General features: G+C 72.3%; 98 protein-coding genes and 2 riboswitches (1 of these 100 only partly in view). Of the genes, 44 read left to right on the forward strand and 54 right to left on the reverse strand.

Going from position 1 to position 107,168, the window contains the following annotated elements; all coding sequences use genetic code 11:
- Positions 1–204: the beginning of an SAV_6107 family HEPN domain-containing protein gene (locus ACFYUS_RS20815; RefSeq protein ID WP_388853849.1), read on the reverse strand. 315 nt of this gene lie to the left of the window's left edge; the window shows 204 of its 519 coding nt (coding positions 1–204); it begins with the start codon at positions 202–204; its stop codon lies beyond the left edge, outside the window.
- Between the two features lie 161 nt (positions 205–365).
- Between ACFYUS_RS20815 and ACFYUS_RS20820 the strand changes: the two genes are divergently transcribed.
- The 5 genes from ACFYUS_RS20820 (at position 366) to ACFYUS_RS20840 (ending at position 6,324) form a co-directional block, all read left to right on the forward strand.
- Positions 366–1,244, forward strand: a complete 879-nt coding sequence (locus ACFYUS_RS20820; RefSeq protein WP_388853852.1) for an ATP-binding cassette domain-containing protein — start codon at positions 366–368, stop codon at positions 1,242–1,244.
- Entirely contained in the window at positions 1,216–3,315 is a 2,100-nt protein-coding gene (locus tag ACFYUS_RS20825; protein ID WP_388853855.1) for a YhgE/Pip family protein, read from the forward strand. Before ACFYUS_RS20820 ends, ACFYUS_RS20825 begins: the two co-directional genes overlap by 29 nt.
- 19 nt (positions 3,316–3,334) lie before the next feature.
- Positions 3,335–3,943 carry a TetR/AcrR family transcriptional regulator gene (locus ACFYUS_RS20830; RefSeq protein WP_388853858.1) on the forward strand — a complete coding sequence of 203 codons (609 nt, stop codon included), beginning with the start codon at positions 3,335–3,337 and terminating at the stop codon, positions 3,941–3,943.
- A gap of 245 nt (positions 3,944–4,188) precedes the next feature.
- Positions 4,189–4,836 (forward strand): DUF4126 domain-containing protein, encoded by a 648-nt coding sequence (locus ACFYUS_RS20835; protein ID WP_388853861.1) that lies wholly within the window; start codon positions 4,189–4,191, stop codon positions 4,834–4,836.
- Between the two features lie 54 nt (positions 4,837–4,890).
- Positions 4,891–6,324, forward strand: coding sequence for a phytoene desaturase family protein (locus ACFYUS_RS20840; RefSeq protein ID WP_388853864.1), 1,434 nt, complete (start codon positions 4,891–4,893; stop codon positions 6,322–6,324).
- 10 nt (positions 6,325–6,334) lie between these two features.
- On the opposite strand, the gene ACFYUS_RS20845 is transcribed toward ACFYUS_RS20840, so the two are convergent.
- From ACFYUS_RS20845 to ACFYUS_RS20865, 5 genes are all read right to left on the reverse strand, one after another.
- On the reverse strand, positions 6,335–7,180 hold the full coding sequence (locus tag ACFYUS_RS20845; RefSeq protein ID WP_388853867.1) for a hypothetical protein: 846 nt from the start codon (positions 7,178–7,180) through the stop codon (positions 6,335–6,337).
- 54 nt (positions 7,181–7,234) lie between these two features.
- A complete protein-coding gene (metF, locus tag ACFYUS_RS20850; RefSeq protein ID WP_388853870.1) occupies positions 7,235–8,152 on the reverse strand; it encodes a methylenetetrahydrofolate reductase [NAD(P)H] in 918 nt (305 codons plus the stop codon).
- A 127-nt stretch (positions 8,153–8,279) separates the two neighbouring features.
- A complete protein-coding gene (thiE, locus tag ACFYUS_RS20855; protein WP_388853872.1) occupies positions 8,280–8,933 on the reverse strand; it encodes a thiamine phosphate synthase in 654 nt (217 codons plus the stop codon).
- 192 nt (positions 8,934–9,125) lie between these two features.
- Entirely contained in the window at positions 9,126–9,491 is a 366-nt protein-coding gene (locus ACFYUS_RS20860) for an Rv2175c family DNA-binding protein (protein WP_376584676.1), read from the reverse strand.
- 43 nt (positions 9,492–9,534) lie between these two features.
- Entirely contained in the window at positions 9,535–10,707 is a 1,173-nt protein-coding gene (locus ACFYUS_RS20865; protein WP_388854151.1) for an NAD(P)/FAD-dependent oxidoreductase, read from the reverse strand.
- Between the two features lie 133 nt (positions 10,708–10,840).
- Positions 10,841–10,954, forward strand: a riboswitch (TPP riboswitch).
- Between ACFYUS_RS20865 and thiO the strand changes: the two genes are divergently transcribed.
- From thiO to ACFYUS_RS20895, 6 genes are all read left to right on the forward strand, one after another.
- Positions 10,952–12,121 carry a glycine oxidase ThiO gene (gene thiO, locus ACFYUS_RS20870; protein WP_388853875.1) on the forward strand — a complete coding sequence of 390 codons (1,170 nt, stop codon included), beginning with the start codon at positions 10,952–10,954 and terminating at the stop codon, positions 12,119–12,121. Its footprint overlaps the riboswitch before it by 3 nt.
- Positions 12,118–12,318: a sulfur carrier protein ThiS gene (thiS, locus tag ACFYUS_RS20875; RefSeq protein ID WP_388853878.1), complete on the forward strand. Its 201-nt coding sequence runs from the start codon at positions 12,118–12,120 to the stop codon at positions 12,316–12,318. Before thiO ends, thiS begins: the two co-directional genes overlap by 4 nt.
- A 5-nt stretch (positions 12,319–12,323) precedes the next feature.
- Positions 12,324–13,118 (forward strand): thiazole synthase, encoded by a 795-nt coding sequence (locus ACFYUS_RS20880; protein WP_388853881.1) that lies wholly within the window; start codon positions 12,324–12,326, stop codon positions 13,116–13,118.
- 104 nt (positions 13,119–13,222) lie between these two features.
- Entirely contained in the window at positions 13,223–15,109 is a 1,887-nt protein-coding gene (gene pknB, locus ACFYUS_RS20885; protein WP_388853884.1) for a Stk1 family PASTA domain-containing Ser/Thr kinase, read from the forward strand.
- Positions 15,110–15,115: 6 nt separating this feature from the next.
- Positions 15,116–15,976, forward strand: coding sequence for a deoxyribonuclease IV (locus ACFYUS_RS20890; protein ID WP_388853887.1), 861 nt, complete (start codon positions 15,116–15,118; stop codon positions 15,974–15,976).
- Between the two features lie 250 nt (positions 15,977–16,226).
- Positions 16,227–16,799, forward strand: coding sequence for a DUF4396 domain-containing protein (locus ACFYUS_RS20895; protein ID WP_388854154.1), 573 nt, complete (start codon positions 16,227–16,229; stop codon positions 16,797–16,799).
- Between the two features lie 31 nt (positions 16,800–16,830).
- On the opposite strand, the gene ACFYUS_RS20900 is transcribed toward ACFYUS_RS20895, so the two are convergent.
- Positions 16,831–17,499: a sulfite oxidase-like oxidoreductase gene (locus ACFYUS_RS20900; RefSeq protein WP_388853890.1), complete on the reverse strand. Its 669-nt coding sequence runs from the start codon at positions 17,497–17,499 to the stop codon at positions 16,831–16,833.
- A gap of 178 nt (positions 17,500–17,677) precedes the next feature.
- On the opposite strand from ACFYUS_RS20900, the gene bfr reads away from it, so the two are divergent.
- The gene (gene bfr, locus ACFYUS_RS20905) at positions 17,678–18,154 is read left to right on the forward strand and encodes a bacterioferritin (protein WP_360783200.1); all 477 of its coding nucleotides are present in this window, start codon (positions 17,678–17,680) and stop codon (positions 18,152–18,154) included.
- A 31-nt stretch (positions 18,155–18,185) separates the two neighbouring features.
- Here the strand turns inward: bfr and ACFYUS_RS20910 are convergent, their stop codons facing one another.
- Both ACFYUS_RS20910 and ACFYUS_RS20915 read right to left on the reverse strand, forming a co-directional pair.
- Positions 18,186–18,425 carry a bacterioferritin-associated ferredoxin gene (locus ACFYUS_RS20910; RefSeq protein WP_388853893.1) on the reverse strand — a complete coding sequence of 80 codons (240 nt, stop codon included), beginning with the start codon at positions 18,423–18,425 and terminating at the stop codon, positions 18,186–18,188.
- A 130-nt stretch (positions 18,426–18,555) separates the two neighbouring features.
- The gene (locus ACFYUS_RS20915) at positions 18,556–19,950 is read right to left on the reverse strand and encodes a class II 3-deoxy-7-phosphoheptulonate synthase (RefSeq protein WP_388853896.1); all 1,395 of its coding nucleotides are present in this window, start codon (positions 19,948–19,950) and stop codon (positions 18,556–18,558) included.
- Positions 19,951–20,076: 126 nt separating this feature from the next.
- On the opposite strand from ACFYUS_RS20915, the gene ACFYUS_RS20920 reads away from it, so the two are divergent.
- The 3 genes from ACFYUS_RS20920 to ACFYUS_RS20930 all read left to right on the forward strand — a co-directional run bounded on the left by ACFYUS_RS20920 (position 20,077) and on the right by ACFYUS_RS20930 (position 25,033).
- Positions 20,077–22,896: an N-acetylmuramoyl-L-alanine amidase gene (locus ACFYUS_RS20920; RefSeq protein WP_388853899.1), complete on the forward strand. Its 2,820-nt coding sequence runs from the start codon at positions 20,077–20,079 to the stop codon at positions 22,894–22,896.
- A gap of 89 nt (positions 22,897–22,985) precedes the next feature.
- Positions 22,986–23,042, forward strand: a complete 57-nt coding sequence (locus tag ACFYUS_RS20925) for a trp operon leader peptide (RefSeq protein ID WP_388854157.1) — start codon at positions 22,986–22,988, stop codon at positions 23,040–23,042.
- A gap of 107 nt (positions 23,043–23,149) precedes the next feature.
- Entirely contained in the window at positions 23,150–25,033 is a 1,884-nt protein-coding gene (locus ACFYUS_RS20930; RefSeq protein ID WP_388853902.1) for an anthranilate synthase family protein, read from the forward strand.
- Here ACFYUS_RS20930 and ACFYUS_RS20935 read toward each other — a convergent pair.
- The 4 genes from ACFYUS_RS20935 to ACFYUS_RS20950 all read right to left on the reverse strand — a co-directional run bounded on the left by ACFYUS_RS20935 (position 25,030) and on the right by ACFYUS_RS20950 (position 28,782).
- Positions 25,030–26,031 carry a 2-hydroxyacid dehydrogenase gene (locus tag ACFYUS_RS20935; protein ID WP_388853905.1) on the reverse strand — a complete coding sequence of 334 codons (1,002 nt, stop codon included), beginning with the start codon at positions 26,029–26,031 and terminating at the stop codon, positions 25,030–25,032. The two genes, ACFYUS_RS20930 and ACFYUS_RS20935, sit on opposite strands and share 4 nt — an antisense overlap.
- A 90-nt stretch (positions 26,032–26,121) precedes the next feature.
- On the reverse strand, positions 26,122–26,769 hold the full coding sequence (locus ACFYUS_RS20940) for a response regulator (RefSeq protein WP_388854160.1): 648 nt from the start codon (positions 26,767–26,769) through the stop codon (positions 26,122–26,124).
- 20 nt (positions 26,770–26,789) lie between these two features.
- A complete protein-coding gene (gene macS, locus ACFYUS_RS20945; RefSeq protein ID WP_388853908.1) occupies positions 26,790–28,001 on the reverse strand; it encodes a MacS family sensor histidine kinase in 1,212 nt (403 codons plus the stop codon).
- 34 nt (positions 28,002–28,035) lie between these two features.
- Complete coding sequence (locus ACFYUS_RS20950) at positions 28,036–28,782, reverse strand: lysophospholipid acyltransferase family protein (RefSeq protein WP_388853911.1); 747 nt, start codon at positions 28,780–28,782, stop codon at positions 28,036–28,038.
- Positions 28,783–28,956: 174 nt separating this feature from the next.
- Here ACFYUS_RS20950 and ACFYUS_RS20955 point away from each other — a divergent pair, with 174 nt between their 5' ends.
- Together ACFYUS_RS20955 and ACFYUS_RS20960 are read left to right on the forward strand one after the other, a co-directional pair.
- Entirely contained in the window at positions 28,957–29,739 is a 783-nt protein-coding gene (locus ACFYUS_RS20955; protein WP_388853914.1) for an alpha/beta hydrolase, read from the forward strand.
- A complete protein-coding gene (locus tag ACFYUS_RS20960) occupies positions 29,732–30,373 on the forward strand; it encodes a hypothetical protein (protein WP_388853917.1) in 642 nt (213 codons plus the stop codon). The genes ACFYUS_RS20955 and ACFYUS_RS20960 overlap by 8 nt, the downstream gene beginning before the upstream one ends.
- A gap of 37 nt (positions 30,374–30,410) precedes the next feature.
- Here ACFYUS_RS20960 and ACFYUS_RS20965 read toward each other — a convergent pair whose 3' ends face one another.
- From ACFYUS_RS20965 to ACFYUS_RS20990, 6 genes are all read right to left on the reverse strand, one after another.
- Complete coding sequence (locus tag ACFYUS_RS20965) at positions 30,411–31,157, reverse strand: endonuclease/exonuclease/phosphatase family protein (protein ID WP_388853920.1); 747 nt, start codon at positions 31,155–31,157, stop codon at positions 30,411–30,413.
- Positions 31,158–31,233: 76 nt separating this feature from the next.
- Positions 31,234–32,175, reverse strand: coding sequence for an ROK family glucokinase (locus tag ACFYUS_RS20970; RefSeq protein WP_388853923.1), 942 nt, complete (start codon positions 32,173–32,175; stop codon positions 31,234–31,236).
- A gap of 66 nt (positions 32,176–32,241) precedes the next feature.
- Positions 32,242–32,709 (reverse strand): DUF5304 domain-containing protein, encoded by a 468-nt coding sequence (locus tag ACFYUS_RS20975; RefSeq protein WP_388853926.1) that lies wholly within the window; start codon positions 32,707–32,709, stop codon positions 32,242–32,244.
- 44 nt (positions 32,710–32,753) lie between these two features.
- Positions 32,754–33,875: an ArsA-related P-loop ATPase gene (locus ACFYUS_RS20980; RefSeq protein ID WP_388853929.1), complete on the reverse strand. Its 1,122-nt coding sequence runs from the start codon at positions 33,873–33,875 to the stop codon at positions 32,754–32,756.
- Positions 33,876–33,948: 73 nt separating this feature from the next.
- Positions 33,949–34,389, reverse strand: coding sequence for an SRPBCC family protein (locus tag ACFYUS_RS20985; RefSeq protein WP_388853932.1), 441 nt, complete (start codon positions 34,387–34,389; stop codon positions 33,949–33,951).
- Between the two features lie 89 nt (positions 34,390–34,478).
- The gene (locus ACFYUS_RS20990; RefSeq protein ID WP_388853935.1) at positions 34,479–35,246 is read right to left on the reverse strand and encodes a metallophosphoesterase; all 768 of its coding nucleotides are present in this window, start codon (positions 35,244–35,246) and stop codon (positions 34,479–34,481) included.
- A 258-nt stretch (positions 35,247–35,504) separates the two neighbouring features.
- Between ACFYUS_RS20990 and ACFYUS_RS20995 the strand changes: the two genes are divergently transcribed.
- A complete protein-coding gene (locus tag ACFYUS_RS20995) occupies positions 35,505–37,301 on the forward strand; it encodes an AMP-dependent synthetase/ligase (RefSeq protein ID WP_388853938.1) in 1,797 nt (598 codons plus the stop codon).
- A gap of 65 nt (positions 37,302–37,366) precedes the next feature.
- Here ACFYUS_RS20995 and ACFYUS_RS21000 read toward each other — a convergent pair whose 3' ends face one another.
- The gene (locus ACFYUS_RS21000; protein ID WP_388853942.1) at positions 37,367–38,509 is read right to left on the reverse strand and encodes a glycosyltransferase family 4 protein; all 1,143 of its coding nucleotides are present in this window, start codon (positions 38,507–38,509) and stop codon (positions 37,367–37,369) included.
- A gap of 84 nt (positions 38,510–38,593) precedes the next feature.
- On the opposite strand from ACFYUS_RS21000, the gene ACFYUS_RS21005 reads away from it, so the two are divergent.
- Positions 38,594–39,871, forward strand: coding sequence for a glycosyltransferase 87 family protein (locus ACFYUS_RS21005; RefSeq protein WP_388853945.1), 1,278 nt, complete (start codon positions 38,594–38,596; stop codon positions 39,869–39,871).
- 17 nt (positions 39,872–39,888) lie between these two features.
- On the opposite strand, the gene ACFYUS_RS21010 is transcribed toward ACFYUS_RS21005, so the two are convergent.
- From ACFYUS_RS21010 to ACFYUS_RS21030, 5 genes are all read right to left on the reverse strand, one after another.
- The gene (locus ACFYUS_RS21010) at positions 39,889–41,106 is read right to left on the reverse strand and encodes a hypothetical protein (protein ID WP_388853948.1); all 1,218 of its coding nucleotides are present in this window, start codon (positions 41,104–41,106) and stop codon (positions 39,889–39,891) included.
- Between the two features lie 51 nt (positions 41,107–41,157).
- Positions 41,158–42,198, reverse strand: a complete 1,041-nt coding sequence (locus ACFYUS_RS21015; protein WP_388853951.1) for an NlpC/P60 family protein — start codon at positions 42,196–42,198, stop codon at positions 41,158–41,160.
- A gap of 196 nt (positions 42,199–42,394) precedes the next feature.
- Positions 42,395–43,447, reverse strand: coding sequence for an NlpC/P60 family protein (locus tag ACFYUS_RS21020; RefSeq protein WP_388853954.1), 1,053 nt, complete (start codon positions 43,445–43,447; stop codon positions 42,395–42,397).
- Between the two features lie 257 nt (positions 43,448–43,704).
- Positions 43,705–45,069: an NYN domain-containing protein gene (locus ACFYUS_RS21025; RefSeq protein ID WP_388853957.1), complete on the reverse strand. Its 1,365-nt coding sequence runs from the start codon at positions 45,067–45,069 to the stop codon at positions 43,705–43,707.
- Positions 45,070–45,102: 33 nt separating this feature from the next.
- A complete protein-coding gene (locus ACFYUS_RS21030; RefSeq protein WP_388853960.1) occupies positions 45,103–45,345 on the reverse strand; it encodes a hypothetical protein in 243 nt (80 codons plus the stop codon).
- 158 nt (positions 45,346–45,503) lie between these two features.
- Here ACFYUS_RS21030 and ACFYUS_RS21035 point away from each other — a divergent pair, with 158 nt between their 5' ends.
- The gene (locus ACFYUS_RS21035) at positions 45,504–46,238 is read left to right on the forward strand and encodes a rhomboid family intramembrane serine protease (RefSeq protein WP_388853963.1); all 735 of its coding nucleotides are present in this window, start codon (positions 45,504–45,506) and stop codon (positions 46,236–46,238) included.
- Complete coding sequence (locus tag ACFYUS_RS21040; protein ID WP_017238849.1) at positions 46,235–46,516, forward strand: Lrp/AsnC family transcriptional regulator; 282 nt, start codon at positions 46,235–46,237, stop codon at positions 46,514–46,516. Before ACFYUS_RS21035 ends, ACFYUS_RS21040 begins: the two co-directional genes overlap by 4 nt.
- 71 nt (positions 46,517–46,587) lie before the next feature.
- On the opposite strand, the gene ACFYUS_RS21045 is transcribed toward ACFYUS_RS21040, so the two are convergent.
- From ACFYUS_RS21045 to ACFYUS_RS21070, 6 genes are all read right to left on the reverse strand, one after another.
- On the reverse strand, positions 46,588–47,985 hold the full coding sequence (locus ACFYUS_RS21045) for an aminotransferase class V-fold PLP-dependent enzyme (RefSeq protein ID WP_388853966.1): 1,398 nt from the start codon (positions 47,983–47,985) through the stop codon (positions 46,588–46,590).
- A gap of 186 nt (positions 47,986–48,171) precedes the next feature.
- Positions 48,172–48,288: riboswitch (SAM riboswitch) on the reverse strand.
- Between the two features lie 87 nt (positions 48,289–48,375).
- Complete coding sequence (trpD, locus tag ACFYUS_RS21050) at positions 48,376–49,440, reverse strand: anthranilate phosphoribosyltransferase (RefSeq protein ID WP_388853969.1); 1,065 nt, start codon at positions 49,438–49,440, stop codon at positions 48,376–48,378.
- A 134-nt stretch (positions 49,441–49,574) separates the two neighbouring features.
- On the reverse strand, positions 49,575–51,200 hold the full coding sequence (locus ACFYUS_RS21055) for a cytochrome bc complex cytochrome b subunit (RefSeq protein WP_388853973.1): 1,626 nt from the start codon (positions 51,198–51,200) through the stop codon (positions 49,575–49,577).
- A complete protein-coding gene (locus ACFYUS_RS21060) occupies positions 51,197–52,249 on the reverse strand; it encodes a Rieske 2Fe-2S domain-containing protein (protein WP_388853976.1) in 1,053 nt (350 codons plus the stop codon). The genes ACFYUS_RS21055 and ACFYUS_RS21060 overlap by 4 nt, the downstream gene beginning before the upstream one ends.
- Positions 52,246–53,055 carry a c-type cytochrome gene (locus ACFYUS_RS21065; protein ID WP_388853979.1) on the reverse strand — a complete coding sequence of 270 codons (810 nt, stop codon included), beginning with the start codon at positions 53,053–53,055 and terminating at the stop codon, positions 52,246–52,248. The genes ACFYUS_RS21060 and ACFYUS_RS21065 overlap by 4 nt, the downstream gene beginning before the upstream one ends.
- Positions 53,056–53,129: 74 nt before the next feature.
- Positions 53,130–53,750 (reverse strand): heme-copper oxidase subunit III, encoded by a 621-nt coding sequence (locus ACFYUS_RS21070; RefSeq protein WP_041128837.1) that lies wholly within the window; start codon positions 53,748–53,750, stop codon positions 53,130–53,132.
- 202 nt (positions 53,751–53,952) lie between these two features.
- Between ACFYUS_RS21070 and ACFYUS_RS21075 the strand changes: the two genes are divergently transcribed.
- Positions 53,953–54,354 (forward strand): hypothetical protein, encoded by a 402-nt coding sequence (locus ACFYUS_RS21075; protein ID WP_388853982.1) that lies wholly within the window; start codon positions 53,953–53,955, stop codon positions 54,352–54,354.
- An 81-nt stretch (positions 54,355–54,435) separates the two neighbouring features.
- Here ACFYUS_RS21075 and ACFYUS_RS21080 read toward each other — a convergent pair whose 3' ends face one another.
- The 4 genes from ACFYUS_RS21080 to coxB form a co-directional block, all read right to left on the reverse strand.
- A complete protein-coding gene (locus ACFYUS_RS21080; RefSeq protein ID WP_388853985.1) occupies positions 54,436–55,689 on the reverse strand; it encodes an Ig-like domain-containing protein in 1,254 nt (417 codons plus the stop codon).
- A gap of 124 nt (positions 55,690–55,813) precedes the next feature.
- Entirely contained in the window at positions 55,814–56,212 is a 399-nt protein-coding gene (locus ACFYUS_RS21085) for a cytochrome c oxidase subunit 4 (protein WP_388853987.1), read from the reverse strand.
- Positions 56,209–57,945 carry a cytochrome c oxidase subunit I gene (ctaD, locus tag ACFYUS_RS21090; RefSeq protein WP_388853990.1) on the reverse strand — a complete coding sequence of 579 codons (1,737 nt, stop codon included), beginning with the start codon at positions 57,943–57,945 and terminating at the stop codon, positions 56,209–56,211. Before ctaD ends, ACFYUS_RS21085 begins: the two co-directional genes overlap by 4 nt.
- Positions 57,942–58,907, reverse strand: a complete 966-nt coding sequence (coxB, locus tag ACFYUS_RS21095) for a cytochrome c oxidase subunit II (RefSeq protein ID WP_388853993.1) — start codon at positions 58,905–58,907, stop codon at positions 57,942–57,944. The genes ctaD and coxB overlap by 4 nt, the downstream gene beginning before the upstream one ends.
- A gap of 844 nt (positions 58,908–59,751) precedes the next feature.
- On the opposite strand from coxB, the gene ACFYUS_RS21100 reads away from it, so the two are divergent.
- Positions 59,752–61,137, forward strand: a complete 1,386-nt coding sequence (locus ACFYUS_RS21100) for a cysteine desulfurase/sulfurtransferase TusA family protein (protein WP_388853996.1) — start codon at positions 59,752–59,754, stop codon at positions 61,135–61,137.
- A 40-nt stretch (positions 61,138–61,177) separates the two neighbouring features.
- On the opposite strand, the gene ACFYUS_RS21105 is transcribed toward ACFYUS_RS21100, so the two are convergent.
- Complete coding sequence (locus tag ACFYUS_RS21105; RefSeq protein ID WP_388853999.1) at positions 61,178–62,152, reverse strand: carbohydrate kinase family protein; 975 nt, start codon at positions 62,150–62,152, stop codon at positions 61,178–61,180.
- A 156-nt stretch (positions 62,153–62,308) separates the two neighbouring features.
- Between ACFYUS_RS21105 and ACFYUS_RS21110 the strand changes: the two genes are divergently transcribed.
- The gene (locus ACFYUS_RS21110; protein ID WP_388854002.1) at positions 62,309–62,515 is read left to right on the forward strand and encodes a hypothetical protein; all 207 of its coding nucleotides are present in this window, start codon (positions 62,309–62,311) and stop codon (positions 62,513–62,515) included.
- 67 nt (positions 62,516–62,582) lie between these two features.
- A complete protein-coding gene (locus ACFYUS_RS21115; protein WP_388854005.1) occupies positions 62,583–64,034 on the forward strand; it encodes a hypothetical protein in 1,452 nt (483 codons plus the stop codon).
- Between the two features lie 71 nt (positions 64,035–64,105).
- Here the strand turns inward: ACFYUS_RS21115 and ACFYUS_RS21120 are convergent, their stop codons facing one another.
- Positions 64,106–64,462, reverse strand: coding sequence for an iron-sulfur cluster assembly accessory protein (locus ACFYUS_RS21120; protein ID WP_015033024.1), 357 nt, complete (start codon positions 64,460–64,462; stop codon positions 64,106–64,108).
- 245 nt (positions 64,463–64,707) lie between these two features.
- Here ACFYUS_RS21120 and nadA point away from each other — a divergent pair, with 245 nt between their 5' ends.
- Entirely contained in the window at positions 64,708–65,886 is a 1,179-nt protein-coding gene (gene nadA, locus ACFYUS_RS21125; RefSeq protein WP_388854008.1) for a quinolinate synthase NadA, read from the forward strand.
- Positions 65,887–65,958: 72 nt separating this feature from the next.
- On the opposite strand, the gene ACFYUS_RS21130 is transcribed toward nadA, so the two are convergent.
- The 5 genes from ACFYUS_RS21130 to ACFYUS_RS21150 form a co-directional block, all read right to left on the reverse strand.
- On the reverse strand, positions 65,959–69,090 hold the full coding sequence (locus tag ACFYUS_RS21130; protein ID WP_388854011.1) for an efflux RND transporter permease subunit: 3,132 nt from the start codon (positions 69,088–69,090) through the stop codon (positions 65,959–65,961).
- A gap of 144 nt (positions 69,091–69,234) precedes the next feature.
- Complete coding sequence (locus tag ACFYUS_RS21135) at positions 69,235–69,924, reverse strand: response regulator (protein ID WP_388854013.1); 690 nt, start codon at positions 69,922–69,924, stop codon at positions 69,235–69,237.
- Positions 69,921–71,165 carry a sensor histidine kinase gene (locus tag ACFYUS_RS21140; RefSeq protein ID WP_388854016.1) on the reverse strand — a complete coding sequence of 415 codons (1,245 nt, stop codon included), beginning with the start codon at positions 71,163–71,165 and terminating at the stop codon, positions 69,921–69,923. Before ACFYUS_RS21140 ends, ACFYUS_RS21135 begins: the two co-directional genes overlap by 4 nt.
- 64 nt (positions 71,166–71,229) lie before the next feature.
- The gene (locus tag ACFYUS_RS21145; RefSeq protein WP_388854019.1) at positions 71,230–71,508 is read right to left on the reverse strand and encodes a hypothetical protein; all 279 of its coding nucleotides are present in this window, start codon (positions 71,506–71,508) and stop codon (positions 71,230–71,232) included.
- Positions 71,509–71,527: 19 nt separating this feature from the next.
- Positions 71,528–72,328 carry a PspA/IM30 family protein gene (locus ACFYUS_RS21150; protein ID WP_388854021.1) on the reverse strand — a complete coding sequence of 267 codons (801 nt, stop codon included), beginning with the start codon at positions 72,326–72,328 and terminating at the stop codon, positions 71,528–71,530.
- Between the two features lie 272 nt (positions 72,329–72,600).
- Here ACFYUS_RS21150 and ACFYUS_RS21155 point away from each other — a divergent pair, with 272 nt between their 5' ends.
- The 3 genes from ACFYUS_RS21155 to ACFYUS_RS21165 all read left to right on the forward strand — a co-directional run bounded on the left by ACFYUS_RS21155 (position 72,601) and on the right by ACFYUS_RS21165 (position 75,261).
- On the forward strand, positions 72,601–73,206 hold the full coding sequence (locus tag ACFYUS_RS21155) for a DUF3043 domain-containing protein (RefSeq protein ID WP_388854024.1): 606 nt from the start codon (positions 72,601–72,603) through the stop codon (positions 73,204–73,206).
- Positions 73,207–73,271: 65 nt separating this feature from the next.
- A complete protein-coding gene (locus tag ACFYUS_RS21160; protein WP_388854027.1) occupies positions 73,272–74,048 on the forward strand; it encodes a class I SAM-dependent methyltransferase in 777 nt (258 codons plus the stop codon).
- 118 nt (positions 74,049–74,166) lie between these two features.
- Positions 74,167–75,261 (forward strand): S1C family serine protease, encoded by a 1,095-nt coding sequence (locus ACFYUS_RS21165; protein WP_388854030.1) that lies wholly within the window; start codon positions 74,167–74,169, stop codon positions 75,259–75,261.
- A gap of 48 nt (positions 75,262–75,309) precedes the next feature.
- Here ACFYUS_RS21165 and ACFYUS_RS21170 read toward each other — a convergent pair whose 3' ends face one another.
- Positions 75,310–75,516 (reverse strand): hypothetical protein, encoded by a 207-nt coding sequence (locus ACFYUS_RS21170; protein ID WP_388854034.1) that lies wholly within the window; start codon positions 75,514–75,516, stop codon positions 75,310–75,312.
- A 91-nt stretch (positions 75,517–75,607) separates the two neighbouring features.
- On the opposite strand from ACFYUS_RS21170, the gene ACFYUS_RS21175 reads away from it, so the two are divergent.
- From ACFYUS_RS21175 to ACFYUS_RS21190, 4 genes are all read left to right on the forward strand, one after another.
- Positions 75,608–76,810 (forward strand): bifunctional adenosylcobinamide kinase/adenosylcobinamide-phosphate guanylyltransferase, encoded by a 1,203-nt coding sequence (locus tag ACFYUS_RS21175; RefSeq protein ID WP_388854037.1) that lies wholly within the window; start codon positions 75,608–75,610, stop codon positions 76,808–76,810.
- 49 nt (positions 76,811–76,859) lie between these two features.
- Entirely contained in the window at positions 76,860–77,936 is a 1,077-nt protein-coding gene (gene cobT / locus ACFYUS_RS21180) for a nicotinate-nucleotide--dimethylbenzimidazole phosphoribosyltransferase (RefSeq protein ID WP_388854040.1), read from the forward strand.
- 103 nt (positions 77,937–78,039) lie between these two features.
- On the forward strand, positions 78,040–79,818 hold the full coding sequence (locus ACFYUS_RS21185; RefSeq protein ID WP_388854043.1) for a phosphatidylglycerol lysyltransferase domain-containing protein: 1,779 nt from the start codon (positions 78,040–78,042) through the stop codon (positions 79,816–79,818).
- A complete protein-coding gene (locus ACFYUS_RS21190) occupies positions 79,815–80,528 on the forward strand; it encodes a hypothetical protein (protein ID WP_388854046.1) in 714 nt (237 codons plus the stop codon). Before ACFYUS_RS21185 ends, ACFYUS_RS21190 begins: the two co-directional genes overlap by 4 nt.
- Here ACFYUS_RS21190 and ACFYUS_RS21195 read toward each other — a convergent pair.
- Positions 80,465–81,232, reverse strand: coding sequence for a hypothetical protein (locus ACFYUS_RS21195; RefSeq protein WP_388854049.1), 768 nt, complete (start codon positions 81,230–81,232; stop codon positions 80,465–80,467). The genes ACFYUS_RS21190 and ACFYUS_RS21195 overlap by 64 nt on opposite strands.
- Positions 81,233–81,258: 26 nt before the next feature.
- On the opposite strand from ACFYUS_RS21195, the gene cobS reads away from it, so the two are divergent.
- Positions 81,259–82,065: an adenosylcobinamide-GDP ribazoletransferase gene (gene cobS / locus ACFYUS_RS21200; protein ID WP_388854051.1), complete on the forward strand. Its 807-nt coding sequence runs from the start codon at positions 81,259–81,261 to the stop codon at positions 82,063–82,065.
- On the opposite strand, the gene ACFYUS_RS21205 is transcribed toward cobS, so the two are convergent.
- Genes ACFYUS_RS21205 through ACFYUS_RS21225 form a run of 5 tightly spaced genes read right to left on the reverse strand, consistent with a single transcriptional unit; the run spans position 82,062 to position 88,948 of the window.
- Positions 82,062–82,856 carry an endo alpha-1,4 polygalactosaminidase gene (locus ACFYUS_RS21205; protein WP_388854054.1) on the reverse strand — a complete coding sequence of 265 codons (795 nt, stop codon included), beginning with the start codon at positions 82,854–82,856 and terminating at the stop codon, positions 82,062–82,064. The genes cobS and ACFYUS_RS21205 overlap by 4 nt on opposite strands.
- Positions 82,853–83,473 carry a spherulation-specific family 4 protein gene (locus tag ACFYUS_RS21210; RefSeq protein ID WP_388854056.1) on the reverse strand — a complete coding sequence of 207 codons (621 nt, stop codon included), beginning with the start codon at positions 83,471–83,473 and terminating at the stop codon, positions 82,853–82,855. Before ACFYUS_RS21210 ends, ACFYUS_RS21205 begins: the two co-directional genes overlap by 4 nt.
- Before the next feature lie 7 nt (positions 83,474–83,480).
- Positions 83,481–85,292, reverse strand: a complete 1,812-nt coding sequence (locus ACFYUS_RS21215) for a hypothetical protein (RefSeq protein WP_388854059.1) — start codon at positions 85,290–85,292, stop codon at positions 83,481–83,483.
- Positions 85,289–86,806: a GT4 family glycosyltransferase PelF gene (pelF, locus tag ACFYUS_RS21220; protein WP_388854062.1), complete on the reverse strand. Its 1,518-nt coding sequence runs from the start codon at positions 86,804–86,806 to the stop codon at positions 85,289–85,291. Before pelF ends, ACFYUS_RS21215 begins: the two co-directional genes overlap by 4 nt.
- A gap of 33 nt (positions 86,807–86,839) precedes the next feature.
- On the reverse strand, positions 86,840–88,948 hold the full coding sequence (locus tag ACFYUS_RS21225) for a hypothetical protein (protein ID WP_388854065.1): 2,109 nt from the start codon (positions 88,946–88,948) through the stop codon (positions 86,840–86,842).
- Between the two features lie 305 nt (positions 88,949–89,253).
- On the opposite strand from ACFYUS_RS21225, the gene ACFYUS_RS21230 reads away from it, so the two are divergent.
- The 5 genes from ACFYUS_RS21230 to aceE all read left to right on the forward strand — a co-directional run bounded on the left by ACFYUS_RS21230 (position 89,254) and on the right by aceE (position 98,045).
- Positions 89,254–90,777 carry a leucyl aminopeptidase gene (locus ACFYUS_RS21230; protein WP_388854068.1) on the forward strand — a complete coding sequence of 508 codons (1,524 nt, stop codon included), beginning with the start codon at positions 89,254–89,256 and terminating at the stop codon, positions 90,775–90,777.
- A gap of 285 nt (positions 90,778–91,062) precedes the next feature.
- Positions 91,063–92,451: a dihydrolipoyl dehydrogenase gene (lpdA, locus tag ACFYUS_RS21235; protein ID WP_388854072.1), complete on the forward strand. Its 1,389-nt coding sequence runs from the start codon at positions 91,063–91,065 to the stop codon at positions 92,449–92,451.
- Between the two features lie 62 nt (positions 92,452–92,513).
- Positions 92,514–94,292, forward strand: coding sequence for a 2-oxoglutarate dehydrogenase, E2 component, dihydrolipoamide succinyltransferase (sucB, locus tag ACFYUS_RS21240; protein ID WP_388854075.1), 1,779 nt, complete (start codon positions 92,514–92,516; stop codon positions 94,290–94,292).
- A gap of 120 nt (positions 94,293–94,412) precedes the next feature.
- Positions 94,413–95,036, forward strand: a complete 624-nt coding sequence (locus tag ACFYUS_RS21245; RefSeq protein WP_388854078.1) for a GntR family transcriptional regulator — start codon at positions 94,413–94,415, stop codon at positions 95,034–95,036.
- 303 nt (positions 95,037–95,339) lie between these two features.
- The gene (aceE, locus tag ACFYUS_RS21250; RefSeq protein WP_388854082.1) at positions 95,340–98,045 is read left to right on the forward strand and encodes a pyruvate dehydrogenase (acetyl-transferring), homodimeric type; all 2,706 of its coding nucleotides are present in this window, start codon (positions 95,340–95,342) and stop codon (positions 98,043–98,045) included.
- A gap of 69 nt (positions 98,046–98,114) precedes the next feature.
- Here aceE and ACFYUS_RS21255 read toward each other — a convergent pair whose 3' ends face one another.
- Positions 98,115–98,900 (reverse strand): hypothetical protein, encoded by a 786-nt coding sequence (locus tag ACFYUS_RS21255; protein WP_388854085.1) that lies wholly within the window; start codon positions 98,898–98,900, stop codon positions 98,115–98,117.
- A gap of 60 nt (positions 98,901–98,960) precedes the next feature.
- Here ACFYUS_RS21255 and ACFYUS_RS21260 point away from each other — a divergent pair, with 60 nt between their 5' ends.
- On the forward strand, positions 98,961–99,923 hold the full coding sequence (locus tag ACFYUS_RS21260; RefSeq protein ID WP_388854088.1) for a helix-turn-helix transcriptional regulator: 963 nt from the start codon (positions 98,961–98,963) through the stop codon (positions 99,921–99,923).
- Positions 99,924–99,927: 4 nt separating this feature from the next.
- On the opposite strand, the gene ACFYUS_RS21265 is transcribed toward ACFYUS_RS21260, so the two are convergent.
- On the reverse strand, positions 99,928–100,848 hold the full coding sequence (locus ACFYUS_RS21265; protein ID WP_388854091.1) for an SDR family oxidoreductase: 921 nt from the start codon (positions 100,846–100,848) through the stop codon (positions 99,928–99,930).
- Positions 100,849–100,947: 99 nt separating this feature from the next.
- On the opposite strand from ACFYUS_RS21265, the gene ACFYUS_RS21270 reads away from it, so the two are divergent.
- The gene (locus tag ACFYUS_RS21270; RefSeq protein WP_388854163.1) at positions 100,948–101,469 is read left to right on the forward strand and encodes a DUF4240 domain-containing protein; all 522 of its coding nucleotides are present in this window, start codon (positions 100,948–100,950) and stop codon (positions 101,467–101,469) included.
- Positions 101,470–101,518: 49 nt separating this feature from the next.
- Here ACFYUS_RS21270 and ACFYUS_RS21275 read toward each other — a convergent pair whose 3' ends face one another.
- Positions 101,519–102,364 (reverse strand): SDR family NAD(P)-dependent oxidoreductase, encoded by an 846-nt coding sequence (locus tag ACFYUS_RS21275; RefSeq protein WP_388854094.1) that lies wholly within the window; start codon positions 102,362–102,364, stop codon positions 101,519–101,521.
- Positions 102,364–103,158: an SDR family NAD(P)-dependent oxidoreductase gene (locus ACFYUS_RS21280; RefSeq protein ID WP_388854097.1), complete on the reverse strand. Its 795-nt coding sequence runs from the start codon at positions 103,156–103,158 to the stop codon at positions 102,364–102,366. The genes ACFYUS_RS21275 and ACFYUS_RS21280 overlap by 1 nt, the downstream gene beginning before the upstream one ends.
- Before the next feature lie 118 nt (positions 103,159–103,276).
- On the opposite strand from ACFYUS_RS21280, the gene ACFYUS_RS21285 reads away from it, so the two are divergent.
- Positions 103,277–103,948 carry a TetR/AcrR family transcriptional regulator gene (locus ACFYUS_RS21285; protein WP_388854100.1) on the forward strand — a complete coding sequence of 224 codons (672 nt, stop codon included), beginning with the start codon at positions 103,277–103,279 and terminating at the stop codon, positions 103,946–103,948.
- Here the strand turns inward: ACFYUS_RS21285 and ACFYUS_RS21290 are convergent.
- Positions 103,938–104,441 (reverse strand): GNAT family N-acetyltransferase, encoded by a 504-nt coding sequence (locus ACFYUS_RS21290; RefSeq protein ID WP_388854103.1) that lies wholly within the window; start codon positions 104,439–104,441, stop codon positions 103,938–103,940. The genes ACFYUS_RS21285 and ACFYUS_RS21290 overlap by 11 nt on opposite strands.
- Before the next feature lie 93 nt (positions 104,442–104,534).
- Between ACFYUS_RS21290 and ACFYUS_RS21295 the strand changes: the two genes are divergently transcribed.
- Both ACFYUS_RS21295 and ACFYUS_RS21300 read left to right on the forward strand, forming a co-directional pair.
- The gene (locus tag ACFYUS_RS21295; RefSeq protein ID WP_388854106.1) at positions 104,535–105,455 is read left to right on the forward strand and encodes a TIGR01777 family oxidoreductase; all 921 of its coding nucleotides are present in this window, start codon (positions 104,535–104,537) and stop codon (positions 105,453–105,455) included.
- 190 nt (positions 105,456–105,645) lie between these two features.
- Entirely contained in the window at positions 105,646–107,007 is a 1,362-nt protein-coding gene (locus ACFYUS_RS21300) for an NAD(P)/FAD-dependent oxidoreductase (protein WP_388854109.1), read from the forward strand.
- The last annotated feature ends 161 nt before the right edge of the window (positions 107,008–107,168 follow it).

Genomic DNA, 107,168 nt, shown 5'->3' on the forward strand with positions numbered 1-107,168 from the left:
GGCGAGGTGGGCGGTGGCGTACCGCTCGTGGGGGCGGTCGAGGAGGGCGGCCTCGGCGAGTCCGGCGTGGGACTTGGCGAGGAGGTCGAGGGCGGCGGGCGGGGCGGCGGAGCGGCGCCGGACGGGGTGGATGTCGGAGCCGGGTCCCGTCTCCCCGGGGGTGGGACGGCGGCGGGGCGTGGCTGCTGCGGAAGGGCTGGCCATGACGAGCCTCCTGTCGTCGCGTGACGGCGCTGTGGCCGTATGTGTTCATCGTGCAGTGCCCCACTGACAATCACGCCGACCTGGGGTTTTGCTTGATTCCCGACTCAGGGGTAACTTTTGAACTGACTGGTCAGTTCAAAAGGGGAGTGGGGGGTGAGTCCGTGGGCGCGGAAACCGAGGAGCAGCCGCACGGCGCCGCCGTCGTCGCGGACGGCTTCGGGCTGAAGGGGCCGCGCGGCTGGGCCTTCCGGAAGGTCTCCTTCCGGGCGGAGCCCGGGGCGCTGGTGGCGATCGAGGGTCCTTCGGGCTCGGGGCGCACCTGTCTGCTGCTCGCCCTCACGGGCCGGATGAAGGCCAAGGAGGGCCACGCCGAGGTCGGCGGCCTCGCCCTCCCCCGCAAGATGGCCGCCGTGCGCCGGATCACCGCGCTCGGCCAGGTCCCGGGCGTCAGCGAGCTCGACCCCGCCTTCACGGTCGCCGAGCACCTGCGCGAGCGGGCCCTGCTCCAGCGCCGCTTCGACGGTTCCGTACGGGCGCTCCTGCGGCGCCCCGCCGAGCGCGCGGCGACGGCCCGGGCCCGGATCGACGAGGCCGTGGCGGCCGCGGGCCTGGACCTCGACTCCCTGCCGAAGGGCGAGCGGACCTCCGTACGGGATCTGGAGCGCCTCGAAGCGCTGCGGCTCTCGATCGCCCTGGCCCTGATCAACCGCCCCCGGCTGCTCGCCGTGGACGACCTGGACCTGAAGCTCTCGGACGCCGACCGCGCCGAGGCCTGGGCGCTGCTGCGCTCCCTGGCCGCCTCCGGGACGACGGTCCTCGCCGTCTGCAGCGAGGCCCCCGAGGACGCCCTGCGCATCACGGCCCTCGCCGGCGAGGGCACCGCCGAGACCCCGGCCGCCACCGCCGAAGCCCCGGCCACCACCGACACCGGCACCACCGGTGACCCCACCGCCGTCGGGGAGACGGCCGCCGGCGTCACCACCGACACCACGACCGAGGAGGGGGCGGCCGATGCGCTCGCCGAAACTGGCCGCGCTTGAGCTGAAGCGCTTCGGCAGGGGAAAGCTGCCGCGCGCCGCGCTCGTCGCGATCCTGCTGCTGCCCCTGCTGTACGGCGCCCTGTACCTGTACTCGTTCTGGGACCCGTACAGCAGGCTCGACAAGATCCCCGTCGCCCTCGTCAACGAGGACCGGGGCGCCACCGCCGCCGGCAAGAAGATCAACGCCGGTGACGACATCACCGAGGGGCTCCTGGAGAGCAAGACCTTCGAGTGGCACGAGGTGAGCGACGCCGAGGCGCGCAAGGGCGTGGAGGACGGGACGTACTACCTGTCCCTGACCATGCCCGGCGACTTCAGCACCCGCATCGCCTCCAGCTCCGGCGACTCCCCCGAGACCGGCGCGCTCCAGGTGCGGACGAACGACGCGAACAACTACATCGTCGGCTCGATCTCCCGGACGGTCTTCGCCGAGGTGCGCAGCGCGGCCTCCACGAAGTCCTCGCGCAGCTTCCTCGACAAGATCTTCATCTCCTTCTCCGACATCCACGACGCCACGGCGAAGGCCGCCAAGGGCGCGGCCGACCTCAAGGAGGGCGTGGACCAGGCGAAGAAGGGCTCCAAGAGCCTGTCGGACGGGCTCACGGACGCCAAGACCGGCAGCGGTGACCTGGCCGCCGGCCTGAAGAAGCTCGACAAGGGCGCCAAGGACCTGGAGAGCGGCTCCCGCAAGGTCGCGAACGGCACGCAGGCCCTCGCCGACAAGGTGAACGGCACCGCCGACAAGGTCCGTCCGTACCTGGCGAACAACGGCAAGTCGATCCGCGACACCGCCCGCCTCGTCTCCGACTCCGCCACGGCCGCCCGCCACGACCTGGACGACCTGGTCAGGCGCGCGCCCCTGGTCCGCTCCGCCGCCCACAAGGCCGACGGCGATCTCGCACGGCTCGACCGCGAGCTGTGCGTCGACGCCGCCCCCACCGCTCCCCCGCTCGACCCCAAGGTCTGCGCGAAGCTCAAGGAGGCCTCCGTCACCGCCGGCGACGTGGCCACGATCGCCGACGACGTGCACGAGCTCACCAAGGACAACAGCACCGACCTGAAGACCCTGGACGCGCGCCTGGCCAAGCTCAAGAAGCAGGCCGACGAGCTGGCCGCCCGCGCCCCGCACCTCGACGAGGACGTCGAGGGCGCCATCCGGAAGATCAACCAGCTCAACACGGGCGCGCAGCAGGTCGCGGCGGGCGCGGACCGGCTGCACACCGGCATCACGCAGGCCAAGACCGGTTCGGTCAGCCTCGACAGCGGTGTCGGCAAGCTCAAGAAGGGCGCGGGCGCCCTGGACGGCGGCCTGTTCAAGCTGGCCGACGGCTCGGGCACCCTCGCCACCGGCCTGAAGGACGGGGTCGACCAGATCCCCGACTACGACCGGCAGGACCGCGACCGGCGCACGGAGGTCATGGCCGACCCGGTGAAGCTTGCCTCCCAGTCCCTGCACAAGGCGCCCAACTACGGCACCGGCTTCGCCCCGTACTTCATCCCGCTCTCCCTCTGGGTCGGCGCGATGGTCGCGTACATGATCATCCAGCCGCTCAACCGGCGCGCCCTCGCGGCGGGCGGTTCCGCCTGGCGGATCGCGCTGGCGGGCTGGCTGCCGGTGGCGGCGATCGGCATCCTCCAGGTCGCGGCCCTGATGTCGGTCCTGCACTGGGGCCTCGGCCTCCAGATGGCCCGGGCCGCCGGCACGATCGGCTTCCTCGCCCTGGTCACCTGCTGCTTCGCCGCGATCATCCAGTGGCTCAACGCCCGCTTCGGCGCGGCGGGCCGGATCCTGGTGCTCGCGTTCCTGATGCTCCAGCTGACCTCGGCGGGCGGCACGTACCCCGTCCAGACCAGCCCGGCCTTCTTCAACGCGGTGCACCCGTTCCTGCCGATGAGCCACGTGGTCGAGGCGCTGCGCCGCCTCATCACGGGCGGCGGGCTCGGACCGGTCTGGGAGGCCTGCGCGGTCCTGGCGGCCTTCACCGTCGGCGCCCTGGCCCTGACCGCCGTCTCGGCGCGCAAGAAGCAGGTGTGGACGCTGGACCGGCTTCACCCCGAACTGTCGCTCTGAACCTGTGAGAATCGACGCCATGGACAGCAGCAGCACCCGACGCCAGGCCACGCGCACGAAGCTCTACGAGGCGGCCGTCACCCTCATCGCGGAGCAGGGCTTCTCCGCGACGACGGTGGACGAGATCGCCGAGCGGGCCGGCGTGGCCAAGGGCACGGTCTACTACAACTTCAAGAGCAAGACCGAGCTCTTCGAGGAGCTGCTGCGCCACGGGGTGTCGCTGCTCGCCGCCTCCCTGCGCTCGGCGGCCGAGGAGACCGCCGAGCGCGGCGGGAGCCGGGTCGAGGCGCTGGACGCGATGATCCGGGCGGGTCTCGTCTTCATCGACCGCTACCCGGCCTTCACCCAGCTGTACGTGGCCGAGCTCTGGCGCACCGGACGCGCCTGGAACTCGACCCTCCTGGTGGTCCGTCAGGAGGCCGTCGCGGTGGTGGAGGGCGTGCTGCGCGAGGGGGTGGCGGCCGGTGAGCTGAGCGACGAGATCGACGTCCAGCTGACCGCCTCGGCGCTGGTCGGGATGGTGCTCGTGGCGGCGCTCGACTGGCAGGCCTTCCAGAGCGAGCGGTCCCTCGACGACGTGCACGCGGCGCTGTCCCGCCTGCTGCACGGCCGCGTCGGCGGCCGCTGACGACACACGCGCGAAGCCGGTGCGGCGAGGCTCGGTCCCCCCGAGCCCCGCCGCACCGGCTTCTTCGTTCACGCCCCCGTGCCGGCAGGTGCGCGGCCCCGTTCCGCAGCCCCGTGCCGGCGGTACCGGAGCCGCGCCCCTTCCGTGGGCTCCACTCTCCCCTCCCGCCGGTACCGGCCCCATCCGCGCCCCTACTCATCTCGCCCTCTAGGTACGGATACTCAGTCCTGGTTACGATCACGGGCGTGTCCGTACTCCCCCTGGTGTTCACCAGCGGCTGGGCGAGCGGGATCAACGCGTACGCGGTGGTCCTGCTGTTCGGCGTCCTCGGCGCGGCCGGGCTGACCGACGAGGTGCCCGCGTCCCTCCAGCGCACCGACGTCCTCGTCGTGGCGGGCGTGCTGTTCCTGTGCGAGGCGGTGGCGGACAAGATCCCGTACGTCGACTCGATATGGGACTCCGTCCACACGGTGATCCGGCCGGTCGCGGGGGCCGTGGTCGGCGCCCTGCTCGCCGGGCAGAACGGTTCGCTGCCGGAGCTGGCGGCGGGCGCGGTCGGCGGTTCGACGGCCCTGCTCAGCCACTTCGTCAAGGCGGGGACGAGGATGGCGGTCAACACCTCGCCGGAGCCGTTCTCGAACATCGCGCTGAGCCTGGCGGAGGACCTCGGGGTGGCGGCGATCGTCACCTTCGCCGTCTTCCATCCCGTGGCGGCGTCGGTCGTCGCGGCCGTCCTGCTCCTGGCGGGCCTGGCGGTACTGGTCTTCCTGGCCAAGCAGATCCGCCGCGGCTGGCGGCGCTGGTCCCGTCGGCGGGAGGAGAGACGGCTCGCGGCCCCGGGGGCGCGGCCACGGTCCCAGGCCCCGCCGGGCGACGGCTCGGAGCACTTCTGACCGTGACCGGCCTGCCCTCCGGTGGTGCCGGGGGCGCCGGATAGTCTCGTCCGCATGGCACGGATTGTGGTGATCGGCGCGGGACTCGGCGCCATGGCGGCGGCGGCCCGACTGGCGGTGGCCGGGCACACGGTGACGGTGTACGAGAAGACGTCGACGTACGGCGGCGCGGTCGGCCGCTTCGAGCGCGACGGCTTCGCCTTCGACACCGGTCCCGGGCTGCTGCACCTGCCGGCCGTCTACCGGGACCTGTTCGTGAAGACCGGGAAGAAGCCCCTGGAGGAGTGCGTCGCGCTGACGCAGGTCGATCCGGCGGCCCGTCACGTCTTCGCCGACGGAACCCGCGTCGACCTGCCGAACGCCTCCCGGGCCGGCACGGTCGACGCCCTGGACACGGCGCTCGGCGCGGGCGCGGGCGAGCGCTGGGGCGACTTCCTGACGCGGGCCCGCGAGGCCTGGGACCGGACCCGGCGCCCGCTCCTGGAGGAGCCGCAGCCGGCCGACCGCAAGGCGCTCGCCCAGGAGCCGTACCCGGCGCCGAAGGCGGGCTTCCTGCGCCGCCCGACGACGACGCTCGCCCAGGTGGGCGCGCGGGAGCTGCGCGACCCCCGGCTGATCGCGCTCCTCGACTCCTACGCGGAGGCGTACGGCATCCCGGCGTGGACCGCCCCGGCGTCCGCCGCCGTCCTGCCGTACATGGAGCAGACCTTCGGCAGCTGGTACGTGGCGGGAGGCATCCGGGCGCTCGCGGACGCGGTGTACGAGCGGTGCCGGGAGCGGCGCGTGGAGTTCGTCTTCGACGCGCCCGTGGACGAGGTGCTGACCGAGGCCGGCCGGGCCGTCGGGATCCGGCTCGCCTCCGGCGGGACGGTGGAGGCGGACCACGTGGTGGCGGGCGCGCCGGTGCCTTCCCTCTACCGCGAGCAGGTCCTGCCGTGGGAGCGCAGCGACGAGTGGCCGCCCTTCGCGCACGGGTCCACCGGCCGTCTGACGGTCCTGCTGGCCCTGCGCGGGGCCCGCGAGGAGGGGGCCGTGCACCGCACGGTCGTCCACGGGGACGGGGAGCGGCCCACGGTGACCGTGCTGCGGCCCGACGACCCGGAGCTGCGGCCCGACGCGGAGCACGAGTCGGTGACGGTCTCGGCGATGCTGGACCTCACGTCCGGGGAGGACCGGAGCGGTCTCGCCGACCGGATGGTCGAGGCCGCCGCCCGGGCGGTGCCGGGGCTCGCCGAGCGGCTGCTCTGGCGGGAGGTCCGCACCCCGGAGGACGTCCGGGCCGCCACCGGGGCCGCCGAGGTCCCGCCCCCCGCGCTCGCGGACGCCCGGGGGACGTACCTCCCGGCGGCGAACGCCTCCCCCGTCCCCGGGCTGTACTTCGCGGGCGGCTGGTCGCACCCGGGCGGCGGGCTCGCCCACGCGGGCATGTCGGGGGCGCTGGTGGCCGGACTGATCGTGGAGGGCGCGGACTTCCGCGGCTCCCGGTGACCGCGGGGGGTCAGTAGCGGTACTGCTGCTGGTCGTCCGGGTGCGGCTGCTCGTAGCCGTACGGGGCCTGCTGCGGGGCCTGGTCGGTGTCGCGCTGCTGCGGGACCCAGATGCCGCCGGGCGGGGTGTCGTAGGTGTACGAGGGGGCGTAGGGGTCGTTGTAGTACGAGCCGTACTGCTGGCCGTCGGTGCCGGGGCCGATGTACGGGTCGGAGTACGCGGCGTACTGCTGCTGTCCGGCGGCGGTCCCGTAGTCGTAGGCCGGCTGCTGCTCGTGGCCGGGCTGCCCGTAGGAGGGCTGCTCGTAGCCGGGCTGCTGGTACGCGGACGCGTAGGGGTCGTACTCCGTCCCGTATCCGGTGCCGGTGCCGGCGGCCTGGGCGGTGGTGTCGTAGACCCCGTACTGGCCGGTGTCCTCGGGCATCGGCTGGGGCTCGTAGACCGCGGTCGTCTCGGCGGCGGTCTCGGGGCGCGGGTCGTGGCCGGGCCCGTCCTCCGTGTCGTACGCGGAGTCCACGGTGTCGTACGAGAGCTCGGTGACCTCGAGGGTGGGTCCGCCCTCGGCCGGCGGGGCGGCCTTGCGGCGGCGGCTCGCGCCGGGGCTCCCGCCGATCGCCCAGCCGGTGGAGAAGCCGCGGCGGAAGGAGAGCGTCACATAGGTCTGGCCGACGGCGAAGGCGACGGCCCCGGCGACGATGACGAGGACCGAGGGCAGCAGGACGCCCACGACGACGCAGAGGAAGCCGCCGAAGGCGAGCAGGCGCCAGCGCAGCCGCGCCTTGTACTGGAGGAGCACCTCCCCCAGCAGCCACAGCGCGACCACGCCGAACGCGATGTAGAGGACCGTCCACCCCATGCCCCGCCGCCCCTCTCCACGGTCACCGCCGCGGGTCGGGGCGGGTACGACCGGTCACGACTGCTGGTGCAGTCCGAGATTCTCGTAGATCTCGAGCGTCGCGGTGGAGCTGTTGAGCGTGATGAAGTGCAGTCCGGGGACACCCTCGGAGAGCAGACGCGCGCAGAACTCCGTCGCGAACTCGATACCGATGGAGCGTACAGCGGCGGGATCGTCCTTGACGGCGAGGATGCGCTCTTTCACATCCGCCGGGAAGACGGCGTTGCTCAGCTGGGGCAGCCGGTCGAGGGTCTTCACGTTCACGACGGGCATGACCTCGGGGATGATCGGGGTCTCGCAGCCCGCCTTCTCGACGCTGTCGCGAAGCCGCAGGTAGTTCTCCGGGTCGAAGAACATCTGGGTGATCGCGTAGTCGGCGCCCGCGCGGCACTTGTCCACGAAGTGCCGGATGTCCGTGTCCCAGTCGGTGGACCGGGGGTGCATCTCCGGGAAGGCGGCGACGCCGACGCAGAAGTCTCCCGACTCCTTGATCAGCCGGACGAGGTCGGCGGCGTACTTCACGCCCTCCGGGTGCTCGACCCACTCGCCCAGCGGGTCGCCCGGCGGGTCGCCGCGGACGGCGAGCATGTTCCGGATGCCCACGTCGGCGTACTGGCCGAGGATGTTCCGCAGCTCGGCGACCGAGTGGTCGACGGCCGTGAGGTGGGCGACGGGGGTGAGCGTGGTGTCGGAGGCGATCTTCTGGGTGGCCTTGACGGTGCCGCCGCGGGTGGAGCCGCCGGCGCCGTAGGTCACGGAGACGAAGCTGGGGCCGACCGCCTCGACCCGGCGCATGGCGTTCCAGAGCACCTGCTCGCCCTTCTCGGTCCGGGGCGCGTAGAACTCGAAGGAGTACGACGTCTCTCCGGCGGCGAGGATCTCCCGGACCGTGCGCGCACGGTCCGAGCGGATGGATGCGGTACCAAGGGCCATACGGGCAGGTTAGACGTGGGGCGGGGGACCGCGTAGGCGGCGTCCGAGTAATGGACACCTTTTCGGACAACTTTCGGGGTACGCCGTGCGCCACACGACGCGGTCGGCGTGCCCCCCGGTTGCGGGCTCAGTCCTCGGCGCGCTCGCGGACGCGCTTGGCGAGGGCGGCCGTCGCGGCGGCCGGGTCGGCGGCCTCGGTGAGGGCGCGGACGACGACGATCCGGCGGGCGCCCGCGTCCAGGACCTCGTCGAGGTTGGTCTCGTCGATGCCGCCGATGGCGAACCAGGGCCGGTCCTGGGCCAGCTCCGCCGCGTACCGCACGAGGCCGAGGCCCGGCGCGTACCGTCCGGGCTTGGTGGGGGTGGGCCAGCAGGGTCCGGTGCAGAAGTAGTCCACGCCCGGCTCGGCGGCGGCCGCGGCGACCTCGGTCTCCGCGTGGCAGGAGCGGCCGATCAGCACCTCGTCGCCGAGGATCGCGCGGGCGGCGGGCACGGGCAGGTCGCCCTGGCCGAGGTGGAGGACGTCGGAGCCGATGGCGTGGGCGACGTCGGCCCGGTCGTTCACCGCGAGGAGCTTGCCGTGCCGGCGGGCGGCCTCGGCGAAGACGGCGAGGTGCTCCAGCTCCTCACCGGCCTCCATGCCCTTGTCGCGGAGCTGCACGATGTCCACGCCGGAGGAGAGCACGGCGTCGAGGAAGGCCGGCAGGTCGCCCTGGCGCTTCCGGGCGTCGGTGCACAGGTAGAGCCGGGCGTCGGCGAGCCGCTCACGAGGCGTGGACATGGGTGGGTTCCCCCCGTTCGTGCGCCGGCGCCGCGGGGGGGGGGGGCGCCGCGGGGGGGGGGGCCGCGCCCCCCCCCGGGGGGGGGGTTTTGGGGGGGGGGCCCCCGGGGGGGGCCGCGGGCGCGGGGGGGGCGGCCCGGGGGGGGGCCCGCCCCCCGCGACACCCGCTGGTGTCTTCGGTGCGTGCGCTCGTCAGATGGCGAGCGCCTGGGCGCGGCGCTTCACCTCCGTGCCGCGGTTCTCGTTGAGCGCCTGCGCGGGCGTGCCCGGCAGGCTCTCGTCCGGAGTGAAGAGCCACTCCAGCATCTCCTCGTTGGTGAAGCCGTCGTCCCGCAGCACGGTCAGGAGTCCGACGAGACCCTTGACGATCTTGTCGCCCTGGATGAAGGCGGCGGGGATCTGCAGGGCGTTGTTCTCGCCGCGGCGCACGGCGATGAGCTGACCTTCCTTGATCAGCTGCCGCACGCGCACCACGTCGATGTCGAGCATCTCCGCGATGTCGGGCACGTAGAGCCAGGCGGGGACGAGCGCATCGATCTTTACGTCAATCTCGGTCACGGGACAAGCCTGCCATCCCGGACCGGCAGCCGGTAGTCGGGCCCTACCGGACTGCCGCCTTCAGGGGGACGGACGGGTCGGCGGCGCGCTCCGGGTCGACGGGGACGGCGGCCTCGATGAGCTTGCGGCCCTGGGCCAGGTCGCGGGGGCGGCCGACCGCGAGGAGGGCCACCGGCACGCCGTCGCGCAGCCAGAGCACGGACCAGGCCTCGTCGGCCGGGTCGCCGCGCCACAGCAGCTCGTCCGCGCCCGCGTGGTGGCCGGCGTACTGCACGAAGCGGCCGAACTGCTCGGACCAGAAGTACGGCACGGGGTCGTACGGCGCGTCGGCGGCCCCGGTGATCGCGGCGGCGACCGCGCGGGGGCCCTGGAGGGCGTTGTCCCAGTGGTGGACGAGGAGGCGCTCGCCGTAACGGGCGGAGGGGAAGGAGGCGCAGTCGCCGACGGCGTACACATCGGGCAGGGAGGTGCGCAGCCGGTCGTCGGCGGTGACGGCGCCGCTCGGGTCGAGGGCGATGCCGGAGCCGGTGAGCCAGCCCGTGGCGGGGCGGGCGCCGATGCCGACGACGACGGCGTCGGCGGGCAGTTCGCGGCCGTCGTCGAGGACGACGCGGCCCGGTGCGCCGGGCTCGACGGTGCGCACGCGCGCGTGGGTGAGGAGTTCGGCGCCGTTCGCCCCGTACCACTCGGCCATGGGGGCGGTGACCTCGGCGGGCAGCGCCGCGGCGAGGGGGCGGTCGGCGGCCTCGACGACGGTGACGGCGCAGCCCGCCTCGCGCGCGGCGGTGGCGAACTCGGCGCCGATCCAGCCGGCGCCGACGACCACGACGGAGTGGCGGCGCTCCAGGACGGGCCCGAGGCGCACGGCGTCGTCGAGGGTCCGCAGCAGATGGACCCCGGGGACGCCCTCGGTGCCGGGCAGGGTGACGGGGTGGGCCCCGGTGGCGAGGACCAGGACGTCGTACGCGACGGGTCCGGCCTCGGTGTCGATCTCGTGGTCGGCGGCGCGCAGCCCGGTGACGTCCAGGCCGAGGCGGAGCTCGATGCCGAGGTCCTCGAAGTCGATCTCGAAGGCGGAGTCCTCGGCCTTGCCGAGGAGGATCGCCTTGGAGAGCGGCGGCCGGTCGTAGGGCTGGTGGGGCTCGGCCCCGATGAGGGTCACGGGGCCGGTGAAGCCCTGCTCGCGCAGGGCGACGGCGGTCTGGACGCCCGCCATTCCGGCACCGACGATCACGACGTGCTGCTGGGCCTGCTTCTGCTCGGTCACCCGACCACCTTACGCATCTGACGGACCGTCAGAAAAGGAGGGGTCTGTGACCCCCCGGAGACGCGGGCTAGTCTGGCGGGCGTAAAGCACTCGCGGGAGCCCGGACGCACCGGGCTGAGAGGGAGGCTGGGACGGCCTCCGACCGTACGAACCTGATCCGGGTCATGCCGGCGAAGGGAGGGGCTGGACGCCCATGCGTTCTTCCGATGTCCTGAGGTCCGACGTCCTCGTGGTCGGGGGCGGCATCATCGGCCTGGTCACGGCCTGGCGGGCCGCGCAGCGCGGACTGCGCACCGCCGTCGTCGACCCGGACCCGGGCGGCGGGGCCGCGCGGGTCGCGGCCGGCATGCTCGCCGCCGTCACCGAACTCCACTACGGCGAGGAGACCCTGCTCGGGCTCAACCTCGCCTCCGCGGCGCGCTATCCCGCGTTCGTCGCCGAACTGGAGGAAGCCTCCGGCCACGACGTCGGCTACCGCGCCTGCGGCACCCTCGCCGTCGCCCTCGACGCCGACGACCGGGCCCACCTGCGCGAACTGCACGCCCTGCAGACCCGCTGCGGGCTCGTCTCCGAGTGGCTCAGCGGCCGCGAGTGCCGCCGCCTCGAACCGATGCTGGCCCCGGGCGTGCGGGGCGGACTGCGGGTCGACGGGGACCACCAGGTCGACCCGCGCCGACTGGCCGCCGCGCTCGTGGTGGCCTGCGAGCGGGCCGGGGTGGTCTTCCACCGCACGCTCGCGGAGCGCCTGGCGGTCGTCCGCGACCGGGCCCGCGGGGTCCTCCTCGCCGGCGGCGAGGAGCTGACGGCGGACCAGGTCGTCCTCGCCGCGGGCAGCCTCAGCGGCCGCCTCGCGGGCGTCCCCGACGAGGTCCTTCCGCCGGTCCGCCCCGTGAAGGGCCAGGTCCTGCGCCTCCGCGTCCCCGCCCCGTACGCCCCCTTCCTCTCCCGCACCGTCCGGGCCGTCGTCCGCGGCAGCCACGTCTACCTGGTGCCCCGCGAGAACGGCGAGCTCGTCGTCGGCGCCACCAGCGAGGAACTGGGCTGGGACACCACGGTGACGGCGGGCGGGGTGTACGAACTCCTCCGCGACGCCCACGAGCTGGTCCCGGGCCTCACCGAGCTGCCGCTCACCGAGACGCGCGCCGGGCTGCGCCCCGGCTCCCCCGACAACGCCCCGCTGCTCGGCCCCACCTCCCTGCCCGGCCTCCACCTGGCCACCGGCCACTACCGCAACGGGGTGCTGCTCACCCCCGTCACCGGCGACGTCATGGCCGAGGCGCTCACCACGGGCACCCTCCCCGACGAGGCCCGCCCCTTCACCCCCCGCCGTTTCTCCCCTGTACGTCAGGAGCAGCCCGCATGAACGTGTCCGTCAACGGCGAGCCCCGGGTCCTGACGGGCCCCCTCTCCCTGGACGCCCTCGTGGCCACCCTCACCACGGCCCGCGCCGGGGTCGCCGCGGCGCTCAACGAGACGGTCGTCCCCCGCGGCGAGTGGGCCACGACGCTGCTCGGCGAGGGCGACCGGGTGGAAGTCCTCACGGCAGTGCAGGGAGGCTGAGCCAGATGTCCGACGACGTCTTCACCCTCGGCGGTACGGAGTTCTCCTCCCGCCTCATCATGGGCACCGGCGGCGCCCCCAGCCTCGACGTCCTGGAACGCTCCCTCGTCGCCAGCGGTACGGAGCTCACCACGGTCGCCATGCGGCGCCTGGACCCGACCGTCCAGGGCTCGGTCCTCTCCGTCCTGGAACGCCTCGGCATCCGGGTCCTGCCGAACACGGCGGGCTGCTACACGGCGGGCGAGGCCGTCCTCACGGCCCGGCTGGCGCGGGAGGCGCTGGGCACGGACTGGATCAAGCTGGAGGTCGTGGCGGACGAGCGGACCCTGCTGCCGGACGGGGAGGAGCTCCTCGCCGCGGCCGAGACCCTCGTCGACGACGGCTTCACCGTCCTCCCCTACACCAACGACGACCCCGTCCTCGCCCGGAAGCTGGAGGACGTCGGCTGCGCCGCGATCATGCCGCTCGGCTCCCCCATCGGCTCCGGCCTCGGCATCCGCAACCCGCACAACTTCCAGCTGATCACGGAGCGCGCCGGCGTCCCGGTGATCCTCGACGCCGGCGCCGGAACCGCCTCCGACGCGGCGCTCGCGATGGAGCTGGGGTGCGCGGCGGTCATGCTGGCGTCGGCGGTGACGCGGGCGCAGGAGCCGGTCCTCATGGCTTCGGCGATGCGGCACGCGGTGGAGGCGGGCCGCCTCGCCCACCGCGCCGGCCGCATCCCCCGCCGCCACTTCGCCGAGGCGTCCTCCCCCACGACGGGCCAGGCCCGCCTGGACCCGGAACGCCCCGCCTTCTGAGTCGTCGCGGGCCTCCGCCCGCACGGGGTGCGGCGCGTCACAGGTGCGCTGCAGTCCCGGGCGGCAGGCCGAGGCTTCCGCCCCGCCCTCGTAGACTCGTCGCCGTGGACACGACCCTTCAGGACCCCCTCGTCGGGCGGCTGCTCGACGGCCGCTACCGCGTCGACGCGCGCATCGCCGTCGGCGGGATGGCCACGGTCTACCGGGCCGTGGACACCCGCCTCGACCGCGTGCTCGCGCTCAAGGTGATGCACCCGGCCCTCGCGACCGACGCCGCCTTCGTGGAGCGGTTCATCCGGGAGGCGAAGTCCGTCGCCCGGCTCGCGCACCCGAACGTCGTCGGCGTCTTCGACCAGGGCGCCGAGGGCGCGTACGTGTATCTGGCGATGGAGTACGTCGCCGGCTGCACGCTCCGCGACGTCCTGCGCGAGCGCGGCGCCCTGTCGCCCCGGGCCGCGCTCGACATCCTGGAGCCGGTGCTCGCCGCGCTCGGCGCCGCGCACCGGGCCGGGTTCGTGCACCGGGACATGAAGCCGGAGAACGTCCTGATAGGGGACGACGGCCGGGTGAAGGTCGCGGACTTCGGTCTCGTACGGGCCGTGGGCACGGCGACGGCCACCACCGGCTCGGTCCTCGGCACGGTCTCGTACCTCGCGCCGGAGCAGATCGAGCACGGCACCGCCGACACCCGCGCCGACGTGTACGCCTGCGGTGTCGTCCTCTACGAGATGCTGACCGGCGGCAAGCCGCACTCCGGCGACACCCCCGCCCAGGTGCTCTACCAGCACCTGAACACCGACGTGCCCGCCCCGTCCGCCACCGCCCCGGGCATCGCCCCGGAGCTGGACGACCTGGTCGCGGCGGCCACGGCCCGCGACCCCGAGCTCCGCCCGTACGACGCCGTCGCCCTGCTCGCCCTGCTCCGGGAGGCCCGCGCCGGGCTCGGCGACGAACAGCTGGACGTGGTGCCCCCGCTGGCGCGGTCCGAGGTCCGCGACACGGCCGAGGACCGGACGAGCGTGATCGCCCGCCCCGTGCCGGTGGCGGCCGAGCACACCAGCCGGCTGCCCGCCCCGGAGGCTCCGCCCGCCGCCCGCCGGCGGCCCCCGCGCGGCCCGCTCCTCCTCGTCGCCGCCGTCCTCCTCGCCCTCGGTCTGGGCGCCGGCGTCTGGTACATCAATTCCGGCCAGTTCACCCGCGTCCCCGCCGTCCTCGGCCAGTCCGAGGCCGCCGCGACGAAACGAATCACCGACGCCGGGCTCGACGTCGGCGGCACGAAGCGCGCGTTCAGCGACGTGTACGAGCGCGGCACGGTCATGGCCGTCGACCCGGCCCCCGGCGAGCGCGTCCGGGGCAACGTCACGGTCACCCTCACGCTCTCCCGCGGCCCGCAGGTCGTGAAGGTCCCCCACCTCAAGAACAAGCCGCTCGCGGAGGCCAGGCGCGCCCTGAAGGAGGAGGGCCTGGCACCCGGGGTGCTCACCTACGCCTTCAGCGACTCCGTCCCGCAGGGCTCCGTGATCAGCACCGACCCCGAGCCCGGCACCGAGCGCAGCCCCGACTCGGCCGTCGCCCTGGTCGTCAGCAAGGGCTCTCCGATCGACGTGCCCGACGTCAGCGGCGAGACCGTCGCCGACGCCACGGCCGCCCTCCAGGAGGAGGGGCTCACCGTGAAGGTCGCCCCCGAGCGGATCAACTCCCCCGAGCCCGCCGGCTCCGTCGCGGCCCAGTCCCTCGCCGGGGGCAGCCGGGCCGCCGAGGGCGACGTCATCACCCTGACCGTCTCCAAGGGCCCGAAGCTCGTCAGGGTCCCCGACGTGACGGGCAGGTCGACCGAGGACGCCCGGGCGGCCCTGGAGGACGCGGGCTTCGAGGTCAGGGTCAAGAAGTCCTTCCCGTACCTCGGCGACACCGTCGCGAGCCAGTCCGTCGAGGGCGGCGGCACCGCGCCCGAGGGCTCCACCATCACCATCACGATCAAGGGACTCTAGAACCTCATGCGCAACCCCGTCGGCGGCCATGTCCCCGTGGCCGGCGGCCTCGCCACCGTCGGCCTCGGCTACGCCCGCGAACTCGGCGCCGAGACCGTGCAGGTCTTCGTCGCCAACCCGCGCGGCTGGGCGACCCCGGCCGGCAACCCCGCCCAGGACGAGCGCTTCCGGGCCGAGTGCGAGGCCGCGTCGATCTCGGCCTGGGTGCACGCCCCGTACCTGATCAACTTCGGGTCCCACACCGAGGCCACGGTGGAGAAGTCCGTGGAGTCGCTGCGGCACTCGCTGCGCCGGGGCCGGGAGATCGGCGCGAAGGGCGTCGTGGTCCACACCGGCTCGGCGACCGGCGGCCGCCCGCGCGAGGTGGCCCTCGCCCAGGTGCGCGAACGGATGCTGCCGCTCCTCGACGAGCTGACCCACGAGGACGATCCGGATCTGCTCCTGGAGTCGACGGCGGGCCAGGGCTTCTCGCTCTGCTCCCGGACCTGGGACTTCGGCCCGTACTTCGACGCCCTCGACCGCCACCCCAAGCTGGGCGTCTGCCTCGACACCTGCCACATCTTCGCGGCCGGGCACGACCTGGCGGGCCCGCACGGGGCGGCGCAGACCCTGGACCTGCTGGTGGAGACGGTCGGCGAGGGGCGGCTGAAACTGATCCACGCCAACGACTCGAAGGACGTGGTGGGCGCGCACAAGGACCGGCACGCGAACATCGGCTCCGGTCACATCGGCGAGGAGGCGTTCCGGAACCTCCTGCGCCACCCGGCCACCGAGAACGTACCGCTGGTCATCGAGACCCCCGGCGGCAAGGAGGGGCACGTGGCCGACGTCGAGCTCCTGAAGAAGCTCCGCGAGCGCCAAGGATGATCATTTCCCCTTGAGGAATACCCTAGGGGGGTATACGGTTCCCGTCGACGACAGAACCGCATACCGAGGCTGGGGGCACCTCATGCAGCACGAAGCGCACGCGCACCACGACCATTCCGGCCACGAGGGCCACGAGGGCCACGAGGGCCACGAGGGCCACGAGGGCCACGAGGGCCACGGCGAGCATGGTGGACATGGCGGGCATGAGGGTCACGGCGGCCACGCAGGGCACGAGGGTCACCACGACCACATCGGCCACCAGAGCCACCAGAGCCACCAGGACCACCAGGACCACGAAGGCCACCAGGGCCACCACGAGGACCACCAGCACCACACCGGCCACTCCGGCCACGACGCCCACTCCGGCCACCACACCCCCGGCGGCACCGTCTCCTGGTCCATGGCCGCCCAGGCCACGCTGCACTGCCTCACCGGCTGCGCCATCGGCGAGATCCTCGGCATGATCGTCGGCACCGCGTTCGGCTGGGGCAACATGCCGACGATGGTCCTCGCGATCGCCCTGGCGTTCTTCTTCGGCTACGCGCTCACCCTGCGCGGCATCCTGTCCGCCGGCGTCGACTTCAAGACGGCCTTCAAGGTCGCCCTCGCCGCCGACACCCTCTCCATCCTCGTCATGGAGATCATCGACAACGGCGTCATCGCCCTCTGGCCCGGCGCCATGGACGCGCACCTCGACGAGGTGCTCTTCTGGATCGCGCTCGCGGCCTCGCTCACCCTCGCCTTCGTGGTGACCACACCGGTGAACAAGTGGATGATCGGCCGCGGCAAGGGCCACGCGGTGGTGCACCGGTACCACCACTGAACGGACGGACCGGACGGGCGGCCCGGGGCCGCTACAGCTCCGGGCCGTCTCCCGGTTCCTCCTGGTACGAGTAGCGCTGCTCCGTCCACGGGTCACCGAGGTTGTGGTAGCCGCGCTCCTCCCAGAAGCCCCGGCGGTCGGCCGCCATGTACTCCACGCCCCGGACCCACTTGGGCCCCTTCCAGGCGTACAGGTGCGGGACGACGAGCCGCAGCGGGAAGCCGTGCTCGGCGGTGAGCAGCTCCCCGTCCTTGTGGGTGGCGAAGATCGTACGGTCCGCGGCGAAGTCGGCGAGGCGCATGTTGGCGCTGTAGCCGTACTCGGCCCAGACCATCACATGCGTGACGTGGGGCGCGGGCGGGGCGAGCTCCAGGATCGTACGGGCGGGGACACCGCCCCATTCGGCCCCGAGCATGCTGAATTTCGTGACGCAGTGAAGATCGGCCACGACCGTGGAGAACGGGAGGGCCGAGAACTCCTCGTGGTTCCAGCAGCGCTTGTCGCCGTCGGCCGTCGCCCCGAAGACGCGGAACTCCCAGCGGTCCGGCTTGAACTTGGGGACGGGCCCGTAATGGGTGACCGGCCAGCCGCGCTGGATCCGCTGCCCGGGCGGCAGTTCCGGCGACAGGTGCGACGAAAGGTCCGGCGAACGATCCGGCTGACCCGCTTCCCGGTGTGCTCCGCTCTCCGGCTGACCCATGTCATCCATGGTGACAGACGGCGAGGGGTGGTCATGACCAGGCGACCACCCGGGCGGCTCGATTCGGGCAACTCACACTAAGCCTGCACTTACTGGACGCCCCCCATTCGGGGTGCGAGGATGCGGCCATCCCGCCTAGTGACGGTGCGGACACATAGCGTGGAAGGATCCTGAAGCGATGCAGGGCGACCCCGAGGTCCTCGAGTTCCTCAACGAGCAGCTGACCGGCGAGCTGACGGCCATCAACCAGTACTGGCTGCACTACCGCATCCAGGACAACAAGGGGTGGACGAAGCTCGCCAAGTACACCCGTGAAGAGTCCATCGACGAGATGAAGCACGCGGACAAGCTGACCGAGCGCATCCTGATGCTCGACGGCCTGCCCAACTACCAGCGGCTCTTCCACGTGCGGGTCGGCCAGACGATCACCGAGATGTTCCAGGCGGACCGCCAGGTCGAGGTGGAGGCGATCGACCGCCTGAGGCGCGGGATCGAGGTCATGCGCGCCAAGGGGGACGTCACGTCCGCCAATCTCTTCGAGGAGATCCTCGCCGACGAGGAGCACCACATCGACTACCTGGACACGCAGCTGGAGCTGATCGAGTCCCTGGGCGAGGCGCTGTACATCTCGACGCTGATCGAGCAGCCCAGCTGAAGCCCCTAGGGCCCTGAGGGTTCCAGGGGGTCTAGGCCGCTTCCCCGAGCGCCACGACCGTCTCCGCCGTCAGGGCGGGCATGCCCTGGTCCACGAGCTCGCGTCGCGGGCAGTTGCCGCGCCCGAGAATGGCCTGAATGCGGCGGACGCAGGAGCCGCAGTCCGTGCCGGCCTTGCAGGCGGAGGCTATCTGGCGGGGCGTGCAGGCGCCCGCGTCCGCGTGCTCCTTGACCTGCTTCTCCGTGACACCGAAGCATGAGCAGACGTACACGCGGTCACCTCCCGCCGAGATCGTTAAGGCTAACCTAACCTTACCCGGCACCCCGGAGGCGCAAAAGCCCTCGATACGACGATGGGGCACGGATCACAACGATCCGTGCCCCATCCCCGTAGGAACCTACTTACTGATCGCGGTACATCTCCGCCACCAGGAAGGCCAGGTCGAGCGACTGGCTGCGGTTGAGCCGCGGGTCGCAGGCCGTCTCGTAGCGCTGGTGCAGGTCGTCGACGAAGATCTCGTCGCCGCCGCCCACGCACTCGGTGACGTCGTCACCGGTGAGCTCGACGTGGATGCCGCCCGGGTGGGTGCCGAGCTCCTTGTGGACCTCGAAGAAGCCCTTGACCTCGTCGAGCACGTCGTCGAAGCGGCGGGTCTTGTGGCCGGAGGCCGCCTCGAAGGTGTTGCCGTGCATCGGGTCGGTGACCCAGGCGACGACCGCGCCGGAGGCGGTGACCTTCTCGACCAGCTCGGGGAGCTTGTCGCGGACCTTGTCGGCGCCCATGCGGACGATGAAGGTCAGCCGGCCCGGCTCGCGGTCCGGGTCGAGACGGTCGATGTAGGTGAGCGCCTCGTCGACCGTGGTGGTCGGGCCGAGCTTGATGCCGATCGGGTTGGCGATCTGCGAGCAGAACTCGATGTGCGCGTGGTCGAGCTGACGGGTGCGCTCACCGATCCAGACCATGTGGCCGGAGGTGTCGTACAGCTTGCCGGTGCGCGAGTCCGTACGGGTCAGGGCGCCCTCGTAGTCGAGCAGCAGCGCCTCGTGGGAGGCGTAGAACTCGACGGCCTTGAACTCGGCCGGGTCGGTGCCGCAGGCCTTCATGAAGTTCAGGGCGTTGTCGATCTCGCGGGCGAGCGCCTCGTAGCGCTGGCCCGAGGGGGACGACTTCACGAAGTCCTGGTTCCAGGCGTGCACCTGGCGCAGGTCGGCGTAGCCACCGGTGGTGAAGGCGCGGACCAGGTTGAGCGTGGAGGCGGAGGCGTTGTACATCCGCTTCAGCCGCTCGGGGTCCGGGATGCGGGCCTTCTCGTTGAAGTCGAAGCCGTTGACCGAGTCGCCGCGGTAGGTCGGCAGGGTCACGCCGTCGCGGGTCTCGGTGCCCTTGGAGCGGGGCTTCGAGTACTGGCCGGCGATGCGGCCGACCTTCACCACGGGCACGGAGGCCGCGTAGGTGAGGACGGCGCTCATCTGGAGCAGCGTCTTGAGCTTGGCCCTGATGTGGTCGGCGGACACGGCGTCGAAGGCCTCGGCGCAGTCGCCGCCCTGGAGGAGGAACGCCTCGCCACGGGCGACGGCTCCCATCCGGGCGCGCAGCTGGTCGCACTCGCCGGCGAAGACGAGCGGAGGATACGACTCGAGGTCCGCGATCACATCGCGCAGAGCCTCGGCATCGGGGTACTCGGGCTGCTGCGCCGCGGGCAGGTCTCGCCAGGTCGCCTTGGCGACGGCGTGGGAATCAGCGTTCACGGTCACAAGCACCACAGTAAGGGGTTCTTCGTCCGGTCCTGTCCCCATGCCCATTGGCTGAGACGCGCGTCTCGAACACCCGTCCGAAATGTCCCTCGGGGATCTTCCCGCTACCGAGTGGTGTTACCCTGCGGCCCGTTTAACAAGAGCAAAGTCGAATTCACAGGGGTGGGCGTGACCCAGAGGCATCGCAGGGATCGCAAGAAGAAACGACTCTTGTACGGAGCGGCGGCTGCCGTCGTCGCCACCGCCACCATCGGCACCATCGCGGTCGCCTCTCCGAGCCTCCTCGGCGCGGCCGGTGACAGCACGTCCGGGGGTGATGCTTCCCTCCAGACGCAGTTCGCAAACGCGGCCCGCGAGTTCGGCGTGCCGCAGAGCGTGCTGATGGCGGTGTCGTACCGCGAGACCCGCTGGGAGTCGCACGGCGGCGTGCCCAGCACCACGGGTGCGTACAACGTCATGGGCCTGACGAAGGTCGACGCCGACGACATCGAGGAGGACGCGAACGAGCGCCTCCTCCACCTCGTGAACGGCACCGGCGACCCGGCCGTCGACAAGAAGATCGACAAGAAGAAGGCACTGGCCTCCCTCCCCGCGAAGACGGTCGACACCGACGACCCGAAGCTCCACACGCTGGACAAGGCCGCCGGGCTGATCGACAGCTCGACCGACTCCGTCCAGAAGGACTCGGCCGCGTCGATCCGGGCCGGTGCGGCGCTCCTCGCCGAGTACCAGAAGCAGGCCGGTGCCGAGCTGTCCGACGACCCGGGCGCCTGGTACCCGGCCGTGGCCCGCTACAGCCAGTCGGAGAACCGCAAGGGCGCCGACCTCTTCACCCAGCGCGTCTTCGAGTCGATCAAGACGGGTGAGCACGAGATCACGGCGGACGGCGAGCAGGTCGTCCTTCCCGCGGACCCGTCCGTGGAGCCGGTCAAGCCGTCGAACGTGCCCCTCGCGGCGAGCTTCGCGGCCACGACCGACACCCAGGTCGAGTGCCCGACCACCGTGGCGTGCACGTTCGACCCGGCCGCGTACCAGCAGGACCTGGGCAACTACAACATCGCGAGCCGCGGGACGAACGGCTACGACGTCCGCCAGATCGTCATCCACGACATCGAGGGCAGCGTCGACGCCGCCAAGACCGTCTTCAAGAACCCGAACAAGTGGGCGAGCGCCCACTACATCGTGGGCGCCGACGGTGGCGTGACCCAGATGGTCGAGACCAAGAACGAGGCGTTCCACGCCGGCAACAAGACCCTCAACATGCACTCGATCGGCATCGAGCACGAGGGCTACGCCATCAAGGGCGACTCCGGCTGGTACACCGAGCCCGAGTACGAGTCCTCCGCGGCCCTCGTGAAGTACCTGGCCGCGAAGTTCTCCATCCCGCTGGACCGCGAGCACATCATCGGTCACGACGACGTGCCGAGCATCCTGGACAGCACGGTCCAGGACCACTGGGACCCGGGCCCGTTCTGGGACTGGAACCACTTCATGAGCCTGGTCGGCGCCCCGACCGGCGCCGGTGGCGCGGGCGGCCTGCTCCAGGCCGGCCAGCTGGTACGGATCGTCCCGCCCCTGACGTCGGCGAACCAGCAGGCGATGAAGTACACCGAGCTGGTCAACGACCAGCCGGTCACCAAGACGACCGCCCCGCTCCCGGTGAACTTCGTCTACCTCTACTCGGAGCCGGTCGCCGACCAGACCAAGGCGCTGACCGACCCGTACATCGGGCTGGGCTCGGGCTGGCAGTTCGGCTCCACCTGGTCGAACAAGGTCACGGCCGGCAGCACCCACGTCGTCGCCGAGTCGCGGCCCGACTGGACCGCCATCTGGTACGGCGGCAAGAAGGCCTGGTTCTACAACCCCGGCGGCCAGTACACGGCCCCCGTGGGCGTGAAGACGGCGATCACCGCCAAGGACGGCGCCACCTCGATCCCGGTCTACGGGCGCACCTACCCCGAGGACGCCGCCTACACGGGCACCGGCGTCCCGGTCCAGGCCAACAACAACGCGTCGCTGACGAAGTACAGCCTCCCGGCCGGGCAGCTGTACGTGAAGGCCGGCGAGCCGGTCACGGGCGACTACTACTACAGCGCCTACAACACCGACGGCACCCGGGTCGTCGGCACGACCAACGTCTTCATCCCGATCCGCTACAACCACCGCATGGCGTGGGTGAAGGCGAGCGACGTCAAGGAGGTCGCGACCAAGCCCGCGGTCACCGCGACCAACCGCTACAACCTCCTCGCCCGTGACGCCTCCGGTGTCCTCTGGCAGTACCAGGGCACCGGCAACGCCTCCGCGCCGTTCCTGGCGCGGTACCGGGTCGGTTCGGGCTGGGGCGCCTACAACGTGATCACGCCGATGACGGCGCTGCGGGCCGACGGCACCGGGGACGCCGTGGCCCGGGACGCCTCGGGTGTGCTCTGGTACTACCAGGGCAGCGGCAACCCGTCCGCGCCGTTCAAGACGCGTCTGAGGACGGGCGGCGGCTGGCAGGTCTACGACCGGATCATCGGTGTGCGTGACGTCACCAACGACGGCAAGCCGGACCTGATCGCCCGCGAGAAGTCGGGTGTCCTGTGGCTGTACAAGGGCACCGGCGTCCCGGCCGCCCCGTTCGCGGCCCGCATCAAGGTCGGCGGCGGCTGGCAGACGTACAACGCGATCGTCAGCACCGGTGATCTGACCGGTGACGGCAAGGCCGACCTGGTCGCCCGCGACACCACCGGGACGCTCTGGTCGTACAAGGGCACCGGCACCGCCACCACGCCGTTCGCGACGCGGCTGAAGGTCGGCGGCGGCTGGGGCGCGTACAACAGCATGGTGGGTCCGAGCGACCTCTCCGGTGACGGCAAGGTCGACTTCGTCGGCCGCGACACCACCGGGGCGCTCTGGTCGTACAAGGGCACCGGCACCGCCACCACGCCGTTCGCCACCCGCGTCAACGTCGGCCCCGGCTGGCAGACGTACAACCTGATCTTCTGATCGGATCGCAGGGCCGCGGGGCCCGGTCCGCACCGTCCACGGTGCGGACCGGGCCCCGTTCCCTTACCCGGCTGGGTTACAGTGCTCGCATGTACGCGCACTCCGACCAGAACTGGTGGTGGACCGCTCATCCGGCGGCCCACTGATCGCGCGTACACCGAAAGACCCGCGAAGGCCGCCCGAGGGGCGGCCTTTCTCGTACCCGGGGCCGTTCCTCCTCTCCGTACTCCACCCGGAAGGAACGACACGTCCCATGGACCTCTCCCGTCTCCTCGACGACTCCTGCCCTCCCTTCGCGCTGCTGCGCCGCCGCACTCCCGGCCGTGACCACGACACCGTCGAGGTGCTGATCGGCCGGGTGCACGAGGCCGAGCGGCTGGCCGAGCTGCCCGTGGGGCCGCTGCCGACGCTGGCGCTGGTGCCGTTCCGGCAGATCCGGGAGCGCGGGTTCGACGTGCGGGACGACGGCACTCCGCTGTCCGTGCTCGTCGCCGACGAGGTGGAGGAGCTGCCGCTCGCGGAGGTGCTGGCCGCGCTGCCCGCGCATGACGTGCGGGTGGAGGGCGGCGGGTTCGACGTCTCCGACGAGGAGTACGCGGAGATCGTGCGGCGGGTCATCGACGAGGAGATCGGCTCCGGAGAGGGCGCGAACTTCGTGATCCGGCGCACCTACACGGGTGAGATCCCGGGCTTCGGGCGTGCCGACGCGCTCGCTCTGTTCCGGCGGCTGCTCACGGGCGAGCGGGGCGCGTACTGGACGTTCGTCGTGCACACCGGGGACCGGACGCTCGTCGGGGCGAGCCCGGAGGTGCACGTCCGGATGTCGGGGGGCACGGTCGTGATGAACCCGATCAGCGGCACGTACCGCTACCCGGCCGGGGCCGCCCCGACCGCCGAGGACCTGCTCGCCTTCCTCGCCGACCGCAAGGAGACCGAGGAGCTCTCCATGGTGGTGGACGAGGAGCTGAAGATGATGTGCACGGTGGGCGACATGGGCGGGGTGGTGGTCGGGCCGCGACTCAAGGAGATGGCCCATCTCGCGCACACCGAGTACGAGTTGCGCGGCCGGTCCTCGCTGGACGTGCGGGAGGTGCTGCGGGAGACGATGTTCGCGGCGACCGTGACCGGCTCGCCGGTGCAGAACGCCTGCCGGGTGATCGAGCGTCACGAGCCCCTCGGGCGGGACGGGGTCGGGCGCGGCTACTACGCGGGGGCGCTCGCCCTGCTCGGCACGGACGCGAACGGGGCGCAGACGCTGGACTCGCCCATCCTGATCCGTACCGCCGACATCGCCTCCGACGGCCGGCTGCGGGTGCCGGTCGGGGCGACGCTCGTACGGCACTCGGACCCGGCGGGCGAGGTCGCCGAGACCCACGCGAAGGCGGCGGGCGTGCTGTCCGCGCTGGGCGTGCGGGAGGGGCGGCCGCGCGACGAGTCCCCGGTGGCGCCCCGGCTGGCGGACGACCCCCGGGTGCGGGCCGCGCTGGACGCCCGCCGCGCGGACCTGGCGCCGTTCTGGCTGAAGATGCAGGCCAGGTCGGCGGAGCTGTCGGGGCACGCGCTCGTGATCGACGCCGAGGACACCTTCACGGCGATGCTGGCGCACGTCCTGCGCTCCTCGGGCCTCGATGTGTCGGTGCTCCGCTACGACGAGCCGGGGCTGCGGGAGCTGGCGCTCGCCCACGAGGGCCCGGTCGTCCTGGGGCCCGGGCCCGGGAACCCGTCGGACGCCGCCGACCCGAAGATGCGCTTCCTGCGCGGTCTGACGGCGGAGCTCGTACGGGACCACCGCCACGGCCTCCTGGGCGTCTGCCTCGGGCACGAGCTGATCGCGGCCGAACTGGGCCTGGACATCGTCCGCAAGCGGACCCCGTTCCAGGGGGCGCAGCTGCGGATCGACCTCTTCGGGCAGGAGCGGACGGTCGGCTTCTACAACAGCTTCACGGCCCGCTGCGACGACCGGACGGCGACGGAGCTGGCGCTGCACCGCATCGAGGTGAGCCGGGACGCGGAGACCGGCGAGGTGCACGCGCTGCGCGGACCGGGCTTCGCGGGGGTGCAGTTCCACCCGGAGTCGGTGCTCACGACGGACGGGGCCGCGCTGACGGCCTCGCTGCTCGCGGGCGTGCTGGTCTAGGAGGCCGTCCTCGGTACCAGGACGTTCTCGCTGCGCCGCCCGGCGACGTGGTCGAGGACGTTCTGGACGGTGGTGTCGATGATCTGGCCGACCGCGTCGGCGGTGTAGTACGCCTGGTGGGAGGTGACCACCACGTTCGGGAAGGTGACCAGGCGGGCCAGGGTGTCGTCCTCGATGCCCGCGAGGGACTTGTCGAGGAAGAAGAGCCCGGCCTCCGCCTCGTACACGTCCAGGCCGACGCCGGTGAAGCGGCCGGCGCGGAGCTCCCTGACGAGGGCCTCGGTGTCGATGAGGCCGCCGCGGCTGGAGTTCACCAGGATGGCGTCGTCCTTCATGGTCCTGAGGGCGGCGGCGTCGACGAGGTGGTGGGTGGCCTCCACGAGCGGGACGTGGAGGCTGATGAGGTCGGCCTCGGCGAAGAGGCGTTCCTTCTCGACGTACTTCATGCCGAGTTCCACGCAGGCGGGGTTCTCGGCGACGTCCCAGCCGAGGAGGTCCATGCCGAAGCCGTGGGCGATCCGGGTGAAGGCCTCGCCGATCTTGCCGGTGCCGAGGACGCCGACGGTACGGCCCCGCAGGTCACGGCCCATCAGTCCGTCGAGCCGGAAGTCGAAGTCGCGGGTCCGGTTGGAGGCGCGGACGATCCGGCGGTTGACGGCCAGGGCGAGGGTCCAGGCGAACTCGGCGACGGAGTACGGCGAGTAGGAGGAGACCCGGGCGACGGTGAGGCCCAGGCGCTCGGCGACCTCCAGGTCGATGTTGTTGAAGCCGGTGGAGCGCTGGGCGATCAGCTGGGTGCCGCCGGCGGCGAGGGTCTGCAGGACCCGGTGGTCCAGGACGGCGTTGACGCTGGTGGAGACGATCTCGTAGCCGGCGGCGATGGGGGCGGTGTCCTCGGTGAGGAAGACGCTCAGGCAGCGGACGTCGTGGTGCCCCTCGAAGGCCTTCTCCATGAGGGGCCGTTCGTCCGCCTGCACGCCGAATGCCAGGATTTCCACGAGATTCCCCTCAGTGTCGCGATGGGCCGCAGATGCACGCTATGCGCGAATATACGGCCCCTCGTGGCTCCCGGCCGCGGAAGACGGGCCTCAGGCGTCGTCGAGGCCGCGCTCGATGGCGTACCGGACGAGCTCCACGCGGTTGTGCAGCTGGAGCTTGCCCAGGGTGTTCTGGACGTGGTTCTGCACCGTGCGGTGCGAGATGACGAGCCGTTCGGCGATCTGCTTGTAGCTGAGGCCCTTCGCGACGAGCCGCAGGACCTCGGTCTCGCGCTCCGTCAGCTGCGGGGCCTTCGGCTCGTCGGCGCCGGCCGCCGGGGCGGGCTCGGAGGCGAGCCGGCGGTACTCGCCGAGGACCAGACCGGCCAGGCCCGGGGTGAAGACGGGGTCGCCGGCGGCCGTCCGCCGCACCGCGTCGATCAGCTCTTCCGTGCTGGCCGACTTGAGGAGGTAGCCGGTGGCACCGGACTTGACCGCCTCCAGGACGTCGGCGTGCTCGCCGCTCGCCGAGAGGACGAGGACCCGCAGCTCGGGGCGGCCGCCGACGAGCTCCTTGCAGACCTGGACGCCCGGCTTGACCGGCAGGTTCAGGTCCAGGACGAGGACGTCGGGGCCGGCCGCGACGGCGCGGCGCACGGCCTGCTCGCCGTCGCCGGCGGTGGCGACCACGTCGAAGCCCGCCTCGGCGAGGTCGCGGGCGACCGCGTCCCGCCACATCGGATGGTCGTCGACGACCATCACCTTGATCCGCTGCTCGCTCACTTCTCCCCTGCCTTCCCCCGTGGAACCTTCAACTCGACTTCCGTGCCCTGGCCGGGGACCGAGATCAGCTCGGCCGAACCGCCCAGATCCCGCAGTCTCCCCCGGATGGACAGGGCGACGCCCATCCGGCCCTCGCCCCAGGCCTCCGCGAGGCGGCCCTCCGGGATGCCGGGGCCGTCGTCCCGGACGGTGACGATCACCTCGTCCGGCCAGTCCTCGATCAGGATCCACGCGTGCGCGTCCGTGCCGGCGTGCACCCGGACGTTGTCCAGGGCGACGTCGACGGCGATGGTCAGCTCACGGGCGGTGGGCGGGGGCAGCAGGACCGGGGCGCCCGGCTCGGAGAGGGTGACCCTGGCCCCGGCGCGCGGGGCGAGCAGGACGCGCAGGTCGACGGGCGCGTCGTCGTCGGGCTCGTCGTCCACCTCGACGACCCGGACGAAGGCGCCCTCGGACTCGTCCTCGGAGACCAGGCTGGGCCGGGTGAGCCCGCCCGCGACGAGGGTGCGGAGGGCCACCTCCTGCTCCCCCGCCATCCGGCCGAGCTCGGCGGCCTCGCCGCCGAGGGCCGTGCCGCGCCGCTGCACCATCGCGAGGACCTGGAGGACGCTGTCGTGGATGTCGCGGGCGAGCCGCTCCCGCTCGCGGGTCGCGGCCTCGATCTCCAGGGCGCGGGCGAGGGTGCGCTCGGAGGCGCGGGCGACCTCGACGACGTAGCCGATGGCGATGGAGGCGACCCAGACGAGCAGCACGTTGTGGAAGGTGTCCCGGCCGGGGTGCCCGCGCTCGACGATGTTGGCGACGGCGACCAGGGAGGAGGCGACGCCGGCCCAGCGCCAGCCGCCCTTGAGCGCGAACGCGAGGACGGAGCCGGCGGTCCATATCGACGGCAGGGTGGGGCCGTCGACCGACTGGGCCTGGGCGTCGGCGAGCGGGGTGAGGAGGATGCCGGTGAGGGCGACGGTGAGGTCGGCGACGAGGAAGCGCTTGGTGCAGCTCGCCGCGTTCGCCACCTTGGGGAGGGTGGCGAGGGTCCAGACGCACAGCACCGCCAGATAGGCGACGGCGATCCAGGGCCGCTCGTACTCCTCCCGGCCGAACACGAAGATCAGCACCGCGTAGACCATCGTCAGGACGCGGTAGCCGGTCAGCGCCCGCCACAGCGGCTGCTCGACCGACATGCGCACGACACGCTCGCGCTTGGCCATCTCCCCCACCCCCGGAAAGCCCCCTCGCGGGGACCTACGCGCCGGACTCTTCCCGAGCGGCGATCTCTGCCTTGACGGCCTCCTTGGCCGCCTTCTCCGCCTCCGCGATCTGCCGCTTGGCGGCGGTCGCGTAGATGTCGACGTACTCCTGGCCGGACAGCTTCATGATCTCGTACATGACCTCGTCGGTCACCGAGCGGAGGATGAAGCGGTCCCCCTCCATGCCCTGGTAGCGGGTGAAGTCCAGCGGCTTGCCGATCCGGATCCCCGGGCGCATCAGCTTGGGGACGATCTTGCCGGGCGGCTGGATCTTCTCGGTGTCGATCATGGCGACCGGGATCACGGGCGCGCCGGTGGCCAGGGCGACACGCGCCAGGCCGCCGGGCTTGCCCCGGTAGAGACGGCCGTCGGGCGAGCGGGTGCCCTCGGGGTAGATCCCGAAGAGCCCACCTCCCTCGACGACCTCGATGCCGGCCTTGATGGCCGCCTCGCCCGCGCCGCGGGCACCCGAACGGTCCACCGGGAGCTGGCCGACGCCCTTGAAGAAGGCGGCGGTGAGCTTGCCCTTCACACCGGGGGTGGTGAAGTACTCGGCCTTGGCGATGAAGGTGACCTTGCGGTCCAGGACCGCGGGCAGGAAGAAGGAGTCCGAGAAGGACAGGTGGTTGCTCGCGAGGATCGCGGGTCCCTCGGCGGGAATGTTCTCCAGGCCCTCCACCCAGGGCCGGAAGGCAAGCTTCAGGGACCCTCCGAGGGAGAACTTCATTGCGCCGTAGATCAACTCGCCATGCCTTCCGTGTGCCGTCGCCACGACTTTATCCCTTACCGACGCACGGCCCCCGCTACGGCCCTGGTCGGTGTCGGTCCGGTCGCGTACCGTGAAGGTCCTTCCCCGTACTCCGTCGCTCCGACGCCCTCCGAAGGCGCCGGAGTCGCAACCGAACAGGAGACCCCGGTGCCGGTCCTTCCCGGAGCCGAGCCGTACCGCCATGAAGGCGGAGAGGTCGGCGTCCTTCTCTGTCACGGATTCACCGGTTCCCCGCAGTCGATGCGCCCGTGGGCCGAGTACCTGGCCGAGCGCGGTCTGACGGTGTCGGTGCCGCTGCTGCCCGGCCACGGCACCCGCTGGCAGGACATGCAGCTCACCACCTGGCACGACTGGTACGCGGAGGCGGACCGGGCCCTGCGCGAGCTCCGGGAGCGGTGCGAGACGGTCTTCGTCTTCGGCCTGTCCATGGGCGGGGCGCTCACGCTGCGGCTCGCCGCCCAGCACGGTGACGCGGTGCGGGGCATCGTCCTCGTCAACCCGGGCAACAAGGTGCACGGCCTGGCGGCGTACGCGCTGCCCGTCGTCCGGCACCTGGTCCCCTCCACGAAGGGCATCGCCAGCGACATCGCCAAGGAGGGCGCGGCCGAGGTCGGCTACGACCGGGTGCCGCTGCACGCCGCGCACTCCCTGCGGCAGCTCTTCCGGACCGTGGACGCGCAGCTCCCGCAGGTCACCCAGCCGGTGGTACTGCTCCACAGCCCCCAGGACCACGTCGTGCCGCCCGTCGACTCGGCCCGGATCCTCTCCCGCATCTCCTCCACGGACGTCCGGGAGGTCCTGCTGGAACAGAGCTACCACGTGGCGACGTTGGACCATGATGCGGAGCGGATCTTCGACGAGAGCCTGGCCTTCGTCGAGCGTCTGGCCCCGGATCTGGCCGACGGGAAGGGAAGCAGGAGCGGTGGCTGAGCAGCAGGACGGCGACGGGCGGGAGCCGCAGCCCATCGACGAGGAGGCGGCCTGGGCCGCGATCGTCGCCGGGTACGGCGAGGAGCCCGCGGACCCTCCGGGGACGAAGCCGTTCCGGCCCGTCGAGAACCTGTCGCTGCCGGAGCCCGAGGAGGAGGACGAGGGCGGTCCCGCCACGGAGATCCGGCCGGTGAAGGGTGCGGCCTGGAAGCCCCGGCCGAAGCCCGCGCCCGAGGACCCCGAGGCGGAGGAGGACCCGGAGGCGGGTCCCGAGCGGCCCGCGCTCGGCAGCTCGATCGTGTTCGCGCCCGGGGTGCTGGGCGGCCCCCGGGACTACTCCCCGTCCGAGCCCGACGAGACGGCCGGCGGCGCCGACGAGGGCCATTTCGTCCCGCCGGAGCCGCCCCCGCTGCCCGAGGCGGACACCACGACCAAGTTCGCCTGGCTCGCGGTCGTCGGCGGCCCGGTCCTGATGCTCGTCGCCGTCCTCCTCCAGTGGGACATGACCTGGTGGCTGACGACGATCTGCGTGGGCGGCTTCCTGGGCGGCTTCGCGACGCTGGTGGCCCGCATGAAGCACGACGACGAGGACGACGACGGCTTCGACGACCCGGGCCGCGGCGCGGTGGTCTGATTCCCGACGCCGGGCCCGGGCCGTCGGGGCCCACCGTTCATCCCGTCGCGGGGATCCGGACCGCCGCCAGTACCGGAAGGTGGTCGGTGGCGGCCCGCAGGTCCCCCGGGTCGAGGTGCTGGGGGACTCCGCAGCCGAGGAACTCGACGCCGGGGGTCGCCAGGATCGCGTCGATGCGCTGGTGGGGCTCGGCGGGGGTGGAGGTGTGCTCGCCGCCCCAGGGGCTGACCGCCCAGCCGTCCTGGAGCTCGTCGGTGAGGCGGGTGAAGGCGGGGCCTCCGGGGCGTTCGTTCAGGTCGCCGGCGACGAGGGCGTGCGGGGTGCCGAGGGCGGCGACCCGGTCGAGGACCATCCCTGCCTGGGCGTACCGCTCGTCCTTCCGCAGGCTCAGATGGCAGCTGACCAGACCGACCCGGGCCCCGGCGAAGCGGACGACGGCGGTCGCGAGGCCGCGCCGGTGCAGGCCGGGTGTCAGGGGCAGCAGGACGTCCTCCGTCCGCTCCACCGTGGCCCGCAGGGAGCACAGCAGCATCGGCCCGGCCGCGGTGGCGCCGCCACTCAGCATGACGAGCTCGCTCTTGGCGGCGAGCCGGGCGGCGTGTTTGCGCCAGCGGAAGAAGCGCGGGGCCTCCTGGACGAAGACGAGGTCCGGGGCGCAGGCCCGGATCACCCGGGCGAGGGCGTCCTCGTCGTCGCGCATCGAGCGGACGTTGTAGCTCAGGACCCGGAGGACGGCCGAACCGTCGCTCTCGGTGCGGGAGTTGGGCAGCTCACTGATCGCCATGACGGCCAACATACGACGACCGCCCGCCGTGTCCGAGAGGACGCGGCGGGCGGTCGTCGTATGGCTCCGTACCGGCTCAGCCCTGGCGGGCGAGGTCGGCCGCGCCGACCAGGCCGGCCTTGTTGCCGAGCTGGGCCGCGAGGACCTGCGCGTGCGGGCGCCACTGGCCGCCGATCAGCCAGCGCCGGAAGGACTTGCGGATCGGGTCGAGGACGAGGTCGCCCTCGTCGGAGACGCCGCCGCCGACGATGAACGCCGAGGGGTCGAAGAGCGAGGCCAGGTCGGCGAGACCGGCGCCCGCCCAGCGGGCCAGCTCGCGGAAGGAGTCGATCGCCACCGGGTCGCCCGCGCGGGCGGCCTGGCTGACGTGCTTGCCCTCGATGCCCTCCGGGGTGCCGTCGCCGAGGCCGAGGAGGATCTCCGCGCGCTCCGGGGTGGCGTTGGCGCGCTGCTTGGCGTACCGGACGAGGGCGCGCCCGGAGGCGTACTGCTCCCAGCAGCCCTGGCTGCCGCAGCCGCACAGCAGGCCGTCCGGGACGACCCGGATGTGGCCGAACTCGGCGGCCACGCCGAAGCGTCCGCGGCGCAGCTTGTTGCCGATGATGATGCCGCCGCCGAGGCCGGTGCCGAGGGTGATGCAGATGACGTCCTCGTGGCCCTTGCCGGCGCCGAACTTGTACTCGCCCCAGGCCGCCGCGTTGGCGTCGTTCTCGACGACGACGGGCAGGCCGACCCGCTGCTCGACCTTGTCCTTGAGCGGCTCGTGCCGCCAGTCGATGTTCGGCGCGAAGAGGACGGTGGCGCGCTTGTCGTCGACGTAGCCCGCGGCTCCGATGCCGACGGCCTCGATCTCGTACCCCTTGCCGGCCTCGGAGACCGCCGCGCAGATGGCGTCGACGATGCCTTCGGGGGTCGGCGGGGTGGGCACGGTGTGCGTGTCGAGGATGTTGCCCTCCTCGTCGACCACGCCGGCCGCGATCTTCGTGCCGCCGATGTCGACGCCGATGGTGAGTCCCATGTGTCCCTCAGTTTTCGGTCGAGCCCCGCTAAGGCCCACCGTACCCGAGCGGGGATGGCCCACCGGTCAGTCGAGGTCGATGTGCTGGCCGGTTCCGGGCCCCTCGTCGTCCTTGCGGTGGTCCTCGGGGTCGCCCTTTCCGGGCGTGTCCGCGTCGCGGCGCGGGTCGTCGTCATCGGGTACGGCGCCGCCGCGGGTCCAGCGGGTCTCGTGGCCCTCGACGGCGGAGCGGTAGGCGGCGAGCAGTTCGCTGCCGGCGGCGGCGAGGTGGTCGAAGACCTGCGGGTTGCGTTCGACGACGGGCTCGACGACGGCCTTCGCCTGGTTGACGAGCTGCTGCACGGTCTGCGCGGCCTGGCCGCCGAGGAGCGGGTTCCCGAAGCCGCCGGCGACCTTGTCGGCCACGGCCTCGAAGAGCTTGCGGAACTCCTCCGCGGGCGAGCCGGGCCCGTCCGCGCGCTGCGCCCGGCGGCGGGCCTTCTCCGCCTCCAGGTCCTCGGCACAGGCCTTGGCCCAGGCGTCCGAATCGCTCATGGCGTACTCCTCAATGGCTGCGTACTTCGACGGTACACGCCGCCTCAGGGGGTGCGGGGCCACAGCCCGGGGTCGGGCGTGAAGCGCACCCGGAGGTCGCCGTCGACGAGCCCGGCGCCGGTGACGGCGCAGCGGCGCAGGGCGCCCGGCAGCGGGACGCCGCGGCGGAACGCGCCGACGGTCAGGAGCAGTTCGTCGCCGCGGCGGACGAGGGAGAGCTCCTCCTTGACGGCGCCCGGCAGGGGGATGTGCCAGACCAGGACGCCGTCCTCCTCGCGCCGGTCCTCGACGGCCCACTCCGGTACGGGGACCGGTTTCCCGGCCCGGCCGGGCGCGAGGAGCACCAGGTCCTCGGCCCCGCGCGGGGCCCGTCCGAGATGCGGCAGCTCGTCCAGCTCGCCTCCGACGGCGGTACGGAGCTCCGCGAGGTGCCGGTGCTGTTCGGCGGTGAGTCCGGCCAGCCAGGGGTCCTCGGAACCGGCGGGCAGGATCCGGTTGGCGACGACGGCGTCGAGGCCGAGGCGCTGGACGGCGAGGCCGAGGCGGGCGGCGCGCAGGGCGCGGGCGGCGCCGGGGCCGGGTTCCAGGACGAGCCGGACGGTGGTGCCGGGGGCCTCGACGACGGCCTGGACCGCGGCGAGTTCGGCCTCCCAGCGGGCGGTCGTCTCGTACAGCCACTGCGCGGGCATGGGCACGCCGGCGAGCTGGGCCAGCATCGGCCGCAGGGCGCGGGCGGCCTGGCGCTCCGGGGGCAGCAGGCGGCGCAGATAGCGGCGGAGCTGCCCGGGCAGGGCGAGCAGGGCGAGTGCTTCGGGGAGCGGGGGCAGATCGACCACGGCGAGGTCGTGGTCGCCCTCCGCGGCGTCCCGCAGGGCCCTGAGCAGGGCGAACTGACGGCTCCCGGGGAGCTCGGTCAGCTCGGCCTCCTCGAAGGGGGCGGCGCCGAGGAGGTCCAGGGCGGCGGAGGAACGTTCCTGGAGGGCGAGGAACTCACGGCGGAAGTCGGCGCCGGGCCGCGGCCGCAGGAGCCTCACGCCCTCCGTCGGGTCCGCGTCCTCGGACACGAGCAGCACCCGGCGGCCGGCCCGCGCCTCGGCGAGGGCGGTGGCGGCGGCGAGGGTGCTGCGGCCTGCGCCGCCGGGGCCGGTGACAAGGATGATCCGCATGCGGCGGAACGTTACCGGGCCGCCCGTCGCGGGCCGTCGCCCCGCCCGTCGCGGGCACCGCCCCCGGAAAGGCTCACGCGCCCGATTCGACGCGCTGCTTCAGGCCCGCGAGGGCGCGGTCGATGATGACCTTCTCGGCCTTGCGCTTGATCATGCCGAGCATGGGGATCTTGACGTCGACGGTGAGCTGGTAGGTCACCTCGGTGCGGTCGCCGCCGAGGGCCTTCAGGAGGTAGGAGCCGTCGAGGGAGCGGAGCATCTGGGACTTGACCAGGGTCCAGCTGACCTCGTTGTCCCCGGTCCAGGTGTACGCGAGGGTGTGGTCGTCCTTGATGGCGCCCGCGTCGAGGAGGAGGCGGACCTTCTCCGCGCGCCCGGCGTCGTCGGAGGACAGGACCTCGGCCTCCTTCACCTCGCCGGTCCACTCGGGGTAGCGGGCGAAGTCGGCGATCACACCCATGACGTCGGCCGGCGCCGCCTCGATGGTGATGCTCGAGCTGGTGTGTTCGGCCATCGTGGTGGCTCCTCCACTGTGCGGTCCGGCGGAAGTACGAGGGCACAGTCGTGCCGATGGAAGGCTATCGCGCCCCCGTGGCCGCGCCGTCACCACTCCAGGGCGTAGGGCCTCCCGGTCGAGGCGAAGTGGCCGACGTTCACGCACTCGGTCGCACCGATCCGCATCCGCCGGGCGAGCGGCTGGTGGACGTGGCCGAAGAGGGCGTAGCGGGGCCGGACGCGGTGGATGGCGTCGAGCAGGGCCCGGCTGCCGCGCTCGAAGCGGCGGGCGACGGTGTCGTAGGTGAGGTCCGGTACGTCCGGCGGGATGTGGGAGCAGAGGACGTCGACGTCGCCGAGGGCCTCGACCTTGGCCGCGTACTCCTCGTCGGAGATCTCGTACGGGGTGCGCATGGGGGTGCGCAGACCGCCGCCGACGAAACCGAACACCAGCCCGCCGAGCTCGATCCGCTCGCCGTCGAGGACGGTCGTCCCCGGTCCGGCGAAGTCGCCCCAGAGCTGGGGGATGTCGACGTTCCCGTAGGTGGCGTAGGTGGGGGTGGGGAAGGCGGCGAAGAGTTCGGCGTACTGGCGGCGGACCGCGCCCTCGATGGCGGTGCCGCGGTCGACGTCGAGCTGGGCCCAGAGGCGTCGGCCCAGGTCGCGGGCCTCGTCGAAGCGGCGGGCGGTGCGGAGCTCGACGAGCCGGTCGGCGTTCTCGGTGCCGAAGAGGTCGGGGAAGATGCCCCGGCTGTGGTCGGCGTAGTCGAGGAAGAGGACCAGGTCACCGAGGCATATGAGGGCGTCGGCGCCCTCTCCGGCCTTGGCGAGGTCGCCGGCGTTGCCGTGCACGTCACTGACCACATGGACTCGCATGAGCCCACCTTAGGGGGTGTCACCTGCGGTTACTTGGGAGTCGTGAAACCTGTGGATTACTGTGCGCAGAGGAACGTCACACATATGTGACGCACGGAACATCTGACCGGGACCCCCTATCGGGAACCGCGTACCGGCGAGTAACGTCCGGGCAGTCCACCAGTCGTGCTCACCCCCACCGAGCACCTGCCCGACCATGGACTACACCGGTGCATCACACAGAGCCGTGGCGCCGGCGCCCGATGAGGAGCAGCAGTCTTGCGCGAGTTCAGCCTTCCGGCCCTGTACGAGGTCCCCACGGACGGCAACCTGACGGATCTCATCCGCCGCAACGCCTCCCAGCACCCAGACGTCGCCGTGATGGGGCGCAAGGTCGACGGCGTCTGGACCGACGTCACCGCCACGCAGTTCCTCGCCGAGGTCCGCGGGGCCGCCAAGGGTCTGATCGCCTCCGGCGTGGAGCCGGGCGACCGGGTCGCGCTGCTCTCCCGTACGCGCTACGAGTGGGTGCTCCTCGACTTCGCGATCTGGAGCGCGGGCGCGGTGACCGTGCCGGTGTACGAGACGAGCTCGCCGGAGCAGATCCAGTGGATCCTCGGCGACTCGGGCGCGACGCACGTCCTGGTGGAGAGCCCGGGGCACGCGGAGTCGGTGGAGTCCGTCCGGGCGGGCCTTCCGGAGCTCAAGGGCGTCTGGCAGATCGAGGACGACGCGGTCGCGCGGCTCACCGCGGCCGGCGAGGGCGTCTCCGACGAGCTGGTGGACGAGCGGATGTCGGCGGCGAACGCGGACGACCCGGCGACGATCGTCTACACCTCGGGCACGACGGGCCGCCCCAAGGGCTGCGTCCTGACGCACCGGGCCTTCTTCGCCGAGTGCGGCAACGTGGTGGAGCGGCTCAAGCCCCTCTTCCGTACGGGCGAGTGCTCGGTGCTGCTCTTCCTGCCGGCCGCGCACGTCTTCGGGCGGCTCGTCGAGATCGGGGCCATCATGGCGCCGATCAAGCTGGGCTGCGTACCGGACATCAAGAACCTCACCGACGAGCTGGCCTCGTTCAGGCCGACGCTGATCCTCGGCGTGCCGCGCGTCTTCGAGAAGGTCTACAACTCGGCGCGGGCGAAGGCGCAGGCCGACGGCAAGGGCAAGATCTTCGACAAGGCCGCGCACACGGCCATCGCGTACAGCCGGGCGATCGACACCCCGCAGGGCCCGTCCTTCGGCCTCCGGCTGAAGCACAAGATCTTCGACAAGCTGGTCTTCAGCAAGCTGCGGGCGGTGCTCGGCGGTCGCGGCGAGGCCGCGATCTCGGGCGGCGCGCCGCTCGGCGAGCGGCTCGGCCACTTCTTCCGGGGCATCGGCTTCACGGTCCTGGAGGGGTACGGCCTGACGGAGTCGTGCGCGGCGACCGCGTTCAACCCGTGGGACCGGCAGAAGATCGGCACGGTCGGGCAGCCGCTGCCGGGCTCGGTGGTGCGGATCGCCGACGACGGCGAGGTGCTGCTGCACGGCGAGCACGTCTTCTCGCGGTACTGGAACAACGAGGCGGCGACGGCCGAGGCCCTCGCGGACGGCTGGTTCCACACGGGTGACATCGGCACGCTCGACGAGGACGGCTACCTCGCGATCACCGGCCGCAAGAAGGAGATCCTGGTGACGGCGGGCGGCAAGAACGTCGCCCCGGCGGTCATCGAGGACCGGATCCGGGCGCACGCGCTGGTCGCGGAGTGCATGGTGGTCGGCGACGGGCGTCCGTTCGTGGGCGCGCTGGTCACGATCGACGAGGAGTTCCTCGGCCGCTGGGCCAGCGAGCACGGCAAGCCGGCCGGTTCGACGGCGGCCTCCCTCCGGGACGACGCGGAGCTCATCGCGGAGGTCCAGCGGGCGATCGACGACGGCAACGCGGCGGTCTCCAAGGCGGAGTCGGTCCGCAAGTTCCGCATCCTCCCCGCCCAGTTCACCGAGGAGGCGGGCCACATCACCCCGTCCCTGAAGCTGAAGCGGAACGTGGTGGCGAAGGACTTCGCCGACGAGATCGAGGCCATCTACACGAAGTAGGGGCGAGTACGGGAAGGGGCCCGGGGCGATCGCATCGCCCCGGGCCCCTTCCCGTGCTCCGGGGACTACAGCAGCTCGCGCAGCCGCTCGGCGAGCAGGTCCCAGCGCCACTTCTCCTCCACCCAGGCCCTGCCCCGCTCGCCCATGCGGGCGCGGAGCTCGGGGTCGAGGAGGAGGGTGGCGACGCGGTCGGCGGTCTCCTCGGCGGACTCGCCGCGGACGACCCAGCCGGTCTCGCCGTCGAGGACGGCGTCGGGCGCGCCGCCGGAGTCGCCGGCGACGACGGGCAGGCCGGTGGCGGAGGCCTCCAGGTAGACGATGCCGAGGCCCTCGACGTCGAGGCCGCCGCGCCGGGTGCGGCAGGGCATGGCGAAGACGTCGCCGGCCCCGTAGTGGGCGGGCAGCTCGGACCAGGGGACGGCGCCGGTGAACCGTACGGATCCGGCCACGCCCGTCTCGGCGGCGAGGCGGTGCAGGTCCTTCTCGTACGGTCCGCCGCCGACGATCAGGAGGACGGCGTCCGGCACCCGTCGCAGGATCGCGGGCATGGCCCGGATCAGGGTGTCCTGGCCCTTGCGGGGGACGAGCCGGGAGACGCAGACGACGACGGGGCGGTCGCTGAGCCCGAGACGGGCGCGGACCTCGTCGCCGCCCGAGTCGGGGTGGAAGGTCTTCTCGTCGACGCCGGGCGGGAGCTGCACCATGCGTCCCGCGGCGGCCGGGGTGAGGGCCGTCGCGATCCGGGAGCGGGTGTACTCGCCGAGGTAGGTGATCGTGTCGGTGCCCTCGCCGATGCGGCGCAGGAGCTGCCGGGCGGCCGGGAGCTGGGCCCAGCCCGCCTCGTGCCCGTGGGTGGTGGCGACGAGCCGCTTCGCTCCGGCCCGGCGCAGCGCGGGCGCCATCAGACCGAGCGGCGCGGCCGCGCCGAACCACACGGACTCGCAGCCGTGCTCGCGCAGGAGCGCGGTGGCGCGGGCCGTGACCCGGGGTGTGGGCAGCAGCATGGTGGTGCGATCCCGTACGACCGTGAAAGGCTGTTCGACGTCGAACGCGGCCGTCGCCTCGATCCCTTCACGGCTGCGCTTCCACGTGGAGGCGTAGACCACGATCCGGTCGGGATCCAGGCGGAGCGCCATGTTGTGCAGGAAGGCCTGGATTCCGCCGGGACGCGGCGGGAAGTCGTTGGTTACGATCAGGGTCTTGTGCATCGTGGCCGACAGTACGCGATCGCATCCACCGCCCGGCAACACGACCGCCCCGCTCCCGCGGGCCGACAGGACAAGGACGCAACAGTGACGACGGGTGCGGTGGGGAACGGGTCACGCACGGGTCTGCGGCTTCCGCTCGGCCTCTGGGGACTCTCCCGGGCCCTCCTGCTGCTGTGCGTCTTCAAGATCGTGGTGATCCCCGGGCCGGACATCACCTTCGACGTCTCGAACATCTACCAGGGCTGGTACGAGGTCCTGCGGACGGGCACGTACCCGCTGGACGACGTCACCTGGCAGTACCCGCCGGCCGCCGCGTTCGCGATCCTCGCCCCGGGCCTGCTGCCGTTCCTCGGCTACGCCTCCGCCTTCTTCCTCCTCGCCTTCCTCTGCGACGCCCTCGTCTTCGGGCTGCTCCTGTACACGGGCCGCCGCGCGGGCCGCTCCTCGCGCGGTGCCTGGTTCTGGCTGGCGGGCGTCCCGCTGCTCGGCCCGACCGCGTACGCCCGGTACGACGTGATGGTCACCGCCGTCGCCGTGGCCGCGCTCCTCGCGGCGGGCCGCAGCCCGCGCGTCCTCGGCGCGCTCGCCGGTTTCGGCGCGGTCCTGAAGGTGTGGCCGGTGCTGCTGCTCGCGGGCACCCCGAAGGGGCGGGCGACCTTCCGCTCCTGGCCGGCGGCGGTGGGCGCGGCGGCCGCCGCGCTGGGGTTCTGCCTGCTGTGGATGCCGGGGGCGCTGGCCTTCCTCGGCTTCCAGCGCGACCGGGGCACGGAGGTCGAGTCGCTGGGCGCGATGGTCTTCCACGTCCTGCGGCACGTCGGCTGGGAGGGCGAGGCGAAGATGAACTACGGCTCGATCGAGTTCCTCGGCCCGTACGTGTCCACCGTCTCGACGGCCGCCCTCGTGCTCACGATCGCCGCCTTCGGCTGGCTGCTCGTGTGGCGGGTCAAGGCGCGGCACTTCGCCTCGTCGACGGTGGCGGACGCGGCCTTCGTGGCGGTGCTGCTGTTCACGACGACGAGCCGGGTGCTCTCCCCCCAGTACATGCTGTGGCTGGTCGGCCTGGCGGCGGTGTGCCTCGCCCACCGGTCGAGCCGGATGCGGAAGCCCGCGCACCTGGTGCTGTGGGCGACGGCGGTGACGCAGTTCGAGTTCCCGGTGTGGTTCTCGCACGTGACGCGGAGCGATCCGCTGGGCATCGCGGTGCTGTTCACGCGGAACGGCCTGCTGATCGCCGCCACCCTCATCGCCTGCCGGATCCTGTGGCGGCACACGGTGACGGAGCCGCGTCTCGCCGCGACCGGGAAGATCCCCGCGCAGGCGACCCGGCCGGACCGCGAGAAGGCCCTGTCCGGCTCGTTCTGAGCCGCCCCGGGGCCGCGCTAGCCGAGCCGCTCGCCCAGGTACGTCCGCCAGTCGGCGGTGAACCGCTCCGGCGTGGTGTCCAGGACCTCCCGGAGCGCCTTCTCCACCGCGCCGTCCCGGCCCGGGTGGGCGCCGACCGCTCGGTAGAACGCGGTCAGCTTCTCCTCGCCCCAGCGGTCCGCGATCAGCTCGCAGGCCAGCCAGCCGCCCTCGTACGCCCGGGCCAGGGCCTCCGCGTCGCTGCCGAAGGCGAAGGCCGCGTCGTCGGGGAGCTCCGCCGGGAGGTCGCCGGCCCGGACCGCGCGGCCCAGCTCGGGGGCGGCCTGGGCGGCGGTGCGGTCGGTCCCCCGGTAGGCGACCCAGTCGGCGAAGCCCTCGGAGAGCCAGACCGGGGTGGCCCCGGTGGTCCGGGCGCGGGTCGCGACATGGGTGGTCTCGTGGGTGAGGACCAGCTGCCGGCCGAAGGCGCCGAGCGTCGCGTACGCCTCCGGGTTCACGATCACCCGGTCCGCGGGCGCGGTGGGGCCGCCGCCCGTCCGGCCGGTGGTGACGGCCGCGATGCCCCGGTAGGAGGCGGCGGGACCGCCGAGGAGCCGGCCCATCGCCTCGATCGAGGAGGGGACGAGGACCACGACCCGGCCCGCCCAGTTCCCGTGCCAGGCGTCCCCGACCGCGGGCACCGCCCGGTCCGCCGCCGTCGCGATCTCCCGCAGCCGCTCCCCGCTCTGCCCCACGCCCAGGACGAGGCTGCGCCGGCCGGTCACGGCCGTGATCTCGCCCTGCTGCCACAGCTGCTGCGGGGCGCCCTCGGCGGCGCGGTCGCCGGTGACGTACCAGCGGCCGTCCCGCTCGGCGAGGTCGAGGACCCGCTCGGTGGTGGCGGGCCCGGAGTCGTAGCCCTCGATCCGGTAGCCGAGCTCGGCCCTGGCGGTGGCCCGGCCCTCACCGGTCCGTTCGACGGCGGTGACCCGGTAGCGCCAGTCGCCCAGCGGGACCTTCGCGAGCCGGTCGAACTCGGTGCGCGCGGCCGGCACGAGCGCGGGGTCGAGGGCCGCGAGGTAGCCGGCCTCGTCCCGGTCGAGCAGCGCCCGCGCGTGCCGGTCGAGGAGGCCCTGGATCTCCCCGGACGCCGGTCCCGCCGCCGGTTCGGGCGCCGCGCACCCGCCGAGCGCGAGGAGCGCGGCCAGCAGACCCGCCGCCGCGCCGCGCACCGCTCCACTCCGCCGGATCGCCACGCCCCCGATCGTAAAGGGCGCCGAAGGGGCGCGGCCGGGGGAAGCGGAGCGTCAGACCCTGGTCACCGTCACGTGGGACATCATGTTCACCGGGTCGTAGCGGACCCTCGCGCCCGGGTAGGGGGCGTGGATGACCTGGCCGTTCCCGGCGTAGATGGCGACGTGGCTGGCGTCGCCGCGGTAGGTGACGAGGTCGCCCGGCTGCGCCTGCGAGAGCGGGACCTGCCGGCCGGCGTACCGCTGCGCGGAGGAGGTGCGCGGGAGGCTGATCCCGGCCTGCCGGTACGACCAGACCATCAGGCCGGAGCAGTCGAAGGCCGAGGGGCCGGTCGCCCCCCACACGTACGGCCTGCCGATCGCGCTGCGGGCGGCCATCACCGCGGCGGCGGCCCGCGAGGGGCCGAGGTCGGCGAGCGGCGGCAGCTCCTCGGCGGTCCCGCCGCCGGACCCGCCGTCGGGTCCGACGGCGCGCTCGCCGGTGCGGGAGACCCGGTCGTAGTCGGCGCGCTGCTCGACGGTGAGGGAGGCGAGCACCCGGCGGGCCTCGGCGAGCTTCCGTTCGACGGTGCGCTTGTGGCGGGCGACCTCGGCCCGGCTCTGCTCCAGTTCGGCGAGGGCCGCGCGGGCCTCGCTCCGCTTCTGGTTCAGGCTGCGCTGCTCGCGCCGGAGTTCGCCGAGCGCGGCGCTCTGGCGGGCGGTGACCCGGTCCAGGGCCGTGGCCCTGTCCAGATAGCTGTCGGGGTCGGAGGAGAGCAGCAGGGCGAGGGCGGGGTCGATGCCGCCGGAGCGGTACTGGGCGCCGGCGACCGAACCGAGCACGCCCCGCATGCGGTTGATGCGCTCCTGGCCCCGGGCGAGGCCGTCCTGTGCCTGGGAGACCGTCCGGCGCAGCGCGTCCGCCTTCTCTTCCGCCCGGTTGTAGCCCTCGGTGGCCTTCTCGGCCTCCTCGAAGAGGCGGTCGACCGTGGCGCGGGTGGCCGCGGGCGTGGCCCCGGGGTCGGCGCTCGCGGGGACGGCCGCGAAGGACGCCGCCGCGGTGGCCGCGGCGGCGGTGAGGACGGTGACCCTGGCGGGTCGGCGGTGGGACGCCACGAATTCGCGCTCCGTTCGGCTCGACGCAGACTGGCGCGGCAGACAGTAGCCGCTGATCAGTCCTCGTCCAACGAAGGCGCCGGGCACACAAAGTGACGCCCCGCCGGAGAACACAGGTCACCGGCGGGGCGTCAGGTCAGTGCGCGTCGTGGCGAACCACCCGATTGGGCGGTGGGCCGGAGCGGGTCGCGGCGGGTCAGCCGGCCACGCGGACGCCGAACATGAACGAGCCGATGGTGTTCATGGACTCGTAGCGGACGACGGCGCCCGTATGGGGGGCGTGCAGGACGGTGTTGTTGCCCGCGTACAGGCCCACGTGCGCCAGGCCGTTGAAGAAGACCAGGTCGCCCGGCTTGAGCTGGCTGCGGCCGATCTTCACGCCGTCGTTCTGCTGGGTGTAGGTGGTGCGGGTGAGCGTGACGCCGGCCTGGCGGTAGGACCACATCGTCAGACCGGAGCAGTCGTACGAGTAGGGGCCCTCGGCGCCGGAGACGTACGGCTTGCCGAGCTGGGTGGCGGCGGCGGCGAGCGCGGCGGCGCCGAAGCTGCTCGCGGGGGCCTCGTTGCCCAGGTCGGGGCGCGAGCCGGCGGCGTCGCGGCTGGCGCGCTGCGACTTCTCGCGCTCCTGCTGCTCCATCTTCTGGCGCTCGGCCGCGGTGAGGGTGTCGAGGAGCTTGCGGGCCTCGGCCAGCTTGCCGAGGTACTTCTGCTTCTTCTCGCCGAGCGTCTTGCGGACGTCCTCGAGGTCGGCCAGCTTCGAGGTGGCCTCGGCCCGCTCCTGGGCGAGCGTGCGCTGCTTGGCCTGGATCGTGGTGAGCACGTCGGCCTGCTGGGCGCTCAACTGGTCGATCGCGGACGCCTTGTCGAGGTAGGTGTCCGGGTCGGCGGAGAGGAAGAGCTGGAGCGCCGGGTCTATGCCGCCGGAGCGGTACTGGGCGCTGGCGACCGAACCGATCTGGTCGCGGAGGGTGTTGAGCTCCTCCTGACCGCGGGCCACCTTGTCCTGGAGCTGGCCGATCTCCTTCTGCAGCTTGCCCCGCTGCTCCTCGGCGAGGTTGTACTGCTCGGTGGCGACCTCGGCCTCTTCGTTCAGCTTGTCGACCTTCGACTTGACCTCGTCGATCTTCGGCTTCGCGGGAGCGGCCTGGGCCCCGGTCTGGGCGGTGAGCGCCACGGCGGCGGCGGCGGTCACGGTGAGCACGGTCACACGGGTGCGGCTCGGCTGCTTGGGTCGACGGTGGGACGCCACGAAGGCGAGCTCCTTCTTCCTCAGAGCCGCCCAACCGGTCAGGGGCAGGCGGTTCCTCCGCCGCCACCCCGGATGGGTGATCAACCGCGCGAAGGTTCGAAGCCCGACCCTAGTGACCAAGTTGTGATCAGTTCAAATCCCGACGGCAAAAATCTCGCTCACGCACCACTTTATTTACATACATCACACGGGCAGTGATGAGTACTTGACCGTGCGCCATCCAGAATTCGGGCATACCGCCCAGGAGTTGCGATGCGTCACGAGAGGCGCGAAAGCCGCTTCAGCAACAAGGCGGACGTCACCGGCCTGGCCCCCGCCTTCGCGACGCCGTCAGCCACCTCGCGGTCGGTGGAGACCACCACGACCGGCCGCCCCGGCGGCTCCGCCCGGACCAGCTGCCGGATCAACTCGTCGGCCGTGACACCGGGCTTGGAGAACAGCACCCGCACCCCGCGCGGCGGCGCGAGCAGCACCGGGGCCGCCAGCTCCGCCCCGTCGAAGACGCAGGTGACCTCGGCGCCCGAGCGGGCCGCCAGGGCCGACAGACTGCCGAGCAGCCGCAGCCGCTGCTTCTCCAACGGCATCGTGGGATAGCCGGTCTTGGTGACGTTGTAGCCGTCGACGACCAGATGCGCCTGCGGCAGCGCGAGCAGCTGGTCGAGCAGCGCCGGGTCCGTCTCGGAGAGCGCCCGCGCCGCGATGTCCTTCGGGGACATCCGCCCCGGCTCCACCGCGTCCACGGTGTCCGCGGGGTGCACCGAGACGGGCGGCAGCGCGAGTTCGCGCCGCAGCCCCTGGGCCGCGTCGAGGACCGTGTCGAGCAGCAGCCGCAGCCGCATGTCCTCTATCGAGCGGCCCTCGCGGGCGCTCCTGCGGCTCGCCTCGAGGGCCGACTCGACCTCGCCGAGCCGGGCCTTGAGCCGCCGGGTCTCGCTCTCGGCGGCCGACACCTGGGCCGCCGACTCCGCGCGCGCGGCCTCGATCTCGCCCTGGACCTTGCGCAGCGCGGCCTCGCCGCGCTTGACGTCGCTCTGGGCGCTGCGCAGCTTGCGCTGAAGCGATTCCGCTTCCTTGCGGGCGGTCTCCAGATCGCGCCGGAGCTGCTCGGTCTCGCTCCGGGAGCGGTCCTGGGCGGCCGCGAGCTCCTCGCGCAGCCGCTCCAGCTCGCGCCGGCCGGCCTCGTCGGCCCGCTCGGCGTCGACCCGCTGGGCCTCCTCGCCGGCGGCGGCGACCAGCTTGACCCAGCCGGGCGGGCGCAGCACATAGGCGGCCGCCGCCACGTCGACGGGGTCGGCGGCCGCGGGCGGGGTGCCGGTCTCCACGGCTCCGGCCAGCTCGGGCTGGCCCTGCTTGAACCGTTCGCCGATCCGCTGCCGGAAGAGCGGGTCGCTCTCCAGGGCGGCGGCCATCGCGTTGCCGGCGAACTTGGCCCGGCGACTCGCGGTGAAGCGGGCGTACTGCCGCAGGGGCGCGGGCAGCTCCGCGACGGTGAGCCCGCCGAAGGCGTCCGCGACCAGCGCGACGACCCGCCGCCGTACGCCTTCCGGCAATGGGTGGTCGAGCGTCTCGGCAGCGTCACCTGCCGCGCCGGCCGGCTCACCACCGTGCGCGGGCTGCTCCACGATCCGTCACCCCTATGTCGTCCGCGCCGTCCCTCAGGATTCGGCGCCCGGCCTGTCCACCAGTTCGATCTGATCCACCGCGTTGCACCAGCGGCAGCGGACCGACTCGATGGTCTCACTGACCACCTGCCGCTCCTCGACCGTCGGGTCTCCGGCCAGGTCCAGATGGACGTACTCCACGACCTTGGAGGAGCGGGTCACGTCGAAGCGGGTCAGATTGCCGCAGAGCGTGCAGCGCCAGCGGGTCTCGTCGGTCGGCAGGGGAACCGTCGTCATCGGTCCGTCCTTCTTCCTGTTGCGTGGTACCAGGTGCGGGTGCCGCGGTGCGCCGTCGAACTGCGGTGGTGGTGCCCGTAACCCTAAGGCCTCTCGGGGAGACCGGGGCACGGCGAGGCACTCTGTCCACTTCGGCCCCGGTACGCCATGATCTGTCCATGATCGACTGGCGAGGCGCGGTCCTCGGTGCCTGGCGGGGCACCCGCAGCGGACCCGCGGTGACGTACGGACTGATCGCCGCCTGCTGCCTGCTCTTCGTGATCAGCCCGGTCGCCGGAATCAATCCGGCGTACGGCACGGGCGACGAGCTCCTGGCCGCGCAGGGCGCCTACTTCCGCCGCTGGGGCGTCGTGCCCGCCGAACTGACGAGCGGCGATCCGCGCGCCCTGCTCACCCCGCTGACCGCGCTCTTCGTCCACGGCAGCTGGCTCCACCTGCTCGGCAACATGCTCTTCCTGTACGTCTTCGGAGCGATGGCCGAGGAGCGCATGGGGCCGGTCGAGTTCTGCCTCTTCTATCTGGGGACCGGCTACGTCGCCCTGCTCGGGTACGCGGTGGCGCACGCGGACAGCGAGCAGACCCTCGTCGGGGCCTCCGGGGCGATCTCCGCGGTGCTCGGGGCCTTCCTCTTCCTCTTCCCGCGCTCCCGGGTCACCAGCCTCTTCCCCTTCCTGTTCTTCCTGCCGCTGCGCTTCCCCGCCTGGATCGTGCTGATCTTCTGGTTCACGCTCCAGTGGCTGGCCGCGCGGGCGGCGGGCGCGGGACCCGGGGTCGCCTATCTGGCCCATGTCGTGGGCTTCTCCGTCGGCTTCCTCTACGCCTGGGGGCGCTTCCGCGGTGGGGATAGAGTGAAAGCCCCAGCCGCGGCGACCGAGGGAGAAAGCCAGCCGTGATCACCGCGATCGTGCTCATCAAGACCAGCGTGGACCGCATCCCCGAGATCGCCGAGTCGATCGCCGCGCTCGACAGCGTCAGCGAGGTCTTCTCGGTCACCGGTACGTACGACCTGATCGCCATGGTCCGGGTGCCGCGCCACGACGACCTGGCGGACGTGATCCCCGGCCGGATCAGCAAGATCCCGGGCGTCGAGGCCACGGACACCCACGTCGCCTTCCGCACGTACTCCCAGCACGACCTGGAGGCGGCCTTCGCCATCGGCCTGGAGTCCTGACACCGCGCACGCGGCATGGCTGAAGGGGGCCTCCCGGCCGGGAGGCCCCCTTCACCCGTACGAGTGGCTGATCAGCCGCGGTCCGGGACGCAGCGGCCGTCCTCGGTGCGGTACTTCCACTGCGCGCCGTCCCGGACGAGCTCCTTCACGGCGCCGACGAACCGCTCCACGTGCTCGTCCGGCGTACCGGCGCCGAAGCTCACCCGGATGGCGTTGAGGGACCGCTCCCCCGGGTTCGCCTCGGGGGCGCCGCACTCGCCCGGGTCCTGCGGGTCGCTGCCGAGCAGGGTGCGGACCAGCGGGTGGGCGCAGAAGAGACCGTCGCGGACGCCGATGCCGTACTCGGCGGAGAGCGCGGCGGCGAAGTGGGAGCTGTTCCAGCCCTCCACGACGAAGGAGATGACGCCCACGCGGGGCGCGTCGTCGCCGAAGAGCGAGAGGACGCGCACCTCGGGCACCTCGGCGAGGCCCTCGCGGACCTTGGCGATCAGGTGCCGCTCGCGGGCGACGAGGGAGTCGAAGCCGGCCTCGGTGAGCGCCTTGCAGGCGGAGGCGATGGAGTAGACGCCGATGACGTTCGGCGAACCGGCTTCGTGCCGGGCCGCGGTGGTGTGCCACTCCACGTCCACACCACCGTCGGCCCGACGGGCCACCTTGCGGGAGGCTCCGCCGCCCGCGAGGTAGGGCTCGGAATCCTGCAGCCAGTCGGCCCGCCCGGCGAGCACGCCGGAGCCGAAGGGCGCGTACAGCTTGTGCCCGGAGAAGGCGACCCAGTCCACGTCCAACTCCCTTACGGAGACCGAGTGGTGGGGCGCGAGCTGGGCGGCGTCGAGCACGATCCGGGCACCGTGCGCGTGCGCGGCGGCGGCGAGCTCCCTCACCGGCCACAGCTCACCGGTCACGTTGGAGGCACCGGTCACGCAGACCAGGGCCGGGCCGTAGGGGTCGCGGTCGGCGAGGGCGCGCTCCAGGGTCTCGACGGCCTGCCGCGGGGTGCGCGGCGCGTTGAGGTAGGTGACGCGGGCGTCGCGCCAGGGCAGCAGGGAGGCGTGGTGCTCGGTCTCGAAGACGAAGACCTGGCAGTCCGCGGGAATCACGGCGGCGAGCAGGTTGAGCGAGTCGGTGGTGGAGCGGGTGAAGACGACCTGGTCGCCGGGGCGGCAGTCGAGGAACTCGGCGACGGTGGCGCGGCTGTTCTCGAAGAGGTCGGTGGAGAGCTGGGAGAGGTAGCCGGCGCCGCGGTGCACGCTGCCGTAGTACGGGGCGTACGCGGCGACGTCGTCCCAGACCCGCTGGAGGGCCGGCGTGCTGGCCGCGTAGTCGAGCGCCGCGTAGGTCACCTCGCCGCCGGTGACGAGCGGGACGGTGACGTCCCGGCCGAGGACCGGCAGCGGGGCGGCGCAGCAGGGGTCGGTGGACTCGGCGGCGGCAGCGGTCTCGACGGTGGCGGCGTTCGGGCGTGCGGACATGGCGGTATCTCCCGGCATAAAAGGGGCGCGAAAAGGCGTGAAGGGGCCCGCGGGGCGGCAGCGCGCGAAGGGCTGCGCCGCACTACGGGTGGAGAGGGGAAGAGGGGCCGAAAGGGCCCTAACGCATTCGCTTGCTCACGAGACAACGCTCCCTAGAGGACCAAGGACCCCAAGGTGTGGCGCAGGGGTCCGCGCTTGCCGCAGGCTTCTGCTCGTACGGCCTGGTCTTCACCCGGGGCACCCCGCCACGGACGGAGGGTTGCCGGACAGCCGGCCGGGGCCTTGCAGCTGTCACTCATGACCTGTTTCAGAACTTATGCCAGACGATCTCTACGCCGCAACCCCGTCCCGGCATCCGGGACGGGGTCGCAATGCTCCGTTCATACGACCTCAGGCGTTGCTGGCGGCGATCCACCGCTCCAGGGAGCGGCGGGCCGCGCCGGAGTCGATCGACTCGGCCGCCTTCGCGATGCCGGCACTCAGCTGCTCCGCCAGGGTGCCCGTGCCGGGCTCCAGGGCGGTGAGCGCCGCCGCCGCGTTGAGCAGCACCGCGTCCCGTACCGGACCGGTCTCCCCCGCGAGCAGCCGGCGGGCCACGTCGGCGTTGTACGAGGCGTCGGCGCCGCGCAGGGCCTCCAGGGGGACGAGCTCGATGCCGACGTCCCGCGGGTCGAAGCGCTCCTCGGTGACGCCGCCGTCCTTGACCACCCAGACCCGGGAGGTGGAGGTGGTGGTCAGCTCGTCGAGGCCGTCGTCGCCGCGGAAGACGAGGGCGGAGTTGCCGCGCTCGGCGAAGACCCCGGCGACGACCGGCGCCATCCGCGGGTCGGCGACGCCGACGGCCTGGGCCCGCACCTTGGCCGGGTTGGTCAGCGGACCGAGGACGTTGAAGGTCGTCCGGATGCCCAGCTGGCCGCGGGCCGCGGCGACGTGCCGCAGCGAGGGGTGGAACTTGATCGCGAAGCAGAGGGTGATGCCGGCCTCGTCGGCGACCTCGGCGACCCTCCGCGGGCTCAGGTTGAGGTTGACGCCGAGCTTCTCCAGGACGTCGGAGGAGCCGGAGGCGGAGGAGGCGGCGCGGTTGCCGTGCTTGACGACCTTGGCACCCGTCCCGGCGACCACGATCGACGCCATCGTGGAGATGTTCACCGTCTTGGCGCCGTCGCCGCCGGTGCCGACGATGTCGACGGTCTTCCCGGGCACCTCGATGACGTTGGCGTGCGCGTACATGGTCCGTACGAGGCCGGCGATCTCCTGCACGGTCTCGCCCTTGGCGCGCAGCGCCACCATGAATCCGGCGATCTGCGCGTCGGTCGCCTCGCCGCTCATGATCAGGTCCATCGCCCAGGCCGTGTCGTCGGCGGTGAGGTCCTGGCCGTCGAGGAGACCGTTCAGCAGGACGGGCCAGGAGCGGCCCGCCGACGTAGGTCCTCCAGCGGGGGTCGCAGCGCTCATGGCAGCTCCTGTGATGATCACGTGACGGATACGGTTCCACCCTATCGACCTCCGGGGACGGCAAAGAGCCCCGTCCATCGAATGGACGGGGCTCTCGCCGTGGCGACACCTACAAGGTCAGGTGTTCAGGGGGATCAGTGGTGGCCGTGGCCGCTCTGGATCTCCTTGTACTCCTCGACCGTGGGCTTGGCGACCTGGCTGTCGTCGCCGTAGTAGCCCTTGTTGAGCTTGACCCGGAGCTTCTCCATGCGGCCGATCTTGCGCTCGACGCCGTTCTCGTCGACGGCCGGCGGAAGCTCAGCCGCCTCGTACTGCTCGTGCGCCGTGAGGCGGTGCAGCTCGCCCTGGCTGAGCGGCTGGTGGACCTCGACGAACTCACCGTGCGGCAGGCGCTTGATGATGCCCGACTCGCGGCCGTGCAGCACCTTGTCCTTGTCGCGGCGCTGGAGGCCGAGGCAGATCCGCTTCGTGGCGACGAACGCGATGACCGGACCGGCGAAGAAGAAGATCCGCACGAACCAGGTGATCGAGTTCAGCGACAGGTGGAAGTGGGTCGCCCAGAGGTCGTTTCCACCACCCACGAGCATGATCATGTACGCGGTGATCCAGGCGACGCCGAAGGCGGTGCGCGTCGGAGCGTTGCGCGGGCGCTGCGCGATGTGGTGCTCGCGCTTGTCGCCGGTGATCCAGGACTCGATGAACGGGTAGACCGCGATGGCCGCGAGGACCGCCGGGAAGATCGCCAGCGGGATCATCACGCCGAGGACCAGCGTGTGGCCCCACAGGTTGATCTCCCAGCCCGGCATGACACGGATCAGACCCTCGGCGAAGCCCATGTACCAGTCGGGCTGGGCGCCGGTGGACACCTGGTCCGGGCGGTACGGGCCGATGGCCCAGATCGGGTTGATCGAGGCGATCGCCGCGACGACCGCGATGACACCGAAGACCAGGAAGAAGAAGCCTCCGGCCTTCGCCATGTACACGGGCAGCAGCGGCATGCCGACGACGTTCTCGTTCGTCCGGCCGGGGCCGGCGAAGTGCGTGTGCTTGTGGACGAACACCAGGATGAGGTGGGCGACCACGAGGCCCAGCATGATGCCGGGGAGCAGCAGCACGTGCGCCGAGTAGAACCGGGCGACGAAGTCGCCGCCGGGGAACTCGCCGCCGAACAGGAACATCGACAGGTACGTGCCGAGGACCGGCACGGACAGGATCGCGCCCTGCATGAAGCGGACACCGGTGCCGGAGAGCAGGTCGTCCGGGAGCGAGTAACCGGTGAAGCCGGTGAACATGCCCAGGAAGAACAGCAGGAAGCCGAACAGCCAGTTGATCTCACGCGGCTTGCGGAACGCGCCGGTGAAGAAGACGCGCATCATGTGCACGAACATGCCGGCGAGGAAGATCAGCGCCGCCCAGTGGTGGATCTGCCGGATGAGCAGACCACCGCGCACCTCGAAGGAGATGTGCATGGTCGAGTTGAACGCCTCGGACATCAGCTGTCCCTGGAGCGGGACGTACGGTCCGACGTACTCCACCTCGTTCATCGACGGGTGGAAGAACATCGTCAGGTAGACGCCCGTCAGGATGATGATGAGGAAGCTGTAGAGGCAGACCTCGCCCAGCATGAAGGACCAGTGGTCCGGGAAGATCTTCCGCATGTTGGCCTTGGCCAGCGTGTAGATCCCCAGGCGACCGTCGGCCCAGTCGGCCACCCGCTCACCGGCGGGTGCCTTCTTCTGCGTGTTGGTCACAGTGCTCATCCGCGCTCCCAGAAGGCAGGACCGACGGGCTCTTCGAAGTCGCCGTGCGCCTCGAGGAAGCCCTTGTCGTTCACGCCGATCCGCAGCTGCGGAAGGGGGTGACCGGCCGGGCCGAAGATGACGCGGGCTCCGTCGGAGAGGTCGAAGGTGGACTGGTGGCACGGGCAGAGGACGTGGTGCGTCTGCTGCTCGTACAGGGAGATCGGGCAGCCCACGTGGGTGCAGATCTTCGAGAACGCGACGATGCCCTCGTGCGACCACTCGAGCTCGCGCTTGTCCTTGATGTCCTCCGGCTGGATCCGGACGATCATCAGGGCGGCCTTGGCGATCTGGGTCTGGAAGTGCTCGTCGTGCTCCGAGAGGCCCTCGGGCATCGCGAAGGTGAGCGAGCCGACCGCGACGTCCTCGGGACGCAGCGGCTCGTGCGTGTTCATGTTGATGAGCTGGAGCCCCTTGGTCCACATGGTGGTCCGGAGCTTCTTCTCGGGCAGGGGGCCCATGTCACGCAGCAGGACGATGCCGGAGAGCGGAACCATCGCCAGCGCTCCGAAGAGCGTGTTGCGGATCAGCTTGCGGCGGCCGAAGCCGGACTCGGCGGCACCGGCCGCGAAGTCCGCCATGACCTTCGCCTTGACCTCGGGCGTCGCCTGCATCGGGTGACGCTCGTCGGCGACCTCGACGTCGGACATCAGGGTGCGGGCCCAGTGGACCGCGCCCGCGCCGATGAAGAAGAGGGCGGCACCGAGGGTCAGACCCAGGGCGAAGTTGAGCGCGGACACGTGGCCGATGGGCCAGATGTACACGATCTCGTCGACCGGGAAGATCACGTACGAGGCGATGAAGCCGACGGTGGCCAGCATCGACAGCGCGAACATGAAGGCGACCGCACGCTCGGACCGGCGGGCGGCCCGCTCGTCGATGTCCTGGATGCGGGGCTTGTGGGGCGGGAGGCCCGGGTCGGCGAACGGGTCGTCGGCGACCTTCACCGCGCCGTGCGCGGTGTCCTGCCCTGCCGGCAGGGTCTCTTCTGGAATCTCTTGGCTACTCATGACTTCTTGGCCTTAGCGGTGTGGGCCGCGACCCAGATGGCAACTGCGATCAGCGCACCCAGACCGAAGACCCAGGCGAACAGGCCCTCGCTGACGGGGCCGAGGCCACCGAGCTTGAGACCACCCGGGCTGGCGGAATTGTCGCTGTTGACGGCCTGGACGTACGCGATGATGTCCTTCTTCTCCTTCTCCGGCATGGTCGTGTCGGGGAAGGAGGGCATGTTCTGCGGGCCGGTCTGCATGGCCTCGTAGAGGTGCTTCGGGTCCACGCCTTCGAGGCTGGGGGCGTACTTGCCGTAGGTCAGCGCGCCACCCTCGCCGGTGAAGTTGTGGCACTGGGCACAGTTGGTGCGGAACAGCTCGCCACCCTTGGCGATGTCGGCACCGTCAGGGCTGTACTGGCCCTCGGTCGGCACGATCGGGCCGGCGCCGAGGGAGGCCACGTACGCCGCGAGCTGGTCGATCTGGGCCTGCGAGTAGATGACCTTCTTGCGCGGGACCTGGGCGCCCGGCTGCTGGGCCGGCATACGGCCGGTGCCGACCTGGAAGTCGACCGCGGCCGAACCGACGCCGACGAGGGACGGGCCGTCAGTGGTGCCCTGACCGCCGGTTCCGTGGCAGCTGGCGCAGCCGACGGAGTAGAGCTTCTTGCCCTCCTCGATGGCGAGGGACTGGGCGGTTTCATCGGCCTTCGCCGTGCCCGCGGGCGCGAACGCGGCGTACAGCCCCCCAGTGGCCGCCAGCGCGAGAAGTAGGACGACGACCGCCGCCAGCGGATGGCGTCGTCGTGCGGAGAGCTTTTTCACGGATTACCCCGGTGTCAGGATCTTCTGCGTCGATGCTTGCTGGATGTCTCGGTCCGCCGTGGAGGCGGAACCGATTACTTGATCATGTAGATCGTGGCGAAGAGGCCGATCCAGACGACATCGACGAAGTGCCAGTAGTAGGACACGACGATGGCGGCGGTTGCCTGCTCGTGGGTGAACCTCTTGGCGGCGTAGGTCCGGCCGAGGACCAGCAGGAAGGCGATGAGACCGCCCGTCACGTGCAGTCCGTGGAAGCCGGTGGTCAGGTAGAACACCGTGCCGTACGGGTCGGAGGACAGCGAGAGGCCGTCCTTCTTGACCAGCTCGGTGTACTCGAAGACCTGGCCGCCGATGAAGATCGCACCCATCACGAACGTGATGATGAACCACGTCCGGAGCTTCTTCACATCGCCCCGCTCGGCGGCGAAGACGCCGAGCTGGCAGGTGAGGGAGGAGAGCACCAGGATCGTGGTGTTGGTCGCCGAGAAGGGGAAGTTCAAGGCCGAGGCCTTTTCCGCCCAGAACTCGGGACCCGTCACCGATCGCAGGGTGAAGTACATCGCGAAGAGGGCCGCGAAGAACATCAGCTCGGAGCTCAACCAGATGATGGTTCCGACGCTGGTGAGGTTCGGTCGATTGACCGACGGGTGCGCGTGCCCTGTTTCTACTGTCGTTACTGTCGCCACGACCGACATTATGTCGGTCGCTTATCCCGCCCTCACTCCGGGGGGTGCCGTTCGGAGTGTCAGGGGGCCGTGTCCAGCCCGAACGGCCCAGTGCGCGGGCCCCGGAGCGCCGTTCGAACAGGTGTTGAACGGGTGTTGACGGGGTGTGGAGCGGAGTAGCATCCGGCGCATCGATCGACGACCTTCCCACGGACTTCCCCACGGAGGAACGATGCAGTCGAGTGCCACGGTCCTGGTCTACAGCGACGACGCCAACACCCGCGCGCAGGTGCGGCTCGCGGCCGGACGCAGGCCCGCGGCCGACGTTCCCCCGGTCGAGTTCGTGGAGTGCGCGACGCTGCCGGCGGTCCTGAAGCGCCTGGACGAGGGCGGGATCGACGTGTGCGTGCTCGACGGCGAGGCGGTGCCCGCCGGAGGCATGGGGGTGTGCCGGCAGATCAAGGACGAGGTCTTCCACTGCCCGCCGGTGCTGCTGCTCATCGGACGCCCGCAGGACGCCTGGCTGGCCACCTGGAGCCGCGCGGACGCCGCGGTCACCCTTCCGGTGGAACCGGTCGAGTTCGCGGCGTCCCTGGCCGCCCTGCTGCGCTCGCGCCTGTCGCTCGACGCCTGAGCCGCCCAGGACGCCTGATCCCGCGGGAAGGGGCCTGTCCGCCGGACAGGCCCCTTCCGTGTCGGACAGACCCCTTCCGGGTCAGATCGAGGGCCTCAGACGGGCCTTCTCGGTGGGGGCCACCGGGCTTCCGGCGGTCTCCACCAGGGCGCTGCCCGTGCGCCACTTGTCCCACGGCATGTTCCAGTCGCCGAAGCCGTTGCCGAAGGTGTCCATCGCCTCGCCGGCGCTGTTGACGACGCGGACGATGTCTCCGGGGCGGACGGTCTCGTAGAACCAGGCCGCGTTCCCCGTCGACATGCCGACGCAGCCGTGGCTGACGTTCTCGACGCCCTGCGAGTCGACGGACCAGGGCGCGGCGTGCACGTACTCGCCGCTCCAGGTCACCCGGGTGGCGTAGTACACGGGCAGGTCGTACGAGTCGGAGCTGCCCTCCGAGATGCCGATGCTGGTGCCCCGCATCCGCACGTAGTACTCCTTGCCGAGCACCACCTTGATGCCGTTGCGGGTGGAGAAGCCGGGCTTGCCGGTGGTCACCGGAATGGTGTTGATCACTTCTCCGTTGCGCTTCACGGTCATGTAGTGCGACTCGGCGTCCGCGACGGCCTCGATCCGGTCGCCGATGGTGAGCTTCAGCGCCTTGGAGGCGCCGCCGTAGAGCTTGTCGCCGACCTTGAGGCCGTCGAGGTTGCCGGTGGCCGTGACGAGCGCCCCGGCCGGCCAGTACTCCTTCGGACGGTAGTGCAGCTTCTTGTCGTCCACCCAGTACCAGGCGCCCTCGACGGCGGGCGTGGAACGGACCTTGAGGGCCTGTTCGACGACCGCGCGGGCCGCCCGGTCCTTGACGGGGAGGCTGAGTTCCGCCGTGATGGGCTGTCCGACGCCGTACGTGCCCGCCTCCGGCCCGAAGGTCACGGTGAGGGCCCGTTTGGCCGGAGCCGTCTCGAAAGTGAACGTACGGGCGCCTGGAGCGCCGTCCTCGTCCTCGGTGGCCACCCGGACCGTGTAGCGGGCTCCGGCCGCGAGAGAGGCCGTGGAGCGCCAGCGCTGTCCGTCCGCGGTGAGTTCGCCGGCCAGGTGGTGCCCGGAGGCGTCGGTGGCGGTGACGTCGGTGATCCGGCCGTCGTCGCCCTTGGTGGTGATCTCCAGGGGCTTCTCGGGGTCCGCCTTGGCGCCGTCGGCGGGGGCGCTGACCGCGAGCTGGTCCGCCGCGTCGTAGGCCTTCTCCGACAGCGGGTGGCCGTCGGAGCCCGCGCACGCGGTGGCGCCGGCGGTGACGGTGACGGCCAGAAGAGTGCAGCTCAGAACAGTCCGAATGCGCGGCGTGTCGTTCATGACTTCACGCTAAGGACAATCCTCGCGGCCAGCGCGCCGAGTGCTGCAAAAGAGGGGCCCGGACACTTCGCTGACGAAGTGTCCGGGCCCCTCGGGTGCTCCGGTGGGAGCGGGGTACCGCCGACTACTGGTTCTGGTTCTCACCGCGGTAGAACTCGAAGACCCAGCCGAACAGGCCGACGAGGATCAGCGGGGCGGAGAAGTACAGGATCCACCAGCCCATCGCGATCGCGAGGAAGGCGAGCGCGCCACCGACGGCCAGCGAGAGCGGCTGCCAGCTGTGCGGGGCGAAGAAGCCCACCTCACCGGCCTCGTCCGCGACGTCGGCCTCCTTGTCGTCCTGCGCCATCGCGTCGACACGCTTGGCCGTGAAGGCCAGGTAGTAGCCGATCATGATGCAGAGCCCGAAGGCCAGGAAGAGCGCCGTCGTACCGACCGGCTCCTTCGACCACACGCCATAGAGCACTGCCATGGCGAGGACGAAGACGCTCAACCAGATGAACATCTTGCCCTGGATCTTCACTTGCCGGCCTCCTTGCTGCCCGTGAGGGCCGCGGCCTCGTGCGGCTTGTTCTCGAGCTGGTCGAGAGCCGCGATCTCAGGGTGGTGCAGGTCGAACGCCGGGGATTCCGAACGGATCCGCGGCAGGGTGAGGAAGTTGTGCCGCGGCGGCGGGCAGGACGTCGCCCACTCGAGCGAACGGCCGTAGCCCCACGGGTCGTCGACCTCGATCTTCTTGCCGTACTTGGCGGTCTTCCAGACGTTGTAGAAGAACGGCAGGATCGACAGGCCGAGCAGGAACGAGGAGATCGTCGAGATCGTGTTCAGCGTGGTGAAGCCGTCGGCGTCCAGGTAGTCCGCGTAACGACGCGGCATGCCCTCGGCACCGAGCCAGTGCTGCACCAGGAACGTGCCGTGGAAGCCCACGAACAGCGTCCAGAACGTGATCTTGCCGAGGCGCTCGTCGAGCATCTTGCCCGTGAACTTCGGCCACCAGAAGTGGAAGCCGGAGAACATCGCGAAGACGACGGTGCCGAAGATGACGTAGTGGAAGTGCGCCACGACGAAGTACGAGTCGGAGACGTGGAAGTCCATCGGGGGCGAGGCCAGGATGACGCCGGTCAGACCACCGAAGGTGAAGGTGATCAGGAAGCCGACGGCCCAGAGCATCGGGGTCTCGAAGGACAGCGAGCCCTTCCACATCGTTCCGATCCAGTTGAAGAACTTCACGCCGGTCGGAACGGCGATGAGGAACGTCATGAAGGAGAAGAACGGGAGGAGCACGCCACCGGTGACGTACATGTGGTGGGCCCACACGGTCACGGACAGACCGGCGATCGCGATGGTCGCGGCCACCAGACCGATGTAGCCGAACATCGGCTTGCGGCTGAAGACCGGGATGACCTCGGAGATGATGCCGAAGAAGGGCAAGGCGATGATGTACACCTCTGGGTGTCCGAAGAACCAGAAGAGGTGTTGCCAGAGCAGCGCTCCGCCGTTGGCCGCGTCGAAGACGTGGGCACCGAACTTGCGGTCCGCCTCGAGGGCGAACAGCGCGGCCGCCAGGACCGGGAAGGCGAGCAGGACCAGGACACCGGTCAGCAGCACGTTCCAGGTGAAGATCGGCATGCGGAACATCGTCATGCCCGGGGCGCGCATGCAGATGATCGTGGTGATGAAGTTGACCGAACCGAGGATCGTGCCGAAGCCGGAGAAGGCCAGACCCATGATCCACATGTCGGCGCCGACACCCGGCGAGCGGACGGCGTCCGACAGCGGGGAGTAGGCGAACCAGCCGAAGTCGGCCGCACCCTGCGGGGTGAGGAAGCCGGCCACCGCGATGATCGAGCCGAAGAGGTACAGCCAGTAGGCGAACATGTTCAGCCGCGGGAACGCCACGTCGGGCGCGCCGATCTGCAGCGGCATGATCCAGTTCGCGAAACCGGCGAACAGCGGCGTCGCGAACATCAGCAGCATGATCGTGCCGTGCATCGTGAACGCCTGGTTGAACTGCTCGTTCGACATGATCTGCGTACCCGGACGGGCCAGCTCGGCGCGCATGAAGAGCGCCATGAGGCCACCGATGCAGAAGAAGACGAACGACGTGACCAGGTACAGCGTACCGATGGTCTTGTGGTCCGTGGTGGTGAGCCACTTGATGACCACGTTGCCGGGCTGCTTGCGCCGTACGGGCAGCTCGTTCTCGTACGAGTCCTCAGCTGCGGCGGCACCCTGGGTTTCGTTGGGGATGCTCACAGTTGGTGCTTCTCCGCATTCCTAGCCGGGTCCGTCTGCTCGATGCCGGACGGGATGTAACCGGTCTGCCCCTTCGCGGCCAGCTCCTTCAGGTGCGCCTGGTAGCGCTCCGGAGAGACCACCTTGACGTTGAAGAGCATCCGGGAGTGGTCGACACCGCACAGCTCGGCGCACTTCCCGAGGAAGGTGCCTTCCTGCGTCGGGATGACCTCGAAGGCGTTCGTGTGACCCGGAATGACGTCCTGCTTCATGAGGAAGGGGACCACCCAGAAGGAGTGGATGACGTCACGGGAGGTCAGGACGAACCGGACCTTCTCGCCCTTCGGCAGCCACAGGGTCGGGCCCGGGTTGCCGGTCTGCGGGTTCCGGTCGCCGGGGATGCCGGCGTCGTAGACACCGCCCGCGTTCTCCGGGAAGTCCGCGAGGAACTTGTCCGGGAGCGTGGCGAGGTTCTTGTCCGTCTTGGCGTCACCCTTCACACCGGGCACGTTCTCGACGTAGTTGAAGCCCCAGCTCCACTGGTAGCCGACCACGTTGATCGTGTGAGGCGGCTTCGGGGTGAGCTCGAGGAGCTTCGACTCGTCGCGTGCGGTGAAGTAGAAGAGCACCGAGACGATGATGAGCGGAGTGACCGTGTACAGCGCCTCGATGGGCATGTTGTAACGGGTCTGCGGAGGTACCTCGACCTTGGTCCGGCTGCGCCGGTGGAAGATGGTGGCCCAGAGGATCAGGCCCCACACCAGGACGCCCGTGATCAGGGCGGCGGCCCAGGAACCCTGCCACAGGGAGAGGATCTGAGGCGCCTCTTCCGTGACGGGGGTGGGCATACCAAGGCGGGGGAAGTCTTCCCAGTTGTACGAGCAGCCCGTGGCTGTCGCCAGGATCAGGCCCGCAGTCAGCACCTGCGGCAGCTTCCGCCGCATCGGGCGCCGCGACGAGCGGTCGGAGCCGTTGGGACTCACGTAGCGCCTTCCCGAGAGTCTCGGCCCGCAGTGGTCGGCCACGGCCGTCCGTCTCGCTGGTCGGTCGCCGCCCCGGCCGCGGGCAGGGGTTTGGATGTTTATGCGGACCAAACCCTACTGGACGCTATTTGGGGTCGCGCGGGGAGGGTGCCCAACGCGCCGTCCGAGTCCCCGAAGGGGTGGACTCCGGTGTTCCGGAGGGGCGTACGGAACCCCCGTTCGGCGGTCTGCCGACGCGCCGGGCTGTACTTCTGACGGGGGCTCATCGCACACGGGGAGACGCCCGGACGGGGGGCCTCGGAGCGGGGGGAAAGCCGGGCTGCGGGGCCGCGCCGCACGGCGGGGACGCCGGGGCGTGGGGGGTGCGCCGGGAGCCCCGGGCCGTGGGGGCGTGCCGCGCACTCGGAACCCCAGGCCGCGAGACCTCGTCACGCGGCGGGAGCCCCGGGCCGCGAAGCCTCGTCGCGGGGGGGTGCCCGGGCTGCGGGGCCTCATCGCACGGGGGAACCCTTGGCCGCGGGGCCGTATCGCGCGGGAAGAGCCCCAGGTCGCGGGGCCTCGGCGAGCGCCGGAAGCCCGGACCTCGAAGCCTTGCCGCGCACCTGGAACCCCCGGCCGCGAAGCCTCGTCGCGCGCCAGGAGCCCCGGTCATGAAGCCGCGTCGCGCGCCGGGAACCCCCGGCCATGAAGCCGCGTCACGCGCCAGGAGCCCCGGTCATGAAGCCGCGTCGCGCGCCGGGAACCCCAGGTCGCAAGGCCGTGTCGCGGGTCAGGGTGCGGGGTCTCGCCGCGCACAGGAACCCCGGATCCGTGGTGGGGGATCTCCGCGTTCTACGGTGGGTGGATGCCGTACTTCGACGCCGCGTCCGCTGCTCCGTTGCATCCCGTCGCCCGCCAGGCGCTGCTCGCCTCTTTGGACGAGGGGTGGGCCGACCCGGCCCGGCTGTACCGGGAGGGGCGGCGGGCCAGGCTGCTGCTCGACGCGGCGCGGGAGGCCGCGGCGGAGGCCGTGGGGTGTCGTCCGGACGAGCTCGTGTTCACTCCTTCGGGGACGCGCGCGGTTCACGCCGGGGTGGCGGGCGCGCTCGCGGGGCGTCGGCGTGTCGGGAACCGGCTCGTGGTCTCGGCGGTCGAGCACTCCTCCGTGCTGCACGCCGGCGAGGCGCACGCGGCGGCGGGCGGCACGGTGACGGAGGTGCCGGTGGGCCGGTCGGGCGCCGTGGACGCGTCCGTCTTCGCGGCGGAGCTCGGCTCCGGCACGGCCCTGGCGTGCCTCCAGTCGGCCAACCACGAGGTGGGCACGGAGCAGCCGGTGGCCGAGGTCGCCGAGGCCTGCCGGGCGGCGGAGGTGCCGCTCCTCGTGGACGCGGCGCAGTCGCTGGGCTGGGGCCCGGCGCCGGCGGGCTGGTCGCTGCTCACGGCGAGCGCGCACAAGTGGGGCGGTCCGGCGGGCGTCGGCCTCCTCGCCGTGCGCAAGGGTGTCCGGTTCGCTCCCCAAGGCCCCGCGGACGAAAGGGAGTCGGGGCGGGCGCCCGGCTTCGAGAACCTGCCGGCGATCGTGGCGGCGGCGGCCTCGCTGCGGGCGGTCCGGGCGGAGGCGGCGGCCGAGGGGGCGCGGCTGCGGACCCTGGTGGACCGGATCCGGGCGCGGGTGCCGGAGCTGGTGCCGGACGTGGAGGTGGTGGGCGACCCGGTGCGCCGGCTCCCCCACCTCGTCACCTTCTCCTGTCTGTACGTCGACGGGGAGACGCTGCTGTCGGAGCTGGACCGGGAGGGTTTCTCCGTTTCGTCCGGTTCTTCGTGCACGAGTTCGACGCTGACGCCCAGCCATGTGCTGCGCGCGATGGGCGTCCTGAGCGAGGGAAACGTCCGCGTGTCCCTCCCCGGCGGGACCTCGGCGGAGGACGTGGACCGCTTCCTCGCCGTGCTCCCGGGGGTGGTGGCGGGGGTGCGGGAGCGGCTGGGCGCCCCCGTCTCCGTGCCGTCCGCCCCGGCGCCCTCGGGCTCCCTCGTCGTCGACTCCCTGGGCAAGCGCTGCCCGATCCCGGTCATCGAACTCGCGAAGGTCATCGGCGACGTGCCGCTGGGCGGGACGGTGACGGTCCTGTCGGACGACGAGGCGGCCCGGCTGGACATCCCGGCGTGGTGCGAGATGCGGGGGCAGGAGTACGCGGGCGAGTCGCCTTCGGCGGCGGGCGGGGTGGCGTACGTGGTGCGCCGGGTGTCGTAGCGCGCCCCACTGCCCACACGGCAGCGGGGCGCGGGAGGCGTCAGACCAGGTGGGCGTGGACCTCGGCGGCGGCCTCGTCGCCGTAGGCCTTGGTGAAGCGCTCCATGAAGTGGGCCCGCCGCAGCGTGTACTCCTGGGTGCCGAGCGTCTCGATGACCAGGGTCGCGAGCATGCAGCCCACCTGCGCGGCCCGCTCGAGGCCGACGCCCCAGGACAGGCCGGTCAGGAAGCCCGCGCGGAAGGCGTCGCCGACGCCGGTCGGGTCGACCTTGGCGGTCTCCTCGGGGCAGCCGACCTCGATGGGGGTCTCGCCGACGCGCTCGATGCGGACGCCGCGCGAGCCGAGGGTGGTGACGCGGTGGCCGACGCGGGAGAGGATCTCGGCCTCGGTCCAGCCGGTCTTGGACTCGATGAGGCCCTTCTCGTACTCGTTCGAGAAGAGGTAGGTGGCGCCGTCGAGGAGGGTGCGGATCTCCTCCCCGTCCATGCGCGCGATCTGCTGCGAGAAGTCGGCGGCGAAGGGGATGGAGCGGGTGCGGCACTCCTCCGTGTGGCGGAGCATCGCCTCGGGGTCGTCGGCGCCGATGAGGACCAGGTCGAGGCCGCCCACGCGGTCGGCGACGGCCTTGAGCTCGATCAGCCGGGCCTCGCTCATGGCGCCGGTGTAGAAGGAGCCGATCTGGTTGTGGTCGGCGTCGGTGGTGCAGACGAAGCGCGCGGTGTGCAGGACCTCGGAGATGCGCACCGAGGCGGTGTCGACGCCGTGCCGGTCGAGCCAGGCGCGGTACTCGTCGAAGTCGTACCCGGCCGCGCCGACGAGGATCGGGCTGCCGCCGAGCTGACCCATGCCGAAGCAGATGTTCGGGGCGACGCCGCCCCGGCGGACGTCGAGGTTGTCGACGAGGAAGGAGAGGGACACCGTGTGGAGCTGGTCGGCCACCAGCTGGTCGGCGAACCGGCCGGGGAAGGTCATGAGGTGGTCGGTGGCGATGGAGCCGGTGACTGCGATACGCACGGCGGGGTGCTCCTGCGGAGTTCAGTAGGGGCGCGCGAGGCGCTCGAACGAAGGACGACAGTTCACGCTACCGGCTGGGGGACTCCCTGCCGAACAGTGGAAACTACCCCAGAGTAGGTCTTTTCCCCGGAGCGGTGCGGTGCATACGGTGCGCCCATGACCATGTACCCCGCTCCTCGCGAGCGACACGAGTCCGAGTTGAGCCTCGCCCAGCTGCGCGGGGACGGTGCTCGGATGGCCCCCCACTGGGTCACCCCGGTCTCCCCCGCACCCGTACGGGTCTCCCCCGCGTCGATCCACGGGGTCGTCGTGCCGGCGGCCTCGGCCCGGCTGATCGAGGCCACCGCCGAGTACGGCGGCTGACGGACGGAACCGTCCGCCCGTCCGCTCCGTCCCATCGGCGTCCGGTCGAGACGAGGGAGCGTGTGCGGTGAGCGGTACGGAGAACGTACGGAGGCGACGGAACGTCCTCGCCGCCTCGGTGGCGGCGGGTGTGCTGCTCGCCGGGGGCGGTGGCGTCTATCTGGCGGTGGCGGCGACGTCGCCGGGCACGGGGACACCGGCCGCGGTGGCGGACGAGGCCGCCCGGACGGCGCCGCCCCCGCCGCTGCGCCTGGAGACCGGGGGCGGCGGTGCCGGGATCGCGCCCGGCGAACCGGACCCGGGCGGCGGCCCGAGCGGGACGGTCTACAAAGCCAAGGGCCCCCTCCCCCAAGGGCCCTCCTCGGCCGCGGTCCACCGGCCCGAGGGCCTGGTCACCTCGGCGGAGGTGACCAGGCTGGCCGAAGCGCTCGGGATCGAGGGCCGGCCCGCGCTGGTCGGGGACGTCTGGACGATCGGGCCCGAGAAGGACGGCCAGGGGCCGCGCCTCGACGTGGCCCGGAAGGCGCCGGGGAACTGGACGTACTCCTGGTACGACGGCGGCCCGGTCGGCGACTCCTGCCTCAAGGGCCCGGCCTGCCCGCCCCCGGGCGAGGTGAAGCCCCCGGCCGCGGGCCGTACGCCGGTGAGCGAGGCGGCGGCGAAGGCGGCGGCCGTCCCCGTCCTGAAGGCGCTCGGCCAGGACGACGCGAAGGTGACCGCGACCCAGGTGATCGACGGCTCGGTGCGGGTGGTCAACGCCGATCCGGTGGTGGACGGGCTGCCGACCCACGGCTGGTCGACGGGGCTGCACATCGGTCCGGACGGGAAGGCGGTCGGCGGGAGCGGGATGCTCAAGGAGCCGGCGAAGGGCGCCACGTACCCCGTGGTCGGCGCGGAGAAGGCGCTCGCGGAGCTGAACGAGGAGTCGAAGGGCACGGGCCCGGTCGGCATCGGCGGCTGCGCGACCGACCCGCCGGCGGGAGCGGGGGTCGACGGGAACGGCAAGGACGACCCCACCGCGCCCTGTCGGTCGCACGGGGACGTGGCGCCGCCGACCGAGGTCCCGGTGACGGGTGCGGTGTTCGGTCTGGCCGCCGAGGACGTGGCCGGCGAGCGGCTGCTCGTACCGGCGTGGCTGTTCACCGCGGACCCGGTGGACGCGGCGCCCTACACGGTGGTGGAGACGGCGGTGGCCCGGGAGTACCTGGCGCCGCCGGTGAAGCCCTCGCCGCCGGACCAGGGCACGGCGCCGGCCCGGCAGATCGAGTCGTACCGGACGGCGGACGACGGCCGGAAACTGACGGTCACCTTCTGGGGCGGGGTGTGCAGCACGTACACCGTCACGGCGAAGGAGACCCCGGAGCGGGTCACCGTCCGGGTGGCGGAGGCTCCGACGGACCCGGACAAGGTGTGCATCGCCATCGCGGTGGAGGTCACGAAGACGGTGACCCTGGACGGTCCGCTGGGCGACCGGACCGTGGTCGACGGGGCGAGCGGGCAGCCGGTGCCCCGGCGCTGACGCCTCCGTACACGCGTGAGGGCGGTGGCCCCGGGAGCTCCCGGGGGCACCGCCCTCACGCGTGTACGGGTTTAGCTGAACGAGTCGCCGCAGGCGCAGGAGCCCGTGGCGTTCGGGTTGTCGATGGTGAAGCCCTGCTTCTCGATCGTGTCGACGAAGTCGATCGACGCGCCGCCCAGGTACGGGGCGCTCATGCGGTCGGTGACGACCTTGACGCCGTCGAAGTCCTTCACGACGTCGCCGTCGAGCGAGCGCTCGTCGAAGAACAGCTGGTAACGCAGGCCGGAGCAGCCACCGGGCTGAACGGCGACGCGCAGGGCCAGGTCCTCACGGCCTTCCTGGTCGAGGAGGGCCTTGACCTTGGCCGCGGCGGCGTCGGACAGGAGGATGCCGTCGCTGACAGTGGTCTTCTCGTCCGATACGGACATCTGCTTCTCTCCCGGTGTGTACGGAGACTGCTTGCCGACGGTTGCAACCGGCGGTGTCCCGGATTCATTCCGGGCCGAGCGGGTCTTTCTCCTTTCATGCTCGCACACCATGTCCATGAGTGCGGACGGCGAATTCGTCACATAGACACTATGGACATCGTCAACGTGACGTGAAGCAGTTATGATAGATAGCGTCATTTCGACGAAAAGGTTTCCCCGAAGACCCCGAAGAAAGGGTGCGTGACGTGACCACCGCCCAGCCCCTGGATGTGCAGCCGACGCCGCTCGCCCTGCTCCTGCTCGGCCGCGAGGCCGACCCGAAGAGCGAGCGCGGTGTGGAGTGTCCGGGCGACCTGCCGTCGCCCTCCGACCCGGACCTCGTGGAGCGCGCCCGCGCCGCGAAGGAGAAGCTCGGGGACAAGGTCTTCGTGCTCGGCCACCACTACCAGCGCGACGAGGTCATCCAGTTCGCCGATGTGACCGGTGACTCCTTCAAGCTCGCGCGCGACGCCGCCGCCAAGCCGGAGGCCGAGTACATCGTCTTCTGCGGCGTCCACTTCATGGCGGAGTCGGCCGACATCCTCACCGGCGACGACCAGAAGGTCGTCCTGCCCGACCTCGCGGCCGGCTGCTCGATGGCCGACATGGCCACCGCCGAGCAGGTCGCCGAGTGCTGGGACGTGCTGACCGAGGCCGGCGTGGCCGACCAGGTCGTGCCCGTCTCGTACATGAACTCCTCGGCCGACATCAAGGCCTTCACCGGCAAGCACGGGGGCACGATCTGCACCTCGTCCAACGCCGAGCGGGCCCTGGACTGGGCCTTCGAGCAGGGCGAGAAGGTGCTCTTCCTGCCGGACCAGCACCTGGGCCGCAACACCGCCGTCCGCGACATGGGCATGTCCCTGGACGACTGCGTGCTCTACAACCCGCACAAGCCGAACGGCGGCCTGACCGTCGAGGAGCTGCGCAACGCCAAGATGATCCTCTGGCGCGGCCACTGCTCGGTGCACGGCCGGTTCTCGCTGGACTCGGTGAACGACGTCCGCGAGCGCATCCCGGGCGTGAACGTCCTCGTCCACCCCGAGTGCCGCCACGAGGTCGTCGCCGCCGCGGACTACGTGGGCTCGACCGAGTACATCATCAACACCCTGGAGGCGGCCCCGGCCGGTTCCAAGTGGGCGATCGGCACCGAGCTGAACCTCGTCCGCCGACTGGCGAACCGATTCGCCGACCAGGGCAAGGAGATCGTCTTCCTCGACAAGACGGTCTGCTTCTGCTCGACGATGAACCGCATCGACCTCCCGCACCTGGTGTGGACCCTGGAGTCGCTGGCCGAGGGCAACCTCGTCAACCAGATCCAGGTCGACAAGGAGACGGAGAGCTTCGCCAAGCTCGCCCTGGAGCGGATGCTGGCGCTGCCGTAACGATTCCTCGTACGGACACACGGAAGGGGCGCCCCGCACACCGCGGGGCGCCCCTTCGTCATGCCGTACGGATCAGACCGCGGCCGGCTCCTTGGCCTGCGGCGGGACCGGGGCGTCGCCGCCCGCCTTCTTCTCCCGCTTCGCCGCCTTCTTCCGCGCACGCCGCTCCTTGCGGAGCTCCACCATCGCGTAGAGCGTCGGGACGAGGAGGAGGGTGAGCAGCGTCGAGGTGATCAGACCGCCGATCACCACCACGGCCAGCGGCTGGGCGATGAAGCCGCCGTCGCCGGTGACGCCGAGGGCCATCGGCAGCAGGGCGAAGATCGTCGCCAGGGCGGTCATCAGGATCGGGCGGAGCCGGTGCCGGCCGCCCTCGATCACCGCTTCGACGACGCCCAGGCCCTGCGCCCGGTACTGGTTGATCAGGTCGATCAGGACGATCGCGTTGGTGACGACGATGCCGATGAGCATCAGCATGCCGATCATCGCCGGGACGCCCATCGCCGTGCCGGTGGCCACGAGCAGGCCGATCGCCCCGGTCGCCGCGAACGGGATCGAGACCAGCAGGATCAGCGGCTGGATCAGCGACCTGAAGGTCGCCACCAGGAGCATGAAGACGATCGCGACGGCCGCGAGCATCGCCAGGAGCAGGTTGAGGAAGGCGTCGGACTGGTCCGCGGTGACGCCGCCGACGGTGGCGGTGGCGCCCTCCGGCAGGTCGAGCCCCTTGAGCTTCGTGTTCAGGGCGGCGCCCACCGCGCCGGTGTCGTCGCCGGCGGGCTTGGCCGTGATCGTCGCGGAGCGCGCGCCGTCGATCCGGGTCATCGAGACCGGGCCGGGGACCAGCTCGACGGTGGCGATGTCGCCCAGCTTCACCGGGCCGAGCGGCAGCGCCTTGAGCTCGGCCAGGGTGGTGGCCGGGTGCGCCGAGGTGATGAGGACGTCCCGCTCGGTGTCGTCGAGGATCGCCTTGGCGGCCGGGGTGCCCCGGACGGCCTGGGCGACGATCATGCCGAGCGAGTTGGTGTCGAAGCCGGCGTCGGCCGCCTTGGCGTTCGCCTTCACGGAGACGCGCGGGACGGACGTCGCGAGGTCGCTCTCGACGTCGGTGACGTCCTTCATCCCGGCCACCGCGGCCCGCACCTGCTCGGAGGCCTTCTCGAGGACCTCCGGGTCGGCGGCCTTGACGACCACGCTCAGGTTCTGGGAGCCGAAGCCGTCACCGGCGGCGATGGTGGTGTCGCCGATGCCGTCGAGGGCGTCGAGCCCCTTCCGGAGGGCGTCGCGGGTCTTCTCGTACGAGGCGGACTCCTCCAGGCTGACCTTGTACGAGGCCTGGTTGGAGCCGGTGCCGCCGCCGAAGGCCGCCATGAAGCCGGAGGAGCCGACCGTGACCTGGTAGTCCTTGACGCCCTCGGTCTTCGCGAGGACCTTCTCGACCTTCTTCGCGGCCTCGTCGGAGGCGCTCAGGCTGGTGCCGGGCGCCAGCTCCTGCCGGATGTTGAGCACCTGCTGCTCGCCGGGGTCGAAGAAGTTGGTCTTCAGGAGCCCGCCCATGCCGAAGGTGACGGCCAGGACGACGAGCGCGATGGCCAGGCTCAGGAGCCGGCGCCGGGTCGCGAAGCGCAGGACCGGCACGTACGCGCGCTGGAGACGGCTCTTCTCCTCCTTCTCCTCGGCGAGGCGGCGGGCCTCCGCCGCGTCCTGCGAGGTGCCCTTGGGCGCGCGCAGGAACCAGTACGAGAGGACCGGGACGACCGTCAGGGAGACGAGCAGCGAGGCGAGCAGGGCCGCCGTCACCGTCAGCGAGAAGGGGCCGAACATCTCGCCGACGATGCCGCCGACCAGACCGATCGGCAGGAAGACCGCGACGGTGGTGAGGGTCGAGGAGGTGACGGCGCCCGCCACCTCGCGGACCGCGGTGAGGATCGCGGCCTGGCGCTCCTCGCCGTAGCCGAGGTGGCGCTTGATGTTCTCCAGGACCACGATCGAGTCGTCGACGACCCGGCCGATGGCGATGGTGAGCGCGCCGAGCGTCAGCATGTTGAGCGAGAGGTCGCGGGTCCACAGCACGATGAGGGCGAGGACGACCGAGAGCGGGATGGAGACCGCGGTCACCAGCGTCGAGCGGATCGACGCCAGGAAGACCAGGATGACCAGGACGGCCATGACGAGGCCGAGCGAACCCTCGGTGGTCAGGCCGGAGACGGCCTTGGCGACGGCCGGGCCCTGGTCGGAGACGACGGTCAGTTCGGCGCCGGAGCCCAGGTCGCGGCGCAGGTCGGGAAGCTTCTTCTCGACGGCGTCGGAGATCGCGACGGCGCTGCCGTCCTTGTCCATGGTGGCCATGACGGCGAGGCTGGGCCGGCCGTTCGTACGGGTGAGGGAGACCCGCGGCGACTCCTCCTGGCGGACGGTGGCCACGTCACCGAGGCGGACCGCCTTCCCCTTGCCGGGAACGGCCGCCGGGATGCGCAGGTCCTCGATCTGCTCGAGCGAGGTGTAGCCGCCGCCGACCTGGATCGTGCGGGACTTCCCGCCCTCCGAGAAGGCGCCGGCCGGCATCGTGCCGCCGCCGGCGCGCAGCGCCTCGGCGAGCTTCATCGTGCTCAGGCCGGCCGCGGCGAGCTTGCGCTCGTCCGGGGTGACGGAGACCTGGAGGTCCTGGACGCCGTCGATCGACACCCGGCCGACGCCCTCGATGTCCTCCAGGGCGGGGACGACGGTCTTCTGCAGCTGGTCGGCGAGGGCCTGCGGGTCCTTGTCCGAGGCGGCGGCGAGGACGACGGTCGGCATGTCGTCCGTCGAGCCGGCGATCACCTGCGGGTCGACGGTGTCGGGCAGCTGGGCGCGGGCCCGGTTCACCGCCTGCTGGACGTCGGCGACGAGCTGCTTCGTCGACTCGTCGCCGTAGTCGAAGGAGGCCATGATGACGGCGCTGCCCTCGGAGGCGGTGGAGGTCACCGACTTCAGGCCGTCGACGGCCTTGAGGTTGTTCTCCAGCGGCTCGACGACCTGCTTCTCGACCACGTCGGGAGAGGCGCCCTGGTACGGGGCCAGGACCGACACCACGGGGAGCTCGATCGAGGGCAGCAACTGCTGCTTCAGCTGCGGGATCGCGATCGCGCCGAACACGATCGCGACGATGGACATCAGCCCGATCAGGGCCCGTTGCGCGAGGCTGAATCTGGACAGCCAGGACATGGGGTCTCTCTTCTGTGGCGTACTCGTCGGCAGGCGGGCACACCCTGGTACCCCCCACGTACACGATCAGCGATCCACGTCCGAAAGTCCTCGGCCCCCGGGTCCACTTCCTTATCCCGCGCATACCGCGTCTGGAGTACGCGCTCACTCCACCCGGGGGCGTACGAGACCCGACTCGTACGCCGTGACCACCAGCTGGGCCCGGTCGCGGGCGCCGAGCTTGGCCATGGTCCGGTTGACATGCGTCTTCACGGTGAGCGGACTGACGTCCAGCCGCTCGGCGATCTCGTCGTTGGAGAGGCCGCCCGCGACGAGGACGAGGACCTCGCGCTCCCGGGCGGTGAGCGCGGCGAGCCGCTCGGTGCGGGCGGCGACGCCCGCGTCCGGGGCGTCCGCGCCGGAGCCCTGCGCGAGGAAGGTGGCGATCAGCCCCTTGGTGGCGGCCGGGGAGAGCAGCGCCTCGCCGGCGTGCGCGATCCGGATCGCGCCGAGGAGCTCCTCCGGCTCGGCCCCCTTGCCGAGGAAACCCGAGGCGCCGGCGCGCAGCGACTCCACGACGTACTCGTCGACCTCGAACGTGGTCAGCATGACGATCCGCACGTCGGCGAGCCCGGGATCGGCGGTGATCATCCGGGTCGCGGCGAGGCCGTCGGTGCCCGGCATGCGGATGTCCATCAGGACGACGTCGGGCCGGGTGGCGCGGGCCAGCACGACCGCCTCGGCGCCGTCGGGCGCCTCCCCGACGACCTCCATGTCCGGCTCGGACTCCACCAGGACCTTGAAGGCGCTGCGGAGCAGGGCCTGGTCGTCGACGAGCAGTACGCGGATGGTCATGCGCGGTCCTCCCCCGTGCGGGACGTCACCGGCAGTATCGCCTGGACGCGGAAGCCGCCGCCGTAGCGGGGCGCCGCGGTGAGGGTGCCGCCGAGCGCGCCGACCCGCTCGCGCATCCCGAGCAGCCCGTGGCCGCCGACCGGGGGCAGCTCGCCGGCCTGGGGCGGGACGGTCCGGGGCCTGCCGTTGTCGAGGACGGTGATCTCGACCGTACGGCCCACCCGGACGACGCTCACCTCGGCCGCCGCGCCCGGACCCGCGTGCTTCCGCACGTTGGTCAGTGCCTCCTGCACGATGCGGTAGGCGGCGAGGTCGACGGTCGCCGGGAGCGTCAGGCCCTCGTCGGCGCGGGCCAGGGCGACCGGGAGCCCGGCCTTGCGGAAGCTGTCGAGCAGCCCGTCGAGGACGGCGAGGCCCGGGGCCGGCTCGGTGGGGGCCGCCGGGTCGCCGGACTGGCGCAGCAGGCCGACGGTGGCGCGCAGCTCGTCCAGGGCGGACCTGCTGGCCTCGCGGACGTGCGCGAGGGCCTCCTTCGCCTGGTCGGGGCGCTTGTCCATGACGTGGGCGGCGACCCCGGCCTGCACGTTCACCAGGGCGATGTGGTGGGCGACGACGTCGTGGAGGTCGCGGGCGATCCGCAGCCGCTCCTCGGCGACCCGCCGCCCGGCCTCCTCCTCGCGGGTCCGCTCGGCGCGCTCGGCCCGCTCCCGGATCGCGTCGACGAACGCCCTGCGGCTGCGGACGGCGTCCCCGGCCGCCGCCGCCATCCCCGTCCAGGCGAAGACGCCGAGGTTCTCCTGCGCGTACCAGTGCGTCGGCCCGAAGACCATCGCCGCGGCCGTCAGCACCGCCATCGTGACCAGACCGACCCGCCAGGTGGTGGGCCGGTCGGTGCGGGAGGCGACCGTGTACAGCGCGACGACGGCGCTCATCGCGATCGGCGCGGGCCGGTTGTCGTTGACCAGCTCGAAGAGGCTGATCGTGACGGTGAACGCGAGCACCGCGAAGGGGCTGCGCCGGCGCATCACCAGCGCGGCCGCCCCCGCGACCATGATCAGCACGCTCCACACGTGGGGCGTGTGATCCCCGAAGGTCGGCCCCTCCGGGCTGCCGTGCGGATTGGTGAAGGACCCGGCGATCATGCAGACGAGCGCGCCGAAGGCGATCGTCGCGTCGAAGGCCAGCGGATGCGTGCGGAACGTGTCGCGGAGGCGGGCGCAGGGGGTGCCGGTCGGGGTCACGGGACCACGGTACGGGGCCCCGCCGCGGGCGCCGCCCCGCCCGCACGGCGCGGGCGGGCCTGCGTCAGCCGGGGATGAGGCCGCCGTCGGAGAGCATGGACCGGACCTCCTCCAGGCTCGCGTCAGGAGCCGGGAGGATCAGTTCCGAGGGTTCCAGGGCGTCGTCGGGGAGCGGCGAGCCGAGGCGGCGGACGGCGTCGAGGAGGGCGTACAGCGTCCGCCGGAACCCTTCCTCGTCCCCCGCCTCCATCTCTTCGAGCAGCTCGTCGTCCAGCTCGTTCAGCTCGACGAAGCGGCTGTCGGCCAGCTTCCACTGGCCCTCCCCCATGATCCGTACGATCATGACGCGTCCTGTCTGTCGCCTACTTCTCGAAGCGCGGGTGGGACTGCTGCTGGCCCTGGCTCTGGTCCTGGTTCGTACCGGAGCCGCCCTCGATGGCCTGCTGCTGCGCCGAGGGGCCGCCGGCCAGCTCGGCCTTCATGCGCTGGAGCTCCAGCTCGACGTCCGTGCCGCCGGAGAGCCGGTCCAGCTCCGCCTGGATGTCGTCCTTGCCCAGACCCGACTGGTCGTCGAGCGCGCCCGAGGCGAGCAGCTCGTCGATCGCGCCGGCGCGCGCCTGGAGCTGGGCGGTCTTGTCCTCGGCCCGCTGGATCGCCAGGCCGACGTCGCTCATCTCCTCCGAGATGCCGGAGAAGGACTCGGCGATCCGGGTCTGCGCCTGGGCCGCCGTGTAGGTCGCCTTGATGGTCTCCTTCTTGGTGCGGAAGGCGTCCACCTTGGCCTGCAGGCGCTGGGCGGCGAGGGTGAGCTTCTCCTCCTCGCCCTGCAGCGTCTGGTGCTGCACCTCCAGGTCGCTGACCTGCTGCTGGAGCGCGGCCCGCCGGGACAGCGCCTCGCGCGCCAGGTCCTCGCGGCCGAGCGCCAGCGCCTTGCGGCCCTGGTCCTCCAGCTTGGCGGACTGGCCCTGCAGCTGGTTCAGCTGGAGTTCGAGCCGCTTGCGGGAGGTGGCGACGTCGGCGACGCCCCGCCGGACCTTCTGCAGCAGCTCCAGCTGCTTCTGGTAGGAGTAATCGAGCGTCTCGCGCGGATCCTCGGCCCGGTCAAGGGCCTTGTTCGCCTTCGCGCGGAAGATCATCCCCATACGCTTCATGACACCGCTCATGGGCTTCGCGCGCCCCCTTCTGACGGACTCGGCTCCAGCTCTTCGACAGGATCCACAGTACGGTCCCTGTCTCCATTACCGCACTGTTCGGAGCGGGATGCGCTCCTCCCCAAGGACGACTGTGCACGGCACCGGCTCCCGCGCAGGGAGTAGAAGGATCTCGGGGAGACCCCGTGCCGTCCCGTGTACGTACGGTCCAAGACGCAGTCCGTTAGCGGATCGTTCCCGCCCCGCATGGGGTTCATGCCCGCCACCCCGTACCCTTGGGTTTTGTGTTCCGTAGCCGTTCGAAGGACGAGAAGGCCCCCACCGACAAGGTGACGGCGGACCTCTCCACCAAGCAGCCCCGCGACCCCGAGGCCCCCAAGGGCCGCCCGACTCCGAAGCGGAGCGAGGCGCAGTCCCAGCGCCGTCGTGCCGCGACGGTGCCGACCGACCGCAAGGAGGCCTCCAAGCGCCAGCGCGAGGCACGCCGCTCGGACCTGGCCCGGCAGCGCGAGGCGCTGGCCAACGGCGACGAGCGTTACCTGCCCGCCCGCGACAAGGGTCCGGTCCGCCGCTTCGTGCGCGACTTCGTCGACTCCCGGTTCGCGATCGCCGAGTTCTTCCTGCCGATGGCCGTGGTGATCCTCGTGCTGTCGGTGTTCGGCAACTCGAACAGGGCGCTGCAGAACATCTCCCTGCTGCTCTGGCTCGGTGTGATCGTCCTGATCGTCATCGACTCGATCGGCATCTGGATCCGTCTGCGGAAGCAGCTCAACCAGCGCTTCCCGAACGAGCCGAAGCGCGGCGCCATCGCCTACGGCCTGATGCGCACGCTCCAGATGCGCCGACTGCGTCTGCCGAAGCCGCAGGTCAAGCGCGGAGAGCGGCCCTGAGCGCCGACAGCTCGGAGTTCGACGGGCGCGCGTTCGGCGAGGCCACGTCGGAGTCGGGCGGCCCCGTGCTGCCCGTCGTCGCCCACTGGCCCGCCGGTCCCGGCGGGCTGCGCGACACCATCCGGCAGGAGATCGTCGCCCGTCAGCTCGACGAGCAGATAACCGGCCGCTACCCGGTGGGGCAGCGGCTGCGGATCCTCGACGCGGGCATGGGGCAGGGCACCCAGGCCCTGCGGCTCGCCCGCGCCGGGCACACCGTGACCGGTCTGGAGGCCGACCCCGACCTCCTGAAGGCGGCCCGTGAGTCGCTGTCGACGGAGCCCGCCGGGATCCGCGAGCGGGTCCGGATGATCGAGGGCGACGGGCGCGAGACCGGGGTGCACTTCCTGCCCGGCAGTTTCGACGTGGTCCTCTGCCACGGCGTGCTCATGTACGCGGACGAGCCCGACGCGCTGCTCGCCGGCCTGGCCCGGATGCTGGCCCCCGGCGGCCTGCTGTCCCTGGTGGTGCGGAACGCGGAGGCCCTGTCCATGCGGCCGGGGCTCGCCGGGGACTGGTCGGGCGCGCTCGCCGCCTTCGACTCGGACGTCTACACCGACGACAACGGCGTGAAGGTGCGGGCCGACCGGCTCGACGCGCTCACGACGACGCTGGCGGGGATCGCGGCGCCGCTGCACGCCTGGTACGGAGTGCGGGTCTTCACGGACGACGTCCCCGCCGACGCGGGCCTGCCCGCCGCCGAGGAGCTGGAGCGGCTGCTCGCCGCCGAGGACCGGGCGGGGCGCACGGAGCCGTACCGGCGGATCGCGGCGCTGCTGCATCTGTGCGGGGTACGGGGCTGAGACCGGCCCGGCCGGACGTGCGGGGTACGGGACCGAGGCCGGTTCCGCCGGTGGGCGCGCGCCCCTGATCGGGTGCGCTCGCCGGGCCGGGGGCGGGATGGAACCGGATACTCCGGACATGGACGTATCCCGTGGCCATGCCCGTATCCGCGCCCGTGTCCGTACCCGCCGTGTCCTTCTCCCGCTCACCGCCGGGGCCTGCGCCGTCGCGCTCGCCGGCGGCTGCTCCTCCTCCGGCGGGGACGCGTCCACCCCGAAGCGCTCCACCCAGGCGGCGGCGCCGCTCGTCTCCAACGAGCTCCAGGACGACTACCAGGCCGTCATCAGGAACGTCCTGCCGTCGGTCGTGCAGATCGACGCGTCGAACAGCCTCGGCTCCGGGGTCGTCTACGACACCCAGGGGCACATCGTCACCAACGCGCACGTGGTCGGCCAGGAGAAGACCTTCAAGGTCGCGGCCGCCACCGGCGGGCAGACCGTCACGGCGCGGCTCGTCTCCTCGTACCCCGAGCAGGACCTCGCGGTGCTCAAGCTGGACAGCGTGCCGCAGGGGCTGAAGGCCGCGAAGTTCGGCGACTCCGCCGCCGTCGACATGGGACAGATCGTGCTCGCGATGGGCTCCCCGCTGGGCCTGTCCGGCAGCGTGACCCAGGGCATCGTCTCGGCGACCGGCCGGACGGTCAGCGAGGGGCAGGACGGCGGCGGCACCGGCGCGACCATCGCGAACATGGTCCAGACGTCGGCCGCCATCAACCCCGGGAACAGCGGGGGCGCCCTGGTGAACCTCGACAGCGAGGTCATCGGCATCCCGACGCTCGCCGCCACCAATCCCGAGCTCGGCGGCGGCTCGGCGCCCGGCATCGGCTTCGCGATCCCCGCCTCGATGGTGCGGACGGTCGCGGACCAGATCATCAGGACCGGCAAGGTGACCGACTCGGGCCGGGCCGCCCTCGACATCACCGGCCGTACGGTCCTCGACGCCAACTACGATCCGGCGGGCGTCGCCGTGGTCGAGGCGCCGGCGGACGGGGCGGCCGGAAAGGCGGGCCTCAAGCCCGGCGACATCATCGTCCGCCTCGGCGACACCGACATCACGACGATCACCTCGCTGTCGGAGGCGCTGGCGGGGATGAAGCCGGGGGACAAGGTGACGGTGGAGTACGTCCGGGGCGGCACGACGCACAAGACCGAGGTCACGCTCGGCGAGATCTAGCCCCCGCGCCGCACCGGCGGAACGGGGGCCCACAACAGCCGGGGGCTCTCAGCCCTCCGCGTCGAGGGGCATCGGGCCGTAGATCTTGGTGCCGTCCTCGGAGAGGGTGACCTGGTCGGCGCCGCCGCCGAGGAGGTCACGCCAGTGCTCGCCGATCCAGCTCTCGGCGTCGCCCTGGGTGGGGAACTCCTCGGGGGTCACCACCGGCTCGACCTCGGTGCCGTCGGCCTTCTCGAACCGCCACGTCCATGCCATGCAAGCCTCCTGGAGCCCACCGGATGATCGGTTTCCTGCCCGCAGCGTAGCCGGGCGCGCACGCCTTGCGGTGGCGCGGGAGGATCTGAGGGTGGAACTGACTCTGCTCGGCACCGGCGCCCCCCTCGGGCTCCCCCGCCCCGACTGCCCCTGCGCCGTGTGCGCGCTGTCCCGTGGGAAGCGCGCGAGGGCCGCGACCTCGCTGCTCGTGGACGGGGCCCTGTTGCTCGATCTGACCCCCGGGGCCGCGCTCGCGGCGGCCCGGTCGGGGCACTCGTTGGTGGGAGTGCGGCAGGTGCTGCTGACGCATCCGCACGACGGGCCGGCGGTGGAGGTGCCCGCGGGGCTGCCGACCGCCGTGCGGGTGCCGGACGGGCGGGAGCTGACGCTGATCAGCGGGCACCGGGTGCGGGCGGTGTCGATGGACGCCCCCGGGACGGGGTACGAGGTGACCTCGGCCGACGGGGAGCGGTTGCTGTACCTGCCGCCGGGGGGCGCGCCCGCGGGGATCGGGGACGAGCACCGGGCGCCGTACGACATGGTCGTCGCCGATGTCACCGGGCGGCCGGACGGGCTGGCCCGGCTGCGGGCGGCCGGGGAGGTCGGCCCGGCCACCGAGGTGATCGCGGTGCACCTGGACCACGACGCGCCGACGGGCGCCGAGTTGGACCGGCGGCTCGCGGCGGCGGGGGCGCGGACGGTGCCGGACGGGACGACGCTGTACGTCGGCGACTACCACGAGGTGCCGGACGTGCCCCGGCGGACCCTGGTGACGGGCGGGGCCCGGTCGGGGAAGTCGGTGGAGGCCGAGCGGCGTCTGGAGACCTTCCCCGAGGTGCTGTACGTGGCGACGGGCGGGACGCGGGAGGGCGACCCGGAGTGGGCCGAGCGGGTGGGGCTGCACCGGGAGCGGCGGCCGGGTTCGTGGCGTACGGCCGAGACCTGTGAGCTGGTGCCGCTGCTCGCGGAGGACGGTCCGGCGCTGCTGGTCGACTGTCTGTCGCTGTGGCTGACGGACGCCATGGACCGGGTGGGCGCCTGGGACGACGAGCGGTGGCGGGACGGCGGGCAGGCGGCGCTGCGGGAGCGGACGGCGGAGCTGGTGGCGGCGGTGCGGGCGACGGGCCGGACGCTCGTGGCGGTGACGAACGAGGTGGGTTCGGGGGTGGTGCCGGCCACGGCGGCGGGGCGCCGCTTCCGGGACGAGCTGGGGCGGCTGAACGCGGCCTTCGCGGACGAGTGCGAGGAGGTCGTCCTCGTGGTCGCGGGGCAGGCGCTGGTGCTGCGCGGGTAGGGTTCCGATCGCTGATGGACCTCGCTGACGTGATCACTGGGCGGAACCCTTGAACCTGGACGATTTCTCCGATCTGATCGAGCGCCCCGACGGCGGGATACGGCGTGACGCCGAGGAGCGCCGGGAGCGGCTGACCGTGCCGCCGGGGGCGCTGGGCCGGCTCGACGAGCTGGGCGAGTGGCTGTCGGCGGCGCAGGCCTCGGTCAAGGTGCGGGCGATCGAGCAGCCGAAGGTCGTGCTGTTCGCGGGCGACCACGGGGTGGCCTCGCTCGACGTGTCGGGCCGGGCGGCGGGCACGGCGCACGAGCTGGTGCGCGCGGTGCTCGACGGGGTGAGCCCGGTGGCCGTGCTCGCCCGCTCGATGAACGTGCCGGTGCGGGTCGTGGACGCCGGTCTGGACTGCGAGCCGGAGCTGCTGCCCGCCGAGGTCGTGCGGCACCGGGTGCGGCGCGGCACGGGCCGGATCGACGTGGAGGACGCGCTGACGGCCGAGGAGACCGAGGCGGCGGTCCGGCTCGGGATCGCGATCGCCGACGAGGAGGCGGACTCGGGCACCGATCTGGTGGTGCTCGGGGACCTGAGCGTCGGCGGCACGACCCCGGCGTCGACGCTGGTCGCGGCGCTGTGCGGGACGGACGCCTCGGTGGTGACCGGCCGGGGCGGTGCCGGGATCGACGATCTGGCGTGGATGCGCAAGTGCGCGGCGATCCGGGACGCGCTGCGGCGGGCCCGGCCGGTCCTGGGCGATCAGCTGGAGCTGCTCGCGGCGGTCGGCGGGGCGGACCTGGCGGCGATGACCGGTTTCCTGCTGCAGGCCTCGGTGCGGCGGATGCCGGTGATCCTGGACGGTGTGGTGGGCGCGGCCTGTGCGCTGGTGGCGCAGCGGGCGGCGTTCCGGGCGCCGGACTGGTGGCTGGCGGGTCAGGTGAGCGGGGAGCCGGCGCAGGCGAAGGCCTTCGACCGGATGGCGCTCAACCCTCTGCTCGACCACGGCGTCCATGTGGGTGAGGGAACCGGGGCATTGCTCGCACTTCCCCTCGTTCAGGCCGCGGCGGCGTTCGCGGCGGAGCTGCCCGAGCGTCCGGATCCGACCACTCCGGGCGTCGACGGCGCCGACGTGGCCTGAGTCCGGGGGAAGGGACGACCGCTCGGGGCGGCCGCGCGCGACGCGCGCGTGGCCGCCTCCGGCGTCTCCGTGCGACAAGCACTGCCCCATATGATCGCTTTTCATGGGAGAAGTCCGTTTGTCTGCCGAAGCAGCGCCCCGGAGCGCCACCCCCCGGGGCAGCACCGCCCGTTCGCGGCGCAGTGCGGCGTTCGCCGTCTGGTACCTGCGCGTCGTCACGTTCATCAATTTCCTGAGCGCCGTCTGGGTCTCGTTCGGGCAGGACCTGCGCCGCCACAACGAGGACAACTACTTCACCCCCTACCTGCTCACCGCGGGCTTCGCCTCGGGCGTCTTCACCCTCTTCCTGGCGATCACCATGCGGCGCCGCAAGCGGGCCGCGTGGATCCTGAACTTCGTGCTCAGCGGGCTCTTCCTGCTGCTCTTCGTCCTCGTGATGTTCTTCCCCGAGATCCGGCAGCACGCCCAGAACTGGATCTCGCTGGGCCTCACCGCCCTGTTCGTGCTCGCGCTGCTGCTCGGCCGCGAGGAGTTCTACGCGAAGGGCGACCGCTCCAACCCGAAGCTGGCGGCGGGGGTGGCGGTCGGCGGGCTGCTCGTCACCTCGCTGCTCGCCGCCGTCCTGGTGACCGTCACCAACGAGTCCACCGGCCACTCCACCTTCCTGGACCGCTGGAAGTACGGCCTGCTGCGCCTGGTCACCCTGGCCTCGGACGACTCCGGCTTCACCGGGATCCACCCCCCGGGCTGGGTCGACGTCACCATCAACGTGATGTCCACGCTGCTGCTCTTCGCGGTGCTCTTCGCCGCCTTCCGCTCCCGGCGGGCCGTCGACCCGCTGACCGAGGAGGACGAGGAGCGGCTGCGGATCCTGCTCGACAAGCAGGGCGAGCGCGACTCGCTGGGCTACTTCGCGCTGCGCCGCGAGAAGAGCGTCGTGTGGTCGCCGAGCGAGAAGGCGGCCATCGCCTACCGGGTGGTCGGCGGGGTCTCGCTCGCCTCCGGCGACCCGATCGGCGACCCCGAGGCCTGGCCGGGCGCCATCGAGCCCTGGCTCGCCGAGGCCCGCGAGCACGGCTGGATCCCGGCGGTCATGGGCGCGAGCGAGGAGGCCGGGGTCATCTACGCCCGGCACGGCCTGGACGCCCTGGAGCTGGGCGACGAGGCGATCGTGGAGACCGACGAGTTCACGCTCGACGGGCGGGCCATGCGGACGGTCCGGCAGGCCTTCAACCGGGTGAAGCGGGCCGGATACGAGGTCCGGATCCGGCGCCACGAGGACATCCCCGCCGAGGAGATGGCCGTACTGCTGCGCAAGGCGGACGACTGGCGGGACGGCGCCACCGAGCGCGGCTTCTCGATGGCCCTCGGCCGGCTCGGCGACCCCCGGGACGGCAGGTGCGTGATGCTGGAGTGCACCGACGAGCGGGGCGAGCTGCGGGCCGTGCTGTCCTTCGTCCCCTGGGGGCCGCAGGGGCTCTCGCTGGATCTGATGCGCCGCGACCGGGACTCCGAGAACGGCCTGATGGAGTTCATGGTCATCGAACTCCTGCAGCGCGCCAAGGAGATCGGGATCACTCAGGTCTCGCTCAACTTCGCGATGTTCAGATCGGTCTTCGAACGTGGCTCGAAGCTCGGGGCGGGACCCGTGCTGCGCATGTGGCGTTCGCTGCTCAGCTTCTTCTCCCGCTGGTGGCAGATCGAGTCGCTGTACCGCGCCAACGCCAAGTACCGACCGATCTGGGAGCCCCGATTCATGCTCTTCGAGAAAAGTGCGGACCTGCTGCGGATCGGCCTCGCCGCCGGTCGCGCCGAGGGCTTCCTGGAGGCCCCCGGGCTGCCGAAGTGGCTGCACCGCAGACATCTGGAGAGCGGCCGTTGAGCCGCGCCGTCCGGGAGTTCGCCCGCCGCGAGTGGGGGTCGCTGTTCACCACCGTACGGACGGCGCTCGTCACGAAGAGGTGGCATGCGGTGCCGATGACGCTGGCCGCCGTCTGCCTCACCGCCCTGTTCCAGATCGTGCAGAACCAGGACTGGGGCTATCAGCCGGTCCAGGACATCGGCTCCGTACGGGCCGAGGACCCCCTGTGGCTGTCGCTGCTGCGGACCCCGCTCTCGCTGTTCGTCCCCGCGCTCGACCTGCCCGTGTGGGGCGCCCTCGCGCAGGTCCTGCTGGTCTTCGGGATCGCCGAGATCTGCCTCGGGCGGGGGCGGACGCTCACCGTCGCCTATCTGGCGACGCTGGCCGGCACGCTCTACGCGCGCGTGGGCATCGCGCTCGGCCCGGACAGCCCCTTCGGGCTGCCCGCCTCCGACGCGCAGGTCGTCGACACCGGGCCGTCGGCGGCGGTCGTCGGGCTCGCCGTCTACGTCTGCTGGCGCCACCGGGCGTACTGGACCGGCGGGCTCGTGGTCGTGGCGATGGCCGTCGAGGTGATGGTCAAGGCGAACCTGGCGGGCAAGGAGCACCTCGCGGCGATCGCCGCCGTCCTCGTCCTGATCGCGGTCCAGGCCCGGCGCGGGCGCCGTCAGGACGGCGGCGTCGAGCCGCGCCCGGGCACCCGCTCCTGGAAGCCGCCGATCAGGTCCTGAAAGCGGCGCCGGACCTTGGTCCAGCGCTTGTCGTGACGGTACGTACGGAGCCGGGAGCGGGCCCTGGCCCGGTGGCGGCGCCGGTAGAGGCGCCGGGACCACCAGGAGCCGGGGCGGGCCAGCCGGACGGCGCCGACGATCGCCACGAACGGGACCAGGGTCCCGATCACGGCCATCCGGACCTTCCCCTTCACCAGGGTCACCAGGACGAGCAGGAAGTTCAGCGCGATGCTGAGGATGAAGGTGGTCCGGTCCTGGCGCTCCTCCGGCGTCACGTCGTTGACGCCGAGCGGCGAGAAACCGCTCAGGGCGAGCAGGACCAGGGCCGCGGTCAGCACGACCACCTCGACGCTCTTGCGGCCGTCGTCCGACCAGTACACGTCGTCGAGGTGGAGGATGAGCGCGAACTCGTCCAGGACGAGCCCGGCGCCGATCCCGAAGACGACGGCGAAGACGGCCCCGCCGACGCCGTGCCGGTCGCTGGCCACCGCGCCGAATCCGCCGAGGACGGTGAGGACCACGCCCGGCACGACGTGATGGATGTGGAGGCCTCCGGAGGAGACGTTCCGGAAGGGTCCCTTCCCCGCCCGGATGAGCCGGGTCACCATGCGGGTGACCAGGAATGTCAGGACGAAGGAGGTCAGAGCGAGCAGCAGCGGGAGCTTGCCCGGCTCGACGATGTTGCGGGAGAACCAGTGACCCATGCCACCCCCTTCCGATTTGCGCGGGTATGCGCAATCTACCGTCCGGGGGCGGCCATTACCCTGCCCGGATGGACGGCCTGCGTTTCGCCTTCGGGACCCTCACCGTGTTCCCCGCCCGCATCACCCGCTGGGACCGGGACGCGGCGCGCGCCGGCATGGTCTGCGCCCCGCTCGCGGGCCTGGTCGTCGGGCTCTGCTCCGCCGCGGCCGGCGGTCTCTTCCTGCTGCTCGGCGCGGGACCGCTGCTCGCGGCCGTCGTCACCACCGCGGTCCCCGCCCTGCTCACCCGGGGCCTGCACCTCGACGGCCTCGCGGACACCGCCGACGGCCTCGGCAGCGCCAAGCCGGCCGAGGACGCGCTGCGCATCATGAAGCAGTCGGACATCGGCCCGTTCGGCGTCATCACCCTGGTCCTCGTCCTGCTCGCCCAGGTCGCCGCGCTGTACGAGCTGTACGGGGAGGGCTGGGCGCACGGCGTCCTCGCCGCCGCCCTCGCCGCGACCGTGGCCCGGCTCGCCCTCACCCACGCGTCCCGCCAGGGTGTCCCGGCGGCCCGCCCGGAGGGCCTCGGCGCGATCGTCGCGGCGACCGTCCCGACGCGCTCCGCCACCTGCGCGACCGCCGCCGTCCTGACCCTCTGCGCCGCGGCGGGCCTCCTGCTCTCCCCCTACGACGCCGTCCGCGGCGTCCTGGCGGCCGGCGCGGGCCTCGGCGCGGCGGCGCTGCTGCTCCGCCGGTGCGTGCGGCGCTTCGGCGGGGTGACGGGCGACGTGTTCGGCGCGCTGGAGGAGACGGCGGCGACGGTGGCGCTGGTCGCGCTGACGCTGGGCTAGCAGGGCTCGCGCCAGGCGTCCAGCTCGTACTTCTTCCGCATGGAGCTGAGGCCCAGCTTCCGGGCCCGGGGGCAGAACCTCCCCGTCGTCAGCTCGTACTCGACGTGGAAGACGGCCTTGCCCGCCGCGACGAACGGGGCGAGGCTGCCGCACTCGTCGTACTCCGCGCACTGCTCGTTGACCGCGAAGTCGAAGTCCGGGAGCAGTTGCGGGATCTGGTCCAGGTCGTTCTTGAGGCCGACCGCGAGGCCCCGGTCGTGGGCCATGCCGGCGATGAGCCGGTTGTAGCGGAGCTGGTCGGCGGCGGTGAGGGGGAAGCCGGTGCGGTTCTTGTAGCCGTCCATGTTGTCGGGCTCGACGGCGTCGAAGCCCTTGTCCCGGCACATGTCGAGGCGCTTCGCCATGAGCGGTCCGAGGAGGTCGGTGCGGCGGATGTCGAGCCAGCGCTCGCCCTCCCAGCCGTTGCCCTTGCCGAGGAGGGCCTTCGGGAACCGGTCGGCGTCGGGGCGGAAGTCCTCCCAGGCACCGGTGGACAGGTAGCAGACGACCTTGCGGCCGCGGCGGTGGAGGTCGGCGACGGTCGCGGCCGGGTGGTCGAAGCCGTCGATGTCGTACACCGGGACGTCGACGGCCGGGTCGAGCCGGCCGCTGAGCTGCCACTGCCAGGCGAGGCCGGGGGCGGGCCGCCAGCGCCCCTCCCCGGTGCTCTTCGGGTCGGGACCGGGGGCCGCCGTACAGGCCGTGGCGAGGAGCAGCATCCCCACGAGCAGCGGCAGCGCGGGTCGTCTCATCGGGCGGGCTCCAGGAGGTGCGGCAGGGTGCCCCAGGGGTGCGCGCCCGTGCCGGGGACGGCGCAGTGCACCGGGGTGTCCGGCCGGAAGCCGGCGGGGGCCGCGTAGACGAGGTGGCAGTAGTGGGCGGCGACCGGCAGGTCCAGGGTCCGGTACGTGTCCCAGGGGCCCTCGAAGGTGACGAGGAGGTCGGCCTGGGCCTCGTAGCCGGGGTCCGGGTGGGCGCCGTGGTTGAAGACGAGGGTCGCGGCCCCGGCGGCCCGGGCGGCGACCGCGATGCGGCGGTAGTGGGCGAGGGCGGCGGGCGCGGTCGCCACCTGGTCCAGGAAGGCGCCGTCGGCTCCGTACCAGTCGCGGTGGCGGACCAGTTCGGCGACGACCTCGGTGTGCGGGCGGCGCCCGTAGGCGGTGTCCACGTAGCCGAGGACCCGGACGCCGGCCGCCCGCAGCCGCCCGGCGGCCTCGGCGAACGCCGGGTCGGGCGCCTCGCCGGCGCCGCTCGCCGGGTTGAGGACGACGCCGTACAGGGAGGGCGCCGCGTCGACGAGCGCCGACCAGGCCGCGGGGCGTTCGGCCGGGTGCTCGTAGTACGGCACCAGAAGGGAGGGGATGGTCATGACACCTCTAGGCGCGGTGGGCGGTCGGTCGTACGAGGAGGGCACAGGTCAGGGCGGCGAGCACCGCCGCCGCTCCCCCGGTGGCCACCGGGCCCGCCACCGGTTCCACGGTCTGGGCCGCCGCGGCGAGCAGGCAGACGGTGGCGGCGCTGAGCACCGCGCCGAAGGCCTGGAGCAGCAGGCCGAGCCAGAGCACGGTCCCGATGAGGAGCAGGGTGAGCAGGCGCGGGAGCGTCGGCCAGGGCGCCCCCGGCCAGGCCAGGGTCGCGGTGAGGGCGAGGGCGAGGAGGACGGTCAGGTAGCCGCCGAGGCAGAGCACGAGGGTCCCGGTGACCGCCCGGCGGAACTCGCGGGCGGTGGAGAGGGTCCGCAGCCGCGTCAGGCTCTCGCCCCGGAACCGGTGCAGCAGCCATTCGGCGGGCCCCATGGAGAGCGTGAGCGCGATGACCGCCCCCGCCCCGCTGACCAGGGTGCCGCCCACGCCCGCGTGCAGGACGAGCAGCCCGCTGCCGAGGCCGAAGAAGCCGTACGGGAGGGAGGCCGAGCGCGGAGGCCCGCCCCGCCCCGCCGCGCTCCGGCGCACCCCCGGGCGGAGGACCAGCGCGGCGAGGACGACGGACGCCGCGAGGGAGGCCAGGAGCAGGGCGGCGCGCAGCACGTCCGGCAGGTCCCAGCGGAGGGCCGGGAAGGCCCCGGTCAGCGGCAGCAGGGCACCGAGCAGGGCCCGCTCGCGGCCCAGGACCAGGAGCACGGTCGCGGCGGCGAGGTAGAGCGACTGCCCGGCGGCGAAGACCGCGGCGGGGATCTCGCCGGGCGCGGCGGTCGCCAGAGCGACGACCGCCCCCGCGAGGGCGCCGGCCGGGGCGCCCATGAACAGTGCGCGGGCGGCGGCGGGCCGGTCACCGAGGCCCAGCCAGGTGTACGCCCGGTGCGAGAGGGCCTGGTTCCACATCCAGCCGGTGAGCGCCCCCGCGAGCAGCGGAACGGTCCCGGCCGGAAGCCCGAACCGCCCGTGCGCCCCCACGAGCAGCGGCGCCGCGAGGACGTACGCGAGACCGGGCAGCGTGAAGACGAACCCCCGCAGCAGACATCCCGCGAGCTCTCCGTACCAGGCGCCCCCGGACGGCGCCACCGGTTCGGGGTGGCGCCGCTCCACGCGCGCGTAGAGGTCCTCGGCGAGGGAGAACGAGTCCGCCCGGCCGTAGGTCAGCCGGATGTGCTCGTCGGTCATCCCGTCCGACTCCAGGATCGCGGCGATCTCGTCCGGGTGCACGGCAGCGGCCACGAACCCGTCGAGCCGCCGGGCGAGCTCGTCGAGCGGATCGGCGGCGAGGTCGCCTCCGGCGGGGGGCGGGGTGGGCTCGGCCGGAGCCGGAGACCCGGCGGGGCCCCCGGGCCGGGCGGAGCCGGCCGGGTGGGGGGCGTCGGCCGGGGTGTGCTCGACCCGTGGCCCGGCGGGGCCGACCGGACGGGTGCCGACCGGACGGGTGCCGTCGGCGGGGGGCGGAGGCCCGGCGGGGCCGACCGGGCTGATGCCGTCGGTCGGCACCGGAAGCCGGGCGGGGCCCCCGGGTCGGGCGGAGCCGGCCGGGGGTGGCGCCCCGGTGGAGCCGGCCGGACGGGTGCCGTCGGCCGGAGCCGGAGGCCCGGCGGGGTCCCCGGGTCGGGTGGAGCCGGCCGGGTGGGGGGTGGGGGCCGGGGGTGGTGTGCCGGTCTGGGTGGTGGTGCGTCCTGCGGGGGCCTCCCGTCGGGGGCGGGGGATCCCCGGGAGGGGGGTGGCGCCCGTCGTGGGGCGTTTCAGCCAGAGGGAGCCGCTCATGCCGGGGTGCCTCCTGCGACGAGGGCCGGGGAGGTGCGGCGCGGGGAGGGGATGCGCAGGCGGAGGGGTTGCCGGGGGGCCGGGTGGGTGCCCGCCAGTTCGCGGTAGATGCGGCGGAAGCCGTCGACGGAGCGGTGGAGGGTGAACTCGTCGATGACGCGCTGCCGGGCCTGGCGGCCGAGTTCGGCGCGGCGGGCGTCGTCGCGGAGGAGCGCGGAGGCGGCGGCGGCCATGACGGCCGGCTCGCGGGGCGGGACGACGATGCCGGCGTCGCCGACGGCCTCCCGTACGCCTCCGACGTCCGTGGAGACGGTGGCGCGGCCGCAGGACATGGCCTCGATGAGGGAGAAGGGGAAGCCTTCGCTGATGGAGGAGAGCATGACGACGCTTCCGGCGGCGTAGGCCGAGGGGACGTCGCTGATCCGGCCCTCGAAGGAGATGCCGTCGGCGACGCCCAGTTCGGCGGCGAGTTTCTCCAGGAGGGTGCGGTAGTCCTCGTTGCCGGCGGGGACCGGGCCGAACAACCGGAGCCTGAGCTCGGGGAGTTCGGCGCGGCAGATCGCGTACGCCCGGATCAGGGTCTCCAGGTCCTTGATGGGGTCGACGCGGCCGCACCAGCTGAGGGTGGGGGTCTCGGGTTCGGGTCCGGCCTCGGGGAAGAGGGCCGGGTCGACGCCGTTGTAGACGGTGCGGATGCGGTCGGTGGGGGCTCCGCCGCGCTCCTCCCAGCGCCGGTTGTACCGGTTGCAGGGGGTGATGAGGTCGGCCTTGCGGTAGCCGAGGGTGTTGAGCTCGCGGTAGAAGCCGAGCATGAGGGCCTTGACCGGCCAGCGTTGCGCTTCGGTGCGGTAGCCGAGGTAGCGCTCGCGGAGGTAGATGCCGTGTTCGGTGAGCAGGAAGGGCACCCCTTCGAAGTGCTGCGCGGCGAGGGCGGGCAGTGTGGCGAGACCGCTGGAGACCGCGTGCGCCACGCCGCCGGTGGATATCCGGGCGGCGAGCGGGCGCAGGGCGTGTTCCAGGAGGTCGGTGGCGGTGAGCGCGTCGTGGACGGTGGGCCGGGCCGCGAGGGTGGGCAGGTGCGGCATGGTCCAGATCCACATGAGGGAGCGCAGGGCCTGCTCGGAGCGGAGGGCGGCGGTCAGCCGTCCCTGCCGGGCGAGGGAGGCCAGTTCGTACAGGCTCGCGCCGAAGTCCCGCCCCGCCTCGGGGTCGAGGAGGGAGAGCAGGAGCCCTTCGTACGCGTCGAGGAAGCGGCGGCGTTCGCGCCCCCGCAGGGGCCGGCGCACGGCCGGGCCCTGCGGAGGTCCCCACAGGGGGTACGCGGTGTGCCGGGTGACGTTGGGCGGCAGTTCCCAGGTGACGGGTTCTCGGCCGCTGCCGGTGAGGGCGAGGATCTCGAAGTCGACCTCCGGCATGCCGCGGACGAGCTGGTCGCACCAGGTGCTGACGCCGCCGTGGACATGCGGGTAGGTGCCTTCGGTGAGCATGGTGACGTGACGGCCACTGCTCGGCATGAGCGGGTTCCCCCCAGGACGTGCGGGTCGGCGTCAGGCGGTCGGGAGCGTGAGGGTGACGGCGGTCTGGAGCAGTTCGGGCGTGGTCCAGGCGGAGCGGCCGCCGGCGTAGGCGGTGCCGAAGGCGGTGGTGCCGAGCAGGAGGTTCTTGCGGGTGCCTTCGGGGGCGGTGACGGGCACGGTGACGCCGGAGGGCGCCTTGACGGTGACCGTGGTGCCGATGCGGTAGGCGGTGACCTTTCCGGCGGCGAGGGCCTGGTCCCAGGCGGAGCGACGGTCCAGTTCGGTGCCGACGTCCTTCTGGGCCGGGTTCACGAGGGGCGTGTTCGCGGCGAACAGGGCCCGGTAGTCGGCGAGTACGCGGTCGAGGACGGGGTAGAGGAGCCGCTCCTCGGCGAGGTTGGACTGGTGCACGTAGTGCGGCCGGGGGTCGTTGCCCAGGACGTGGGAGAGGGCGGTGCGGGCCTCCTGCGGCACGATGTGGTCGGCGTAGCCGGTGGCCGTGGGGAGCGGGGCGGGCAGGCAGGTGGAGGCCGGGTTGGACTCGCAGATGCCGCTGCCGCCGTCGGCGCGGGAGGTGTAGATCCAGTTGTACTCATCGGTCATCTCGGCGGCGGTGCCCACGTTGTAGTACACGTTCATCGGGTGGCGGGGCACGGTCTTCGCGCCGCCGGTCCCGACGGCGCGCTGCTGGGGCTCGCGGGAGGCGTCGCTCGCGGTCCACTTCACGCCGTTGTCGGCGAGGGCGCCGGCGAGGGCGGGATTGTCGACGGGCTGCTGGGGCAGGGTCCTGAGGCCGGAGTGTTCGCCGGTGACGAGTTCGGAGCGGTCGACGGAGATGCCCTTGCCGACGGCCCAGTTGTAGTTGTCGCGGATCTGGCCGGAGACCTCGGAGCGGCTGACCCAGAGGGTGTTCCCCGCGGTGTCCTTGGCGCACTGCCAGGGGACGACGGCGTTGTCCTGGACGCAGCCGAGGAAGGGATGGGTGTAGGTGTGGTTGATCCACCGGTACTGGGCGCGGTCGGCGACGAGCCGGTCGGTGAGCGCGTCGGTGCCGCCGTGCTCGGTCTTCCACTGCTCGCCCTGGCCGCCGTTGTAGACCATGTCGAGGGTGAAGCCGGAGGCCTTCTGCCAGGCGGCGGCGTACTGGGCGTCGGCGGCCGTCATGCGGATCGGGTTCGCGCCCTCTCCGTCGTCCCCGACGCAGTCGAAGTCGCCGGGGGTGCAGTTGAGCGCGGGGTCCCAGCGGGCGTCGGGGGCGAAGACGTCGTCGACGTGGACGGAGAGGTAGTTGCGGCTCCGGCCGAGGTGGACGCCCTGGGTGAGCCAGTCGACGATGCCGCGGGCGAGGGCCCGGAACTGCCGCTGGTACTGGTTGTAGGCGAAGGTGACGACGAGTTCGCGGCGCCCGTCGGCGGCGTACTCGCCGACGAGGCTGGCCCGGCCGCCGCCGACGCCGTCGACGGGGATGTCGACGTAGCTGGTGTAGCCGGTGCGGGGGCGGCCCGCGTAGCCGTAACTCTCGGCGATCGAGGGGTCGTTGTCCTCGAAGGAGAGCGTCCCGGCGAGGTACTTGAAGGGGCCCGCCTGTCCGGCGGCGGTGACGCCGGCCCGGCGGCCGTCGAGGACTCCGGACCAGCCGCCCTGGTCGGTGTAGTCGAGGCCGACGCCGGGGTGCGCCCAGGTGTAGGCGTCGACCTGCGGGATCCCGAAGGTCCGCTCGTACGCGTGGAGGGCGGTGGCCTCGGCGGAGTCGGGGCCGAAGGCGCTCTCGTGGGGCAGGACGACGCCCTGGTACTTGGCGCGGGGGCGCCCGTCGACCGTGTCGCTGAGGAAGGCGGTGTCGACGACCGGGCGGTTCGGGTCGGTGAGGTCGACCGTGCGGTACGGGACGCCGGAGCCCTTCAGTTCCGCGGTGATCGCCCCGACCGCGGTGCCGCCGTCGTCGACGACGAGGACGGTGAGGTCGACGCGGGGCGCCGTCGCGGCGACCGCCTGCGCGGACGGGACGACGGTGGCGAGCAGCCCGGCGGCGGCGAGGGCCGCGATCCTTCCCGTACGAGGGCCGGTACGGGGTGCGGTGCGGGCTTCGCGGGCGGTGCGGGGCGCGGTTCTGGGCGTACGGATTCGGCCGGAGTCCATGGCGGGTGTCCCCCCTCGACGGGTCCCGTCGATATCGGCGGAACGCGTGGAGATGTCGCGGATGAGATGAAGGACGGGTGGGTCGTCCTTGCGTGAATGAGGCGAGTGTGGCTGGGCGACAGGAGCCGGAAGGGTAAACATGAAAGAGACACCACGGATGAGTGAATCACCGCCGCCGTGAGCGAACCGGGTGAGCGAGCGTAGGCTCGTTCTCGGCGCTCTCCGGGCCGAAATACGATGCGGCGGGCACGGTCGGCCCATCCCTCGACCGCCACAGAACTCAATGGAAGCGAGATTTCACCACCGTGACTGCTCTCACTCTCAGCACTGCCGGCGCGGCGACGCTGCGCGCCGACGCCCTCGTCGTCGGCCTCGCGAAGTCCGGTAAGACGCTGGTCGTCGCCCCGGGCGCCGAGGCCGTCGACAAGGCCTTCGACGGCCGGCTCGCCGCCGTCCTGGAGACCCTGGGCGCCTCGGGTGCCGAAGGTGAGGCGACGAAGCTGCCCGCCCCCGCCGGTCTCAAGGCCCCCGTCGTCCTGGCCGTCGGCCTCGGCGAGGCGCCCGAGGACGGCGAGTCCTTCGGCGCGGAGACCCTGCGCCGCGCCGCCGGCACCGCCGCCCGCACCCTGACCGGCACGAAGAAGGCCGCGTTCGCGCTGCCGATCGCCGCCGCCGAGGACGCCGCCGCCATCGCGGAGGGCGCCCTGCTCGGCGCGTACGCCTACAACGCGTACAAGGCCTCCCCGGAGGCAAAGGCGGACAAGGACGCGAAGAAGCCCCTCGCCGAGGTGGCCCTGCTCGGCGCCAAGCCGCGCGACAAGGCCTACAAGGCCGCCGCCGAGCGCGCCCAGGCCGTCGCCGAGGAGATCAACCGCGCCCGCGACCTGATCAACCAGCCGCCGAACGACCTCTACCCGGCCACCTTCGCCGCCGCCGTCCAGGCCGCCGGCAAGGAGCACGGCCTCAAGGTCCAGGTCCTCGACGAGAAGGCGCTCACCAAGGGCGGCTACGGCGGCATCCTCGGCGTCGGCAACGGCTCCGTGAACCCGCCGCGCCTGGTCCGCGTCGCCTACACCCACCCGAAGGCGGAGAAGACCCTCGCCCTGGTCGGCAAGGGCATCACCTACGACTCGGGCGGCATCTCCCTGAAGCCGGCCGGCCACAACGAGACGATGAAGTGCGACATGGCCGGCGCCGCCGCCGTGTTCTCCACCGTCGTCGCCGCGGCCCGCCTCGGCCTGGAGGTCAACGTCACGGGCTGGCTCGCCCTCGCGGAGAACATGCCGTCCGGCTCCGCCACCCGCCCGGGTGACGTCCTGAACATGTACAGCGGCAAGACCGTCGAGGTCCTGAACACCGACGCCGAGGGCCGTCTCGTCCTCGCCGACGCGCTGACCAAGGCCTCCGAGGAGCACCCGGACGCGATCGTCGACGTGGCGACCCTGACCGGCGCCATGGTCCTGGCCCTGGGCGACCGCACCTTCGGCATCATGGCCAACGACGACGACTTCCGCACCGCGATCCACGAGATCGCCGAGGAGGTCGGCGAGCAGTCCTGGCCGATGCCGCTCCCGGCGGACCTGCGCAAGTCCATGGACTCCCCCACCGCCGACATGGCCAACATGGGCGTCCGGATGGGTGGCGGCCTGGTCGCCGGCCTCTTCCTCCAGGAGTTCGTGGGCGAGGGCATCACCTGGGCCCACCTGGACATCGCGGGCCCGGCCTTCCACGAGGGCGCCCCGTACGGCTACACCCCGAAGGGCGGCACCGGCTCCTCGGTCCGCACCCTGGTGAAGCTGGCCGAGCGCACGGCGGCCGGCGAGCTCTGAGCTCCGCGCGTGTGACGGAAGGCCCCGGAAGCTTCGGCTCCGGGGCCTTCCCCTTTGTTCGCTCGCGACGAAATCCGTAGGTTCGTACGCGCTCGTGACCCCGCCGTACGGACGATCGGCCGTCTCAGAGCACGGCCCCGCGTCCCGTCGTCCGTCAACAAGTGCGAAGATGGGTTCTCGGCAGGACAGGGCCCCCACCACAGGGCCGAAATAAAGCGGCCGGACACCAGCCGCCGCCAGGTCGTCGACGACCGGCGACGAGCGCACATGCATGGAGGACGTGACGTGGCGAACGACGCCAGCACCGTTTTCGACCTAGTGATCCTCGGCGGCGGTAGCGGCGGTTACGCCGCGGCGCTGCGCGGAGCGCAGCTGGGCCTGGACGTCGCACTGATCGAGAAGAACAAGCTCGGCGGCACCTGCCTGCACAACGGCTGCATCCCGACGAAGGCCCTGCTCCACGCCGGCGAGGTCGCCGACCAGGCGCGCGAGGCGGAGCAGTTCGGTGTCAAGGCCTCTTTCGAGGGCATCGACATCAAGGCCGTGCACAAGTACAAGGACGACGTGATCTCGGGCCTGTACAAGGGCCTGCAGGGTCTCGTCGCCTCCCGCAAGGTGACCTACATCGAGGGCACCGGCCACCTGTCCTCCCCGACCTCCGTCGACGTGGACGGCCGTCGCGTCGAGGGTCGTCACGTCCTCCTGGCCACCGGTTCCGTGCCGAAGTCCCTGCCCGGCCTGGAGATCGACGGCAACCGGATCATCTCCTCGGACCACGCGCTGACGCTGGACCGCGTCCCGGAGTCCGCGATCATCCTGGGCGGCGGCGTCATCGGCGTCGAGTTCGCCTCGGCGTGGAAGTCCTTCGGCACCGACGTCACGGTCATCGAGGGCCTGAAGCACCTGGTCCCGGTCGAGGACGAGAACAGCTCGAAGCTTCTTGAGCGCGCCTTCCGCAAGCGCGGCATCAAGTTCAACCTCGGCACCTTCTTCCAGTCCGCCGAGTACACCGACAGCGGCGTCAAGGTCACCCTGGCCGACGGCAAGACCTTCGAGGCCGAGGTCCTCCTGGTCGCCATCGGCCGCGGCCCGGTCTCCGCCGGTCTCGGCTACGAGGAGCAGGGCGTCGCGATGGACCGCGGCTACGTCCTGGTCGACGAGTACATGCGCACCAACGTGCCGACGATCTCGGCCGTGGGCGACCTCGTCCCGACGCTCCAGCTCGCGCACGTCGGCTTCGCCGAGGGCATCCTCGTCGCGGAGCGCCTGGCCGGTCTGAAGACCGTCCCGATCGACTACGACGGCGTGCCCCGGGTGACGTACTGCCACCCCGAGGTCGCCTCCGTCGGCATCTCCGAGGCCAAGGCCAAGGAGATCTACGGCGCGGACAAGGTCGTCGCCCTGAAGTACAACCTCGCGGGCAACGGCAAGAGCAAGATCCTCAAGACCGCGGGCGAGATCAAGCTCGTGCAGGTCAAGGACGGTGCCGTGGTCGGCGTCCACATGGTCGGTGACCGCATGGGCGAGCAGGTCGGCGAAGCTCAGCTGATCTACAACTGGGAGGCGCTGCCGGCCGAGGTCGCGCAGCTCATCCACGCCCACCCGACGCAGAACGAGGCGCTCGGCGAGGCCCACCTGGCCCTGGCCGGCAAGCCGCTGCACTCCCACGACTGACGCTCACGTCATCACAGGGCGCGACGACCACTTTCCGCAATTCGTTAGGAGCAACTGAAACCATGTCGGTTTCCGTAACCCTGCCGGCGCTCGGCGAGAGCGTCACCGAGGGCACCGTCACCCGCTGGCTCAAGGCCGAGGGCGAGCGCGTCGAGGCCGACGAGCCGCTGCTCGAGGTCTCGACCGACAAGGTCGACACCGAGATCCCCGCCCCCGCCTCGGGCATCCTGGCCTCCATCAAGGTCGCCGAGGACGAGACGGTCGAGGTCGGCGCCGAGCTGGCCATCATCGACGACGGCACGGGCGCCCCCGCCGCCGCTCCGGCCCCCGCCGCCGAGGCCGCCCCGGCTCCGGCCGCCGCCCCGGCCCCCGTGGCCGAGGCCCCGGCCGCCCCGGCTCCGGCCGCCGAGGCCCCCGCCGCGGCTCCGGCCGCCGGTGCCGCCCAGGGCACCGACGTCGTCCTGCCGGCGCTCGGCGAGTCCGTCACCGAGGGCACCGTGACCCGCTGGCTGAAGTCGGTCGGCGAGACCGTCGAGGCCGACGAGCCGCTGCTCGAGGTCTCCACGGACAAGGTCGACACCGAGATCCCCGCCCCCGCCTCCGGCGTTCTCCTGGAGATCGTCGTCGGCGAGGACGAGACCGCCGAGGTCGGCGCCAAGCTGGCCGTCATCGGTGCCGCGGGTGCCGCTCCGGCCGCCGCCCCGGCTCCGGCCGCCCCGGCCCCCGCCGCCGCTCCGGCCCCCGCCGCCGCCGCTCCGGCCCCGGCCGCGCCGGCCGCCCCGGCTCCGGCCCCCGCGCCGGTCGCCCCGGTCGCTCCGGCCCCGGCTCCGGCCGCTCCGGTCGCCGCCGCCCCGTCCCTCGCCCCGGCCGTGGTCACCCCGGTCCCGGCGACCCCCTCGGCCGCCCCGGCCGAGGACGGCGCGTACGTGACCCCGCTGGTCCGCAAGCTCGCCACCGAGAACGGTGTCGACCTGGCGTCCGTCAAGGGCTCCGGCGTCGGCGGCCGCATCCGCAAGCAGGACGTCCTCGCGGCCGCCGAGGCCAAGAAGGCCGCCGCTGCCGCCCCCGTCGCCGCCCCGGCCGCCGCCGCGCCGAAGACCCCCGCCCTGGAGGTCTCCCCGCTGCGTGGCCAGACGGTCAAGATGACCCGCATGCGCAAGGTCATCGGCGACAACATGATGAAGGCGCTGCACGGCCAGGCCCAGCTGTCCTCGGTCGTCGAGGTCGACATCACGAAGCTGATGAAGCTGCGCGCCCGCGCCAAGGACGCGTTCGCCGCCCGCGAGGGCGTCAAGCTCTCCCCGATGCCGTTCTTCGTGAAGGCGGCGGCCCAGGCGCTGAAGGCCCACCCGGTCATCAACGCCCGGATCAACGAGGCCGAGGGCACGATCACGTACTTCGACTCGGAGAACATCGGCATCGCCGTCGACTCCGAGAAGGGCCTGATGACCCCGGTCATCAAGGGTGCGGGCGACCTGAACATCGCCGGCATCTCCAAGGCCACGGCCGAGCTGGCCGGCAAGGTCCGCGCCAGCAAGATCACGCCGGACGAGCTGTCCGGTGCGACCTTCACCATCAGCAACACCGGTTCGCGCGGTGCGCTGTTCGACACGATCATCGTCCCGCCGAACCAGGTCGCCATCCTGGGCATCGGCGCCACGGTCAAGCGTCCGGCCGTCATCGAGACCGCCGAGGGCACCGTCATCGGCGTCCGCGACATGACCTACCTGACGCTCTCCTACGACCACCGTCTGGTGGACGGCGCCGACGCCGCCCGCTACCTGACGGCCGTCAAGGCGATCCTGGAGGCCGGCGAGTTCGAGGTCGACCTCGGTCTGTAAGGCGCGCTGCCGATAAGGCAACGTAACGAGCCTCACCTGCGGCGCCCCCGTCCGGAAGTGTTTCCGGACGGGGGCGCCGCCGTATTGTCTAAGGGTCAACACTCCCCGAGGAGCCGCTTCATGACCGTCCCCGTCGTCCACTCGCTGCGCGAGCAGATCCGCGAGCACATCGTGGAGGGGATCGTCAGCGGCCGCTGGAAGCCGGGCGAGCGCATCGTGGAGCGCCGGATCGCGACCGAGCTGGAGGTCTCCCAGACGCCCGTGCGCGAGGCGCTGCGCGAACTGGAGTCGCTGCGGCTGATCGAGTCGGCGCCCAACAAGGGCGTCCGGGTCCGCAACCTCACCGCGGCCGACCTGGAGGAGAGCTACCCCGTACGCGCCGGTCTGGAGCAGATCGCGGCCGAGCTCGCGGCCGGGCGGCTCGCGACGGACTGCTCGGCCCTGGAGCCGCACGTGGCGGCCCTCTACGAGGCGGACGCGGCCGCGGACGGGACGGCGCAGGTGCGGCACACGGTGGCCTTCCACCGGGAGCTGGTGAAGGCGGCCGGGAACAGCGTCCTGCTGCACACCTGGGAGACGCTCGGCATCGAGGTCTTCACGGCCCTGTCGATCCGCTGGCTGGGCACGGTCCAGAAGTCGTACGCGGAGGAGCACCAGGAGCTCGTGGAGGCCTTCCGGCGCGGCGACCCGAACATCGGTGCGCTGGTGAAGGCGCACGTCCTGGGCTGCGCGCCGCGAGCCTGAGCCCCGGCCGTACGCACAGTGAGCGGGTCCACCCCACCGGTGGGCCCGCTCATTCGTGCGCACCCGCCCTCAGATATCCAGCCTCACCTGCGAAAACAGGCCAGAAAACTAGGCACCGGGTGCCCTTTTCCTTGGCACCCTGTGCCGACTTTCTCGATTCGAAGAGGTTTTCCCCTTCAACCCTTTGATCGATCATCGATCGCCGGTTTACAGTCTTCGGCGGGCCGTCACCCGGCCCTTCGCCCTGTCCTGCCAGACAAGGCCCCCTTATCTCCACCCCCATCTGTCCGGAAGGCGGCGATCATGACCGATCCCGTAGGCAAGATTCCGAGCGAGCTCGACCAGCTCCCGGACCGTGACACCGAGGAGACCGCCGAGTGGGCGGCCTCCCTGGACGCCGTCACCAAGGCCGCCGGCCCCCACCGGGCCGCCTACCTGATGCGCCGCACCCTCCAGCACGCCGAAGGCGCGGGCCTCGCCCTGCCGAAGCTCCTGGAGACGGATTACGTCAACACCATCCCCACCTCCGCCGAGCCCTCGGTCACCGAGTTCGGCGGCGACGAGGAGATGGAGCGGAAGATCACCGCGTGGAACCGCTGGAACGCGGCCGCGATGGTCACCCGCGGCTCCAAGTACGGCGTCGGCGGCCACATCGCCACCTTCGCCTCCGCGGCCTGGCTCTACGAGACCGGGTTCAACCACTTCTTCAAGGGCAAGGAAGCCGACGGTTCCGGCGACCAGCTCTACATCCAGGGCCACGCCTCCCCCGGCATCTACGCCCGCGCCTTCCTCGACGGCCGCCTGAACGAGACCCACCTCGACAACTTCCGGCAGGAGGCCGGCGGCAACGGCCTGCCCTCCTACCCGCACCCGCGCCGCCTCCCCTGGCTGTGGGAGTTCCCCACCGTCTCCATGGGTCTCGGCCCGCTCTCGGCGATCTACCAGGCGCGCTTCAACCGCTACCTGACCAACCGCTCCATCAAGGACGTCTCCGCCTCGCACGTGTGGGCGTTCCTCGGTGACGGCGAGATGGACGAGCCCGAGTCGACCGCGGCCCTCGCCCTGGCGGCCCGCGAGGGTCTGGACAACCTGACCTTCGTCATCAACTGCAACCTGCAGCGCCTCGACGGCCCGGTCCGCGCCAACTTCAAGATCGTGCAGGAGCTGGAGGCCCAGTTCCGCGGCGCCGGCTGGAACGTCGTGAAGTCGCTGTGGGGCAACGCCTGGGACGAGCTGTTCGCGCTCGACACCACCGGCGCCCTCGTCCGCCGCCTCCGCGAGGTCCCGGACGCGCAGGTCCAGACGTACCAGACCCGCGACGCCGCCTACATCCGCCAGGACTTCTTCGGCAAGGACCCGGCGCTCGTCGCGATGGCGCAGCTGCTGTCCGACGACAAGATCCTCGAGTGCTTCCACCTCTCCCGCGGTGGCCACGAGCCGCGCAAGGTGTACGCCGCGTACAAGGCCGCCCTGGAGTTCAAGGGCGCGCCGACGGTCATCCTGGCGCAGACCGTCAAGGGCTTCACCCTGGGTGAGGGCTTCGCGTCGAAGAACGCGAACCACCAGATGAAGAAGCTCACGACGGACGAGTTCAAGAACATGCGTGACCTTCTTGAGCTGCCCATCTCGGACGCGCAGTTCGCCGACGGCCAGGTGCCCTACGGCCACCCCGGCGCCGACTCCCCCGAGGTCCGCTACCTCCAGGAGCGCCGCGCGGCCCTCGGCGGCCCGGCCCCGGCCCGCCGCACCCACCCGCTCGCCCCGCTGCCGGCCCCGGCCGACAAGGCGTTCGCGGCGTTCGACAAGGGCTCCGGCTCGCAGTCGATGGCCACGACGATGGCGTTCGTGCGCCTGATGAAGGACCTGATCCGCGACAAGGAGACCGGCAAGCGCTGGGTCCCGATCGTCCCGGACGAGGCCCGTACCTTCGGCATGGAGTCGCTGTTCCCGTCGCTCGGCATCTACTCGCCGAAGGGCCAGACGTACGAGCCGGTCGACCGCGACCAGCTGATGTACTACAAGGAGGCCGTCAACGGCCAGATCCTGAACGAGGGCATCACCGAGGCCGGCTCGATGGCCGACTTCATCGCCGCCTCCACCGCGTACTCCACGCACGGTGAAGCGATGATCCCGTTCTACATCTTCTACTCGATGTTCGGCTGGCAGCGGACCGCCGACCAGATGTGGCAGCTCGGCGACCAGCTCGGCCGCGGCTTCCTCGTCGGCGCGACCGCCGGCCGCACCACCCTGACCGGTGAGGGCCTCCAGCACGCCGACGGCCACTCGCCCGTCATCGCGGCGACGAACCCGGCGGCGCTGACGTACGACCCGGCGTTCGCCTACGAGGTCGCGGTCATCGTCAAGGAGGGTCTGCGCCGGATGTACGGCGAGGCCGCCGAGGGCGAGGACCAGAACGTCTTCTACTACCTGACGGTCTACAACGAGCCGATGCCGCAGCCGGCCAAGCCGTCCGGCGTCGACGAGGGCATCGTCAAGGGCCTCTACCGCTTCAACACGGCGGAGTCGGCCGGTCTCGACCTGCCCGCGAACGCCTCCCGCATCCAGCTCCTGTCCTCCGGCACGGCCATCCACTGGGCCCTGGAGGCGCAGAAGCTGCTCGCCGCCGAGTGGGGCGTGGCCGCCGACGTGTGGTCCGCGACCTCCTGGACGGAGCTGCGCCGCGACGCGCTGGAGGCCGACGCGGCCCTCCTGCGCGGCGAGGAGCAGGTGCCGTACATCCGCCAGGCCCTGGCGGGCGTCGACTCCCCGGTCCTCGCGGTCTCCGACTACATGCGCCAGGTCCCGGACCAGATCGCGCAGTGGGTCGAGCAGGACTACACCTCGCTGGGCGCCGACGGCTTCGGCCTCTCGGACACCCGCGACGCGGCCCGCCGCCACTTCGGCGTCGACGCCCAGTCGATCGTCGTCGCGGCCCTGGCCCAGCTCGCCCGCCGCGGCGAGGTCCAGGCGACGTCCGTGAAGGAGGCGCGCGAGCGCTACGGCCTGTAAGGCCTCCCATCCGTCCGAGGGGCTGTTTCCGTACGCACATACGGAGGCGGCCCCTCGGCGTACGTTCCGTCAGGCCCCGAGGTCCTCGGTCATGCCCTGGGAGACCGGTGCCGGTGGGACGGGCAGGGTGCGCTGGAGGGCTTCCAGGTCCTGGAGGATGCCCGCGCGCCGCTTCGCCAGGTTCGTCTCGAAGTCCATGGCGGCCTGGGCGGCCTGGGCGCGGGTCTCCTCGAAGAGCTCGTCCGCCTCCTGGCGCCTCGCCCACGCGTCCTTCTCGGCCTGGGCCAGCGCCTCGGCCACGAAGGCCTCGGTCTCGTCGCGGACCTGCTGGGCGGACGACTCGGCGAGCCCGGGCGGGATACCGGGGGCGAGCTCGTCGACGGGGCGCGGTGCGTGGTGGATCACCTGGTGCTCGATCGTGCAGCCGTTCTCCGTGGAGAAGGGCGGTCGTCCGGTGAGCAGGAAGGAGAGCGGCGCGCCCGTCGAGTACAGGTCGCCGCGGTGGTCGCCGGTCCGTTCGCCCTTCGCCTGCTCGGGCGACATGTACACGGGGGTGCCCCTGGGGGTTCCGGTGAGGGTGAGTCCGCTCTCCCTGAGCGTGTCGCCGAAGAACTCGGCGATGCCGAAGTCGAGGACGACGGGCGTGTACCGTCCGGGCAGCTCCGCGGCGGCGCGGACCTCGCGGCGGAAGCGGATGAGGTCCTCGGTCCTCCGGGCCACGCCCTGCTGGAGGAACTTGACGGCCGCTTCCCGCTGCATGCGCTGGTCGCGGGCGGACCAGACCTCGCCGTACCCGCCGCCGCCGAGCATGTGCATGAGCTCGTAGCGGTCGTCGAGCACCACGCCCCGTCGCATCGCGCCTCTCCCCCCGTGGTCGCTGTCCCAAGTCCCCCGTACGGATGGGAGGGTGGGTCCATGCGTGCCGCCCGCCTGATCAAGATGGTCCTGCTCCTCCAGTCGCGTCCTTCGATGACGGCGGCCGAACTGGCCGCCGAGCTGGAGGTGTCGGAGCGGACCGTCACGCGGGACGCGCTCGCCCTGTCGGAGGCGGGGGTGCCGGTGTACGCGGACCGGGGCCGGGCCGGCGGCTACCGGCTCGTCGGCGGCTACCGGACGCGGCTCACGGGTCTGGCGCGCGGCGAGGCGGAGGCCCTGTTCCTGTCGGGACTGCCGGGCGCGCTGCGGGACATGGGCCTGGAGGACGCGGCCTCGGCGGCCCGGCTCAAGGTGTCGGCGGCGCTGCTGCCCTCGCTGCGGGACGCGCACGAGTCGGCGGCCCGCCGCTTCCACCTGGACGCGCCCGGCTGGTACCAGGAGCCGGAGACACCGGAGCTGCTCGCGCCGGTGGCGGAGGCCGTGTGGGACGACCGGTGGGTGTCGGCCCGGTACCGGCGGGGGGACGGCGAGGAGGTGGAGCGGGAGCTCGAACCGTACGGCCTCGTCCTGAAGGCGGGCGTCTGGTACGTGTGCGCCCGCGCGGGCTCCTCCTTCCGTACGTACCGGGTGGACCGGTTCACGGCGGTGGCCGTGGGCGAGGAGCGGTTCGACCGGGACCCGGACTTCGACCTGCCCGTCTTCTGGGAGGAGCGGTCGGCGGAGTTCGCCCGCTCCCTGCTGCGTACGGAGGTGGTCGTACGGCTCTCGGAGGCGGGCGCCCGCCGCCTGCCGTACGTCACGGACCGCGCGGCCGCCCAGGAGGCGCTGGCGGCCGGCACCGCCGAGGGCGGCCGGGTGCGGGCCGTCCTCCGGGTGGAGAGCGAGGAGGTCGCCTTCGGCCAGCTCCTCGGCCTCGGCCCGGAGGTGGAGGTCCTGGCCCCGGCCGCGCTCCGGGAGCGTTTCGCGGAGGCGGCCCGGGGCATGGCGGAGCTCTACCGATGAGGCTCTACCGGTAGTCGGCGACGTCCGGTCTCCCGGTCTCGCTCGCGACGAGGAAGCCCCAGGCGTCCGGCCGGGAGCCGTCCGCGTCCGTGAAGCCGTACTCCTTCGCCAGCTCGCCGCTGGAGAGCGAGCGGCCGGTCCAGCGGTGCCGGTCGGGGTCGGCGGCGAGGGCGGCGACGGCCCGGCCGACGTAGACCGGGGACTCGGAGACGCCGAAGTCGGGGATCTTCCCGGTGGCGTCGCGCCAGTTCTCCTCGGTGACGCCGAAGCCGGCGAGCATCTGCTCCGACCTGAGCCAGCCGGGGGTGACGGCGACGGCCGTCCCGCCGTACTCCTCCAGCTCCTTCGAGAGGCCGAAGGCCATCCGGATCGGGGCGTTCTTGGCGAGGTCGTAGAAGAGGTTCTCGCGGAAGCGGGTGCCGTTGTACGCGGTGGTGCCGTCGGTGACCTCGACGACGAGCCCGCCGGGGTGGCGGGTGAGCAGCGGCAGGGCCGCGTGGGAGGTGATGGCGTGCGTCCGCACGCCGAGTTCGAGCATCCTGAGGCCGCCGTCGAGGTCCGTCTCCCAGGTCTTCCTGCCGAAGGTGACGAGGTGCTCCCCGCCCCACACGTCGTTGACGAGGACGTCGAGCCGGCCCCGCTCGCGGTCGATCCGGTCGACGAGGGCCCGGACCTGGCCGGGTTCCAGGTGGTCGGTGGGGACGGCGACGCCCTCGCCGCCGGCGGCGGTCACCAGTTCGGCGGTCTCCTCGATGGTCTCGGTGGCGCGGCCGACCTCGCTGAGCTTCTCGCGGGTGGTGCGGCCGGTGACGTAGACGGTGGCTCCGGCGGCGCCGAGCTGGACGGCGATGGCCCGTCCGGCGCCCCGGGTGGCACCGGCGACCAGGCAGATCCGTCCGCTCAGGGGGGTGGTCTCAGTCGTCATGGGCACCAGGCTGGCAGGAAAGTACGACATCTTCTGTCCGGATTCATTTCGGGCTTTCCGGGTGCGTCGGACTCGCCGAGCCACGATGCTGGTGCCGTGATGGACGAGACCGAGTTCTGGGAGCTCATCGACGCCACCCGCGAGGAAGCCGAGGGCGACCCCGAGGAGCAGGCCGACCTGCTCGTGGAGCGGCTGACCCGCCTCGACCCCGACTCGGTGCTCGACTACGCGCGCCATTTCGAGGCCCGCTTCAACCGCGCGTACCTCTGGGATCTGTGGGGTGCGGCGGCCGTGCTGTTCGGCGGGGCGGGCGAGGAGACCTTCGACTCGTTCCGCTGCTGGCTGATCGGCCAGGGCCGGGAGGTGTACGAGGGGGGTGTGCACGATCCGGACGCGCTCGCGGAGCTGCTCGACGACTTCGACGTGGAGATCGACGGGGACGGCGAGGAGATCGGCTTCGCGGCGGACGAGGCGTACGAGGCGCTGACCGGCGGCGAGACCCCCGATCTGGGCATTCCGATGCCGGGCGGGGAGCCGCTCGGCGCCCCCTTCGACCTGGAGGACGACGACGTGCTCGCGGCCCGTTTCCCCCGGCTGTGGGAGCGCTTCGGGGTGGTGTAGGCACGGAAGGACCCGGGGTGCGGACGGAGGGATCCGCACCCCGGGTGGTTCAGCCCAGCTGGAGCCGGGGGTTCTCCTGGCCGAGGATCATGTCCGTGCGCGGCTGGAGGGCGGGGAAGAGCTGCTCGGGCTGCGGGATCGCCCAGTACTTGCCCTCGGCGACCCTCTCGAAGACCCGCTCGGCGTGCTCCTCGGGGGTGAGCCCGTGCTCGTCGGCCATCGCCTGCAGCTGGTCGTTGAAGGCGGCGATCTCCGGCGGGGCGGTCTCTCCGGGGCGGGCGGCCCTGAAGATCTCGCTCTTGACCGAGCCGGGGGTCACGACGGACACCTGGATCGGCGCGCCCTTCATCTGCATCTCGTGGTGCAGCGACTCGGTGAGGGCGAGCGTGCCGAACTTGGTGACGCTGTACGGGGCCATCAGCGGGCTCGGCAGCATGCCGCCGATCGAGGAGACGTTGACCACCCAGGCCTTCTCACCGCGCTCCAGCATGCGCGGGACGAAGGTCCGGATGCCGTTGACGTACCCGCCGATGTTGATCCGGAGCATGGCGTCCCAGCGCTCGGCCGGGATCTCCCAGGAGTAGCCCATGGCCATGATCCCGGCGTTGTTGACGAGCAGGTCGACCGTGCCGAAGCGGGTGTACGCGGTGTCGGCGAGGGCCTCGACGGAGGCGGGGTCGGCGACGTCCGTGACGACGGCCGCGACCTCGGCCCCGGTGGCCGACAGCTCGCCCGCGAACTCGGCGAGCCGTTCGGCCGCGATGTCGGCGAGGACCAGCTTCATGCCGAGCCCGGCGGCGTGCCGGGCGAGGCCGGCGCCGATCCCGGAGGAGGCGCCGGTGATGACGGCCGTCCGGCCGCCGAAGACCTCGGCGGCCAGGGAGGGGGCGGTCATCAGAAGTGGGTCCCGCCGTCGATGCGGACCTCGGTGCCGGTGATGAACCGGCCGTCCTCGGAGGCGAGCATCGCGACGACGCCGGCGACGGTCTCGGGGCCGGCGAAGCCCTGGCCGAGGGCGGGGGCGAGCTTGGCGAAGAGCGACCAGTCGGTGTCCTCGGGCAGGCCGGGGCCCTGGGACTGCTTGGAGGCGCCGGAGCCGTCGGTCATGCCGGAGGAGATGGAGCCGGGCTGGACGGCGGTGAAGCGGATGCCCTGCTTGGCGTACTCGGCGGCCAGGGCGTGGGTCATGGACTGGATGCCGCCCTTGCTGGCCGCGTAGGCCGCCATGTAGGGGTGGGCGAACATCGCGGAGGTGGAGGAGAAGTTGACGACGGCCGAGCCGTTGCCCTCCAGGAGCGCCGGGATCGCCTCGCGGATCATGAGGAAGGTGCCGGTGAGGTTGACCCGGACCACCTGCTCGAAGGCGTCGAGGCTCGTCTCGTGGGTGTGCGAGGAGCGGAGGATGCCGGCCGCGTTGACCAGGACGTCCAGGCCGCCGAGGGCCTCGACGGCGGCGGCGACGCCCTCGCGCACGGAGGTCTCGTCGCCGATGTTGACCACGAGGGTGGTGAGGCGGTCGGCGGCGTCGCCGGCCTTGGCGACGGTGTCCTTGAGGCCGTCCTCGCTGATGTCGGCGGCGACGACCCGGCCGCCCTCGGCGAGCATGCGCAGGACGGTGGCCTGGCCGATGCCGGAGCCGCCGCCGGTGATGAGGGCGCGGCGTCCTTCGTAACGGGTCAGCTGGTTCATGTCGGCAACCTCTCGATGTCAAGCTTTCCGGGGATGCTGCCACCGTACGCCTGAGTGGCACGTTTTGCCACACCTGCACGCTATGCACGTTCGGCAGTCGCGGGCGTACGCTTCGTGGGTGAGCACCAAGCCCGAGGGCGCCACGCCCCCCACCCCCTCGCTCCCCTCGCTGACGGAGCGCCGCAAGGCCGCCACCCAGCTGGACATCGCCCGCGCCGCCGCCGAGCTCTTCACCGAACACGGCCCCGACGACACCACGGCCGAGGAGATCGCCCAGCGGGCCGGCGTCGCCCTGCGCACCTTCTACCGCTACTTCCGCTCCAAGCAGGACGCCGTCGCCCCGCTCCTCGCGGGCGGCGCCGACCGCTGGCGGGAGCTCCTCGCCGCGACGGAACCGGGCGCGGGCGTGCCCGAGGCCCTGGAGCGCTCGATCGCCTCCTCGCTCACCCCGGAGACCGAGGAGGCGGCGGAGGGCCTGCGCTGGACGCGCGGGCTGCTGCGGGCCGCCGCCGAGGACCCCGCCCTCCGGGCCGTCTGGTACCGGGTCAACCAGGAGTCCGAGGAGCGGCTGCGCGAGGTCGTCGCCGGGCTCGCCGGGCCGGACGCCGACCCGCTGGAGGTACGGCTCGCGGCCGCGGCGGCCACCGACGCCATCCGGATCGCCCTGGAGAGCTGGGCGGAGACGGACGCGCCGGAGCGCGGAGAGGGCGCTCCGGCCGCCCTCGCGGTCCGCTGCCTGCGCGAACTGATGGGCGGGATGCGGCTGTTGAACCCGGACGTCAGGGGGTGAGCGACCGGCCCATGAGGACGTCGTCCACGTACGTCCCGTCGAGGCACAGCTCCCCCGGCAGCACCCCCTCGACCGCGAAGCCCTCCGAGGCGTAGAGCGCGCGGGCCGGCGCGTTGTGCCCGAGGACCCGCAGGGTCATCCGGACGGCGCCCTCCCCCCTGGCCCGCTCCATGGCGGCCCGCAGCAGCGCCCGGGCGACGCCCTTGCCCCGGGCCGACCCGGCGACGGCGAGGCCCTGGATCTGACGGACGTGGGCGGTGGCGGCGAGCGGGGTCGGCGGCGCCACCCGGACGTAACCGACGACCGCCCCGCCGTCCTCCGCCACGAGGTAGTCCCCGGGCAGATGGCGCTCGTCGAAGAAGGGCGCGCCCGCCTCCGGGAGGGGCAGCACGGCGTGGAGCCTCGACCAGGTGGCCCGGTCGAGCTCCGCGAGCGCGGTGTCGTCGTCCTGCACGGCGGTACGTATGCGTATCTGCGTCTCCGGCACGATCATGGCGGCCACTGTGCCACGCCGGGCCCGTCTTTCGGGTCGGGCCCCGCGAGCCCGGCCCGACCCGAAGGACAGGCCCGGCCCCGGGAGGGCAGGATGGGGGCCATGCAGCGTTCCGCGATCCGCAAGCGTGTCGCCGTCACCGGCGCCTCCGGGCTCATCGGCTCGGCCCTGGTCCGCTCCCTGCGCGCCGACGGCCACGACGTCCTCCGCCTCGTCCGCCGCCCGGCCCGGACCGCCGACGAGGTCGAATGGGACCCCAAGCGGCTGTACGTCGACGCCGCCGGGCTCGTCGGCGTCGACGCCGTCGTCCACCTGGCGGGCGCCGGCGTCGGCGAGCGCCGCTGGAACGAGGCGTACAAGAAGGAGATCCGGGACAGCCGGGTCCTCGGCACGACCGCGATCTCCCAGGCGCTCGCCTCGCTCGCGGACCCGCCGGAGGCGCTGGTCTGCGGCACGGCGCTCGGCTGGTACGGGGACACCGGCACGCGCGCGGTGGACGAGAGCGCCCCCGCCGGTACGGGCTTCCTGCCCTCGGTCTGCGTGGAGTGGGAGGCCGCGGCCGCCCCCGCCGAGGAGGCCGGCATCCGGGTCACGTACGCCCGCACGGGCCTGGTCGTGGCCCGTCAGGGCGGCGCCTGGGGACGGCTCTTCCCCGTCTTCCGCGCCGGACTCGGCGGGCGGATGGGCGACGGCCGCCAGTACTGGTCGCACATCTCCCTCCACGACGAGGTCGCCGCCCTGCGCCACCTCGTCGACACCCCGTCCCTCTCCGGTCCGGTGAACCTGACGGCCCCCGAGCCCGTCACCAACCGCGAGGTGACCGCGGCGATGGGCCGGGTGCTGCACCGCCCGACCCTCTTCACCGTCCCCGCGCCGGCCCTGAAGGCCGTGCTCGGCGACTTCGCCCAGGACGTGCTGGGCAGTCAGCGGGTGCTGCCGGGGCGGCTCCTGGAGACCGGTTTCGACTTCGCGTTCCCGACGATCGACGAGGCGATCCGGGCGGCACTGCGCTAGCGGGGGCGTCTGCGCTCCCCCGTGCTGCGTGCACCCCGCCGCGCGCGGCCGACTTCCCCGGGGGTGCCGCCTAGGCTCGATGCCCGCTGTTCGATGCCCGCCGTTCGATACGAACGCGAACTCGGGCATTCCGGGGGCCCGTTGGGGGCATAAGGCCTCCCACCGGCGGCGCAGACCTGGGGAGGGGCACGTGCTCAGTACCGCAACCAGCGCACAGCACACGGACGTCGTGGAGACCGTCGACGTCGTCATCGTAGGAGCCGGCACCGCGGGCCTCGCGGCCGCCCGCCGGCTGACCGGCGCCGGACTCGCGGTCGCCGTACTGGAGGCGGAGCCGCAGGTCGGCGGCCGGCTGGCCACGGACCGCGTCGACGGCTTCCGGCTCGACCGGGTGGGCCCGCTGCTCACCTTCTCGTCCGAGGAGCTGCGGACCGTGCCGGGCCTGTCCGGGCTCGCGCTGCGCCCGTTCGGTCCCGGGGTGCTCGTCCACAGCGACGGGCGGTACGGAAGGTGGGGCGTCCCGCACCCGCGCCGGACGCCCGGCCAGCGGGGCGGCGGGGTCCACCGGGGCGTGGGGGGAGCGTTCAGCGTGGCGCGCGCCCTCGCGAGCGCCCCCCGCAATCCGGCCGCCTCGCTCGACCAGGCGCGACTCGGCGCCTCCCTCGTCCGGCTCGCCGCGACGCCCCCCGCGCGCCTCCTCGCCCGCTCCGAGCGGACGGCCCGCGAGGCCCTGACGGCCCGGCTGCCCGCCCGTACGGTCCAGGGGGTGCTGCGGCCGCTGCTCGCCGCGCTCCTCTCCGACCCGGACCTCGGCATGTCGAGCCGTCAGGCGGACCTGGCGCTGCGGGCCTTCGCCCTCGGCCGGCCCGCCGTCCCCGAGGGCGGTGCGGCGGCCCTGCCCGAACGGCTCGCGGCCTCCCTGCCTCCGGGCACGGTCCGCACCGGCGTCCGCGTCACGGACGTGTCCGTCTGCCGCGTCACGACCGCCGAGCACGGCGTCATCGGCTGCCGCGCGGTCCTCCTGGCCACCGGCGCCCGCACCGCGGCGAAGCTGCTTCCGGGCCTCCGGGTCCCCGGCTTCCACCCGGTCACGGTCCTCCACCACACGGCTCCCGTGGCGCCCACCACCGACCCCACCCTCCTCCTCGAATCGGACCCGGGCGGCCCCGTGTCCCACACGGCGGTGATGAGCGCGGTCGACCCCTCCCGCGCCCCGGACGGCCGCGCCCTCATCACCTCCACCGTCCTCGGCACCCCACCGGACGACACGGAACGCCGCGTCCGCAAACACCTGGCCACGCTCTACGGCACCTCGACCGACGACTGGGAACTCCTCGCCCTCCACCACACCCCGGAGGCCGTCCCCACGATGCCGCCCCCGCACGACGCGCACCGCTCGGTCCGGCTCCTGGCCGGCCTGTACGTGTGCGGCGACCACCGCGACACCAGCACGGTCCGGGGCGCCCTGGCCTCCGCCCACCGCGCGACGACGTCCCTCCTGGCAGACCTGGGCGTCCGCCCGCCCCTGGCGGAGCCCGGGGCAGCGGCCTGACCCCCGTGGGGGGGGGGGGGGGGGGGGGGGGGGGCCCCCCGGGGGGGGGGGGGGGGGGGGGGGGGGGGGAGTGTCAGTGGTGGCCGAGCCGCTTCCGGAGTGGGGGCGCCAGGCGGGGACGGGCCGCTCGGTGGGCGTGTGCGGGGCGCGCGTGTCCGAGG

Origin of the sequence: Streptomyces sp. NPDC004284, assembly GCF_042874035.1 — a bacterium.
Taxonomy (GTDB): Bacteria; Actinomycetota; Actinomycetes; order Streptomycetales; family Streptomycetaceae; genus Streptomyces.

Excerpts from the sequence above, each read along its gene's own strand:
- ACFYUS_RS21255 (WP_388854085.1), bottom strand. The coding sequence starts at position 98,900 with ATGCGACGGGGCGTGGTGCTCGACGACCGCTACGAGCTCATGCACATG.
- ACFYUS_RS21055 (WP_388853973.1), bottom strand. The coding sequence starts at position 51,200 with ATGAGCACTGTGACCAACACGCAGAAGAAGGCACCCGCCGGTGAGCGG.
- ACFYUS_RS21045 (WP_388853966.1), bottom strand. The coding sequence starts at position 47,985 with ATGTCCGCACGCCCGAACGCCGCCACCGTCGAGACCGCTGCCGCCGCC.
- ACFYUS_RS21260 (WP_388854088.1), top strand. The coding sequence starts at position 98,961 with ATGCGTGCCGCCCGCCTGATCAAGATGGTCCTGCTCCTCCAGTCGCGT.
- ACFYUS_RS20880 (WP_388853881.1), top strand. The coding sequence starts at position 12,324 with ATGTCCGACGACGTCTTCACCCTCGGCGGTACGGAGTTCTCCTCCCGC.
- ACFYUS_RS21000 (WP_388853942.1), bottom strand. The coding sequence starts at position 38,509 with ATGCACAAGACCCTGATCGTAACCAACGACTTCCCGCCGCGTCCCGGC.
- metF (WP_388853870.1), bottom strand. The coding sequence starts at position 8,152 with ATGGCCCTTGGTACCGCATCCATCCGCTCGGACCGTGCGCGCACGGTC.
- ACFYUS_RS20940 (WP_388854160.1), bottom strand. The coding sequence starts at position 26,769 with ATGGTCGTCGACGACCATCCGATGTGGCGGGACGCGGTCGCCCGCGAC.
- ACFYUS_RS21150 (WP_388854021.1), bottom strand. The coding sequence starts at position 72,328 with ATGAGCGGTGTCATGAAGCGTATGGGGATGATCTTCCGCGCGAAGGCG.
- ACFYUS_RS20980 (WP_388853929.1), bottom strand. The coding sequence starts at position 33,875 with ATGCGGATCATCCTTGTCACCGGCCCCGGCGGCGCAGGCCGCAGCACC.
- ACFYUS_RS20915 (WP_388853896.1), bottom strand. The coding sequence starts at position 19,950 with ATGGGGACAGGACCGGACGAAGAACCCCTTACTGTGGTGCTTGTGACC.
- ACFYUS_RS21210 (WP_388854056.1), bottom strand. The coding sequence starts at position 83,473 with ATGACCATCCCCTCCCTTCTGGTGCCGTACTACGAGCACCCGGCCGAA.
- thiE (WP_388853872.1), bottom strand. The coding sequence starts at position 8,933 with ATGTCCACGCCTCGTGAGCGGCTCGCCGACGCCCGGCTCTACCTGTGC.
- ACFYUS_RS21270 (WP_388854163.1), top strand. The coding sequence starts at position 100,948 with ATGGACGAGACCGAGTTCTGGGAGCTCATCGACGCCACCCGCGAGGAA.
- ACFYUS_RS20990 (WP_388853935.1), bottom strand. The coding sequence starts at position 35,246 with ATGCGAGTCCATGTGGTCAGTGACGTGCACGGCAACGCCGGCGACCTC.
- ACFYUS_RS20830 (WP_388853858.1), top strand. The coding sequence starts at position 3,335 with ATGGACAGCAGCAGCACCCGACGCCAGGCCACGCGCACGAAGCTCTAC.
- ACFYUS_RS21130 (WP_388854011.1), bottom strand. The coding sequence starts at position 69,090 with ATGTCCTGGCTGTCCAGATTCAGCCTCGCGCAACGGGCCCTGATCGGG.
- ACFYUS_RS21275 (WP_388854094.1), bottom strand. The coding sequence starts at position 102,364 with ATGACCGCCCCCTCCCTGGCCGCCGAGGTCTTCGGCGGCCGGACGGCC.
- ACFYUS_RS20965 (WP_388853920.1), bottom strand. The coding sequence starts at position 31,157 with ATGGCGATCAGTGAGCTGCCCAACTCCCGCACCGAGAGCGACGGTTCG.
- ACFYUS_RS21215 (WP_388854059.1), bottom strand. The coding sequence starts at position 85,292 with ATGAGCGGCTCCCTCTGGCTGAAACGCCCCACGACGGGCGCCACCCCC.
- ACFYUS_RS21280 (WP_388854097.1), bottom strand. The coding sequence starts at position 103,158 with ATGAACCAGCTGACCCGTTACGAAGGACGCCGCGCCCTCATCACCGGC.
- ACFYUS_RS21145 (WP_388854019.1), bottom strand. The coding sequence starts at position 71,508 with ATGATCGTACGGATCATGGGGGAGGGCCAGTGGAAGCTGGCCGACAGC.
- ACFYUS_RS21295 (WP_388854106.1), top strand. The coding sequence starts at position 104,535 with ATGGGGGCCATGCAGCGTTCCGCGATCCGCAAGCGTGTCGCCGTCACC.
- ACFYUS_RS21110 (WP_388854002.1), top strand. The coding sequence starts at position 62,309 with ATGACCATGTACCCCGCTCCTCGCGAGCGACACGAGTCCGAGTTGAGC.
- ACFYUS_RS20970 (WP_388853923.1), bottom strand. The coding sequence starts at position 32,175 with ATGGGACTCACCATCGGCGTCGACATCGGCGGCACGAAGATCGCGGCC.
- ACFYUS_RS20985 (WP_388853932.1), bottom strand. The coding sequence starts at position 34,389 with ATGGCCGAACACACCAGCTCGAGCATCACCATCGAGGCGGCGCCGGCC.
- ACFYUS_RS21195 (WP_388854049.1), bottom strand. The coding sequence starts at position 81,232 with ATGGGTCACTGGTTCTCCCGCAACATCGTCGAGCCGGGCAAGCTCCCG.
- ACFYUS_RS20865 (WP_388854151.1), bottom strand. The coding sequence starts at position 10,707 with ATGGCGGGCGTCCAGACCGCCGTCGCCCTGCGCGAGCAGGGCTTCACC.
- ACFYUS_RS21185 (WP_388854043.1), top strand. The coding sequence starts at position 78,040 with ATGGGAGAAGTCCGTTTGTCTGCCGAAGCAGCGCCCCGGAGCGCCACC.
- ACFYUS_RS20825 (WP_388853855.1), top strand. The coding sequence starts at position 1,216 with ATGCGCTCGCCGAAACTGGCCGCGCTTGAGCTGAAGCGCTTCGGCAGG.
- aceE (WP_388854082.1), top strand. The coding sequence starts at position 95,340 with ATGACCGATCCCGTAGGCAAGATTCCGAGCGAGCTCGACCAGCTCCCG.
- pelF (WP_388854062.1), bottom strand. The coding sequence starts at position 86,806 with ATGCCGAGCAGTGGCCGTCACGTCACCATGCTCACCGAAGGCACCTAC.
- cobS (WP_388854051.1), top strand. The coding sequence starts at position 81,259 with ATGCGCAATCTACCGTCCGGGGGCGGCCATTACCCTGCCCGGATGGAC.
- ACFYUS_RS20975 (WP_388853926.1), bottom strand. The coding sequence starts at position 32,709 with ATGAGCGATTCGGACGCCTGGGCCAAGGCCTGTGCCGAGGACCTGGAG.
- ACFYUS_RS21100 (WP_388853996.1), top strand. The coding sequence starts at position 59,752 with ATGCCGTACTTCGACGCCGCGTCCGCTGCTCCGTTGCATCCCGTCGCC.
- ACFYUS_RS21075 (WP_388853982.1), top strand. The coding sequence starts at position 53,953 with ATGCAGTCGAGTGCCACGGTCCTGGTCTACAGCGACGACGCCAACACC.
- ACFYUS_RS20845 (WP_388853867.1), bottom strand. The coding sequence starts at position 7,180 with ATGGGGTGGACGGTCCTCTACATCGCGTTCGGCGTGGTCGCGCTGTGG.
- ACFYUS_RS21035 (WP_388853963.1), top strand. The coding sequence starts at position 45,504 with ATGATCGACTGGCGAGGCGCGGTCCTCGGTGCCTGGCGGGGCACCCGC.
- ACFYUS_RS20840 (WP_388853864.1), top strand. The coding sequence starts at position 4,891 with ATGGCACGGATTGTGGTGATCGGCGCGGGACTCGGCGCCATGGCGGCG.
- bfr (WP_360783200.1), top strand. The coding sequence starts at position 17,678 with ATGCAGGGCGACCCCGAGGTCCTCGAGTTCCTCAACGAGCAGCTGACC.
- thiO (WP_388853875.1), top strand. The coding sequence starts at position 10,952 with ATGCGTTCTTCCGATGTCCTGAGGTCCGACGTCCTCGTGGTCGGGGGC.
- sucB (WP_388854075.1), top strand. The coding sequence starts at position 92,514 with ATGTCGGTTTCCGTAACCCTGCCGGCGCTCGGCGAGAGCGTCACCGAG.
- ACFYUS_RS20900 (WP_388853890.1), bottom strand. The coding sequence starts at position 17,499 with ATGGGTCAGCCGGAGAGCGGAGCACACCGGGAAGCGGGTCAGCCGGAT.
- ACFYUS_RS21225 (WP_388854065.1), bottom strand. The coding sequence starts at position 88,948 with ATGGACTCCGGCCGAATCCGTACGCCCAGAACCGCGCCCCGCACCGCC.
- ACFYUS_RS21170 (WP_388854034.1), bottom strand. The coding sequence starts at position 75,516 with ATGGCATGGACGTGGCGGTTCGAGAAGGCCGACGGCACCGAGGTCGAG.
- ACFYUS_RS21290 (WP_388854103.1), bottom strand. The coding sequence starts at position 104,441 with ATGATCGTGCCGGAGACGCAGATACGCATACGTACCGCCGTGCAGGAC.
- thiS (WP_388853878.1), top strand. The coding sequence starts at position 12,118 with ATGAACGTGTCCGTCAACGGCGAGCCCCGGGTCCTGACGGGCCCCCTC.
- ACFYUS_RS21205 (WP_388854054.1), bottom strand. The coding sequence starts at position 82,856 with ATGAGACGACCCGCGCTGCCGCTGCTCGTGGGGATGCTGCTCCTCGCC.
- ACFYUS_RS21135 (WP_388854013.1), bottom strand. The coding sequence starts at position 69,924 with ATGACCATCCGCGTACTGCTCGTCGACGACCAGGCCCTGCTCCGCAGC.
- ACFYUS_RS21030 (WP_388853960.1), bottom strand. The coding sequence starts at position 45,345 with ATGACGACGGTTCCCCTGCCGACCGACGAGACCCGCTGGCGCTGCACG.
- ACFYUS_RS21245 (WP_388854078.1), top strand. The coding sequence starts at position 94,413 with ATGACCGTCCCCGTCGTCCACTCGCTGCGCGAGCAGATCCGCGAGCAC.
- ACFYUS_RS20890 (WP_388853887.1), top strand. The coding sequence starts at position 15,116 with ATGCGCAACCCCGTCGGCGGCCATGTCCCCGTGGCCGGCGGCCTCGCC.
- ACFYUS_RS21165 (WP_388854030.1), top strand. The coding sequence starts at position 74,167 with ATGGACGTATCCCGTGGCCATGCCCGTATCCGCGCCCGTGTCCGTACC.
- macS (WP_388853908.1), bottom strand. The coding sequence starts at position 28,001 with ATGGCCAAGCGCGAGCGTGTCGTGCGCATGTCGGTCGAGCAGCCGCTG.
- ACFYUS_RS21060 (WP_388853976.1), bottom strand. The coding sequence starts at position 52,249 with ATGAGTAGCCAAGAGATTCCAGAAGAGACCCTGCCGGCAGGGCAGGAC.
- ACFYUS_RS21070 (WP_041128837.1), bottom strand. The coding sequence starts at position 53,750 with ATGTCGGTCGTGGCGACAGTAACGACAGTAGAAACAGGGCACGCGCAC.
- ACFYUS_RS21120 (WP_015033024.1), bottom strand. The coding sequence starts at position 64,462 with ATGTCCGTATCGGACGAGAAGACCACTGTCAGCGACGGCATCCTCCTG.
- ACFYUS_RS20930 (WP_388853902.1), top strand. The coding sequence starts at position 23,150 with ATGGACCTCTCCCGTCTCCTCGACGACTCCTGCCCTCCCTTCGCGCTG.
- ACFYUS_RS21265 (WP_388854091.1), bottom strand. The coding sequence starts at position 100,848 with ATGACGACTGAGACCACCCCCCTGAGCGGACGGATCTGCCTGGTCGCC.
- ACFYUS_RS21080 (WP_388853985.1), bottom strand. The coding sequence starts at position 55,689 with ATGAACGACACGCCGCGCATTCGGACTGTTCTGAGCTGCACTCTTCTG.
- trpD (WP_388853969.1), bottom strand. The coding sequence starts at position 49,440 with ATGAGCGCTGCGACCCCCGCTGGAGGACCTACGTCGGCGGGCCGCTCC.